Below are 99,223 nucleotides of genomic sequence, written 5' to 3'. Positions count from 1 at the left end.
CTCGTCCTCACCCACCACGAACACCACGGACGCTACTGAGAAAACCTCATTGGGGCGCTAACCCCACCACCCACCCAACCGCAGCCGATGCACCCAATTAAGGCAGCCACACCCCCCGCACCCCGATACGAAGCCAAAAACACGGCGCGGGGGTGCTTGTCAAGGCATCTTTCCCGCCTTGACAAGCACCCCCGCGCCGTAGTCACAATCAAGCTTCGGGGTGCCCCACGCAACCACTCAAAAGCAATGTCGCCGCCAGGCGACGAGCAGAACTACTCAGCCGCCATCCGCTCCCGAAGAGAACGAGGCCGCATATCCGTCCAGACCTCGTCCACATGCTTCATGCACTCCTCCCGGCTCCCCCGGACCCCGTCGGCCCGCCACCCGGCCGGAACCTCCTTGTCCGCGGGCCACAGCGAATACTGCTCCTCCTCATTGACCAAAACCTGAAACACCGCACCGTCATCCATCAGAACTTCCCTTTCTCCGTCACTGACCAGAAGTCTCTTCCAGCTCCCGAACCCGAGGCGCGGCAGGCAACCCGCGCAAAGTCCCGCTAAACGTGGTCACAAGAGTGACCACAGCGATCGACCCAGTACAAGCCAGCACCGCGGACGCAGCGGGCAACGCCTCGACCAACCACCCGCCCAACGCGGGCCCGGCCGCGGCAGCCAACCCGCCGGTCACCCCCAGCACCCCGCCGAGCCGCCCCCGCAACCCGTCCGGAGTGGACAACAACTGATAGGTGGCAATAGCAGTATTGGCAGCAGGAGGCAAAAACGCAATAGCCGCGAACAACGCACCCATCACATATCCATTGTGGACGAACACGGCAAGCGGCGTCAACAAGGTCAACGCCCAGAACACCCCGATAACCAGCCCGTACGCGCTAAGCCACCGATGCAGATACGGCGCGGCCAACGAACCGAGAATCCCCCCGGCCCCCAACATCGCCGCCATCACGCCAATCTCTCCCGCCGGAACCCCCCGCTCATTAGCCAGCACAATGATCACGAGGTAATAAGCGGAAAAGAACAGATTCAAACTGACGACGCACAACACGGTCGCCCGCAACGCGGGCCGGGACCACACCCACCGAAGCCCCTCGACAATCTCCCGCCCAAGATGCTGAGGCGGGCCATCCGCGGGTCGCTCCGCCTGCCGAGGCAACCGCACGAACAACAACGACACGAACGCGATCACATGCGCGACCAGATCAAAGAGAAACGGAACAACCCGCCCCACCGCGAAGAGAAACCCGCCCAGCGCAGTCCCGGACAACTGCCCCGCGCTGGTCCGGGCAGCGTTCATCGCCACCGCGGACGGCACCTGCTCCTCCGCCACCAGCCGAGGCAAACTGGCCTCCTCAGCCGGCTCGAACAACGCCCGGCTGAGCCCCATCACGACGGCCACCACAACGAGCATCCACACATCCGCGACGCCCCAATACAACGCGAGCACCAACCCGCCCGCCGCGACCGCCTGCGCGGCCTCGCAGCAAAGCATGATCCGCTTGCGATGCCACCGATCCACCAACGCCCCGGCAGGCAACCCGGCAACGAGCTGACTGATCGCCACGGCCCCGAGCACCAGCCCGGACTGCGCCGCCGACCCGGTGAGCGCCAGCACCAGCAACGGAAACGCGATGGTGGTGGTGCTGAACCCGGCCTCGGAGACGACCTGGCCGGTCCAGAGCAGCCGATAGTCGCGATTGCCGACGATCCCGCTCATGCCTCGCCACCCCGGCAATCCGCGGCAATAGCCCGCAGCGCGTCCGCGAAACCGCGGGCCACCCCGGCGACCGTCTCCCGTTCGTGCTGGTCCGGCAGGTAGAACCACGAGAACTCCAACTGCCCCTCCCGCACTCCGCCCACCACCTCGAGCGCGTGCAGCGACCGGTTGGCCGGATCCTGGTCCCGCCCCAGCGGCGGAAGCGAACGCAGGAACAACCCGTCCCCGGTCCCGGTGTTCTCCCCCTGTCCCAGGTAGTTGAACGCGACCCGCGGAGCGGACCGGCCGAGGTCGGGGAAGCGGAAGGACCGCAAGACCCCGTGCCCGAACCCGTTCCCCGGCACCGCCCGCAACTGCCGCCGGACTGACTTGACCAGGCTCCGCCAGCTCGCACCCGGATCGACTGCCAAGGCGACCGGGAACAGCGTCGTGAACCACCCGACGGTCCGGGTCAGGTCGACGTCGTCCAGGATCTCCTCCCGCCCATGGCCCTCAAGATCGACAGCCACCGCGGACTCGCCTGTCCAGCGCGTCAAAGTCCAGGCCAGCGCAGTCAGCAGCACGTCGTTGATCCGCGTCCGATAGGCACCGGGAGCGAGGTGCAGCAGGGCATCGGTATCCGGCGCGTCGACGCGAATGGTCACCGAGTCCTGCGGCTCAGGAGCAGCGCCCGCCCGATCCACCGGGATCTCGCAACCCGGCAAGTCCCGGGCCCAATGCGCGCGTTCGCCGTCCAGCGCCCCGGATTCGGCGAACTCCCGCAACCGCCGCGCCCAGTCCCGGAACGACGTCGTCTTCGGGCCCAGATCAGGCTTCTCCCCGGCTTCGATCTGCCGGTAGGCCCGCTCCAGGTCCTCCAGCAGGATGCCCCACGAAACGGCGTCGACCACCAGGTGGTGCGCGACCAGGAAAAGCAGCGGATTCTCCGCAGCGTCCGACAGGAGAGCCCGCAGGTGCGGCGGCCGGGCCAGGTCGAAGCTCGCCTGAGCGTCGTCGGCCGCACGTTCCAGGTCCACAGCGGACACCAGGCGCAGCACGGAACCGGAATCCACGGGGTCGTTGTGCTGAATCCACCCCTCGGCGGTCTGCTCGAACCGCAGGCGCAGCGCATCATGCTGCGCCACCAGCGCGTCGATCGCCTGCCGCAGGACCTCCTCGTCCACCGGGCCGTTCAGCTCGATCAGCACCGACTGGTTGAAATGCGCCGCATTCACCGGCGAGGCATCCAGGAACCACCGCTGGATCGGCGTCAGCGGAACCGCCCCGACCACAGCTTCGCGATCCTCCTCGGCCGCATCGGCGGGCTGGACCACGCTCGCCAGCTCAGCGACCGTCTGGTGCGTGAACAGGTCCTTCGAGCGCATCGCCAACCCGGCCTGGCGAGCGCGGTGCACGACCTGGATGCTGAGCAGCGAATCCCCGCCGAGCTCGAAGAAGTTGTCCGCGATGCCGACCCGCGGGATCCCGAGCACCTCGGCCCACACGTTCGCCAGCAGTTCCTCCAGTTCAGTCCCGGGAGCGACGTACTCGGCGGTCTGCAGCTCCGACAAGTCCGGCTCCGGAAGCGCGGCGCGGTCGATCTTCCCGTTCGGGCTCACCGGGATCGCGTCCAGCGGCACGAACACCGACGGGACCAGGTAGTCCGGCAGCGCCTCGCCCAGGAAAGCGCGCAGCTGAGCGGTTTCCCCGACCACATAGGCGACCAACCGCTTGTGCCCGCCGGCTTCCCGGGCCACCACGACGGCCTCGCGCACGTCCGGGTGCCGTCGCAGCGCCGCCTCGATCTCGCCCAGTTCGACGCGGAAGCCGCGGATCTTGACCTGGTGGTCCACGCGTCCGGCGAACTCCAGGTCCCCCGCCGCCGTCTGCCGGACGACGTCGCCGGTGCGGTACATCCGCGATCCCGGCGGGCCGAAGGGGTTCGCCACGAACCGGTCGGCGGTCAGGCCGGGCCGGGACAGGTAGCCGCGGGCCAGCCCGGCGCTGCGGACGTACAGCTCGCCCGTCGAGCCGATCGGTGCCTGCCGCAGTCCGGCGTCCAGCACGTACGTCTCGGTGTTCCGGATCGGTTTGCCGATCGGCGGCGGGCCGCCCGGCGACAGCGGTTCGCTCCACGAGGTCGCGACTGTGCACTCGGTAGGCCCGTACGCGTTGATCATCCGCCGCCCCGGCGCCCAGCGGGCGACCAGTTCGGCCGGGCAGACGTCGCCGGCCACGACCACCGTGCGCAGGTCCGGCAGCGGCACGTCGGGCACGGTCGCCAGCGCGACCGGCGGGAACACCGCGTGCGTGACCCGGTGTTCGGTCAGCACCTCGGCCAGGTGCGCGCCGAGCAGCGGCCCCTCGGGCGGAACGACGAGCGCGGCGCCGGCGGGCAGCGTCAGGCAGATCTCCACGACCGAGGCGTCGAAGCTGGGCGAGCTGAACGCCAGCACCCGGTCGCCGGGGCGGACCTGGAAGTGGCCGATCGTGGCGGCGGCGAGAGTGGCCAGACCGGCGTTCGGGACCACGACGCCCTTGGGCCGCCCGGTCGAACCGGACGTGTAGATCACGTACGCCGGTTGCTCCGGGTCCACCGGGACACCGAGGTTCGTGTCCGCGTACTCCGCGGCGTCGAGTTCTTCGTCCACGACCAGTACCGGATCGGCGTCGCGCAGCATGAACTCGATGCGCTCGGCGGGATAGCCCGGGTCGACGGGGAGGAACGCGGCGCCGGTCTTCGAAATCGCCAGCTCGGTGACGACGAGCGCGGTCGAGCGCGGCAGCCGGACCGCGACGATCCGTTCCGGGCCGGAACCCCGCTCGGCCAGCAGCCGGGCCAGCTGGTTCGCCCGCGCGTTCAGCTCGGCGAAGGTGATCTCTCCGGAGGCGGACACCAGCGCGGGAGCGTCCGGCGTCCGCGCGGCCTGTTCTTCGATCAGCTGCGCCAGGGACGCCGTCTGGTCCGTCGCCGCGGTTTCGTTCCAAGCTCGCAACTGGTCCGCTTCGGACTGCGGGAGCAGCGGCAGGGAAGCCATCGGCTGGTCCGGCTGAGCGGCGAGAACGGTCAGCGCGGTCAGCAGCCGATCGGCGAGCCGTTCGATCGTCGCGGCGTCGAACAGGCCGGTGGCGTAGTTGATCGCGGCGTGCATCTCGCCGCCGTCCTCCTCGAACTGCACGAGCAGGTCGAACGTCGCGCTCGTCGCGGGCAGGGCCACCTCCTCGGCGACCAGCGCGCCGCCGCCCGGACGGTCGCCGGTGTTCTGCAGCACCACCATCGCCTGGAACAGCGGCGTCCGGCTCGGATCGCGGACTGGCTGGGCGGCGTCCACCACCCGTTCAAACGGCACGTCCTGGTGGGCGAAAGCGTCGAGCACCGTGTCGCGCACTTCGCCGAGGAACTGCCGGAACGATCCTCGTGAGTCCACTGTGGACCGCAGGACGAGGGTGTTGACGAAGAAGCCGATCAAGCGTTCCAGCTCGGCCCGCTCGCGCCCGGCGGCCACCGTGCCGACCGCCACGTCCTCCTGCCCGCACCACCGCGCCAGCACGACCTGGAAGGCCGCGACCAGCGTCATGAACAGAGTGCCGTGCTGCGCGCCCGCGAGTTCGCGGAGGTTCGCGGCGACCTCGGCGGGGATGTCGAAGCCGAACCAGTCACCTTCGCTCGCGCGCACCGCGGGTCGCGGCCGGTCGGTGGGCAGTTCGAGCGGCGCGAGGCCGGCGAGCCGGTCCCGCCAGTGGTCGAGCTGCTCGTCGAGGTCGGGGCTGTCGAGGAAATCCCGTTGCCAGGCGGCGAAATCCGCGTACTGCACCGGAAGCGCGGGCAGCCGCGGCTCCTCGCCTCGGACATAGGCGGAGTAGCAGGTGTCCAGTTCGGCGGCCAGTACTCCGGCCGACCAGCCGTCGGTGACGATGTGGTGCAGTACCAGCAGCAGGACGTGGTCGCCGGACTCCTCCCGGAACAACCGGGCGCGCAGCAGCGGTCCGGTGCGCAGGTCGAACGGCCGGAGTGCCTCGCGGACCAGCACTGCCTCGTCGAAATCCTCCACCGGGAGCTCGACCGGCACGGGCTCGTGGACGATCTGAACAGCGTGGCCCTCGATCGCGTCGAAGGTGGTGCGGAGCGATTCGTGCCGGGCGACGACCGTGGTCAAGGCCTGTCGCAAGGCATCGATATCGAGTTCGCCGCGCAAGCGCAACGCGGTGGGAGAAATGTATTCCCGGCCGCCGGGCTCGAATTCGTCCAGGAACCACAAGCGCTGCTGCGCGAACGACAACGGCAGCGCGCCGCCCCGGGCGACGACCGGGATCGATTCCGCGTCCGCCTGCCGCGCGGGGAGTTCGGCGGCGAACTGGCTCAGCGTCGGCGCGGAGAACAGCATCCGCGGCGACACCTCGACGCCGAATTCCGCGCGCACTCGCGAGGTGATCCGCATGCTGAGGATCGAATCGCCGCCGAGCTCGAAGAAGCTGTCGTCGGCGCCCACACGGTCGATTCCGAGGACGTCGGCCCAGATCGCGGCCAGCCGCTGTTCGGCGGCGGTCCGCGGCGCGACGTACTCGGCGGTTCCGGCGCGCCCGGGAGCGGGCAGCGCACGGCGGTCGAGCTTGCCGTTCCGGTTGAGCGGGAGCGCGTCCAGCGATACGAACGCCGACGGCACCAGGTGCTCCGGCAGCCGTTCGCGGGTCCACTCGCGCAGGCCCTGCGATGCGCCGACGATGTACGCGACAAGGCGGCCTTCACGAGCGATGACGGTGACGTCGGCGATCGCCGGATGCCGCCGCAAGACGGTCTCGATCTCCCCTGGCTCGACCCGGAACCCGCGGATCTTGACCTGGTCGTCGACGCGGCCGAGGTAGTCGAGCGAGCCCTCGGCGGTCCAGCGGACCTGGTCGCCGGTGCGGTACATCCGCTCCCCCGGCGGGCCGAAGGGATCCGCGACGAACCGGTCCGCGGTCAGGCCCGGCCGGCCGAGGTAGCCGCGCGCGAGCTGCGGTCCGGCGAGGAACAGTTCGCCGGGCAGACCGGGCGGCACGGGTTCGCCGGTGTCGCCGAGGACGTACGCGCGGAAGTTCGTCAGCGGACGGCCGATCAGCGGCTGCTCCCCGACCACCGGCGCGTGGATCGAGTCGACGGTCGCTTCCGTGGGACCGTAGTAGTTGTGCCCGGTGACGTCCGCGGCGGCCAGCTGCTTCCACAGCGTTTCGGTGGCCGCCTCGCCGCCGGTGATCACCGTGCGGGGGCGGACTTCGCCGGTCGCCAGCCCGGCGTCCAGCAGCTGCTGAAGGTAGGCCGGGGTGAGGTCGAGCAGGTTGAGCCCGTGCGCGCGGACGGCGCGGACCAGGGCGAGCGGGTCGAGCCGGGTGTCGTCGTCCAGCACGTGCAGCTCGTGGCCGTCGACCATGGCCAGCAACGGTTCCCAAGACGCGTCGAAGGCCAGCGACGCGGTGAGCGCGGCCCGCTCCCGCCCTCGCTCGAGGAAGATCGCCCGGTGCGCGACCAGCAGGTTCACCAGCGCGCGGTGTTCCACGACGACGCCCTTCGGCGTGCCCGTCGAACCCGAGGTGTAGATGACGTACGCGGCGGTGTCCGCGTCCGGCCGCTTCGAGCACGGCGCTGGCGGCGCGTAGCTCTCGTCCGGCCTGCCCAGCACGACCACCGGACGCGCGTCGTCCAGCAGGAAGCGGACGCGTTCCTCCGGCAGATCCGCGTCGATCGGCAAATACACCGCGCCTGCCTTGAAAATCGCCAGGAACGCGATGACTGCCTCGGCCGAGCGCGGCAGCATGACGGCCACCACCCGCTCCGGCCCGGCACCCCGCTCGATCAATTCCTCCGCCAGCCGCGTGGCTCGGGCGTCGACCTCCGCGAAGTCCAGGACTGTGTCGTGGAAGACCAGCGCGGTCTCGTGCGGCATTCGCGCGACGGTCGCGTCGAACACGTCCAGCACCGTCTCCGCCGGGAGTTCGGCCGGATCACCGTGTCCCAGGGCCAGCACCTGGCTTCGCTCGTCGGCGGTGAGCGGCGAGAGCGAGCCGACGCGACGCTCCGGGTCGGCGGCGATCGCCCGCACCAACTGGGCGAGGTGTGCGGCGAGCCGCTGGGCGGTGGCTTCGTCGAACAGCTTCGGGTCGTAGGACAGTTCGAGCCCGAGCCGGTCGTGGAGGTAGGCGGTGAGGTTCAGCGGGTAGCTCGTGGTGTCCAGCGATTCGACGTCCAGCACCCGGACGCCGTCCTGCCCGCTGTCTTCGATCGGGTAGTTCTCGAAGACCACCACGCTGTCGAACAGCGACGCGCCCGCCGGAACCCCGGTGAACGTCTGCAGCTGCGAAAGCGCCAGGAAGTCGTACCGGCGCGCGTCCGCCTGCTCGGCCTGGATCGCGCGCAGCCATTCGGCGGCCGACTGTCCATTCCGGACTTCGACTCGCGTCGGCACGGTGTTGATGAACATCCCGATCATCGCTTCGACGCCGGGCAATTCCGGCGGGCGGCCGGAAACCGTGGTGCCGAACAAGACGTCCGGCTCGCCGCTGTAGCGCGCGAGCAGCAGCGCCCACGCACCCTGCACGACCGAGTTGACCGTCAGCGCGGCGGTCTTCGCCATCTCGCGCAGCTCCGCCGACTCCTCCGCAGACAGCTCCACCAGGAGCGTCGCCCCGGATTCCGCGCGGTGTGCCTCGCGGGGACGGCGGTCGTATGGCAGCGGAGTCGGCGCGGCGAAGCCGTCGAGCACCTCGCGCCAATGCTCCTCCGCCGCGGCCCGGTCCTGCGCGGCCAGCCACGCGAGGTAGTCGCGGAACGGCCGGCGCGGCGTCAGTTTCGCGGGCGTGCCTTCGACAATCGCCGTGTACTGCTCGCACACCTCGCCGAAGACCTGGGCAGCGCTCCAGCCGTCGAGCAGGACGTGGTGCGAGGTCCAGAGCAGCTGCACCTCGTCGTCGGTCAGCCGGGCGATCTCCAGGCGCATCAACGGCGGGGCCGTCAGATCCATGCCCGCGGCCAGGTCGGCTTCGAGCAGTTTCGCCAGCTCAGCCTGCTGCGCTTCCGGAGCGAGGCCACGCCAGTCGTGCTGCCCGACCGGCACCCGGACCCCGCGATGGACGCGCTGCACCGGCTCGTCGACGCCGTCCCACACCGTGCTGCTGCGCAGGATCGGCGTGCGGTCCGCCATCCGCTGCCAGGCCTCGGCCAGGGCGCGCGGGTCCCGGACCCCGGCCAGCCGCAGCCGGAACTGGTCGAAGTACGCGCTCGACCCGCTGTCGACCAGGCTGTGGAACACCATGCCCGCCTGCAGCGCGGTCAGCGGGTAGATGTCCTCGACCTCGCGGCCGTCCCCGGCGAGTCGGTCCACCGTCGCCTGGTCGAGCCGGGCGAGCGGGAAGTCCGACGGCGTGCGGCCGCTGGCCGAGGCGCAGTGCGCGATGATTTCCCGCAGCGCCCCGACGGTCGCCTCGGCCAGGCCGCGGACGGTCGCCTCCTCGTGCACCTCTTCCGAGTACTCCCAGGTCAGGTGCAGCTCGCCGGATTCGACCACGCCGACGACGTCCAGCAGGTACGGGCGGATGCTGTCCGGCGCGGAGTCGTGGCCGAGGCTTTCCCCGCGACCCTGGTAGAGCCCGTCCTCGGCGGTCCCGACGTCCCAGCGGCCGTGGTAGTTGAACGAGATCCGCGGCGTCGGGTCGTCCCGCAGCGGCGACTCGGTGAGATAGCGCAGCGCTTCGTAGCCGACGCCCTTGTTCGGGATGGCGCGCAGTTGTTCCTTGACCGACTTGAGGATCGCGTCCCAGCCGTCGCCGGGCACGGTCAGCGCGACCGGGTACTGCGCGGTGAACCAGCCGATCGTCCGGGACAGGTCGAGCGGTGCGGCGACGTCCTCGCGGCCGTGGCCTTCCATCTCGAGCACGACCCGGGAGCGGCCGGTCCAGCGCGCCAGTACGCGGGCGAGGGCGCTCAGCAGGACGTCGTTGACCTCGGTCCGGTACGCGCCGGGCACGTCCTGCAGGAGCGCGGAAGTCTCAGCGCGGCCAAGGGAAACCGACACCGAACGCGCCGAATCCGCGGTGTTGCGCCCGGAACGGTCGACCGGAAGTCCGGTCTCGACGCCGCGCAGCACGCTCCCCCAGTACTCGGCCTCGCCGTCGAGCCCGCCGCTGCGGACGTGGTCGGCGAGCGTCCGGGCCCAGTGCGTGAAGGAGCTGCCCGTCGGTTCCAGCGGTTCGCCCAGATAGGCCCGTTCCAGGTCGCCCAGCAGGACGCGCCAGGAGACGCCGTCCATGACGAGGTGGTGCGCGGTGAGGAACAGTTGCGGCGAACGGTCCCGGAAGGTGAACAGGACCGCGCGCCACACCGGGCCGTTGACGACGTCCAAAGAGGTCTGTGCGCGCACTGCCTCTTTGTGCATTGCCGCGACCACGTCGTCCACTTCGGACAGATCGGCGTGCCGCAGGATGTCCGCCGGTTCCGCGGCGATCGGTTCCTGCCGCCAGCTGCCGTCCACTGTGGAGAATCGCATCCGCAGTGCGGCATGCCGTGCGGTGACTTCAGCGATCGCGGCGGTCAGTCGCGAAACATCCACTGCGGACAGTACAAGGTGGACAGACATGGTCAGCCGCCACGGCTGCGCCAGATGCTCGAACAGCCACGACTGGATCGGCCCGAGCGGCGCGGGTCCGGTCTGCTCCGGCACTGGCGCGACCGGGCCGCCGGTCGTGACGACCCGGCCCAGTTCCGCGATGGTCTGATGCTGGAAAAGGTCCTTCGACGTCACCGTCAGCCCGGCCTGGCGAGCACGGGAGACGACCTGGATGCTGAGGATCGAGTCGCCGCCGAGGCCGAAGAAGTTGTCCTCGACGCCGACCTGGTCGACGCCGAGCACCGTCGACCAGACCTCGGCGAGCACGGTCTCGATCTCGGTACGCGGTGCCACATAACGGTTTTCGACGCGCGCGCCGGGTGCGGGCAGTGCTCGGTGGTCGAGCTTCCCGTTCGCGTTGAGCGGCAGTTCGTCCAGCGCGACGAACACCGCCGGGATCATGTGCGCGGGCAGCGAGCGGGAGAGGAACTCACGCAGCACTGTGGTCCCCGGCACCGTGCCGGTCAGGTATGCCACCAACCGCCGGGCATCCCCGGTGCCGTGCGCGACGGCCACCGCGCCGGTCACGTCCGGATGCGCGGAAAGCGCCGCCTCGACCTCGCCCAGCTCGATGCGGAAACCGCGGATCTTGACCTGGTGATCGGCCCGGCCGCGGTAGGCGAGTTCGCCGTCCGCGGTCCAGCACAGCAGGTCGCCCGTGCGGTACATCCGGGTGCCGGGCGCGCCGAACGGGTCCGCGACGAACCGGGACGCGGTCAGTCCGGGCCGGTTCAGGTAGCCGCGCGCGAGGCCCGCGCCCGCGACGTACAGCTCGCCGGTGACCCCGGGCGGCACCGGTTCGAGGCAGGCGTCCAGGACGTAGGCGCGCAGGTCCGGGATCGGCACGCCCACCGTCGCGCGGTCGTCGAGCACGCGATACGTCACGTGCACGGTGGTCTCGGTGATGCCGTACATGTTGATCAGCCGCGGTCCGTCCGGATGCCGCCGCCGCCATTCCTCCAGCCGCACCGGATCCAGAGCCTCGCCGCCGAAGATCACGTACCGCAGCCTCAACGGTGCCGAAGGCAGCGCGCCGAGCCGGTAGAACGCCGACGGCGTCTGGTTGAGCACGGTCACCCGCTGTTCGGCCAGCAACGCCAGGAACTCCTCCGGCGAGCGAACCGTGTCGGACGGAACCACCACGAGACGGCCGCCGTGCAGCAGCGCGCCCCACAGTTCCCAGACCGAGAAGTCGAACGCGTAGGAGTGGAAGAGCGTCCAGACGTCCTGGTCGCCGAAGCCGAACCAGTGCTCGGTCGAGGAGAACAGCCGGGTCACGTTCGCGTGCGGGACGAGGACGCCCTTGGGCACGCCGGTGGAACCGGAGGTGTAGATGACGTACGCGGTGTTCTCCGGCCGGGCCCGCACCCCGGGGTCGGTGTCCGGCTGCCCGTCGGCCGCGACCGTGTCCACGACGCACACCGGTTGCGCGTCGGCCAGCATCGCCTCGATCCGCGCGGCCGGGTAGTCCGGGTCGACCGGCAGATATCCCGCGCCGGACTTCAGCACGGCGAGAATTCCGACGACCAGGTCGGCCGAACGCGGCAACCGCAGGGCCACCAGCCGTTCCGGGCCGGCGCCCTCGGCGATCAGCCGGTGCGCCAGCCGGTTTGCCCGCCGGTCCAGCTCGCGGTAGGTCAGTTCGACGCCTTCGCAGGTCACCGCGACGGCGTGCGGGGTGCGGGCGGCTTGCGCGGCGAACAGCCGGTGCAGCGTCGGTTCCGGGGCCACGACGGCGGTCGGGTTCCAGCCCCGCAGGACGCGGTCGCGCTCGTCGGCGGTGATCCACGGCAGCCGGCCGAGCGCCCGCGCCGGGGTCGCCGCGATTCCGGCCAGCAGGATGCGCAGCCAGTTGCTCAGCCGTTCGATCGTGGCGGCATCGAACAGGTCGGTGTTGTAGTTGACGACCGCGTCGAGCCGCCCGGCGGCCTGCTGGAAGTGGATCGCCAGGTCGAAGCCGGCGGTCACGATCGGCGGCGCGACCTCCTCGACGGCGAGCCCGGGCAGCGCGGGGCGGGCGTCCGGGGTGTTGTGCAGCACGACCATGACCTGGCACAACGGCGTGCGGCTGGGGTCGCGTTCGGGCTGGACGTCGTCCACGACGCGGTCGAACGGGACGTCCTGGTGCGCGAACGCGTCGAGCACGGTGTCGCGGACTTCGCCGAGGAAGGCGTCGAAGCCACGGGTCAGGTCCACAGTGGACCGAAGGACGAGAGTGTTGGCGAAGAACCCGATCAGGCCTTCCAGCTCGGTGCGTTCCCGGCCGGACACGACGGTGCCGACCGCGACGTCGTCCTGCCCGGACCACCTCGCGAACAGCAGCTGACAGGCGGCGAGCAGGGTCATGAAGAGCGTGCTGCCCTGCTGCCGGGACAGCTCCGCGAGCCGCGCGGTGGTGCCGGCCGGGACGCTGAACTCGTGCAGTGCGCCGTTCTTCGTCCGGACGGCCGGACGGGGCCGGTCGGTGGGCAGCTCCAGTGGCTCGAGACCGGCGAGACGGTGCCGCCAGTAGCTGAGCTGGCTGTCGAAATCGGTGCGGTTTCGTTGCCAGACGGCGTAATCGGCGTAGTGGACGGGCAGCGGCGGCAATCCCGGTTCCTCGCTGCGCGTGAACGCGGAGTAGAGGGTCGCGAGTTCGCTCAGGAGGACGCCGGAGGACCAGCCGTCGGTGACGATGTGGTGCAGCACCAGCGTGAGCACGTGGTCGTCGGCGCCGAGCCGGGTGAGCGCGGCGCGCAGCAGCGGGCCGGTGTGCAGGTCGACCGGTCCGGTCGCGGCGGCCAGCGCGGTGTCCAGGTCTCCGTCCACAGCCCGCAGATCGACGGCATGCGGCGGGTGGACGATCTGCACGCCGCGGCCGTCGACCGTCGCGAAAGTCGTGCGCAGGGATTCGTGCCGGGCCACCAACGCGGTGAGCGCCTGGTTCAGGGCAGGCACGTCCAGGTCGCCGCGCAACCGCAGTGCGGTCGGCGAGACGTACTCGGTGCTGCCGGGGTCGAATTCGTCGAGGAACCAGAGTCGTTGCTGGGCAAAGGAAAGCGGTGCTTCGAACGGTCCGTCGCCGCGAGGGAGGAGCGGGATCGCTTCCTGCGGAGCGGACGCGGCGGGCAGCTGTGCGGCCAGCAGCGCCGGGGTCGGCGCGGTGAAAACGAGCCGGGCGGGCACGTCGGCGCCGAGTTCGGCACGCAGCCGCGCGACCACCCGGATGCCGAGCAGCGAATCGCCGCCGAGGGCGAAGAAATCGTCTTCGACGCCGACGCGTTCGATGCCGAGCACCTCGGCCCAGACGTCGATGACCAGTTGTTCCCGCTCGTCTCGCGGGGCGACGTACTGCGCTGACGCGGAAATCTCCGGTTCCGGGAGCGCCCGGCGGTCCAGTTTGCCGTGCCGGGTCAGCGGAAGCTGGTCGAGCTGGACGAACACCGACGGCACCAGGTGCGCGGGCAGAACCGTGGCCAGTTCGCTCCGCAAGTCAGCGGCGTCGCCGACGATATACGCGACGAGTCGGCCATCACGCGCGTCGACGGCCGCATCGATCACACCCGGCTGGGCGCGCAGGGCGGTCTCGACCTCGCCGGGCTCGATGCGGAAGCCGCGGACCTTGATCTGGTCGTCGGTCCGGCCGAGGTGTTCCAGCCTGCCGTCGGCGGTCCAGCGGGCGCGGTCGCCGGTCCGGTAGAGACGGGTCCCGGGCGCACCGAAGGGATTCGCCACGAACCGGTCGGCGGTCAGACCGGGCCGGCCGAGGTAACCGCGCGCGAGCTGGGCTCCGGTGAGGCAGAGTTCGCCGGGGACTCCGGCCGGGACGAGCCGGAGCTGGTCGTCGAGGACGTATGCGCCGACGTTCCCCAGCGGACGGCCGATCGACGGCCGGTCTCCGGTCACCAGAGCCCACGTCGCGTCCACAGTGGACTCTGTCGGGCCGTAATAGTTTCCGGCGGCTACCCCGGATCCGGCCAGTTCGTGCCACAAGCTCTCGCCGATGGCCTCGCCGCCGACCATCAGGAACCGCGGCCGCCGCTCGCCCTCAAGCAGTCCGGCGGGCAGCAATTGCCGCAGATAGGACGGGGTCACGTCGAGGAAGCCGATGTGCTCGTCGTGGAGGTACCGGGTCAGCGCGGCCGGGTCGAGCCGGGTCTCGTCGCTGATCAGGTGCAGCTCGTGCCCGTCCGCGAGCAGCAGCGGGCCTTCCCACGACGTGTCGAACGACAGCGACGCCGTCAGCGCCACCCGCAACCGCTCGCGGCCGAACGCCGCGCGGTGGTTGACCAGGAGGTTCACCAGGGCCGCGTGCTCGACCACGACGCCCTTGGGCGTGCCGGTCGAACCGGAGGTGTGGATGACGTAGGCGGCATCCGACGGCTGCGGCGCGGCCGGGCGCGGACCGTCGGTGAAGCCGCCGATGCGGTCCAGCACCACCACCGGCTTCGTGTCGGCCAGCAGCACCTCGATCCGCTCGGCAGGCAGGCCGGGATCGATCGACTGGTGCACCGCCCCGGCCTTGAGCACGGCGAACAGCGCGATAATCGCGTCGGCCGAGCGCGGGAGCAGCACGGCCACCACCCGGTCCGGCCCCGCGCCCCGGCCGGCCAGATCCGCAGCGAGCACGTCGGTGCGGGCGGCGAGTTCGGCGAAGCTCAGCCGGACGTCGCCGCAGACCAGCGCGGTCGCTGTCGGCCGGGTCCGCGCCTGGCGGTCGAGGAGGTCGACGATGGTGCCGTCGGGGACGTCGACGACCGGGCCGCGCCAGCCGAGCAGCTGGGCTTCCTCGGTCTCGGTGGTCAGTGCCACGTCGGCGATCCGGCGGCCCGGGTCGGCGCCGACCCCGGCCAGCAGCCGCAGCAGGTGCGCGATCAGCCGGTCGATCGTCCCGACCTCGAACAGTTCGGTGCTGTATTCCACGAGCCCGGCGAGGCGGCCGCCGGATTCCTCGAACTCGACGGTGAGGTCGAAGTTGGCCGAATCCCGCGTCACCCCGGCCGGTTCGGCGGCCAGGCCCGGGAACACCGGCCCGGCGCCCGCGTTGTGAAGCAGCACCATGACGTCGAACAACGGGTTGCGACCGGGGTCCCGGCCCGCGCGCACGGCGTCGACCACTTCCTCGAACGGCACGTCGTCGTGCGCGAACGCGTCGAGGACGGTCTGCCGGGCCGCCGCCAGGTGATCGGCGAACGACGCGGACCGGTCCACTTCGCAGCGCAGGACGACGGTGTTGACGAAGAATCCGACGACCCGTTCCAGCTCCGGCCGGTCCCGGCCGGAGACAACGGTGCCGAGCGCGATGTCCTCCTGGCCGGTGTAGCGCGCGAAGAGCGCCTGGCAGGCCGCGAACAGCACGGTGAACAAGGTGGTTTCCGAGGTCCGCGCCAGTTCCGTGAGCCGGCTGGCCACGTCCGAGGGGACGCCGAACTCGCGCACCGCACCGGCCGTGCTGCGGGCGGCCGGACGCGGACGATCGGTCGGCAGCTCCAGCGGCGTCACCCCGGTCAGCTGCCGGGTCCAGTGCTCCAGCCCGGCCGCGCGGGTCGGGCGATTGTGCTGCCACAGCGCGAAATCCGCGTACTGCAACGGCTGCGCGGGCAGGTCCGCGCGCTCGCCGTCCTGATAAAGGAGGCCGAGTTCTTCGGTCAGCACTCCCATCGACGCGCCGTCGGTGGCGATGTGGTGCACGCACACCAGCAGCACGTGCTGAGCCAGACCAAGGCGCACGAGCACCGCACGCAGCAACGGCCCGTGCGTGAGATCGAACGGCCGCGAATACTCCGCCTTCAGAACGGCGTCGAGGTCTTCCGGCGCGGCATCCACCACCGGAAGCGCCACCTCATACGGCGGCTGAACGAGCTGCCGGGGCTCGCCGTCGACCTCGTGGAAGGTCGTGCGCAACGGTTCGTGCCGGGCGACCAGCAACCGCAACGCCGTCGCCAGCGCGGCGACATCCAGCTCGCCGGTCAGGCGCAAGGCGAACGCGCTGTTGTACTCGGGATCGTCCGGGCGGAGCCGGCTGAAAAACCACAGCCTGCGTTGCGCGGACGACAGGGGCACGGGGCCGGAACGGTCGGCGGCGGCCGGGATCTCCGGCGCGCGGCCGGCCGTTCCGGCCATCCGGCGGCGCAGCGCTTCCCGCAGGTGAGCGGGCAGCGCCGCGATGCGGTCCTCACGGGACGACGTCATGGGGAGTCCTCACGATTCCAGTTCTGCGGCAAGGCGTTCCAGCTCGCTGAGCACGAGGTCTTCGACGGTTTCGGCCAGCGCCGCGACGGTGCGCGCGGTCAGCACGTCGGCCGGGGTGAGCCGGACGTCGAAGAGCGCGCTCGCTTTGGCGGAGATGTGCAGGCTGCGCAGCGAATCTCCGCCGAGGGCGAAGAAACTGTCCTGCGTGCCTACCCGGTCCGCGCCGAGCACCTCGGCCCAGATCCCGGCGAGCGCTCGCTCGGTCTCCGTCCGCGGTTCGACGTGTCCGGTCTCCGCCGCCCGCGGTGTGGGCAGTGCGCGTCGGTCGAGTTTTCCGTTGGCGCTCACCGGAAGCCGGTCGAGCGCGACGAACACCGACGGCACCAGGTAGTCCGGCAGGGACCGGGCCAGGAACTCCCTGAGCACATGTTCTCCGGCCGCCCCGACGACATAGGCGACCAATTGCTTCGCGCCGGGCTGGTCCTCGCGGACGAGGACCGCGGCCTGCGCGACGTCGGGGTGCTTGGCCAGCACGGCCTCGACCTCGCCCGGTTCGACCCGGAACCCGCGCAGTTTGACCTGGTCGTCGCGGCGGCCGAGGAATTCCAGCGTGCCGTCGGCCCGCCAGCGGACGAGGTCGCCGGTGCGGTACATCCGCTCCCCCGGCGGGCCGTCCGGGTCGGCGACGAACCGGTCCGCGGTCAGGCCCGGCCGATCGCGGTAGCCCCGGGCGAGGCCCGCGCCGGCCAGGCACAGCTCGCCGGGCACGCCCGGCGGCACCGGGCGCAGGTCCGCGTCGAGCACCCGGGCGCGGGTGCCGTCGAGCGGGCGGCCGATCGGGATCCGGTCCGGCGGCGGCGCGTCCATCGGATAGGCGGTGGCGAACACGGTCGTCTCGGTCGGGCCGTAGCCGTCGACGATCCGCAGCCCGGGACACGCCGCCAGCACCCGCCGCACCGCCTCGGCCGGGACGACGTCGCCGCCGGTCCAGACCTCGCGCAAACCGGTGAAGCACTCCGGCGTCTCCTGGGCCAGGATCCGGAACAGCCCGGCGGTGACCCACACCGCGGTCAGGCCGTGCTCGCGGACGAGGCCGCGCAGCAGCGGGGCGTCGAGGCCCGGGTCCGGGCTGGTGACGACCCAGCCGCCGGTGAGCAGCGGCACCCACAGCTCGTAGGTCGCGGCGTCGAACGCGAGCGGCGAGTGCAGCAGGACCCGTTCGTGCGCCCCGCAGCGGAACCGGCGGTCGGCGGCCAGCGCGGCGACGTCGCGGTGGCGCACCACCACGCCCTTCGGGACCCCGGACGAGCCGGACGTGAACATCACGCAGGCCGCCTGATCCGGGTCGACGGTGATGTCCGGATCGCTGTCCGGCTCGTCGTCCACAGAGGACAGAAGAACCGTCTGGGCGAGCGGATGCTCCTCCGCCGCGACGATGAACCGGACGCCGTCGAGCAGCACCCGCTGCCGCTCGATCGGCGCCCGCGCGTCGATCGGCAGGTACGCGCCGCCCGCCTTGGCCACCGCCAGTTCGGCGGTCACCGCGGCCGCGTGGTCCACGGCGAGCCCGACCGGTTCCTCCGGCCGCAGTCCGAGCCCGGCGAGCCGGTTCGCGAGGCGGTTGGCCCGCCGGTTCAGCTCGGCGTAGGTGACCGGTTCGCCGCCGAGCACGGCGGCGAGGGCGTTCGGCCGGACGCGGACCTGCTCGGCGAACAGGTCGGGCAGCGACCGGGGTTCCGGTTCGCCGCAGGTGTCGGCCCGTTCCGCGAGGAGCCGGGTCTCCGCCGCGGTGACGACCGGGACGTCGCCGAGCGTGCGGTCGCCGTCGGAGGTCAGGCCGCTGAGGATCTCCAGCAGCCGCGAGGCCAGGTCCGTCACTGTCTCGGGGTCGAAGAGCGCCGGGTCGTACCCGACGTCCACCGACAGCTCCGAACCGGGCGAGGCCACCACGGTGACCGGGAAGTTCGTGGTCTCCCGGGCGGACAGGTCGCGCACGGTCAGGCCGTGTCCGGCCGCCGCGCCGGTGATCGGGTAGTTCTCGAACACCACCAGGCTGTCGCACAGGTTCACGCCGCCCGGCAGGCCCGCCCAGCCCTGGACCCGCGCGAGCGGGACGTGCCCGTGTCCGCGCGCTTCGGCTTGCGCCGCTTGCAGCCCGGCGAGCCAGTCCGCGACAGGAATGCCCCGGTCCACGGCGACCCGGACCGGCAGCGTGTTGATGAAGATGCCGGGAATGTCGTCCACTCCCGGCACTTCGGCCGGACGTCCGGAAGCGGTGGCCCCGAACACGACGTCGTTCTGTCCACTGTAGACCGACAGCAGCAGCGCCCACGCTCCCTGCAGCACGACGTTGTGGGTGAGGCCGTGGCGTTTGACGAACGCGTCCAGCCGGGCGGTGGCGGCCCGGTCCAGGCGGACGGGCAGCCACTCGGCCGAGCACGGGGCGTGGCCGGACGGCGGGGTCCGGTCGCTCGGCAGCTGCGTCGGGCCTTCGACCCCGGCGAGCGCGGTGCGCCAGAACTGTTCGGCGGCGGCCTGGTCGTGCTCGCCCAGCCAGGCGAGATAGTCGCGGAACGGCGGCCGGGACGGCAGCGGCTGCCCGGCATAGGCGGTGCAGACGTCCGAGAGGATCTGGAAGACGCTCCAGCCGTCGAGCAGGACGTGGTGGAACGTCCACAGCACCAGGACTTCCGTGTCCGAAAGCCGGGCGAGGGCGACGCGGGCCAGCGGCGCGTCGGCCAGGTCGAGGCCTTGCGCCCGGTCTTCGGCGAGCAGCCTCGCCAGCTCCGTTCCGTGCCCGTCGAGGCCGGTCCAGTCGAGGTGCCGGACCGGCAGTTCGGCGTCGCGGTGCACGACCTGGACCGGCTCTTCCACGCCGGCCCAGACGAAGGACGTGCGCAGCACCGGCGTGCGGTCGACGACCTGCTGCCACGCCTCGCCGAGCCGGTGCGGGTCGGTGACGCCGTCGAGCACGAAGGTCGCCTGCTCGAAGTACATGCCCTGCGAGGTCTGCGACAGGCCGTGGAAGACCATCCCGCCCTGCATCGGCGTCAGCGGGTAGATGTCCTCGACGTTCCGGCCCTCGACCAGTCGGTCCACTCCTGCCTGGTCGAGTGCGGCGAGCGGGAAGTCGGACGGCGTGCGTCCGCCTGCTTCGGGCTCGGCGCAGTGCGCGATGATCTCCCGCAGCGCCGTCAGCATCTGCTCGGCCAGGGATTCGACGGTGTCGCCGACGGCGGCGTGGGACCAGGTCAGTTCCAGAACGCCCGCTTCGACCCGGCCGACGACGTCGAGCACGTGTGTCCGGGGCGCGTCCGGGTCGACGTCGGCGTCCAGGCTGCCGACGCGGAACAGCCCGCCTTCTGCCGCGCTGAATTGTCCGAGGTAGTTGAAACTCACCTGCGGATCGATCGCTGGCGCGGTGCCAGTCAGGTAGCGCAGTGCGCCGTAACCGATGCCCCGCCGCGGAATCGCGCGCAACTGTTCCTTGACCGCCTTCAGCGCGCGGCCCCAGTCGTCCGGGACGTCCAGCGCGACCGGGAACATGCTGGTGAACCAGCCGACCGTCCGGGACAGGTCGATGCCCTCGAACAGGTCCTCGCGGCCGTGGCCTTCGAGGTCGATCACCGGGACTGCGCCGGTCCAGTCCCGCAGCACTCGGCCCAGCGCGGCCAGCAGCACGTCGTTGACCTGCGTCCGGTAGACCTCGGGGACGTCCTGCAGCAACGCGCGGGTCTCCTCGGCGGTGAGGCGGACGGTGACCTCGCGGGCGTCGGCGATGACGCCCGGGTCGGCCGGGGTCACCGGCGGAAGGGACTGCCAGTGGGCGAGTTCGTCGTCGAAACCGCCTGCCTCGGCGTGTTCGGCGAGCCGCCGGGACCAGGCGAGGAACGACGTCGTCTTCGGCTCGAGGTCTTCGCCGCGATAGGCGGCTTCCAAGTCCTCCAAGAGAATCCGCCACGAGACGCCGTCGATGACCAGGTGGTGCGCGGCCAGCAGGAGCCGTCGCCCGTCGAGGACCGCGTTCAGCAGCGGACCCCGCCGCACATCGAACACGGGCTCGCCGACGAGCAGTTCCGCCGGTCCGGCCGGATCGCTGTGCTGGGCTTTGTCGAACCGCAAGCGCAGCGCGTCGTGGTGCTCCCAGACCGTCTTCAAGGCCCGGCGCAGCGCTGGCTCGTCGACGTCCTCGGCGAACTCCACGACGACCCGCTGGTCGAACCGCTCCGGCTGGGTCTCGAAGTACCAGCGCTGGATCGGCGTAAGCGGTGCTTCGCCGACGACCGGGCCCTGCTCCGCTTTCGGCCCGCGGTCGCCGCCCGCGTGCGCGGCCAGCGCGGCCAGCGTCGGGTGCCGGAACACCTCGTGCGGCAACAGGATCAGCCCGGCGCGACGGGCCCGGGAGACGACCTGGATGCTGAGGATCGAGTCGCCGCCGAGTTCGAAGAAGTTCGTCTCGGCCCCGACGTCCTCGACGCCGAGCACCTCGGACCAGATCCCGGCCAGGACCCGTTCGGCCTCCGTCGCCGGGGCCGTGCGGGCGCCGGTGGCGGCGAAGTCCGGGGCGGGCAGCGCGTTCCGGTCGAGTTTTCCGTTGCCGGTCAACGACAATCGGTCGAGCCGGACGAACGCGGCCGGGACCATGTAGTCCGGGAGGGTCCGGCCGAGGAACGCGGACAGCTCGTCCGCGTCGCCGGTGTAGTAGGCGACGAGCCGCTTGACGCCGTGGTCCTCCCGCGCCAGCACGGCGGCTTGGGAGATCCCGGGATGCGCGGCCAGCGCGGCCTCGACCTCGCCGGGTTCGATCCGGAACCCGCGGATCTTGACCTGCTCGTCCACGCGGCCGGCGAAGTCCAGCTCGCCGTTCGCGGTCCAGCGGACGAGGTCGCCGGTGCGGTACATCCGCGCCCCCGGCGGCCCGAACGGGTCGGGCAGGAACCGCTCGGCGGTCAGTCCGGGAGCGCCGTGGTAGCCGCGCGCCAGGCCCGCGCCGGCGAGGTGCAGTTCGCCGAGCGCGCCCGGCGGCACCGGCCGCAGGTCCGGGCCGAGGACGTAGGCCCGCGTGTTGTCCAGCGGCTTCCCGATCGGCACGACGTCGGGCACCGGGCCGAGAACCGGGTGCGACAGCGCGAAGGTCGTCGTCTCGGTCGGGCCGTAGACGTCCACGACGGTCGTGTCCGGGCAGGCCTCCCGCACCCGTCGCACAGCGGCCGACGGGACGGCGTCGCCGCCGGTCCAGACTTCCTGCAGGCCGCGGAAGATCTCCGGTGCTTCGCGTGCCGCGAGCCGGAACAGACCGGTAGTGAGGAACGCGGCGTTGACCCGGTGCTCGGCGAACAGGCGACCGATGGTCTCCAGGTCGAGGTCTCCGGGAGGGGCGACGACGACCGTGCCGCCGCTCAGCAGCGGCACCCACAGCTCGTACGTCGAGGCGTCGAAAGCCTGGGACGCGTGCAGCAGGATCCGGTGGTGCGCCGCGAAACGCCGGTCCGCCGCCAGCGCCACGATGTCGCGGCGGCTGGGTGCGACGCCCTTCGGCTTTCCGGTCGACCCCGAGGTGTACATGACGTACGCCAGGTTGTCCGGGTCCGCCTTCGGGAGCTGCGCGGCCGCGGTTTGGTCGCCGGGCACGACGATGTGTCCACTGTGGACCTTTTCAGCCGTATCGTGCCACGCGTCGTCGGTGACCAGGATTTTTACGCCGGACAGCAAGGTCTTGAGCCGCGGCTCGGGCGCGCGGGTGTCCAGCGGCAGGTAGGCAGCACCGGCCTTGATGATCGCGAGTTCGGCGATGATCAGCCCCGGCGAGCGGTCCATCAGCACGCCGACGAGCGTTTCCGGCTGCGCGCCGAGCGAGACCAGATAGCGGGCGAGGCGGTCGGATCGCCGGTCCAGCTCCGCGTACGTCAGGCGGGTTCCGTCGCCCGCCACCGCGACCGCTTCCGGCGCGTGCCGGACCTGCTCGGCGAACAGTTCGGCCAGGTCGTCTTCCGGGAGCGGCTGGCCGGTGTCGTTCCAGTCGCGGAGCACCTGCCTTCGCTCGGCCGCTGTGAGCAGGTCGATGTCGTCCAGCGACTGATGCGTGCCGAAGGCCTCAAGGACAGAGGTGAGCTGGCGGGTGATCCGCTCGGCGGTCTCCGCGTCGAAAAGATCAGGGTCGTAGCCGACGTCGAGAGTCAGCTGCTCCCCCGGCGATGCGACGACGCTGATCGGGTAGTTCGTCGTCTCGGCGGCGTCGACGTCGCGCAGCCGCAGTCCGGGCGTCGACGCGTTGTCGATCGGGTAGTTCTCGAAGACCACGATGCTGTCGAAAAGGCTTCCGCCGCAACCGCTCCACGCCTGCAGCTTCGTCAGCGGAAGGTGGCCGTAACGGCGGGATTCGACCTGAGCAGCCTGCAACTGAGCGAGCCACTCGGTCACGTCAGACCCGGCCACGGTGATCCGCACGGGCAGGGTGTTGATGAAGATGCCGGTGATGTCGTCCGCGCCCGGCAGATCGACCGGACGGCCGGAAACCGTGGTGCCGAAGCAGACGTCGCGCTCGCCGCTGAGCCGGGCCAGCACCAGCGCCCACGCCCCTTGCAGGACGGTGTTGAGCGTGAGACCGGCGCGGCGCGCGAAGTCCCGTAGCTGTGCGGAATTCTCGACCGGCACGCGCAGCCATTCCGACGACCGGCTCGTGTGCGCTTGCGCAGGAGCGCGGTCATACGGCAGCCGGGCCGGTGTGACGAGACTGCCGAGTTCGCGCCGCCAGTGCTCCTCGGCCGCGGCGTCGTCCTGCCGGTCCAGCCAGGCGACGTAGTCGCGGAACGGCGGTCGCTCGGGAAGCTCGGCGCGAGCGTAGGCGGCGAAGACGTCGGACAGCACGCCGAAGACGCTCCAGCCGTCGAGCAGGACGTGGTGGAACGTCCACAGCACACGGACTTCGGTGTCCGACAATCGCGCGAAAGCCAGCCGCAGCAACGGCATTTCGGTGAAGTCGAGCCCTTGGGCCCGGTCGGCGGCGAGCAGGTCCTGCCACGCCTGGTCGCGTTCGTCCGGGGTCCGGCCGCGCCAGTCGTGCCGGGCGATCGGGACCGGGACCTGCCGCTGCACGACCTGGACCGGCTCGGGCACGCCCTCCCAGGCGATCCGCGTCCGCAGCACCGGCGTCCGGTCGACGACCCGCTGCCACGCCCGTTCCAGCGCGGCCACGTCTTCGACGCCGTCGAGCACGAACCCGACCTGCTGGAAGTAGACGCGCTCGCCGGGCTGGGACAGCGCGTGGAACACCATCCCGGACTGCATCGGCGTCAGCGGGTAGACGTCCTCGACGTCCCGGCCGTCGCCGACCAGATCATCTACTGTGGACTGATTCAGCGCGGCCAGCGGGAAGTCCGACGGCGTCCGGCCGCCCGCTCCCGGCTCCGCGCAGTGCCGGATGATCTCGCGCAGCGCGGTGGTCATCTCGGCGGCGAGGGTGTCCATAGTGGACCGTTCGTGGACGCCTTCGGCGTAGTACCAGGTCAATTCCAGCTCGCCGGTCTCGACGCGGCCGACGACGTCCAGCAGGTGCGCGCGAGCCGAGCGCGGGCTTTCGTCGGACTCCAGCCGGCCGGAGCCGAACTGGCCGAGGTAGTTGAAACTCACCTGCGGGTCGATCTCCGGCGCGGCACCGGTCAGGTACCGCAGCGCGCCGTAACCGATCCCGCGACGCGGCACCGCGCGCAGCTGCTCCTTGACGGACTTGAGCGCGGTGCCCCAGTCGTCCGGGACGTCCAGCGCCACCGGGAAGACCGTGGTGAACCAGCCGACGGTCCGGGACAGGTCGACGTCGTCGAACAGCTCCTCGCGGCCGTGGCCTTCCAGGTCGACCACGGACGTCCCGCCGGTCCAGTCTCGCAGGACACGGCCGAGCGCGGTCAGCAGCACGTCGTTGACCTGCGTGCGATAGACCTTCGGGACGTCCCGCAGCAGCGCGCCGGTCTCTGCCGCGGACAGCCGGACGGTCACCGAACGCATCGAAGCGACGGTCGCGTCGCCTCGGCCGTCGACCGGCACTGTGGTCCGGCCGGACACGCCTCGCCAGTAGCCGAGTTCGTCGTCGAATCCGCCGGCGGCGGTGTGCTCGGCGAGCCGGATCGCCCAGTCGCGGAAGGACGTCGTGCGGAGGCCGAGATCGATCGGTTTGCCCTCCAGCACCTGGTTGTAAGCGCGCTCGAAGTCCTCGATGAGCACGCGCCAGGAGACGCCGTCGACCACGAGATGGTGCACGGACAGCCGATCCTGGTCGAAGCTGACCAGCGGTGTTTCGGCGCCGACCGGGCCGTTCTCCTGCAGCCAGTGGGTTTCGCCGCGAGCGAAGCGCATCCGGAGCGCGTCGTGATGCGTCAACAGTGCCTCGACGGCCGCGCGCGCCGCGTCCGGATCGACGGTGCCCAGCCGGACGAACTGGTGGAAATGGTCCGGCTCGGCGGTTTGCGTCGCGAAGAACCAGCGCTGGATCGGGGTCAGCGGCACCGGACCGTGGACCGGGCCGCGTTCGACCGCCGCCGTCGCGGTGCGGGCCGCCGCGGCGAGTGCGGCCGGGGTGCGGTGCGCGAACAGGTCGCCGGGTTGCAGTTCCAGCCCGGCCCGGCGGGCGCGGGAGACCACCTGCATGCTGAGGATCGAATCGCCGCCCAGCTCGAAGAAGTCGTCCGTCGCGCCGACGCGTTCGACGCTGAGCACGTCAGCCCAGATCTCCGCGATCGCGCGTTCGCGCTCGGTCCGCGGCGCGACGTGGTCCCGCGCGCCGAACTCGGGCGTCGGCAACGCCTGCCGGTCGAGCTTCCCGTTGACGTTCACCGGGAACCGCTCCAGCCGGACGAACGCGGCGGGCACCATGTAGTCCGGCAACGTCCGGCCGAGGAACTCCGCCAGGTCAGGGGTTTCGCCGACGGTGTAGACGACATAGGCGACCAGGCGCTTCACACCGCCGTCCTCGCGGGCCAGCACGGCGGCTTGTTCGACGCCGGGGTGCTCGCCGAGCGCGGCTTCGATCTCGCTCGGCTCGACCCGGAAGCCGCGGATCTTGACCTGCTCGTCGGCCCGGCCGACGAACTCCAGCGCGCCCTCGTCGTTCCAGCGCACCAGGTCGCCGGTGCGGTACATCCGCTCCCCCGGCGGCCCGAACGGGTCCGCGACGAACCGCTCGGCGGTCAGCCCGGACCGGCCGAGGTAGCCGCGCGCCAGTCCCGCGCCGGCGATGTGCAGTTCGCCGGGCGCGCCGGGCGGGGCGAGCCGGAGGTCGTCGTCGAGGACGTACACGCGGGTGTGGTCGAGCGGTCCGCCGATCGGGACGACGTCCGGCACCTCGCCGGGCAGCGGGTGCACGGTCGCGAACGTCGTGGTCTCGGTGGGGCCGTAGACGTCGGCGACCAAGGTGTCCGGGCAGGCGGCCTGGACGCGGCGCAGCGCTGCCGCGGGGACGGCGTCGCCGCCGGTCCAGACTTCCCGCACGCCCGCGAAGACCTCCGGCGATTCCTGCGCGACCAGCCGGAACAGCCCGGTGGTGAGGAACGCGCCGGTCACGCCGTGCGTCGTGAGCGAGCGGCCGAGCGTCTCGACGTCCACGTCTCCCGGCGGGGCCAGCACGACGGTGCCGCCGTTCAGCAGCGGCACCCACAGCTCGTAGGTCGCGGCGTCGAAGGCCTGTTGCGAGTGCAGCAGAATCCGGTCGTGCCGGGCGAACCGCTGGTCGATGGCCAGGGCCACGACGTCGCAATGCCGTGCCGAAACACCCTTTGGACGCCCGGTCGAACCGGAGGTGTAGATGACGTACGCGAGTTGTTCGGGATCGACCCGGACGGCTGGCGGCGTGTCCGTGGCACCGCTTTCGCCGGTGATGATGGTGCCGGTGTGGACCTCCTCGGCGGTCGCCAGCCAGGCCGCGTCGGCGATCAGCACCGTCACCTCGGCCTCGTCGAGGAGCAGCCGCAACCGCTCGGCCGGAGCGCGCAGGTCCAGCGGCAGATAGGCGCCACCGGCTTTGATGATCGCGAGTTCGGCGACGACGAGTTCCGGCGAGCGGTCCATCAGGACGGCGACGCGGTCCTCCGCCTGGACGCCGGCCTCGATCAGCCGGTGGGCCAGCCGGTTCGCGCGGACGTCGAGTTCGCGGTAGGTGATCTGCTCCTCGTCCGTCACCAGCGCGACGGCGTCCGGAGTACGGCGGGCCTGGGCTTCGAACAGCTCCGGCACCGCCTTGGCCGGAAGCGGACGGGCGTTCTCGTTCCGCTCGGCGAGCAGGTGCTTGATCTCGGCCTCGGACAGCATCGGCACGCGCGACACCGGCTCGTGCGGTGCCGCGACCATGCCCCGGACCAGCGCTTCGAGGTGCTCCGCAAGCCTTGCCGCCCCGGTGTCGCCGATCCGCGCGGGGTCGTGCGTGAGAATCATCGACAGCCGACGTCCGGGGTAGGCGACGACTCCCAGCGGGTAGCTGGTCCGCTCGGCCGCGCGGACGTCACGCAGCTGCGACACCTCGTCGATCGGGTAGTTCTCGAAGACGACGATGCTGTCGAACAGGCTTCCGCCGCCGCTCCACGCCTGCAGCTTGGTCAGGCCGACATGCCCGAAGCGGCGGGATTCCGCTTGTGCCGCTTGAAGATCGCGCAACCAGTCCGCGACTACGCGCGTGCCGTCGAGCCGGACGCGCACCGGCAGGGTGTTGATGAAGATGCCGGGAATGTCGTCCGCGCCGGGCAGTTCCGCCGGACGGCCGGACACCGTCGCGCCGAAGCACACCTCGGTTTCGCCGCTGTAGCGCGCCAGCAACGCGGCCCAGGCACCTTGGACGACGGTGTTGACGGTCAGCCGGTGCCGCCGCGCGAAGGCGTACACCGCGGCGGACGTCTCGACGTCCAGTTCCACCGGGATCCGGCCGGTCGAACTCGACGTGTGCGTGCGGACGGCGGGACGTTCGAGGGGCAGCGGAGTCGGCGTCACCCCGGCGAGTTCGGCTCGCCAGTGTTCCTCGGCGCGCTCGTCGTCTTGTGCGGCCAGCCAGGCCGCGTAGTCGCGGAACGGGGGCCGTACGGGCGGTTCTTCGCCGCGCAGCAGGGCGACGACGTCGGAGAGGATGCCGAAGACGCTCCAGCCGTCGAGGAGGACGTGGTGGAAGGTCCAGAGCACGCGCACCTTCGTGGCGGATTCCCGTGCGATGGCCAGCCGGGCCAGCGGAGCCTGGGCGAGGTCGAACCCTTCGGCGAGGTCTTGTTCCAGCCGATCTGCTAGAGCTTTCTCCGCGTCCACAGTGGACCAGTCCAGATAGGACACTGGAAGGTCCACCGCGCGGTGCACGACCTGCAGCGGCTGCGGCACGCCGTCCCACACGATGCGGCTGCGCAGGATCGGGGTCCGCTCGACAATCCGCTTCCACGCCTCGCCGAGCCGTTGCGGATCCGGCACATCGTCCACAGCGAACGAAACCTGTTCGAAGTAGACGCGGTCGCCGGGCTGGGCCAGGTCGTGGAACACCATCCCGGCCTGCATCGGCGTCAGCGGGTAGATGTCCTCGACGTCCCGGCCGTCGCCGACCAAATCGTCCACTCCTGCTTGGTCGAGCCCGGTCAGCGGGAAGTCCGACGGCGTCCGGCCGCCAGCTCCCGGCTCCGCGCAATGCCGGACGATCTCGCGCAGGGCTTCGGCCATCGCCGCGGCCAACCGGTCCACAGTGGACTTATCGTGCACGCCCTCGGCGTAATGCCAGGCCAGCTCCAGCTCGCCGCCCTCGACCCGGCCGACCACCTCCAGCAGGTGCGGACGGACAGTGTCCGGCGCGACGTCCAGCGCGAGTTCTCGGTGCAGGGTCAGGTCTCCGGGCAGGTCGAACTGGCCGAGGTAGTTGAAGCTCACCTGCGGTTCGATCACCGGCGCCGACCCGGCCAGATACCGCAGCGCGCCGTAGCCGACCCCCCGTCGCGGGACCGCGCGCAGCTGCTCCTTGACCGCCTTCAGCGCCGCGCCCCAGCCGTCCGGGACGTCCAGCGCGACCGGGAACATGCTGGTGAACCAGCCGACCGTCCGCGACAGGTCGACGCCGTCGAACAGCTCCTCGCGGCCGTGCCCCTCGAGGGCGACGACCGGCTGGCTCCCGGTCCAGTCCCCCAGCACCCGGCCCAGCGCGGCCAGCAGGACGTCGTTGACCTGCGTCCGGTAGGCCTGCGGCACCTGGCGCAGCAACGCGTGCGTCTCGTCCACGGTAAGCCGGGCCGTGACGACGCGGGCCTGGCCGAACGTGTTCTCCGCGGTGCCGTCGACCGGAAGCGGCGTCGGCGTGGGCAGTTCCCACCAGTGCGCGAGTTCGTCGTCGAAGCCGCCCGCTTCCGCGTGCTCGGCAAGCCTTTTCGCCCACTCGCGGAAGGACGTCGTCCGCGGGCCGAGGTCGATGGGTTCGCCGCGCACGGCCTGCTGGTAGGCGCGGTCGAGGTCTTCGAGCAGCAACCGCCACGACACGCCGTCGACCACCAGGTGGTGCGCGGCCAGGTGCAGCGTCCGAGGCTCGCCGGACAACGTCCATCGCAGCAGCGTGTGTCCTTCGCCGACAGCGGTGTTGTGCTGATGCCAAGTGTCGCGGTCGTGGCTGAACCGCATCCGCAGCGCGTCGTGCTGCTCGGACAACGCGGCCAGCGCGAGGATCAGCGCGGTCAGGTCGACGTCAGCGGGGAGCTCGACGGCGATCGTCTGGTCGAAGCGGTCCGTGCCCAGGCCGAAGAACCAGTGCTGGATCGGGGTCAGGACGACGTCGCCGCTTTCCGGGCCGCGCGCGGGGATCGCCGTGGCCTCGCCGACGGCCGGGGCGAGCGCGGCGATGGTCTGGTGGCGGAACAGGTCGGCGGTGGTCACGCTCAGCCCCGTTTGCCGGGCGCGGGCGCTCACCTGGATGCTCAGGATCGAATCGCCGCCGAGGGCGAAGAAGTTGTCGTCCACGCCGACGCGGTCGAGACCGAGCACGTCGGCCCAGATCGCGGCGAGCACCGCCTCCCGTTCGGTGCGCGGGGCGACTGTCCGCTCGCTGGACGTCTGCGGCTCCGGCAGTGCGCGGCGGTCGACCTTGCCGTTGGCGGTGAGCGGCAGTTCGGCCATCGGGACGAGCACCGACGGCACCATGTAGTCCGGCAGCGTGCGGGCGACGGCCCGGCGGAGCGCCTCGGTGTCCACGGTTGCCGGGACCACGTAACCGACCAGCTGTTTGCGTCCGCCGGTGGCCCGGATGGTCACGTACGCCTGTGCCACGTCTTCCTCGGCCGCCAGCGCGCGTTCGATCTCGGCCGGTTCGACGCGGAAGCCGCGGATCTTGACCTGGTCGTCCACGCGGCCGAGGAATTCGAGCGTCCCGTCGGTGCGCCACCGGCCGAGGTCGCCGGTCCGGTACCTCCGGTCCCCCGGGTTGCCGAACGGGTCGGCGACGAACTGCTCCGCGGTCAGGCCAGGCTGGTCGAAGTAGCCGCGCGCGAGCCCTGCCCCGGCGATGCAGATCTCGCCGGCGGCGCCGCGCGGCAGCAGGCGGAGCCGGTCGTCGACGACGTGGATCTGGACGTCTCGCAGCGGCGTGCCGATCGGGATGACGTCGGGGACCTCGGCGGTGATCCGGAAGGACGTGGCGAAGGTGGTGGTCTCGGTCGGGCCGTAACCGTCCACGACGGCGATGCCGGGGCAGCTGTCCAGGACTCGTTGCGCGGCGGGCGGCGGGACGACGTCGCCGCCGGTCCAGACCTCGCGCAGTCCGGCGAAGCATTCGGGCGTTTCCTCGGCGAAGAGGCGGAACAGTCCGGCGGTCAGCCAGAGGGCGGTGATGTGGTGTTTGGTGACCAGCCGTTGGATCACCTCGGCGTCCAGGTCGCCCGGCGGCGCGACGACCACGGTGCCGCCGTTGAGCAGCGGCACCCACAGCTCGTAGGTGGAGGCGTCGAAGGCCAGCGGCGAATGCAGGAGGACCCGCTCGTGGCTGGCGAAGCGCGGGTCAGTCGCGAGTGCGGTGACGTCCGCGTGCCGCACCGCCACGCCCTTCGGGACACCGGTGGACCCGGACGTGTACTCGACGTAGGCCAGGTTGTTCGGGCTGAGGTCCGTGAAGGACTCCTTGAGGGAATCAGATTCCCTCAAGGAGTCCTTCACGGACAGCGAGATTCCCTTGTGGACGGCGACGGCGGTGTCGTGCCAGGTGTCGTCGGTGAGCACCAGCGACACTCCGTCGAGGACGCGGCGCAGGCGGTCGGCCGGGGCGCGCAGGTCCAAGGGCAGGTAGGCCGCGCCTGCCTTGAGGATCGCCAGGACGGCCACGACGAGATCAGCCGAGCGCTCCAGCAGCACGCCGACCCGCTCTTCCGGCCTGATGCCGTACCGGATCAGGTGCTGCGCGAGGCGGTTCGCCCTCGCCCGCAGCTCCGCGTAGCTCAGGCTGGTGTCGCCGCACACCACGGCTGCGGCGTTTGGACTTTGCTCGGCGCGTCGGTCGAACAGCTCCGGCACTGTCTCGGCGGGCGTGTTCTCCGGCTGGCTCGGCAGCAGGAACCGGCGGTCTTCGGCGGTGAGCAGCGGGAAGTCGCCCACCGGCCGCGACGGGTCGGCGGCGATCCCGGTGAGCAGCACTTCCAGGCTCCGCGCGAGACGTTCGATCGTGGCAGCGTCGAAGAGCGCGGTGGCGTACTCGACGGTGACGCGCAGGCCGTCGGGTCGCGGCCAGAACTCCACCACCAGGTCAAACCGCGCCGAGGGCCGGGGCAGCGCGTACTCGCTGACCCGCAGCCCGGCGACCGTGCGTTCCGACACCAGCGGGCGTTGCAGGACGACGACGGCCTGCACCAACGGCGTCCGCGACGGGTCGCGTTCGGGCTGGATTTCCTCCACCACGCGGTCGAACGGGACGTCGCCGTGCGCGAACGCGGCCAGCACGGTCTCGCGGAACTCCGCCAGGAAGCGGTCGAACGGCTGCGCACCGTCCACTGAGGACCGCAGCACGAGCGTGTTGACGAAGAATCCGGTCAACGGCTCCAGTTCGGCCCGGTCGCGGCCGGACACCGCCGTGCCGACCGCGACGTCTCGCTGGCCGCTGTAAGCAGCCAGGACTGTCTGGATCGCGGCGGTCAGGGTCATGAACAACGTCGCGCCCCGCGCCCGGCCGGCTTCCGCGACCCGGCGCACCAGGTCGGCGGGCAGATCATGCCGGTGCACCGCGCCTTCGGTGGTGCGCTGCGGGGGCCGAGGACGGTCGGTCGGGAGCGCGAGCGGTTCCAAGCCGTCGAGGGTTTCGCGCCAGTAGCCGAGCTGGTCGAGACGTTCGGACGCCAGACGCCACCGGGTGTAGTCCTGGTAGCCGAGCGGCAGCGGTGGCAGGGTCTTGCCGCTGTACAGGTCGAGAAGTTCGTCGGTGAGCACCGCGATCGACCGGCCGTCAGTGACGATGTGGTGCTGGCACAGCACAAGCAGGTGCTCGTCCGGGCCGGAAGGGAACAGCACGGCCCGGGTCAACGGTCCCGTCCGCAGGTCGAATGGCGCACTCAGTTCGGCCTTCAGCACGTCGTCGCCCGGGGCGGAATCCGCTATCCTCAACGGGATCTCCCCCGTCGGCGCGATCCGCTGCATCCCTTGCCCGTCAGCGGAATCGAAGGTCGTGCGCAGCGATTCGTGCCGCACGCACAGGGAGGCCAACGCGCCGCGCAGAGTCGCGAGGTCAAGCGAGCCGGACAGCCGGATCCCGACACCGGTGTTGTATTCGGAGCTGCCGCCGGTCATTTCGTCGAGGAACCACAACCGCCGCTGCGCCGGGGACAGCGGAAGCAGCCCAGTCGGCGACGCGACCGGGATCGCCTGCTCGGCTCGCGGGCCGTTTTCCAGGTGCAGCGCGAGCTTTTCCACGCTGGTCGCGTCGAACAGCGCCCGCGCCGAGAGATCCGCGCCGAACTTCCGGCGCAGCCTGGACAACGCCTGCACCGCCAGGATCGAATCACCGCCCAGGGCGAAAAAATCGTCATCGACGCCAATCCGGTCCAGGCCCAGCACTTCAGCGAGGATCTCGGCGACCACACGTTCGATGTCCGTCCGCGGCTCCGCCCCGGCGGCTGCCGATTCCGTTGACGGCGCGGGCAGCGCTTTCCGGTCGACCTTTCCGTTGGCGCTCAACGGAAGCTCGTCCAGTACGACAATCGCCGAAGGCACCTGATAGTCCGGCAATACCGCCGCGACAACGGTTTTCAGGTCCTTTCGCGGCGCATCCGGCACCAGCACGACGTACGCGACCAGACGCTTCGTGCCCGGCCCGTCCGCCCGCGCGACGACCACGGCCTCCGCGACGGTGTCGTCCGCGGCGAGCACGGTCTCGATCTCGCCGAGTTCAACCCGGAAACCGCGGATCTTGACCTGGTCGTCGGTGCGGCCGAGGAATTCCAGCTCGCCCTCGTCGTTCCAGCGGACCACGTCGCCGGTGCGGTACATCCGCTCGCCGGGCACACCGGGGTCGGCGACGAACTTCTCCGCCGTCGCGCCGGGACGCGCCCAGTAGCCGCGCGCGAGCCCGGCACCGGCCAGGTGCAACTCGCCGGGTTCACCGGGAGCGACCGGGTTCAACGCGTCGTCCAGCACATACGCGCGGACGTCGTCCAGCGGGCGGCCGATCGGCATCGCCGTCACGTCCGCCGACTGGGCCGTGTAGGCCGTCGCGAAGGTGGTGGTCTCGGTCGGGCCGTACCCGTCGACCACGGTGACGCCGGGGCAGGCGCGCAGCACCCGCCGCACCGCCCCGGCCGGGACGACGTCGCCACCGGTCCAGACCTCTCGCACGCCCTGGAAACAGTCCGGCGCTTCCTGCGCGACGACCCGGAACAGGCCCGCCGTCAGCCAGACCGCACCGACGTCGTACCGGGAGATGACCTCGCGGAGGCTCTCGACGTCGAGGTCGCCGGGCGGCGCGACCACGACGGTGCCGCCGGTCAGCAACGGCACCCACATTTCATAGGTCGAGGCGTCGAAAGCGGCCGGCGAGTGCAACAGCACTCGCCGATGCGCATCCCCCGCGAATCGGCGGTCAGCCGCGAGCGCCGCGACGTCCCGGTGCCGGACCGCGACGCCCTTGGGCTTGCCGGTCGATCCGGACGTGTGCACCAGATACGCCAGGTTGTCCGGATGCACCGCCCCCGAAGGGAAATCCGCTTGCGGCAACGGCCGCCCGAGCACCGCGATCTGTCCACTGTGGATTTCCGCGGCGCGGACCGGGTCGTCGGTCAGCAGCACCGTGACCCCGGCTTCGACCAGCAGCGTCCGCAACCGGCTGTCCGGCGCGCGCCGGTCGAGCGGCACGTACGCGCCGCCGGCGGCGACCACGGCCAGTTCCGCGACGATCAGCCCGGCCGACCGTTCCGCCAGCACCCCGACCCGGTCCTCCGCGCGCAGCCCCAGCCGCAGCAGGTACGCGGCGAGCCGCCCCGCCTCGTCGGCCAGTTCGGCGTACGTCAGCCGGGCCGCCGCGCCCTCCACGGCGACGGCGTCCGGAGCCGACCGCGCCTGTGCGGCGAACAGCTCCGGCAGGGTGGCGGTCGCATCCGTTTCGGCCGGGATGTCTTGGGCGGTCATCGTTTCTCGCTACCTTCCGGGCACACCAAGGGATCCCGCCTGGCGCGGGTGGGGACGAAGAGTGCTACGGGCTGCTCAGCACCGCCGCGCGAGCCGGCCGCCGATTTCGACGGCGGTCGCCGCGCCGGGTTCGCCGCGGAACCGGCCGCAAGGGGTGGCGCGGCCGGTCGCCGGATCGCGGACGGTGAACGTGCCGTCGGCGTACCGGGTCAGTTCGGGGAAGACGTCGCCGTCCACGTCGAGACACGCGCCGCCGAGGGCGTCCGGACGGATCGTGTACCCGATGGCGCCGTTGCGGAAACTTCCGTAATCGCCGTCCGGCAGGGGAACCGGGCAGGATTCCGCGACCTGGACGCGCTGGGGCGGGAGGCCGAATTCCGGCAGCTCGGCTACCAGGTCGTGCCAGAGGTCGGTGCCCCCGGCGCCGTTGGCGGTCAGCGCGAGCACGCAGGCGCCGGCCTGGTCGATCCGCAGGTGGCACGAGGTGCCGTCGGCCGTCCCGTCGTGTCCGAGCCAGCGGGATTCCTCGTCCCCGAAGCAGGCCAGCCCGAGCCCCCAGCCGTCCGCGAGGCCGAACGGTTCCGCGCCCGGCACCGGCCGATGCAGGTCACTCGCCGTCACGACGTCGAGCAACCCCGGTTTGCCGAGGTGGACCCGTCCGAGCGCGACGAGGTCGCGGGCGCTGAGCGCGAGCGCGCCCGCCGGGTCCAGCATCGGCGGCAGCACCTGCGCGAGCGGCCGCTCGCCGTCGCGCGCGTGCCCGGTCGCGATACCCGGGCTGTCGACGTAGACGGGCGCGATCTCCAAGGGCCGCAACAGGATCGACTCGACCGCCTGGCGCCAGCCCATCCCGGTGACGTCTTCGATCAGCTCGCCGACCAGCGCGTAGCCGAGGTTGGAATAGGAGAACGCGGTCCCCGGCTCGCAGACGAACTCCGCGGCCCGCACTTCCTTCCGGCACGACCCGGCGGCGTCGGCCGGGTCCGAGGGCAGCCCGGTGGTGTGGCTCAGCAGCCCGCGCAGGGTCAGCGAACCGGGAAGCCCCGGGTCGCCGAGGATCTCGCCGACCGGCTGGTCCAGCTCGAGATCGCCGTCCGAGACGAGCACCATCGCCAGCGTCGCGGTCGCCACCTTGGTGATCGAGCCGATCGGCACGCGCGAGCTCTCCCGCATCGGCCTGCCGCGGCTCGCGACACCGGTCTGGACCACTGCGGTCTCGCCGCCGGCCCAGACCGCGACCTGCGCTCCCGGCACCCGATGCCGGACGGCCAGCCGAGGGAGCACGGCCGCCAGCCGGTCCGCACAGCCGACGCCGGGCACCGGGCGCGGTCTCGGGACTTCGAATCTTTCTTTCCGGGAGTGCATGACCAGACCTTTCGAATACTCGTAGGAGCCGCACGAGGAATTGCCCCCTGCTCGCGCGGCACTAGCCCCAGCACAACGCGGACGCCATCGAGCCCAAACCCGCGCTGGAATCCATACCCTGCCTAGCTCGGTTGCACTCCAGCAACCGCCAAACGAAGGACTCCCGCATACGCCGCTTCGCACCCAGCGTCACACATTGCCGAGACCATTCTAAAATATGAACAACGGACTCACACCTCGGGGCGAAGACAGATAACCGGAAGATCAGCCTTCGCATTCGGCGGATCTTCCTCCCGCGCACGGCACCGATTCCCGTTGCGCCGACCAGCGTAAACCCGCCTTTCCCGACGCCGCCGGAACGGCGATCACCACCAAAGAACTGGTGCCAACAGCCGTCGCCGTTACCCCGACCGCAGCAACATCGCCGCCGCGCGCCCGCCTCCGGTGTCATCACGGGAAAAGATCACCTCCCGCCGTCGCCGATAACGTCCCCGGACAGGTAGCGCGACAAGTCGATCTCAGGGAATCGGGGAATCCGCCCGCTAAACCTCACCCGATCACCGGAAGATTCCGGCAGCTCCCCGCCTCGCGGAATTCCTTCCCGACGAACCACCACACGAATGGCGCGCGACGGCAGTAGCACTTACCGCCAGGTAACCCGCGCCCACAGTGTTTCGGTCCCGCTCGAGTGCGCACTGCCTCCGCCGATTCCGCCACAAGCACCTCCGCCCGCACAGTCGCCGCCGCCGAGCGAAACGTTGCAGCTTCTACGCGACCAATAGCCGAACAGCGGAACCGCCTTCTTGAGGGCGCGGAGGAAATACCCGTTGTCGGCAGACTGCCAATAAGCGGACTATTCCAAGAAGGACAGTAAAGAAAGCCATACGGCCGGTTGCCCGCCCATTGACGATCAGCCCGTGTGACGCCGCAGAATGTCCACTGAGGACATTTCCGTCGCTTTTCCCAGGTCCCCGTCACTCGGACGACCGCCCGCTCCGCATCGCCGAAAGAAGCACCGGCAACACGACAACCAGCGCGACTCCCCGCACCGCCCCCGCCACCGGATACGCCGCCCGGATGCCGAGCACGTCCGCGACCAGCCCGCCCGCCAGCGATCCCAGCGGCATCAGTCCCCAGCCCAGCATCCGGTAGACACTGTGCACGCGCCCGCGCAGTTCCGTCGGCACCGCCTGCTGGCGCAGGCTGACCGTGACCACACTCCAGAGCGTCGTGGCGAATCCGTTAATCCCCAGCAGTATCCCAAGAATGACCGCGTTCGGACTGGTACCGATCAACACGAAGATCACCGCATTGGCGACCAAGGCGGTCAGCAACGCTTGCAGCGCCCCGATTCTCGCCACGACCCGCGCGTTGACCATCCCGCCGAGCACACTCCCGACCGCGGCCCCCGCGAGCAGCACGCCGTAGCCGCGCTCGCCGACGTGCAGGATCTGCGTCGCGAGCAGCACGACCGTCACATTGCCGAGCTGATAGCAGAACGTGTTCACCGCCAGCAGCCCCGCCAACGCGCGCAACAACCGATGCCGCCCGAGCCAGCGCACCCCCTCCGCCACCGCGACCCGCATCGGCGGCTGCTCAACCTGCGGCAACGGACGCCTCGGGAGGGTCGCCAGCAACACCGCAGACACCACGAACGACACCGCGTCCACTCCGAACGGCAATGCCGCCGCGACCGCGAACAGCAGACTGCCGATCGGCGGCCCGACGAACAGCTGTCCGGCGTTGGCGACCGCGTACTGACTCCCGTTCGCCCGATGCAGCTGCGCCTCGGAGACAAGGTCGGGCACCACCGCGAGCGACGCGTTGGCGAACACGACCTCGCACGCACTGAGCGCGAACCCCATGACCGCGAGACCCGCGATGTCGATCCGCCCCAGCCAAATCATCGCGGCGGCCACCGCGACGATCGCCGCCTGCATCGCTTGCGACCGCCACAACAAGCCGACCCGATCACGCCGGTCCACGAGCGCGCCCGCGGGCAGGGAGAGCAGGAGCCAGGGCAGGTACGTCGTCGCCGAGACGACCGAAACCAGCACCGGATCGCGCGTGATCGTGACCGTCAACAGCGGAACGGCGGCCGCGAAGATCCCGTCGCCGACGTTGTCCACCGCTGAGGCCCACCACAACCGCCAGTACGCGGCGGGGAGCTTGGTGCGGGAGCCGGATTCCTTCATGTGGGCGATGGTTCCCGACTCGAACATGTGTTCGCCATCTTGTAGGCTGGAGCTACATCGAGAGTTTCGTGGTGTGCCGTCGTTGTATTTCGCTTGCCGTGGGTTCCCCCGTGCCGCAGACTGACCCGCCGATGCCAAGTCCTGCGCGAATCCGGAACCAGCCCGACGTGCCCGCCCGCGTCCGCACCTGCCGACGTGCCCGCACGACGGCTGGACGCACCGCGGCTGGACGGGCGGTCGAGCGCACCGCAGCCGAGCACCACGCAGCTGAGCGGACGGCGGCTGGTCCGGCAACGGCCAGGCACACCGCGGCTGGACGCACACCGGCCGTGCGTCTCCGCTCCACATCCGGACGCACGCCAGTCGTGCGTCTCCGCTCCGCAGCTGAACGCACACCAGCCACGCACCCCCGCTCCGCAGCTGGACGCACACCAGCCGCGCGTCTCCGCTCCACGGCTGGACGCACGCCAGCCACGCACCCCCGCTCCGCAGCTGGACGCACACCAGCCGCGCGTCTCCGCTCCACGGCTGGACGCACGCCAGCCACGCACCCCCGCTCCGCAGCTGGACGCACGCCAGTCATGCGTCTCCGCTCCACGGCTGGACGCACGCCTGCTGCGCACCCCCGCTCCGCGGCTGAACGCACACCAGCCGCGCATCTCCGCTCCGCGTCCGGATACCCGGCAATCAGCCGTGCTGCCACTAAAAGAACCGAACGAACAGGTGGTTCATGATCGACGTCATCATCTCCGGCTGCGGCCCGACCGGCGCGACGCTCGCCGCCGAGCTTCGGCTGCACGGCGTGCGGGTCCTCGTCGTGGAGAAGGAAACCGAGCCGCTCCCGCTCGCCCGCATCGTCAGCCTGCACATCCGCAGCCTCGAACAACTCGCGATGCGCGGACTGCTGGAGCGCGTCCTCGAACGCGGACGACAACGTCCCGTCGGCGGCATCTTCGCCGGCATCCCCAAACCCGCCCCCGAGGGCCTCGATTCCGCGTACCTGCTGGGCGTCCCACAGCCAGTCGTCGTCCGCCTGCTCGAAGACCACGCGGTCGACCTAGGCGCGGAAGTCCGGCACGGCCGCGCAGTCGCCAGTTTCGAGCAGGACGAGGACGGAGTGACCGTCGAACTGACCGACGGCGAACGTCTGCGGTCGCGCTACCTCGTCGGCTGCGACGGTGCGCGCAGCACCGTGCGCAAGCTGCTCGGCGTCGGCTTCCCCGGCGAACCCTCGCGGACCGAGACCCTGATGGGCGAGATGCCCGCGACCGCGGCCCAGGAGGAGATCACCGCCAAGGTCGCCGAGATCCGCGAGACCGACAAGCGCTTCATGCTGAGCCCGCTAGGCGAGGGCGTCTACCGCGTGGTGATCCCGGCTGCGGGAATCAGCGCTGAACCGCCCGTTCTCGAGGACTTCAAGCAGCAACTGCACGCCATCGCCGGAACCGATTTCGGCATCCACTCCCCACGCTGGCTGTCCCGCTTCGGCGATGCCACCCGCCTGGCCGAGCGCTACCGCGTCGACCGGGTCCTGCTGGCCGGCGACGCCGCGCACATCCACCCGCCCACCGGCGGGCAGGGCCTCAACCTGGGCGTCCAAGACGCGTTCAACCTCGGCTGGAAACTGGCCGCACAGATCCGCGGCTGGGCCCCGGCACCGCTGCTGGACACCTACCAGACCGAACGCCATCCGGTCGCCGCGGACGTCCTGGACAACACCCGCGCCCAGATGGAACTGTCCTCCGCCGACGCCGGGCCGCGGGCCGTGCGGAAGCTGCTCACCGAACTGATGGACTTCGACGACGTCAACCGCCGCCTGATCGGGAAAATCACCGCGATCGACATCCGCTACGACTTCGGCGACGGCCCCGACCTGCTAGGCCGCCGCCTCCCCGACCTCGACCTGAAACAAGGCCGCCTCTACGACCGCCTCCATCAGGGCCGAGGCCTGCTGCTCGACCGCACGGAACGACTGACCGTCGAGGGCTGGGCCGACCGCATCGACCTCGTCGCAGACCCCGCCGCGGCCCTGGACGCTCCGGCCCTTCTGCTCCGCCCGGACGGATATGTCGCGTGGATCGGCGACGACCAGCAGGACCTGAACGACCACCTCGCCCGATGGTTCGGCCAGCCCGCCGCTGGTGCCTGAGCACCGGGTGCCTGTCGCACAGCAAGACCACCACCGAACTCAACCAACCCACCGCATCCCGCCGGACAACCACCGGGCACCGCCACCGCGCGGGCAGACGACAACCACCAAGACCACCACCGAGCACCGCAACCGGCGGACAGGCGACAACCCCCAGACCACCACCGAGCTTGGCCAACCCCGCTGCTTCCGTCCGGGCACCGATCGAGCCGCAGCCGTCCCCGCACAACCCACCCGCCGAGTCGGCAAACCCGCCGATCCCGCCTCGCCAGCCATCCCCGCACAACCCGCCCACCGAGTCGACAACCCGCCGATCCCGCCTCGCCAGCCGCCAAGTGACGCATAATCGCGACGTGCCGTTGACCCTCGACTTGAGCACCGACGACCTGGCCGCCACCAGGCTCGCCGTCTCGCCGTTGTCCGAGACGGTCTCCGGCCTGCAGACCCTGGCCGGTTGCTGGGGCCGGGCGCGCCACGGGCGATGGACCCGCTGGGCCGCGGGCGAACTCGCCGGCCGTCCGCTGGATCTGTCCTGGACGTGGCCGTTGCTCGTCACCGGCCGGACCAGCTGGCCGCAGTTCCTGCTGCCCGCACCGGCGCGCGCGGCGAGCACGATCGACGAGGCGCTGGCCGCGATGTGCCGGACCACCGCGAGCGAGGTCCGGCGCAGCCTGCACGGCGTGTTCGGCGACCGCCTGCCCGCCCCAGCCCGGGCGCTCGCCGACGATCCCGCGGCCGGGCTCCGCGCGATCGCCGAAGAACTCCGCCAGGCGCACGACCGCCTGATCGCACCGCACTGGGCCCGGCTGCGCGCCGTCCTCGACGCCGACATCGCCTACCGCGCCAGACAATGGGCCGACGGCGGCGCGGGCCGTCTCTTCGCCGACCTGCACACCGAGCTCACCTGGTCCACCAGCCAGCTCGCCCTCCACGGCGACCACCGCCCCTCGCCCGGCCGTCCTTCCGGCGGGCTGGTGCTCTCGCCGGTCGTGCTCGGTCCGCCGTGGGTGATGATCAAACTGCACACCACCACGCAGACCACCATCCGCTACCCGGCCCGTGGCAGCGGTGCATTGTGGACAGCCGCCGAACGCCGCCCGGCCGAACCCGCGGTCCGCCTCCTGGGCCGACGCCGCGCCGAACTCCTGGAGACACTGCGCTCCCCCGCCACGACCACCGACCTCGCCGAAGCCCTGCACGTCTCGCCGAGCGCGGTTTCGCAACACCTCCGAGTCTTGCGCGACAGCGGCCTGGTCACCGGGCGACGGTCCGGTCGCGAAGTCCTGTACCGCACCACCGAGCAAGGAATCCGCCTGCTGGCCCCTCCGCCGAACCGAACCACAAATGTGACCCCTCCACACCGACTATCAGCCGGTTACCGAGCACCGAATGCGCCCGCCCGCCGAAGCACAAAACTGACGAACGCAAGCCCCGATCCGCCAAAACCGAACCAAGACGGCCCGATCCCCGCGCTTCCCACGACCGAGGCACAAATGTGACAACTCCACACCTGATGCCACATTTCCGGAGTACGATCTCGCCGAACCGCGGGCGGGCCTCGCGGGAGAGGGGAAGCGGCGGGGATGAGCGACATCTGGCAGGTGCCCGGGTTCACCGAGGTCGATGTGCTCGGCGTCGGCGGCTTCGGGCGCGTCGTGCTGGCCAAGCATCAGCAATCCGGCCGCATGGTGGCGATCAAATACCTTCTCGCGGAGTACCTCGCCGACCCGGACATCGCGGCCGGGTTCCGGCGCGAGGCGTGGCTGTTGTCCGGCGTCCGAAGCCCGCATGTCGTGCGGCTGTTCGACTTCGTCGAGACGCCGCAGGGCGCGGCACTGGTGATGGAGGCCGTGCCCGGCGTGTCTTTGCGCGCGCTCCTGGCGACGGAAAACGTTCTCGCCCCCGAATCCGCGCTGGCCATTCTCAAAGGTTCGCTGCTCGGTCTCGCCGACGCGCACGCCGCCGGAGTCGTCCATCGCGATTACAAACCGGGAAACGTCCTGGTGTCGCGGGAAGGCCAATCGAAACTGGTCGACTTCGGACTGGCCACTTTGGACGGACACAACGGACTGACCGCCGGTTCCCCGTCGTACATGGCACCTGAGCAGTGGGCCGGTCAACCAGGCATGCCAGCCACCGATGTGTATGCCGCGACCTGCGTGTTCTACCAATGCGTCACCGGACACCAGCCGTTCGAGGCGACCACCACCGACGAATTGCGCTCGCTGCACCAGATGGCCCCCGTACCGCTCGACGCGGTGCCCGAGGAGTTGCGTCCGCTGATCGCGCGCGGCATGGCGAAGGATCCGGCGTGGCGACCGTCCACAGCGGACGCTTTCGTGGCCGAATTGGAGACCGTCGCGCGCAAGGCTTACGGAAAGGACTGGGAGAAACGCGGTTGGAAGCGTCTCGCCGCCTCGGCCGCCGCCCTGACCGCGCTCACGCCGCTGGCCCTCCTGACCACCGCTGGCACGGCCGCCGCGCCGATCGGAGCAGGTGCCGGTGCGGTGGCGGCGGGAGTGCCTGCCACGGGAACCGGAGCGGGCGCGACCGCGGTGATCGTCGGCAAGGTCATCGCCGTGCTGGTGGTCGTCGGCGCGCTCGTCACCGGCGGAATCCTGGTCTTCAACCGCCAGGACGATCCACCGGCTCCCGCGGCGCTCACGGTGGCGATCCAGACCGATTCCGGACGCGACCAGGCCCTCCCGATCACCTACAACCTCCAGTATCCGCAAGTGTCCGGCGGACCGGACGCCGCCGTGCGGAAACGCATCAACGACGCCCTGCGCGCCCCGATCGACAAGCGGCTGAAGGCCATCCGCGACGCACGGTCCAATCCGGACTGGCAGCAGCAGTTCACCGAAGCCGGGGAAACGCCCGTCGCGCGATCGACCGCACACATCCTCCTGCAGACCCCGAGCCTGCTTTCCGTCCGCTACGACCACGACCTCGACTCGAAAGTGCTGTGGCACACGACGTGGCGGTTCCCGGAAACCGTCACCGTCGACCTCGGCACCGGGAACCCGGTCGGCCCCCAGGACATGTTCCGGCCCGAAGTGCTGACCGCGGCCGGAATGAAAACGCTGACCGACCGCATCGAACCGCACACCAGGAACGGTTTCTGCGAGCTGGCGTCCGTCGACGAACAAGGCCGGAAAACCACCATCGACGCCTCCGACCGGGTCCCGGCACGCGGGCACGTTCCGGGAGCCTCGATCGGATTCACCAAGGCCGGGGCCGAATTCGAAATCCTGTGGTACGACCTCGGCTGCGTCACGGCGGCGGGGAAAGAGACCGTGACCGTTCCGTACGCCGAAATCTCCGATCTGCTGCAGCCGAAGTTCGTGACAATGCTCGGCACCCCGACGGTTTCCCCGTCACCCGCATCACCAGCCTCGTCCTCCCCTGCGGTCAGCAACACCTACACCAACCCGCGATTCGGCTTCACCACACGCGTTCCGCAGGGCTACACCGCCGCGCCCTACAGCCCGGACAACGGCGACGGAATGACGTTCACCAACACCGCCCTCGACGCGACCCTCACCGTATGGGGCTCCAACTCCGGCGGCCAGACCGCCGCGGCAGCACTCGCCGACGCAGCCGCCGCGGCCGAAGCAAATGGCGGCCGCGTGACCTATCGCAAGGACGAAGGCGACCATTACTCGATTTCCGGCTACCAAAGCGACGGCAAGATCTTCTACGAGCGAGGTTTCTCCGGAGCGGGGTCGACGGCGTCGCTGCGCTGGGTCTACCCGCGAGACCACAAGTCCGAAATGGACACTCCGGTAAGCACCACAGTGGACTCCTTCCGCCCCGGGGACCTGTCCCAGCCGCACTGAGCCGCCGCTGGATCAGGCCAGGCCGAGCAGTGCGTCGGCATTGCGGTGGGCGATCTTTTCCTGGTCCTCGGCCGAAAGATGCGATTCGGTCAGGAACGACACGGCGCCCTCGTTGCCGAGCATCGGGAAATCCACGGAATGGATGATCCGGTCCGCGCCGACGGTGTCCGCGCAATACCGCAGCTGGGCCTGGCTGAACATGCCGCTGGGAGTGATGAACACGTTGTCCCGGAAGTACTCGCGGAAGGTCCGGTCGAGCCCGGTCATCCGCCTCGGCATGGTCTCGTCGAGCCGGTCGAGGTAGAACGGGATGAACTCGCCCCAATGGCCGAGCACGAACTGCAGGCCGGGACGGCGGTCGAGCACTCCGGTCAGCACCAGGTGCAGGAAGTGCACCGCCGTCTCCTGATGCCAGCCCCACGCGGCGAGCCGGAGAGCCCCGGAGACCGCTGGCGAGAGTCCGCCCGCATAGTTGGCCTCGCTCACCTGCGCCGGAGGCGGGGCCGGGTGCAGGTAGATCGGCACCGACAGTTCGCTCGCGGCACGCAGGATCGGATCGAACCGCGGCTGGTCGAGGAATTCGCCGTCGGTGCGCCCCATGATCATCGTGCCGACGAAGCCCAGTTCGCCGACGCACCGGCGCAACTCGTCCGCCGCGGCGCCGGGCACGGCTGTCGGCAGGGCCGCGAACGCGGCGAACCGCCCCGGAAACGCCTCGACCGCCTTGGCCATGGTGTCGTTCGCCGCCGCGGTCAATTCCGGTGCGACGTCCGCCGGCAGGAAGGTGTTCACCAGTGACAGCACCTGGGTGGTGATGCCGTGGCGGTCCATGTCGGCGATCCGGGCGGAACCGAGGTCCGCCAGGAGATCGGGATGCCGCGGGTACGGCATCCCGGTGTCCGGGGCGAACGCCGCCGCGTAGCCGGGAACGTGGTCGAGCATGGCCGGCATGCCGGCGGCGGTCACCGCCGGGTCGGTCCAGTGTTCTTCGAGCGTGACAATCCGCATCGTTGCCCCTCTTCGTCGGCCTGTCCCTTCACGATGGACCTGGCCGGCGATAGGCTCAAACACTTGTTTCTGATTCATCGATCAGTACCGCTGATAGGAGCTGGAGATGGAGCTGCGGCACCTGCGCTATTTCGTCGCGGTGGCCGAGGAAGGCGGGTTCAGCGCGGCCGCGCGGCGGCTGCACGTCGTCCAGCCCACGTTGAGCATGCAGATCCGCGACCTGGAACACGAACTCGGCGGACCGCTGTTCGACCGCGCCGGGCGACGGCCCCGGCTCACCCCCGCGGGCCAGGCGTTCCTGGTCGAAGCCCGGCAGGTGCTCGCGCAGGCCGAACGGGCGCGGGACACCGCACGGTCAGCGCTGCGCGGGGAAACCGGAAGCGTCCGGATCGGCGTGGCGGGCGCGGTCGTGTTCGGCGGCCTCCTGGCCGGCCTGATCGGCGAGTTCCATCAGGCCAGGCCGCTCGTCCGGATCGAATTGCGGGAAACGGGGCCGCTGGCGCAGCGCACCGCGATCCTCGCGGGCGAACTGGACGTCGGCTTCAGCGCGCTCGCCGCGCCGGCCGACGAACCGCGGCTGGCCTCGATCCCGGCGAGTTCCGTGTCGTTCCTGGTCGCGCTGCCCGCCGGACACCGCCTCGCCGAGCACGAAACGCTGACCGTCGAGCAGATCGACGGCGAGGAGCTGATCGAATACATCACCGGCGACGGCGATCTCGTGCCGCACGGAGTGCGCCGCTACGGGGCGGACCCGCCGTCCTCGCCGGCCCGGTTTCGCGGCGACAGTACGCTGAGCGTTCTCGCGCTAGTCGCCGCGGGGGCCGGTCTGGCGGTGGCCCCGGCGGGCGTGGACCGGGCCGCGGTGCCGGACGTGGTGTACCGGCCGCTGGCCGAACCCGGTCTGAAGACCGACTTCCATCTGCTGCACCGCAGCGACGAAACCGCACCGGCCGTGGCCGCCTTCGTCCGCGCCTGCGCTTAGCCGCCGGTCTCCCCGCGGCGCGAACCCGCAAGCGGCCGAATCCCCGGTCAGCCGGGATTTAGGGCGACAACGGCCCGAACCGGTCCGCGCGACTCTGCGCACAGCCAGGCAAAACCCGGCGCGCGATGCTGCTCCATTCGGATGATCGACAACTCCCCCGCGCGGCATCCGCCCCCGCTCGCACCTAGCCTCGACGGACCCGGCGGCCGCACACTGTCCCCGCGTCAGCGAGGCCCAGCTCCGCGGCCGTTTCCGACAACGTTGTCGGCCGGGGGCGCGACCGCGGGACGGCACGGCCGAACGAGAGGAAGATCGATCGATGGCTGATCGGATCACCGGGCAGGGCCAGGGAAGCCCGGACACCCCGGGCGAGGCGACCCCGAACGAAGCGGCCGCGGGCACGACGACCCCTGGCGAGGCGACCGCGGGCAAGGCGGTCCCGACGGAGGCAGCCGAACGCACGGCGGCTCCGGGCGAGGCGACCGCAGGCACGACGACGCCCGGCGAGGCGACGGCAGGCAAGGCGGTCCCAGCGGAGGAAGCTGAACGCACAGCCGTCCCGGCCGAAACAGCTCCCCGCAACACCACCCCCGCCGACGCGGCCAGCGGCAAGACGGCCCCGGGCGAAACGTCCGCAAGCACACCACCCCCGGCGGAAGCGCCCGCCAGCAAAGCAGCCGCGACTGCACGCCCGGCGACCTCAGCAGAGTCGCCCGCGAGCAAAACAGCCGCAGCCGAAACCACTCCGCCCGAAGCGAAGACCGGCCCCAAAAAGCTCCGTTCCCGCCACATCACCATGATCGCGCTCGGCGGCATCATCGGAGCCAGCCTCTTCGTCGGTTCCGGAAACGTAGTGCGCGCAGTCGGACCAGCCGCCGTCCTCTCCTATCTCATCGGCGGCCTCCTCGTTTTCCTCGCGATGCGGATGCTCGGCGAGATGGCCGCGGCGCGTCCGGCGATCGGGTCGTTCATGGAGTACGCCCGGGTGGGGCTCGGCGAGTGGGCGGGGTATCTCGTCGGCTGGCTGTACTGGTACTACTGGATCGGCGTGATCGCGTTCGAGGCGGTCGTCGGCGGGTCGGTGCTCGGCGGATGGTTCCCCGCGGTGCCGCAGTGGGTGTTCTCCGTCGTGCTGCTGCTGTTCTTCACCACCACGAACCTGGTGTCCGCGCGGTCGTTCGGCGAGGTCGAGTACTGGCTGGCGAGCATCAAGGTCGCCGCGATCATCGTGTTCCTCGCGGTCGGCACGCTGTTCGCGTTCGGGCTCTGGCCGAAGGCGAGCTTCTCCGTCCCGAACCTCTGGCAGCACGGCGGGTTTGCGCCCCACGGCTGGTGGCCGATCCTCAGCGGCGTCGCGATCGTGATTTTCTCCTATTTCGGCACCGAGATCGCCGTGATGGCCGCGGCCGAGTCCGAGGATCCGGCCAAGGGCGTGCGGCAGGCGGTCAGCACGGTGATCTGGCGGATCCTGCTGTTCTTCGTCGGCGGGGTGCTGCTGATCGTCACCATCGTCCCCTGGAACCAGCTGCCGAATCCCAAACAGGAAGGGCCGTTCGCGCACGCCTTCACGTTGTTCGGGCTCCCCGGCGCCGGTCTGGTGATGAACGCGGTCGTGCTCACCGCCGCGTGTTCGGTGCTCAACTCCGGGCTTTACTCCGCCGGACGGATGTTCTCCGCGCTCGCCGAGAAACGGCTCGCGCCGCGCGTGGTGGCGAAGAAGAGCAAGTCCGGCGTGCCGGTCATCGCGGTGGTGGCCTGCACGATCGGCGGGTACATCGCGGTTTTCGTCAACTTCGTCGCGCCGGACTCCGGCATCTTCGACTTCATCATGAACTCCGCGGGCCTGGTCGCGCTGTTCGTGTATTCGTTCATCGCGTTCACCCAGATGCGGATGCGGCACAAGATGACGCCGGAGGAACGCGCCGGGCTGAAGCTCAAGATGTGGCTGCACCCGTGGCTGGGCATTCTGACCGTCCTCGGCGTCGTGGCGATCATCGTCGTCATGCTGCTGACCGACGACTCCGCCCGCACCCAGGTGTGGACCAGCATCGTGTCGCTGGCCGTGATCGCGGCGTTCTGGCCGCTGGTGCGCCGGGGATTGCGGAAGTCCGCCGCGAAGGAGGGCTGAGGGAAGCGGCCAGAGGGCAGTCCGGGAAAGCGCGCTTTAAGCTGTCGCCGTGGCTGCTCCGCAGGTGATCGCCGGGCGTTACCGGCTCGAGGAACGCCTCGGAGCCGGCGGGATGGGTGTCGTCTGGCGGGCCAGCGACCTCGAGTTGCGGCGGACGGTCGCGCTCAAACGGTCGCTCGACGGCGACGAGCCGCAGATCCGCCGCGAAGCCCGGCTCGGCGCGGCCTTGCAGCACCCGAACATCGTCGCGGTCTACGACTCCGTTTCCGACGGCTCCGACCGATGGCTCGTCATGGAGTACCTCCCGGCGCGCAGCCTGGCCGAGATCGTGCACGCCGACGGCGTCCTGACACCCGAGCGAGCCGCCGCGGTCGGCGTGCAGATCGCGGCCGCGCTCGCCGCGATGCACGCGCGCGGCATGGTGCATCGAGACCTCGCCCCGGGCAACGTCCTGGTCGCCGACGACGGCACCGCCAAGCTCGCCGACCTCGGCATTTCCCGCGGACACGAGGTCACGCTCACCGACAGCGCCCGCGTCGGCGGCACCGCGGGGTACCTCGCGCCGGAAGTCGCGAACGGCGAGGCGGCCACCGCCGCGTCGGACGTCTTCTCGCTCGGGGCGACGCTGTTCGCCGCCGTCGAGGGCGGTTCCCCTTGGGGCAGCGGGGAAAACGGCCCGTTCGCGCAGCTGCGCCGGGCTGCGGAAGGGACGCCCGAATCGCCGCGCAACGCCCGTGAGCTCAGGCCCGCGTTGCAGGCGATGCTCAGCCGTCAGCCGGAAAGCCGCCCGACCGCGGTCGAGGTCGAGGTCGAAGGCTTCCTGCGCGGCTCCCCGGTACCCCGCGCAGTGAAGAAACCCAAGCGGCCAGTGCTCATCGGCGCGACGCTCGGCGCGATTATCCTGCTGGCAGCCGGGTTTCTCGCCTTCACCCGCGACGACGCACCACCCGCGAACGCGACGGCCGCACCGCCGTCGCCGGACCTCGTCGGCGACCCGCACACCGCGGATCCGTGCTCGCTGCTGTCGGTGAATTCCCTGAGCCAGTACGGCAAAGTCTTCCTCGAACCGAACCTCGGCACGTTCGCCCGCTGCGACCTGAACACGAGCCTGCCCGACGGCGGCGGCACGATCGCGACCAGCCTCGAGCTGTCCGGACCCGAGGAGTACCCGCAAGTGCCGCCGGTCCGCGGCAAGCTCGGCGAGATCCAGCGGCCGAATCCCGACTCCGGGAAGTGCCGCCGTTCCTTCACCCTGCCCGATCTCAGTGTCGTCACGGTGAGCTCGGTCCGCTCCGACAGTGCCGCAGCGCCGCAGCTGTGCGCGATGTCGGACGCGGTCGTCGGCGACGCCTACGCGCGAGTGGCCCGCGGCCCGATCGCCCGCCGTGCCCAGCCGTTCCCGCCGGATTCGCTGGCACGGACGGACGCCTGCACGCTGGTCGACGACGCCACGCTCCGCCGGACCGTCGGGCCGGACTACCCCGTCGACCGGTATTTCGCGGACTGGGCCTGTTCGTGGGGGCACGACGCGAAGTCGGTCGACCTCTACTACGACCGGCAGTGGCCGCTGTCCACGAACGCGCCGGACGGCCAGACCCGCACCACCGTCGGCGGGCGGCCGGCATACGTCGATCCGCACGAAAACGCTGGCGACACGTGCGACGTCACCGTCGTCTACCGCACGTACTCGCCAGCTCTCCCGACGCAGGAAGGAACACCGGACCGGCGGGACGAGGTCGTGCTGGTCGAGATCACCGACGAGGCGGACAAAGGCAATCTGACCGCTATCTGCGACACCGCGAAGTCAGTCGCGGGGGTCGTCGCGACCCGGCTTCCCCAGTCCTAGCGGGCCGCTTCGGAGCGGCTGCGCGAGGATGCCGCGTGCTGTGAGGGGAACCCTGCGGGAATCAGAGTCAACGCCAGGAACTTAAGGTTGTGATGTGGACGCGCTTCCGGCTTGTTTCCCCAGCTCGGCTGGTTCGGTCCGGTTGAGCGCAGGTCGCTGTGGGCCCCGGACCCGGGAGCGGAAGCCGGATGATGGTCCGTGAGGGGAACCCTGAGGGAATCAGATTCCCTCAGGGTTCCCCTCACGGACTTCAAGACACGGTCACATGGTGACATATCGGGCAGTTCGGTGCCACTGATGTCCTTTATGGACGGTCAGCGGGCCGAGGCCGCGCGGCTTGAGTTCCTGGCATGGGGAATCAGAGTCCGTGAGGGGAACCCTCACGGCAAGCTAGCCCACCGGGCAACGCAGCGACCTCCGCGAAACCGGGAAATTGAAATAGGTGTCCGGGAACGTCTCCGGCTGGAACGTGTAGTGCCACCATTCCTCGGGCAGGTTCTTGAACCCGGCCCGCTCCAGCCCGTGCAGCAGGAGCATCCGGTTCGCCTTCTGCTTCCCGACGATCCGCGGGTCGAGCGTGTGCGCGAGGGTGTCGAAGCAGTCGAAGCCGGTGCCCATGTCGAGCGAGTTGTCCGGAAACCGCTCGGTTTTCGGTCCGTAGCAAGGCTTCAGCGGTTCGCCGGGGTGGTACGGCCGCGTCGGGAACGCCGGGAGGCGGACGAGCGTCAGGTCCACCGTGCTTCCCCGGCTGTGGCCGGATTTCGCCGCGATGTAGCCGTCCTCGAAAAGCCGGTTCTTCTCCACGCGCGGGTAGAACTCGGCTTTCATCCGCAGGTCGGACAGGTCCTCCGCCCAGCGCACGAAGTTGTCGACCGCGCGCTGCGGGCGGTAGCAGTCGTACACCTTCAGCGTGTAGCCCTGCCGCAGGAACGACAGCTGCGCCTTGTGCAGCGCGACCGCGGCGTCCCGGGTCAGGATGCACATCGGCTGCCGGTAGCCGTCGACCGGCGCGCCGGTGAAGTTGTGCGGCGTGATGTAGCGGATTTCCTGCACGATAGTCGGGTCGACGTCGCGCAGAGCGACGAACTCGGGCGGAGCCTTCGGCTCCGGTGCGGCCGGCGCCGGCGGTGCGGCGACGAGGCAGGTCAGCAGGCTCATCGCGGCGACCGCCAGGCCGCGCATCATCTTTCCGCGCATAGCCCGCTTGCTTACCACAAGTTCACGCGCTGGTGCAGACGTCATGCGCCGGGCGGGTTCCCCGGGCGCGAAGCGAAACCGCGCCCGGGGACCCAGTCAAAGAAGCGGCCGCCCGGTCAGTAGTCCCACACCGTCGGCACGAAACGGAACGCGGTGCCCGCGACCGCCACATGGCACACCGACGGGAACGGCAGGTGGGTGGCCACCAGTTGCTCGCCGCTGGCCGCCAGCTCCCGCAAAAGCCGGATCCGGACCCGCGCCGACTCCTCGGGGTCGTGCTCGAAACCGTTGTACCAGTCCGGATTCTCGAACCCGGGCTGGAACACCGCGTCTCCGGCGAAGGTCAGCCGGTCGCCGCCGGACTCCAGCCGGACGATGCTGTGGCCGGGCGTGTGCCCGCCGGTGCGGCAGATCCGCACGCCCGGCGCCACCTCGTGCTCCGTCTCGAACGGACGCAACTGGCCGCGGTACACGTCGAGGAACCGCGTGGCGGTCGTGCGCAGCACCTCCGGGATCGGCTCCGGCATGACAGTCCGGGAGAAATCGGGAGCCTGCCAGAACTCCGCCTCGGCCGACGCCAGGTGCACCCGCACGTCCTCGCGCAGGCGGCCGCGGAGCCCCTCGACGAGCAGCCCGCCGATGTGGTCCATGTGCAGGTGGGTGAGCACCACGTCGGTCACCGACGCCGGGTCGATGCCCGCCGCGACGAGCCGGGTCGCCAGCTGTCCGGCGCGCGGAAAGCCCGGGAATTCGGTGCCCAGCCCGGAATCGATCAGAACCGTCCGGCCGCCGCTGCGCACCACGGCGACGTTCAGCGGCCAGTCGATCATCTCCGGCGGCAGGAACATCTCACGGAGCCAAGCGGCGAGATCGGCCCGTTCGGCGTTGGTGGCCAGCGTTTCGGCGGTGATCGGCAGCACGCCGTCGCTGATCACCAGCACGTCGATGTCGCCGACTTTGAGCGCGTACCGCGAAGGGACCGCCTCGTCGAGACGGGCGGAAGGGGCCAAGCTCATGAATTCTCCTCAGGAGTAGATCAGCCAGATCGTCGGCTATGACCGGACTGCCGCCCGGTTTGTGACAACTCGCCGAGGATTGGCCGTGAGGGGAACCCTGAGGGACTCTGAGTCCGTGAAGGTGGCCTTCACGGACTTCTGTCAGGCTTGCGGAGCAGCCTTCGACGCCCTCCGCACCACTCGCCGCCGCCCGTCCGCGCGCAGCATCGGCCCGAACCGCAACCGCGCCTCCTCCGCCAGTTCAGCGCCGAGGTCCACGTCGAACCCGCTCGCCGACGCAGCGACGCGCAACCGATCACCCCGCACAGCAAGCCCAGTGATCCGATCCCGAGCCACCGCCAGCAACTGCACCCCGTGCGTCAACGGCCGCCGCCCCAGCACATGCCGGACGACCACCAGCTCCTGCCGCGTCAGCACGACGAACGCCGCGGGCCGGGATTGCTGCCACAGCCATCGCCGCGGCAGCTCCGGCTCCGCGCCGAGGTAGCGCGTATGCCGGGTATGTCCGAGTGCCACCAACGGCGACGCCGGAAGCCGGTCCCAGCCAAGGGAAGGCGGCCCCGCGTGCGCCGGTTCCGCCGCGCCGGGCCGGTGCGCGCGCGACCGCACGTGCGTCAGGAGGTCCGCCACCGCGGGCCACGCCCACGAGCGGTAGCGGAAAACCAGTGTCGTCCGGACACCGGTTAGCACCAGGCAGGAGTGCTTGCCCGCCATCGCGTGCTCGACCGCGATCAGCTCCGGGTACGGGATCGCGCCGACGATGCGCGGATACGGCAGGTCGTCGACCCACAGCGCCACTCCGCGCGCGCCCGCGCCCAGCGCCTGCTCCGGCGTCCACACCACGCCGTCGCCGGAGGGCCGGGTCGCCGACGGGGCCAGCACCACCTCGCCCGGGCCGACCAGGTCCGCGAGGTCCTCGGCCGCCGCGCCCGGCCGGGACCAGCGGGAAGGCGGTTTGGTCTCGAGCCGGTCGGCGAGGTCGCGGCCGACCTGGATCTCCCACGGCTGCGCCGCGGCGGTGAGCGCGGCGCGCGCCGAACCGGTGCCGGACATGCGAGCCTCCTGCCGCCGCGGGAGCCGGGCCTGGTGCCCTGTGCTTCCAGCGTATACACCGCCGAGGGGCCGGTCCTCATTCCGGAGTTCCCCCGGTTGGGACCTAGATCACCCGATTGCCGCAACCCGCTTCGACGATGCGCCGGTGCCCGCGCCGCCCCTAGAATCGGCGGTGCGGCACCGTGGTCACACCGTCCTTTGTGGACACAGCGCCGCGCGGCAGCCTGCTTCGAACCTGGAGGGAACCTCGTGTCCGCACCGGAATCCGTGCAGATCGTCACCGCCCGGCGCATCGTGACCATGGCCGGCGCCGAGCCCCCGGCCTTCGCGATGCGCGGCGAACGGGTCGTCGCGCACGGCAGCGTCGCCGACCTGCGCGGCGAGTTCCCCTCGGCTCAGCTGCACGATTTCGGCGACGCCACCGTCATCCCCGGCTTCAACGACGCCCACCAGCACCCGACCGTCGTCGCCGCGCAATCCCTGCAGGTCGACCTCTCGCCGTCGCGGATCCGCTCGACCGCGGACCTCACCGCCGCCCTGCGCGAACGAGCCGCCGCGACGCCGCCCGGCGAATGGGTCATCGGCTGCGGCTACGACTCCTTCCGCAGCAACGGCGGCCGCGAACTCACCCGCGCCGAACTGGACGAAGCCTGCCCGGACCACCCCGTACTGGTCGTGCACGTGACGCTGCACGCCGGCGTCATCAACTCCCCCGGCCTCGCCCTCTCGGGTCTCACCGACGCCAGCGAACCCCCGCCCGGCGGCCACCTCGGCCGCGACGCCGCCGGCCGCCTCGACGGCGTCATCCACGACCAGGCCCTCTACGACCTGGCGTTCCCGGCCTTCACCCCGCGCCCGACGATCGTGAAGGACCCGTCCACCGAGGTCCTGGCCGCAGCCTTCACCCGGCACGCCGCCGACCTGCACGCCGCGGGCATCACGTCGGTCGGCGATGCCCTGGTGGGCCGCACCGAATGGGAGATGCTCCGCCACCTGGCCGACCAGAACCAGCTGACCCTGCGCGTGAACGCCCTCGCCGCCTACGACCACTTCGACTACTTCCGCGCTCTCCCCTCCGCCCCGCTCACTCCGGAAACCCGGCTGCGCCTGGGCGGCGTCAAGACCTTCGCCGACGGTGCCGTCAACGGCGGAACCTGCCTGGTCGAACAGCCCATCGAAGGCACCGACAGCTACGGCCTGGAGCGCGTCTCCGCCGCCCAGCTGGCCGACACCGTGCGGCACGTGCACGACGCCGGATGGCGAGTCTGCGTGCACGCCAACGGCGACCGCGCGATCCGCCGCGTCCTGGACGCCGTCGACCAGGCGCAAGCCGCCAACCCGCGGCAGGACCCGCGACACCGCATCGAACACTGTTCGATCATCGACGACGAGATCCTGAAGCGCATGCGCGACCAGGGAATGGTCGCGGTGCCGTTCGCGAACTACGCCGCCGCGCACGGGGACAAGCTGACCCAGTACTACGGGGCGGAGCGCGTCGAGCGGATGTTCGCCCACCGGTCGATGCTCGACGCCGGAGTCGCCGTCGCGGGCTCGTCCGACCACCCGTGCGGGCCGTTCCCGCCGTTGTACGCGCTGCGCAGCTGCGTGACGCGCCGTGCTCCGGACGGGGAGTTGTTCGGGCCTTCGCAGCGGATCAGCGTCGAGGCCGCGCTTGGCGTGTACACGACGGGGTCGGCTTACGCTTCTGGCGAGGATACGACGAAGGGCCAGCTCGCGCCGGGTTTCCTGGCCGATTTCGCGGTGCTGGCGGAGGACCCGTTCGAGGCGGATCCGGAGACGTTGGATCGGGTGCGGGTGCGGGAGACTTGGGTTGGCGGGGAACGGGTCTGGTCGGCCTAGCCGTTGGCGGGCGTGCGACATCCTCCGCCAGCAGGCCGATTTGTCGCGCGAAATTCGATATTTTCAAGATAAATCGCGACGGCTACCGTTCTCGGAATGAACGCCGTCGTCGTCCGCGCCACGCCTGAATCCGTTCCGCAGCTCGTCGCCTCGGCAACGTCCCTGTTCGCCGAGGACGGCGGGCAGCGCGATCCATGGATGGACCTCACCTGGCCGCACCGCGAAGGCCCTGCCTACTACTCGGACTTAGTGCGCCAGAGCGATTCCCTGTGCCTGCTGGCGCTCTCCCCCACAGGCTCAGCGATCGGCCACCTGATCGGCCGCATCCGCCGCGCCGACCCACTCCGGCCCGGGGCGGTGGCCGGGGTGCTGGAGAGCATGCGCGTCGAATCCGAGCACCGCGCAACCGGCGTCGGAACCGCGTTGGCGGACGAGTTCTTCGCGTGGGCCAGAGAATCCGGCGCGAATCAGGTCAGTGTCACGGCCTACGCAGCCAACGAATCCGCGCTCAGTTTCTATCGTGGTCGCGGCTTCACTCCGTTCGAGGTCACCCTCCACGCCCCGCTCTAGCCCTCCAGCGTCAAATACCCCTGCGCGAACCCCGCAGCCACCGCCGCCGCGCGGTCGTTGACGCCGAGTTTCGCGTAGACGTGCAGCAAATGCGTTTTCACCGTCGCCTGGCTGATGAACAACTGCTCCGCCGCCCGGCGGTTCGTCGCGCCCTTCGCGATCAGCTGCAGGACCTCGACCTCACGCTCCGACAACGGGTCCGCCGCCGGTTGCCGCAGCTGTCCCATCAGCCGGGTCGCGACCGTCGGCGACAGCACCGCCTGCCCTTGCGCCGCGGCCTCGACCGCGCGGAAAAGCTCCTCCCGGGGAGCTTCCTTCAGCAGATATCCGGTGGCCCCGGCTTCGATGGCGGGGAGGACGTCGCTGTCGGTGTCGTACGTCGTCAGCACCAGGATCCGCGCGGGGACACCGCGTTTCGCCAGTTCCTTGATCGCTGTCACGCCGTCCGTCCCCGGCATCCGCAGGTCCATCAGGATGACGTCCGGGCGGAGTTCCTCGCCAGCGGTGACCGCGTCCGCCCCGTCGGCGGCCTCGCCGACCACCTCGAAGCGCGGGTCCGCGCCGAACATGCCGCGCAGGCCGTCGCGCACCACCGGATGGTCATCGACGATCAGCAATGAGATCACCGCGCACCACCAGCCGGAATCGCCGGAACAGTCACCGAAATCGCCGTACCGCGGCCCGGCTCCGATTCGACATCCAGCCGCCCCGCCAAGCGCTGCACCCGCTGCCGCATCCCGGCCAGGCCGAAGCCGCCGTTCGTGGAACCGTTGGCGCGCTTGGCATTCGGCTCGAAGCCCACGCCGTCGTCGCGGACGTCGAGGGTCACCAGGTCCGGCATGTACGACAGGGTCAGGCCGACCCGGCTCGCCCGTGCGTGCTTGGCGACGTTCGACAGCGCCTCCTGCGCGGTCCGCAGCAACGCCACCTCGACGTCGGTGTGCATCGGCCGGGCGTCCCCAGTAGTGGTGAGCACGGCGTCGACGTCGTTGGCCGCCGACCAGTTCCCGGCCACCTCGCCGATCGCCTCCGGGAGCCGGGCTTCGGCGAGCACCGACGGCCCCACGGACTGGACCGTCCGGCGCGCCTCGACCAGGCTTTCCCGCGCCAGGTTCGTCGCGTTCGCCAGGTGCCGACCCAGCACAGCGGGCTCTGCCGCGGTCTGTTCCGCGGCCTGGAGCTGGGTCAGGATTCCGGCCAGTCCCTGGGCCAGGGTGTCGTGGATTTCGCGCGCCATCCGCTGCCGTTCGTCCAGGACCCCGGCCTCGCGCGCCTGGACCAGCAATCGCGCGTGCAGCCCGGCGTTCTCGGCCAGCGCGGCCTCCAGTTTGAGATTCACCTCGTGCACTTCCGCCAGCGCCTGCTTCTGCAATTCATTCCGCCGGTAAGCCATTTCCACGAAATAGAACACCGCTCCCGCGAGCGCGATCGAAAGCACGCTGACACCCAGCCACACCCACCACAGATTCTCGGCGCTGATCTTGGAGAGTCCGCCGAGGAACGCCATCGCCGAGATCACCGCGGTGGCCGCGGCGCCAGCGTAACGCCAGCGGCCCGTCAGGTACTCGAAAGCCTGCGGATAGCCGACGAAGGCGAACAAGCAGTACCACGGCGCGAGGGCCGCCAGACCCGCTGCGATCGCCAGCAGACCGGTGTAATACCCCGCCATCAGCGAACGATTACGGTGCCATTCCGGATGAAGCGAGTGAAACCACAGCAGCCACAGCACAGCCGCGGCGGAAAGCCCGAGAACGACCGGGAGCCGCGCCGGCAACTCCAGCAAAGTAATGGTGACGCTGACCGCGAGAAGAACATAAGGCAGCGCGGTGAAGGTCGCCGACTGTGCTCGTTCCCAGCGGTCGAACTCTTCGCGCAGGTCGCCCTCGATGCCCACCAGTTACTCCCAGCGGAAATATCGTGCGGCCAAGCCCCCGGCCACGACGAGCCACCCTAGCATGACACCGAGGTGCAGCAGGTGCGGCCAATTCCCGGAAGCCGTGTCCTGCAACGCTTGTACGCCCGCGCCGAGCGGCGTCAGGTCGCTGATCGTCAGCAGAACCTGGTTCATGCTCGCGCGCGGCACCCAAAGCCCGGCGAAGAACACGAGCGGGAAGAACACCAGCGAACCGACCGCGCTGGCGCTCTTGGCCGACGGTGCGAGCGCCGCGACCAGCAGGCCGATCGCGAACAACGCCAATGCCAGCAACGCAAAGCTGAGCGCGTACGCAGGCAGTTGCCGAGGCAGGTCGACGTCGAAGGCAAGCCGTCCGAGCACGAGGATGACCAGCGTCGAGGCCGCCGACAGCACCACGGCCATCAGCAGCTGCGCGCCGAGCATGACCGTCGGTTTCACCGGCGTGAGCCGCATCCGTCGCAGCACGCCCTTCTCGCGGTACGAAGCGAACAGCTGCGACAGCCCGCTGAGCGAGAACAGCGAAACCCCCATCGCGACGACGATCGGCAGGTACCGGCTGATCAGCCGAACCCCGTCCGGACCGGGTTCGCGCAGAGCCGGGATCAGGCCGAGGACGCCGAACAGGATCGGCGAGAACGCGAGCGCGAAGAACACGACTATCGGCTCGCGGAAGAACAGTTTCGTTTCGGTGGCGGCAAGCCGGGACAAAGCAGGCACCAGGGCCTCCTCAGGATTCGATGGAACGGCCGGTCAACGCGACAAACGCGTCCTCCAGCGTGGTCTGATCCACCCGCAGATCCGCGACAACGATCCGACGACGGGCGAGCGCCGCTGTCACCGCCAGCAGCAGGTCTCCGGTTCCGGTGACGACGATCTGGCTGCCCGCCCGTTCGACGGCGGCGACCTCGGGCAGTCCGGTCAGCACCGAGTCGTCCAGCGGGGCGGACGTGCGGAACCGGATCCGCTGCTGATCGTCGGCGCGCGACACCAGACCGGCGGGGCTGTCCACCGCGACGACCCGGCCGGCGTCGATGACCGCCAGCCGGTCGCACAGCCGCTCGGCTTCCTCCATGAAGTGCGTGACCAGCAGGATCGTCACGCCGCGCGCGCGGATGCGTTCGACCAGGCCCCAGACGTCGCGGCGGGCTTGCGGGTCGAGTCCCGTGGTGAGTTCGTCGAGCACCGCGACTTTCGGGTTGCCGAGCAGTGCGAGCGCGATCGAAAGCCGCTGTTTCTGGCCGCCGGACAGGCGGCGGAACTGGGTGCCGAGTTTGCCGTCGAGGGTGAGGATTTCCGCCAGTTCACGCCAATCGGCCGGGTCGCGGTAGAACGAGCTGTACAGCTGGAGCGCCTCGCCGACCTTCAGTTTGTCCGGCAGTTCGCTTTCCTGGAGCTGCCCGCCGAGCGCCTGGCGCAGTTCGGCGTCGTCGCGCCGCGGGTCGAGGCCGCAGACCTGGACCGCTCCGCCGTCCGGCCTGCGCAGGCCTTCGACGCACTCGACCGTCGTGGTCTTGCCCGCTCCGTTCGGGCCGAGAATGCCGAAAATCTCGCCCGGTTCGACGGCGAAGCTCACCCCGTCGACCACGGTCTGCCCGCCGTACCGCTTGACGAGGTTGTCCACCTCGATGATTGCCATGCCTTCAACCGTGCCGGGCAGCACGGGTGCGGCGAATCGACTGCGTGGCCAGACTTTCCGTTCAGCCGGGGCGGAGCGGTGCATCAACCGATCGGTCGATGCGCAGTCAGCCGAGGTGAACGGCCTCCGCGCCGACAGCCGGTTCGACGTGCACTGCCGCCGCGGTCAGCCGGGGCACCGCGGCGATCAGCTGGTGTTCCAGGCTGTGCGCCAGTTCGTGCGCTTGCTCGACGGTGAGCGTGTTGGCGACCTGCACGGCGAGTTCGGCGCGCAGGCTGTGGCCGATCCACCGCATCCGGACCTCGCGGACGCCCTCCACTCCGGGCACCGCCGCGGCTGTCTGCTCGGCCAGTTCGACGGTCGCCGGGTCGACGGCGTCCATCAGCCGCCGGAAGACTTCCTTGGCCGCGTCACGCAAAACGAACAGGATCGCGACGGTGATCAGCAATCCGATCACCGGGTCGGCTGCCGGGAAACCCAGGGCGACGCCGATCGCGCCCAGCACGACCGCCAGCGAGGTGAAGCCGTCGGTGCGGGCGTGCAGGCCGTCGGCGACCAGGGCGGCGGAGCCGATTTCGCGGCCGACGGTGATCCGGTACCGGGCGACGAGTTCGTTTCCGGCGAATCCGACCACGCCGGCTGCGGCGAGCACCCAGAGCTGCTGGACCGGGTGCGGGTGCAGCAGGCGGTCGATCGCTTCGTAGGCGGCCAGCGCGGCTGATCCGGCGATGATCAGCACCACGACGACTCCGGCCAGGTCCTCCGCGCGGCCGAGGCCGTAGGTGTAGCGGCGGGTCGCGGCGCGGCGGCCGAGGGCGAAGGCGATGCCCAGGGGCAGGGCGGTCAGGGCGTCGGCGAAGTTGTGGATGGTATCGCCCAGGAGGGCTACCGAGCCGGTGACAGCCACCAGGGCCAGCTGGACGACCGCAGTGCCGAACAGGGCCGCGAACGACCAGATCAGCGCTCGGATACCGCGTCGGCTGGTTTCGAGGGCGGTGTCGAGGCGGTCGGCGCTGTCGTGGCTGTGCGGGGTGAAGAAGTGCTTGACGCGGGATCGCCAGGTCTCGTGCCCATGCCCGTGACCAGCAGCGTGACCGTGGCCGTGGCCGTGCTCCGGCTGCGGACGGTCGCGGCGCGGCTCTGCCATCAGGTACTCCCGGAATCCTCGAGGCCTCCGCGACCGCAGGAAGAGGGCCGCTCGGCTACCAGCATACCTGCGCAGATGCGCAGGTAGTCGAGAAGGGACGGTAGCATCAGGTCATGCACTCCTCCCTGCCGGACTTCGACATGCCGTCGGACGAACAGGTCCACCTGGCCGCGGAAAGCTTCCGCCTGCTGTCGGACCCGACGCGGATCAAGGTGCTCTGGGCGCTCCTGCAGGGAGAATCGTCGGTGGCCTGCCTCGCCGAACTGGCCGGGGCCGCGCCGACCGCGGTCAGCCAGCATCTCGCCAAGCTCCGGCTCGCGGGCCTGGTCAAGGGCCGCCGCGAGGGGACGTTCGTGTACTACTCCGCCGCGGACGAGCACGTCCGCGGGCTGCTGGCCCAGGCGCTGCACCACGCCGACCACGTGGACCGCGACATTCCGAGCGAACCGGGCGGCCACGCCCAGCCGCACCGGCCCCGGATGCGGAACTCCTGAGTCACGCGACCCGAAGCCGCTCCGCCTCCACCAGCTGCCGCAACGGTTCCGGCAGCACGTCCCACACCTCGTCCGCGACGTGCACCGTCTCCCGGCCCAGCACGTCCAGCACCACGGCGGCCCGGTGCACGGCCTCCGGTTCCGTCAGATTCGCCCGCTTAGCTACGCAGCCCACGAATTCCGTCAGCTCAAAGCCTTCTTCGACCGGACCGCCGCCCGGGCGCAAGTCTTCAGCCAGTTCCGGCGGCAGTTGCGCGGCCAGACTCGCCGCCGCTTCCGGGGAAATCCGCTCGGACAGCGTCCGCAGCACAGCGTGGGCGACGAGTTCGGCGGCACGGGATTCCGCGAGGCAGGCCCGCCTGCGGATCAGTTCGACGATCTCGTTCATTGTCCCCGGATACCCGCGGCGACCGCCCGCAACCGTCCGGTTAGCCGTGCCACCACCGGGTATCAGCGAAGCATGGACCATTCAGCGACGTCTCCCGCACCGGCCGGGCAGGCGCAGACCGCGCTGCGCCGGCTCCGTCGCGAAGCCGGTGCCCCAGTCCGCCCGGTACTGGTAGTAGATGATCTGGTCGCGGCGCTGGTCCTTGGGGCCGGCAGGCCAGGACTGGGTGAAGATGTGCCCGTCGGGGATCTACTCATCCGGGTGCTCGTGGCGCCACGCCTGGACCACGTACGGCACGTCAGGTATCCGCGCGCCGAGGATGAACGACAACCCCGCGGCCTCGATGGCCTGCTGGTTGGCCGCAGAGATCATGGCAGCGTCGGCCACGACCGTGACATCAGCCAGCTGGTGGGCATCCATGAACGCACGGATGGTCGGCAGCATCGTAGTGGTCTCGCCCCGGTTGCCCTCGAACGCGTTAACCATCAACGGAAACCCGCTTGCGTCGGCGAGCGGCCCGATCGTGATCTGCGGCTCCAGGCGGCGTTCTTTGGAGAACCCGGGCTCACGGAACCCGTCCCCGGCATCGGTCTCGAAGTACAAGGTGGACACATCGCAGAGAACCAGTGACGCCGGCCCCGGATCAGCGGTGCGGGCGCACGCCGCGGCCAACTTCTGCCGCCAGGACTCTTTCGCGAACGCGGGCAGACGCCGCTTGAGGGTCGCGTACGCCGGCGGGTCGAAACCTGCCTCCTCGACCACCCGCAGACTGTCCAGCTTGCTGGTCGGCTCGACGATCCGTGCCAGCACCAGCAATCGGAACACCTCGTCACCACCAGCGGCCCACCACCAGCACCACTGCCGGCCCGCAACGCCGCGAAGTCCGGGCCAAAGTCGAGCTCGGGCTGCCCCGCAGCCAGACGCTGCCTCGCCACCGCCTTGAGCGCCTCCAACGCCGCATCGTCATGCGCCGAGCCGATGTGCTCGATGTCCCGCGACCCGCGACGCGAGGAGTGCACGATCTGCACCGCCCTGGCCCCCGACGCCGTCTTCACCGTGCGCACATACGCCACGAGAGACAGCCTGGAACCGGCCGCTCAGTGCGCAGATTTTCGCCGTTCACACGACGAGACCGCAGCTCAACAGCCAGCACCCTGCCCAAGATCAGCGATCTTGAGCCAAAGTCAGGTAAGGTGACGAAATGGTCATGCGGGTGGCGGTTCCCGTGCTGCCGTGCCGAGATGTGCAGGCAGCGCGGTCGTACTTCACGGACGCGCTCGGATTCGACACCATATTCACCTGGGAGACCCCACCTAGCTACGCGGCCGTGATCCGCGACTCCGCCGAGTTCCACCTGTACGCCGAAAGCAGCGTCGGCCCGGCCAGGGTGACGGTTATCGTCGACGACGTCGATTCCTGCCACGACGAGCTGCGCGCCCGCGGCGCCGACATCGTCGAGCCACTGGCTGACCGGCCCTACGGGATGCGCGACTTCAACGTACGGACACCCGATGGGCACTTGTTGATCTTCAGCCAGCCGCTTACCTAGTACGGGTGACCATCAGCGGACCAGCCGGAAGAATGACCGGACCTCGTCGACGAACAACGCTGGCTCGAACGCCGCGAAGTGGCCGCCCTTGCCGGGCTCGTTCCAGTACCGGATGTTGGGGAACCGGCGCTCCGCCCACCGCCGAGACGGGCGCTGCAGCTCCTTGGGGAAGACCGAACAGCCGGTGGGTACGGTCACCGGCGCGCCGGCCGACCCGGAGATCCATTCGTTGACCTGCCGGAGGCTTTCCCACGCCTCCCGCAGTGTCGCGAGCGCCGCCCGCTCGGCACCGATGAGGTCGTCCACCGTGGCCGGATCGGGCGGTGCGAGCGGCGGCATGAGATGGATGCCGGCGACCCGATCGGGTTGCCGTTGACCGATGCTCGTGGCGATGCTGGTGCCCCAGTCGCTGCCCTGGGCGCCGAACCGCCGGTAGCCGAGCCGGGCCATCAGCTCGCACCACGCGTCGGATATCCGCTCGATCCCCCACTCCGGCGCGGCCGGCTTGTCGCTGAAGCCGTAACCGGGAAGCGACGGGCAGACCCCTGGAACCGGCCGCTCAGTGCGCGGATTTTCGCCGTTCACACGACGAAACCGCAGCTCAACAGCCAGCACCCTACCCAAGATCAGCGATCTTGAGCCAAGTCAGGTCCGTCGCGAAGCCGGTGCCGGGGGCTGCGAATCCCCTGCGGAGCTGTACCGGACGCTCGGCTCGCTGAGCCTCTTCGCCGACGATCTCTCCGAATTGCTTCCCGACTTGTGCGGCCAGCTCGAAGACGCGTTGCTCGCCGGGCGCGTGCGGCATCGCGCGGCCGGAGCCAGGAAGCCTGCGACGCCGTCGCCTCGGCGGCGCACAGCATCTCGGTCGCCCGCTTCACCGCGCTCCTGGTCGGGCAGGAAATCCAGAAAGCGCAGACCGCGATCCGCGATCTCGTCGCCGCCTGACGCCGCTTTATCCCGTTCCACACGGGTACTCGGCGAGGAAAGCGTTGTACGGAGAAGGGAGCACGATGGCCGACCGCGATCCGGCTGAGCCCGAAACGCTCGACCCGTCCGAGGCACTCGACGAGGACGAACTGCGGGTCGACCCGCTGGAGGACGGCGTCGAACCCGCCGAACGCTGGAGCCCGGCGACCAGGGAGGCCACGACGCCCGCCGAGGCGCGCGAAGGCGCACCGCTCGGCCGCAGGCTCGCCGAGGAACGGCCGGACGTCCAGCCCGCGCAAAACCCGCCCGACGACGAGACTCTCGCCCGGGCGGAAGCGGCCCAGGCGGTGGCCCCGGACGAAGATCTCCCGCAGCGAAGGGCGGATCCGGACCCCGGCGAACAGGCGGACGAAGCAGGCGGTTCCGTCGCGAAATCGCTGCGCGAGGAGTAACGCGCTCCGGGCGGTGGCGGAATCCCCATGCCGGACGGTCACGACACGACGCGCGTCGCGATGCTGAACATCGTCCGCACGGCACCGAATTTCGGCCGCACGCAAGCCCTCCGGTGCTGTCGCGTACGCGACGCCCCGGGCCTTCACCGCGCCGCAGCCCACCCGGACTCTCCCACCGGCATGGCCTTCTCGTACGCCCGCACGGTCTCCGCCGCGATCCGGTCCCACGAGTACCGCGCCCGAACCCGCTCCAGGCCCGCCGTCCCCAGGGCCTCCAACTCGGCGGGTTCGTCCAGCAAAGCCCGCAGCCGAGCCGAAAGCCGGGCCGGATCGCGCGGCGGCACCAGGCGTCCGGTGATGCCGTCCACCACCGTGTCGGCCAAACCGCCCACCGCGGCGGCCACCACCGGCACCCCGCACGCCATCGCCTCGAGCGGGACGATCCCGAACGACTCGTACCAAGGCGTGCACAGCACCGCGTCCGCCGAACGCAGCAACGCCGGCATCTCAGCACAGCTCACCTGACCTGCCAGCTGTACCCGGTCAGCGACCCCGAGCCGCTCCGCGAGCCGCCGCAGCCGCTGCGCCTCCGGATGCCGCGAGAGCGCCGCGGAAGGCGGTCCGCCCGCGATCACCAGTTCGGTGTCCGGCACCCGCGGCAAAGCAGCGACAGCCAGGTCGAATCCCTTGCGCGGCACCAACCTCCCCACCGACACCAGCCGCTTCGGCGCGGTCCGCGAAGCCACCGGGCCGCCGGTGCCGAACCGGTCGGGGTCGACCCCGCACGGCACTACCGAGATCCGCTGTCGCGGCACCCCCTGACGAGCCAGTTCGAACACCTCGTCCGAGCAGCCCGCAACGATCCGGCCGGCCTGCTTGCCGACCATCCGCTCCAGCCTCATCCGGTCCGGCGGGCTCGTGTCGGAGTCGCCCAGATTCCGCCGCTTCACCACGCCCAGCGTGTGAAACGTCTGCACTGTCGGCACTCCGGCCTCGCGCGCGGCGAGGACGGTCGCGACCCCGGACGTCCAGAAGTGCGCGTGCGCCACGTCCGGCGGCTCCTCCGTCCACCGGTCGCGCAGCCAGCTGCCGAATTCCCCTAGATACGGCACGAATTCGTCCTTCGGCAGCCGGCGCGCCGGGCCCGCCGGGACGTGCACGACGCGATAACCGGCCGGAACGTCCACCGAGGCGGGCGCTTCCGGGTCGTCGCGTCGCGTGTAGACAGTCACGTCGTGCCCGCTGCGGACCAGCGCCGCGGAAAGGCCTGCCACGTGGACGTTCTGGCCGCCCGCGCCGTCCTCTCCCGGCGCGGCGAGCGGACTGGCGTGCCCGGCCACCATCGCGATCCTCATCGGGCGCCCTCCGCGACGGCGTCGGGCCACGATCCGGGTACGTGCCACAGCAAGATCCGCATGGGCCTGGTTAGCCGCGCGGACGCGACGTTAAACCAGGCCCGCTATCGGGTACCCGCAACGGTTTCCGGCGAGCAAGAATCGTGCGCCTTGTTGGCCGCTGTCGGTCCAGTCAGCTCCTCCGCCCGGTCAGCGCGTCGCGGATCTTGTCGACGAACGCCGCGCCCCGCGCGAGGATCAGATTGGCGGGCGGTTTGCTCGGCGCGTGGGGATGCGGCCGGGTCGGCGCGGCCTTCTTCGCCGCCAGCACCCGCTCGCCCAGCCGGTCGAGTTCCTCGGCCGAACAGGCTTCCCGCAGCCGCGGCAGGAGATCAGTCTCTTCGTCCTTGATGTGGTGGCGGACGTCCGCGATGAGCTTGCCCAGCAGCTCCTCGAACTCCGGCTCGCCGGGGTGCTTGCCCTCCAGCTGTTTCATGACCTTCTCGGCCTCGCCGTGCTCCTCGATCTCGTGGTCGGCGATCTCGTCGCCGTCGTCGAGGTACTTGCGCGCGGCCGGGTACATGAGCTGTTCTTCCGCGATCGAATGCCGGACCAGTTCGGCGATCACGTGATCAACCACGTCTTTCCGGTTGCCCGCCTTGGGTTCGGCCTCGAGTTCGGCGAACACCCGCTCCACGTCGCGGTGGTCGTCGGTGATCACGGTGATGAGGTCGGTTCGGGTGGGTGCGGCCATGCTGCCTCCTCAGGTGTCGGGAAGGCTCCGGTTACCCGTTGCGCCGCAGGGCAATCACCGGGAGCGGAACTGCCCGGTCCCCGCCTGTGCCCGGTCGTCCGCGACCACCACCCGCCGCAGCAAGGAAACCAGCGTCTCGCGTTCTTTCGCCGACAATTCGGCAAGAAACACGTCCTGCGACCGGCTGGCCTCCCGTTTCAGCTCCCCCGTCAGCGCCTTCCCGGCTTCGGTGAGCGTGACGCGCTGACGCCGCCGGTCGTCCGGATCGCGTTCGCGGCCGACGAGGTCCCGGCGTTCCAGTTCGTCCAGGTAGCCGACGAGGTGACTGCGGTTGAGCCCGAGCCGGTCGGCGAGCGCGTGCTGTGCCAGCGGACCGAAGTCGGAAAGCCCGGCCAGCACGGCGAAAAGCGGCAGCCGGAGATCGCGCTTCTCAAGCGCGCCCGCCAGTTCGCGGCGTCCGATCCGCGCGACGTGCCCAGCGAGGTACGACGGCAGCGCGAGCAGGGTCGGCGGGCGCAGTTCGTCCATTCCGGGACCCTACCCGCTGGACAGGTTTCGTTTCGTCAGGTAATCATGTCGTCATGACACGATTTTGGGCGACCCATGCCTGACTACGGCCACGACCTCCAGTTCGGCGTCATCCTCCTGCCGGAAGCCGCCTCCCCCGCCGCCGCGACCAGGCTCGCCGAAGCCGCCGACACGGCCGGGCTCGACCTGCTCAGCGTGCCGGACCACCCGTATCGCCCGGACCTGCTCGACGCGTGGACCGTCCTGAGCGTCGTCGCGGCGCGCACCGAGCGGCTGCGCGTGTTCCCCAACGTCGCCAACCTGCCCCTGCGCCCGCCCGCCGTGCTCGCGCGCTCGGCCGCGAGTCTCGACCTGCTCACCGGCGGCCGCACCGAACTCGCCCTCGGCGCTGGCGCGTACTGGGACGACATCGCCGCCCAGGGCGGTCCGCGGTACACGCCCGGCGAAGCCTTCGACGCGCTTACGGAAGCGATCGAAGTCGTCCGTGCACTGTGGACACCCGGGCCGCCCGCCACCGTGCCCGGCACTCATCACCGGCTCACCGGCACGCCGCCGGGCCCGTTCCCGGTGCACCGGATGGAAATCTGGCTCGGCGCGCTCGGCCCGCGCATGCTGCGCCTGATCGGCCGGACCGCGGACGGCTGGCTGCCGAGCATGACCCGGATCCCGCCGGACCGGCTGCCCGCCGCGAACGCACTCATCGACGACGCCGCCCGGAAAGCGGGCCGCTCCCCCGGCGAGATCCGGCGGCTGTACAACCTGCCCGGGATTCCGTCCGGCAGCACCGGCGAATGGGCCGAGCAACTCGCCGAACTCGCGCTCACGCACGGGATGAGCGCGTTTCTCCTGTCCGTGGACTCCGCCGACGCCGTCCGGTTGTTCGCGCGAGAGGTCGCGCCGCGGGTCCGCGAACTGGTGGCCGCCCGGCGGTAGTCAGTCGCGGATCCCGGGCGGCAGCGGCGAACCCGCCACGACCGCGGGCGGCACCCGGACCACCGCCAGCGCTCCCCGCCCGGACGGCGGATCCTCGAAGCGCGCGTATCCGCCGTGCGCGGCCGCGATGTCCGCGACGATCGCCAAGCCCAGTCCCGATCCCGGCAGCGACCGGGCCTCCGGCGCGCGCCAGAACCGGTCGAACGCCGACGTCCGGTCCGTCGCGGCGACGCCGGGGCCCTCGTCGGCCACCGACACCAGCCCCGGTTCCGAACGCACCGTGACCGCCGAACCGGCGGGCGCGAACTTGATCGCGTTGTCCAGCAGGTTCAGCACCATCCGTTCCAGCGCGCCCTCGTCGCCGCAGACGTGCCATTCGGCGCTCCGCACGTCGAAGGTGTGCTTGCGCGCGCGGCTCGACGCCCGGCGGACGGCGTGCCGGACGACCGTGCCCATGGCGACGTCGGCGTGGTCGAACTCGTGCTCGTCGCGGGCGAGCACGACCAGTTCGGTGACGAGGTCGCCGAGTTCGCCCGCCTGCGCCTGGAGCCGGTCGAGCAACCGGCCGCGGTCGCCGTCGGCGAGTGCACGGCCGGTGTGTTCGCTGCGCGCCAGCAGGTCGATGTTGGTGCGCAGGCTGGTCAGCGGCGTCCGCAGTTCGTGCGCGGCGTCGGTGACCAGCGCGCGCTGCCGCCTGCGCGAATCGGCCAGCGCGCCGGTCATCGCGGCGAACGCGCGGCCGAGGCGGCCGACCTCGTCGCGGCCGGACACGGTGACCGGGAGGTCGAGGTCGTGCGTGCGGGCGATTTCCTCGGCGGCGCCGGTCAGCCGCGCCATCGGCCGCAGCGTGCGGCGGGTCAGCAGCAGCCCGGCCGCGGCGGCGAGCAGCGCGCCCAGCACCGAAACAGCGATCAGGATGGTGCGCAGGCCGGCGAGCGTGCTGTCGACCTCGGCGAGGCTGCGCGAGATGACCAGTACGTTCCCGTCGCTGAAGGGACCGAGCAGGACCCGGACCGGAGTGCCGGACCGCGTGTGGCCGTCCCGCAGGGTCACCGTGCGCGCGGCGAGGTCGGCCGGGTCGACGACGACCGAGTCCACGCCGGGCGGCGCACAGACCGTGCCGTCCGCTTTCAGCAGCTGGACGCCTTCCAGGAACCGCTGCAGCGGCCTGCCGGGGGTGCTGCGGCGGCAGAGATCCTCCAATCCCGGCTTCGGCACCGAAGGATCGCCCTCGCCGGGCGGCGGCCAGCCGCCGAGCAGGGTTTCGTCCAGCTGCGTGCGGAGACTGTGCTCTGTGGACAGATAAGTGACGGTGCTGATCGCGGCGATCGCGACCGCGACGATCGCGGCGGTGATCAGCGCGACCCGGCTGCGCAGCAGCATCCGGGGCTCCCGATGCCGCCTCACGGCGCCCGCAGCACGAATCCGACACCGCGCACGGTGTGCAGCAGCCGGGTCGCCCCGCCCGCCTCGGTCTTGCGCCGCAGATACCCGACGTAGACGTCGAGATTGTTGGTACGGCTCGGTTCCCGCCCCCACACCGCCTGCCGCAGCCGGTTCTTGGTGAGCACCTTCTCCGGCGCCCGCAGGAACACCGCGAGCAGGTCGAACTCGGTCGGCGTGAGCTCCAGCCGCCGCCCGGCGCGGGTCACCTCGCGCGTTTCCGGGTCGAGTTCCAGATCCGCGAACCGGTGCACCGCCGAACCCGGCGCGGCGCGATTCTGCTTCAGCAGCGCCCGTACCCGCGCCAGCAGCTCCTCCAGCGCGAACGGCTTCACGAGATAGTCGTCGGCCCCGGAGTCGAGGCCGGTGACCCGGTCGCCCAGCGCGTCCCGCGCGGTCAGCATCAGCACCGGCAGCCGCTCCCCCGCCGCCCGGATCCGCCGGCACGTCTCCAGTCCGTCGACCTCGGGCATCATCACGTCCAGGATCACCAGATCGGGTCTGGCCGCCCCGGCGAGCGCCGCCACCGCCGCCGCGCCGCCCGCGGCCACGGCGACGTCGTAGCCCTCGAAGGCGAGGCTGCGCTGGAGGCTTTCCCGCACGTCGGGGTCGTCGTCCACCACCAGCAGCCGCATCCGCCCGGTCCCTTCCGCGTCGTGAGCCTCCCGAATCGGGCCGAGGCTACGCGGTCAGCCTGTGCGGACGCTGTTCGTCCCACGACCGGGGAAAGATCAGCTTCTCACGATCCTCTCAGGTTTTTTCCAGGTCTTTCTCACGACGATCACGCCACGGTGAGACCCGAAGCGGTCACACAGCGTCGTGCACGGCCGGAAACCATCCCCGAACGGAGGAAGCATGTCGGTCGGCGCGACCAGAGGGTTGACCACGTCCCCCGAACCGGGGGCGGCGACCGCGACCGTGGACATCGTCATCCCGGTCTACAACGAGGAACGCGCCCTGCCCGGCTGCGTTCAGGTCCTGCGCGAGTTCCTGCGCCGCGAGTTCCCCTTCGAGTGGACCATCGTGATCGCGGACAACGCGAGCACGGACCGGACCCTGGAGGTCGCCGAGGCGCTCTCCCGCGACGACAAGGCGCTGCGGGTGCGCCACCTCGACCGGAAGGGCCGCGGCCTGGCGCTGCGCGAAACCTGGCGGGCGAGCACCGCCGACGTCGTGGTGTACATGGACGTCGACCTCTCCACCGGCCTCGACGCCCTGCTGCCGCTGGTGGCTCCCCTGGTCAACGGGCACTCGGACCTGGCCATCGGCTCGCGGCTGGCACCGGGGGCGCGCACCGTGCGCGGGCCGAAGCGCGAGTTCGTTTCCCGGTGCTACAACAAGATGATCCGGCTGAGCCACGGCGCGCGGTTCTCCGATGCGCAGTGCGGGTTCAAGGCCGCGCGCACCGACGTGCTGCGCCCGCTGCTGGACCACGTGCGGGACGACGCGTGGTTCTTCGACACCGAACTCCTGCTGCTGGCCGAGCACAACGGGCTGCGCGTGCACGAGGTGCCGGTCGACTGGGTCGAAGACGCCGACAGCCGCGTCGACGTCGCCAAGACCGCGCTCGACGACATCCGCGGGCTGATCCGGGTCGCCCGGGCCAAGGCGGCGGGCACGGCGAAGGTGCCGGATCTGCCCCGCCGTCCCGCGCCGAGGGCCGCGCACCCGGACGCGGTGCTGAGCCCGCCCGGCGGCGGCCGGTTCTGGGAAATCCTGTCGTTCGCGGTGATCGGCGTGCTCTCCACGGTCGCGAATCTGGCGCTCTACGGGCTTTTCCGCCTGTGGTGGCCGGTGCTCGCGGCCAACCTCGCCGCGCTCGTGCTCACCACGCTGTTCAACACCGAGGCCAACCGCCGCTTCACCTTCGCCGGTGCGGGCACCCCGCGCCGCAAGGCGCACCTGCAAGGATTCGTGGTGTTCGGCCTCTACTACGCCTTCACCTCGGCCGCGCTGCTCCTGCTGCACGCGCTGGCCGCCGAGCCGGGCCGGGCGCTGGAACTGACCGTGCTGCTCGCGGCCTCGGTGCTCGGCACCGCGGGCCGGTTCGTATTGCTGCGCACCTGGGTCTTCCGCCAGGACAACGGAAAGGACGAAGAATGACAGTCGACGCCCCTTCAGCGGCGCCGGCCGAAACCGCCGCCCCCGCGAACCGCTCGCGATGGCAGCCGTGGGCGCTCGCCGTGATCTGCGTGGCCGCCGGCGCGCTCTACGCCTGGCGGATCGGCGGCGGGCAACTGGGCAACAGCTACTACTCCGCGGCTGTGAAGTCCATGACCGGCAGCTTCTCGAACTTCCTCTTCGGTTCGTTCGACCCGTACGGCGTGTTCACTGTGGACAAACCGCCGATGTCCCTGTGGCCGCAAGCGATTTCGGTACTGGTCTTCGGTTTCAACGGCTGGTCGTTGCTGCTTCCGCAGGTGCTCGAAGGCATCGCGGCGGTTTTCCTGCTGCACCGCACCGTGCGGCTCTGGGCCGGGGAAAACACCGCGCTGCTGGCCGCGTTGATCCTCACCCTCACGCCGATCACCGTGGCGATCAACCGGGACAACAACCCGGACACGCTGCTCGTGCTGCTGCTCGTCGCCGCGGCCTACGCGTTCACTCGCTCGGTGCAGGCGGACACGAGCCGCGCGCGCACCCGGTGGCTGCTGTGGTGCGCGTTCTTCGTGGGCTGCGGGTTCGTCACCAAGATGATGCAGGCGTGGATCGTCCTGCCCGGCTTCGCGCTCGCGTACTTCGTCGGCACCTCCGCGCCGGTCAAGCGGCGGCTGCTGGACCTGCTGGGCGCGGCCGGGGTGCTGATCGTTTCCTCGTTCTGGTGGACCGCGCTGCACGACCTGTGGCCGGGCTCGAAACCGTACATGGGCGGCAGCACCGACGGCACCGCGCTGAACCTGATCTTCGGCTACAACGGTTTCGGCCGGATCTTCGGCGGCGAGGGCAACTTCGGTCCCGGAGGAGGCGGCCCGCGCGGCGGAGACCTGCCCGGCGGCATGGAACTGCCCGCGGGCATGACCCCGCCGCAGGGCGGCGGCGGCCCGTTCGGCGGAGAGACCGGGCTCGGCCGGATGTTCAGCAGTTCGGTCGGCGGGCAGATCTCCTGGCTGCTGCCGCTGGCGCTGCTGGTCCTGGTCGCCGTCGCGGTGCGCGGCATCCGGCGGAAGCAGCCGGGCGACCCGGCGCGGCGGGCAGGCTGGTTCGCTTGGGGCAGCTGGCTCCTGGTGACCGGCGTGGTCTTCAGCTACGCGCGGGGGATCTGGCACCCGTACTACACGACCATGCTGGCCCCGGCGATCGCCGCGATCTGCGCGGCCGGGCTCACCGGGTTCTGGCGCGAGTACCGGCAGGGCTCCGGCTACGGCTGGTTGCTGCTGCCCGCGGCCGTCGCGCTCACCGCGGGCTGGGCGTTCGTCCTCGCCAACCGCGATCCCTCGTGGCACGGCTGGACCCGGTGGACAGTGCTGGCGGTCGGCGTGGTCGCGGTCGTCGCGCTCGTGCTGGGGAAGCTGACCTCGGTGCGAAAGGCGATCCTGACCCGGGCGTCGCTGGTGCTGGCGGTCGTTACCGTGCTGTTCGTGCCGACCGTGTGGTCCACCGCGACGGCGGCGACCGGCGAGAGCATGGGCGGCATGCCTTCGGCCGGGCCGGGCGGCCTCGGCTTCCCGGGCGGATTCGGCGGGATGCGGATGCCCGGCGGCGGGCGCGAAGCGGGAATGCCCGGAATGCCGGACGCCGCTGACTTCCCAGGTGGAATGCCGGGCGGGTCGCCGGACGCTTCCGGGTTCCCCGGCGGCCCGGGCGGAATGCCGGGAGCCCCCGGCGGCGCGCGGAAGCCCGGTGGGATGGCCGATTTCATGAACGGCAAGCTCACCGACGACCAGCGGCGCGTCCTCGACTACGCCAAGCAGCACAGCGGCGGCGCGGAGATCACCCTCGCGGTCGACGGCTCGGCCATGATGTCGTCGAACTTCATCATCGGCTCCGACGAGACCGTGATCGGCATGGGCGGCTTCCTCGGCAGCGACGATTCGCCGTCGGTCGGCCAGCTCCAGCAGTGGACCGCCGAAGGCAAGCTCAAGTTCGTCCTCGGCGGCACCGGCGGCATGCGCATGCCGGGAATGAGCGGCGGAGCCGGGGAAAAGCGGCAGGAGTGGATCAAGCAGCACTGCACCACCGTCGATCCGGCCGCTTACGGCGGAAAACCGGCCTCCGCACAGCAGGAGGCCGGGCCGATGGGCGGAGCTCAGACGCTCTACCAGTGCCACGCGTGAAACCCCGCAGGGGCAGGCCGAAGCCTGCCCCCGCGGGCCGCTAACCGGCCGCCGGAACCTTCCCGCTCAGCAAATGCCCCGCGTTCGGCACCTCCGGCGCAACCCCCAGCTCGGAGAGGATCCGGAACGTCGTAGCCGTAGCCGCCGAAAGCACCGGAATCCCCACCGCGTCCTGAACCGGCTGGATCGAGGGCAGCGACGGCATCTGCACACAAGCCGACAGCACCAGCGCGTCCGCCCGCGAAAGGTCCAGTTTCCGGTAGTGCTCAAGCAGATCCGCCGGGTCCAGCCGCGCCACCGCGAGGTTGTCGGGCACCTCCAGGGACAGCGAATCGACCACCTCGACGCCCGCGTCCTCCAGGTACTCGATCACCGCCTGGGTCAACGGTTTCAGATACGGCGTCACGATCGCGACCCGCTTCGCCTCCAACGCGGCGATCCCGGACAGCAGCGCGCCCGCCGACGAAACCACCGGCGCGTCCGAGCCTTCCGCGCGCAACGCCGACGTGATCGAATCCTCGGCAGTGCAGTGATATCCCGGCCCCTGCGCCATGATCGCGACGAGACACGCTGTCGCCACGACGCCAGGCCGCGCGTCCGCAAGCTCGGTGGCCGCGCGTTCCGCCTGGGCGTTCATCGCGCGCAACTGCTCCGGCGTCACGTGCTGCATCCGCGCGCGGGCGGAATGGAAGACGAACCGGTCCTCCGGGTACCGCTCCTCGCGGGCGCGCAGCATCCGCGGCAGCTCGGTTTCCATGGTCAGGTTGGAACTAGGGACGATCATCCCGATGTGGTGGTCGGTCATCGCTTCGCCGCCGGGCGCATGTCCTTGACGGTCAGCTCGCCCGCGTCGACGATCAGCTCGTCGTCGAGGTACAGGCTGTTGCCGCGCATCGGGATGTCGAAGTGGCACGCCGTGTCGTTCGGGCCGCCGAGTTCGTTGTTCGGGCCGATCGAGAACATCACGTTGCCGTAGAAGCTGCGCAGCTCCATGCCCATGCCGCCGGGGAACTGGGTCAGGCCGTGCCAGTGCGCCCGCTCGTCGAGGCCCCAGCCGACGTGCGACATGCCGTAGCCGCGCGGGTCGTCGAACGATTCGATGTAGCCGCGCAGCAGGTCGGCGTCGAGGCCGGACGAGCCCGCGCCGCCGCGGATGTCCTGGATGAAGCCCTTTTCGATGGTCAGCTCGACCGGCGTCTGCACGTAGGTGTTGAACGGCAGCAGCACGTCGCCGGGCGCGAGCACGATCTTGCCGTCCACGCCGTCGTCCGAACCGCCGGTGAAGACGAACGCCGCGGGCCAGTGGTCCCAGCGGCCCGGCTGGTCGGTGTAGCCGTACTCGCTCATCGTCGGGTACACGCCCAGCTGGTAGGTGACGTCCGTCCCGTGCGGACTGGTGATCCGCATGGTCTTGGCCTTGGCCAGCAGTTCCGCGCCGGTCTCGACGCGCTCGCGCAGCTCCTTCGTCGGCATCAGCCGGGCCAGCAGCTCGGGCGGTTCGACGGCGGTCAGGATCCGGGTGCCGGCGGCCTGGATCGCGAACTGCTCCTCGCTGAACAGCAGGAACGTGCAGTCCACGACCATGTCCGCGGCCTTCAGCGCCTCCACCGCGAGCGGCAGCTGGTCAAGGCCGGACTGCCCGACCGCCCACGCGCCGGACGCGCTCGCCGGCGACGGCAGCCGCATGTGATAGGTCGCCGCGCCGAGCTGCTGGGCGGCCCAGAGGAAGGCGTCCGCGTACTCCCCGCGCTCGGCGCCGCGCGTCAGCACGACGACCGTCTCCCCCTCGTGCACGCCGGAAAAAGTCAGCTGGCGCAGGCAGATGTCGTTGAACAGGTTCTGGTCCATGGCGACCTCCTTGATTGTCCGAATACGGATTATCCGAGTACGCGGAATTGGGAAAAGTGCGTGAGGGGAACCCTGAGGGAATCAGAGTCCCTGAGGGTTCCCCTCACGGACGGCGGATCAGGTGCGAGGGGCGAGCAGGTCTTTCAAGGTCGAGCGAAGGGCGTGGAGGGCGGGCTGGGGTTCGTCCCAGAAGATCATGTGCCCGGCACCCGCCACGGCTACCAGCGGATGCGGCGATTTCTCCAGCACCGCGACGTCCGCCGAGGTCACCACCGGGCTCTCCGCGCCGTACAGCAGCACGGCGGGCCCGGGCAGGTTTTCCCACAACGGAGGGAATTCCTCGGATTCGAAACCCGCGTGCGTCGCGGCGATCGCGGTCCGCGAGCACGACGCGAGCCAGCGAGCACGCAGTTCCTGTTCCCGGCGCGGCCATCGCGGCCACGAGGCGGCGACCTCGTCCGCGCTGGTCCCCCGTCGCGCTTGGTCCAGTTGCGATTCGAAGACCGCCAGGGAGGTCGGGTACGGGCGTCCGGGACCGCTCATCGGCGGGTCGGCGAGGACAGTGCCCGCGATCCCGCCGGACAGCGCGGCTTTGGCCGCGATCCGCGCGCCCATCGAGTGGCCGAACAGCAGCGGATTCGCCAGCTGAAGCTGGTCAATGACGGCCTCGACGTCCGCGGCGTACGCGTCGAGGTCGTAGCCGGGCCCGTCGTCGGACAGGCCGCGGCCGCGGATGTCGAGCACCAGCGGGCGGACCAGGTCGGTCAGCTCGCGGGCGACGAAGTCCATGGTGATCGCCGGGCTGGTGATCCCGGGCAGGATCACCAGCGGGACGCCGTCGGCCGGGCCGTAGTCGAGGACGTGCAGCCGGACGGAACCGGACCGCACCCAGACGCTCTTCGCCGGGACGTCCGCCAGATCGGCGAGCGCGGGCTGGGTCAGCACCCGGTCGGAAACTGAAGACATACGGGAACTCCTAGCGGGCCTTGGCGAGCAGCTCGACGCCCTCGCCCAGACCGATCACGTCGGCGTATTTGGCTTGCAGGTCAAAGAGAGCGGCGTCGTGCGGTCCCCGCGCGCGGTCGCCGCAGGCGTCCCGGACGACGAGCGTGTTGAAGCCGGACTGCACGGCGTCGACCGCGGTGGCCCGCACACAACCCGAAGTCGTCGCGCCGCAGACCAGCACGGTGTCCGCGCCGAGGCCGGTAAGCAGGGCGGCGAGACTCGTGCCGTGGAAGGCGGACGCGCCCTTCTTGACGATCAGGTGGTCTTCGTCGCGCCGTTCCAGCCGAGGATCGAGCGCGACTTCGGCGCTTCCGTCGCGCAGGCTGCGCATGCCGGGAGCCTTGCGCAGCCACGCGATCGCGTCGCCGTCCGCCTCCGCGGGGGTGTAGCTGATCGCGGTGCAGACGACCGGGGCTCCGCTCTCGTGCGCGGCCCGGACCAGCGCAGCGGCGGCTTCGACTTCGACGGAAAGGTCTGCGCCGGAAGGGAAATCCGGTTCGGTGAAGCCGCGGGTCAGGTCGACCACGACCAGCACCGGCGCGGTTCCCCTCGGCACCGCGGCGCCAAAACCCGCGCGAGCGTAGGTCTGGTCGGTCTCGGTGCCGTGCAGTCCGTTCTCAGGCGCGTTCACGCAGCAGCTCCTTGATCAGTTTGTGCTGCGACCGGACCCGGCCGAGCAACCAGCCCTGGAACAGCCCGAGCGCGCCCGCCGCGACCACGGGGAGGTAACGCTTCGCGTTGGGCGGGAGCAGCATCGCCAGACCGTCGAGCGAATCCGACGCAGGCGCGGCAGCAGTCGTCGGCTCGGCTGTGGTGCCGCCGTTTTCCAGCAGCTGGCCGAGATTCTGCGCGAACTGCTGCAGGATCCGGTTCGACACCGTGCTGATCGCGCCCTTGCCGAACTGCGCGATCTTGCCGCGCACCACGAGATCCGTGTGCAGATTGAGCGACGACCCCTTCGGACCGGGCACCAGGGTCAGCGTGACCTCGGCTTCCGCGTCGCCGTTTCCGTGGCTGTCCGCGCCCCGGGCCGACAGCCGCAGCCGCCGCTCGCCCTCGGCGATCTCGGTGAACCGCACCCTGCCCGCGTACGCCGCGCTGACCGGGCCGACCTTGAACTTGACCTTGCCGAGGTAGGACTCGCCGTCCCGGCCCTCCAGCACCGCGCCGGGCAGGCAGCCCGCGACCCGCTCGACGTCGTTGAGCAGCGCGAACACCGTGTCCGGATCGCCGGGAAGGTCAAGGGTGTTCTCGAGAATCATCGGACAGCGTCCTCTTTCCTGCCGGTTCCGGCGCACCGCTGGGCGGCGGTCGCCTCGATCGCGTCCACAATGGTCTGGTACCCGGTGCAGCGGCACAGGTTCGACGACACCGTCTCCCGGATCTCCTCACGCGTCGGCGACGGCTCCTGCGCGAGGAATCCTTCGGCGAGCATGAGGAATCCGGGCGTGCAGAAGCCGCACTGCAGGCCGTGGTGTTCCGAAAACGCCTGCTGCAGATCGTTCGGTTCTTCAGGCGTGCCAAGGTCTTCGACAGTCCGGATCGCGCAGCCTTCCGCCTGCACGGCGTACATCAGGCAGGCGCGCACCGGTTCGCCGTCGACCAGGATCGTGCACGCCCCGCACACGCCGTGCTCGCAGCCGACGTGCGTGCCGGTGAGGCCCACATTGTGCCGCAACACGTCGAGCAGGGTCCACCGGGGCTCGACGAGGAGTTCGTGCTCCTCGCCGTTGACGGTCAGGACGATCAGCTGTTTGTCGGTCATGCGCCGGTTCCCGCTTTCTCCCGGTCGGCCGCGGCGAGCGCGGCGAGGACGGCTTCGGGGTGGATCGGGGTCTGCTCCAGTTGGACCCCGGTGCGCCAGAGGAGGTCGTTGACCGCGTTCAGCACCGCCGCGGGCGCGCCGATCGTGCCGCCCTCCCCGGCTCCCTTCGCGCCGCTTTCGGTGAAGGCGCAAGGGGTTTCGAGGTGGTCGACGGTGATGTCGGGAATCTCCGCGGCGGTCGGGACGAGGTAGTCGATGAAGCTCGCCGCCGACGGTTCGCCGTTCTCCGCGTAGGTGACCTCCTCGAACAGCGCGCCCGCGATGCCCTGCGCGATGCCGCCGCGCGCCTGCCCGTCGACCACCTTCGGGTTGATCACCACGCCGCAGTCCTCGACACAGGCGTAGCGGAGGATTTTGACCTGGCCAGTGCCCGGATCGGCTTCCACCACGACCGCGTGGGTCGCGTTCGAGAACGTGCCGTCGCCGGGGACGTCGAACGCGGCGGTGGCGGTGAGCGTCGGTTCGGCCTCCTTGGGCAGCAGGTGGCTGCGCAGGTACGCGACGTCGGCGATCTCCTCGAACGAGAGCCGCCGGTGGGGGTCGTCGAGCTGGATCACTCCCCCGTCACCGTCGAGTCCGACGTTCTCGGCCCGGGTGTCCAGCAGGTGCGCCGCGATGACGCAGAGCTGCTCGCCCAGCCGGGTCGCCGCCGTCGCCACCGCGGAGCCGCCGATGGTCACCGAGCGCGAGGCGAAAGTGCCCCAGCCGTAGGAAATCCGCTCGGTGTCGCCTTGGCGCAGCTTGACCTTGGCGAGGTCGACGCCGAGCCGTTCCGCGACGATCTGCGCGAACGTCGTTTCGTGGGACTGCCCGTGGTTGATCGTGCCGCTGGTGACCACGACGGAGCCGGTGAGGTCCATCCGGATCTCGCTCACGTCGAACCCCGGGACGACGGTCATCTTCCGTTTGGCGAACGCCTCGGAGCCGTAGCCGGTGCGCTCGGAAAAGCAGCTGAAGCCGATGCCCAGGTACGGGTTCTGCTCGCGCCGCTCGTACCAGCCCTCGTCGCGGAGGATCTTTTCGCCCAGCTCCAGCGATTCGAGGTAGCTGCCCGGGTCGTAAGTCACCTTGTTGATGCCGGTGTACGGGAACTCGGTGATCACGTTGCGGCGGCGAATCTCCACCGGGTCGAGCCCGAGGCGGCGCGCGGCCAGGTCCATGATCCGCTCCATCACCATGACGTACTGCGGGCGGCTGACCCCGCGATACGGCGCGGTCGGCGCTTTGTTGCTGGTGATCGCCCTCGCCCGCACGCGGTAGGCCGGAACCCGGTACACCGACGGCATTTCCGCCGCCGCCATCAGCGGTTCGATGCCGACGGTGAACGGATAGCACGAGTACGCGCCCATGTCGCACACGATGTCGGACTCCAGCGCGGTCAGCTGGCCTGCTGGAGTGAACGCGGCGCGCGTGCGATACCGCTGCTCGCGCGCGAGGAACCCGGACGCAAGGGCTTCGCTCCGGTCCTCGATCCACTTCACCGGACGCCGCAACAGTTTCGCCGCCGCCGCGACCGCGATTTCCTCCCGCCCGACAACGCATTTCTGCCCGAAGCCACCGCCCATGTCCGGGACCACCACGCGCACCGACCGCTCCGGAATCCGCAGCGAACGCGCCAGCACGGTGCGAACCTGGTGCGGCACCTGGCTGCAGGTCTGGACGAGAAGCTGCTCGTCGCGGTCGTCCCAGGACGCCACCGCGCCCCGCGTCTCCAGCGGCAACGCGTTCTGCCGCCCGCTGCGGGTGACGAGCTCGATCACGCACCCGTCCGCGAACGCTTCGTCCACGCCCGGAGTGTCGAACGAGGTGACGTCCAGCAGCACGTTGCTCGGCGCGTCCTCGTGCACCAACGGCGCGTCCTCGGCGAGCGCGGTCTCCTCGGACACGACGGCGTCGAGGACCTCGTAGCTGACCTGCGCGGCTTCGATGCCGTCCTCGACCGCGTACGGATCCTTCGCGATGACCAGCGCGATCGGCTCGCCGACGAACCGCACCTTGCCGCGCGCGAGAATCGGCATCGTGGTCGGCGTGAACTCCTCGGGCGGACGGTCCAGCAGCGCGACCATGTCGCCGAGCTGCAGGTCTTCCGCCGAATACGCGGCTACGACGCCGTCCACCTCGCGGGTCGCGCTGAGGTCGAGTTCAGTGATCTTGCCGTGCGCGACGGTCGCGCGCACGAACCCGGCGTGGAGCATGCCGTGGAGGTGGATGTCGTCGACGAACCGTCCGCGGCCGGTGACCAGCCGCGGGTCCTCGCGACGGCGCACGGACGCGCCGATCCACTTGCCGCCCCGGCCGTCGAACCGGGGTTCTTCGGGTTTGCTCGCCATCACCGGTCTCCCCTCTCCCACGCCTGGCCCAAACTCCGCGCCACCAACGTCCGCGTCAACGCACGCCGGTAATCCGCGCTGCCCTGCGCGTCTCCCCGCGGATCGATCGCCTCCGCCGCCGCTCGGCCGCACTCAGCGAACAACTCCGGCCCCGGCACTCCGCCCGCCAGGACCTCCTCGGCCGCCGGCACCCGCAACGGCGCAGGCGCGACCCCGCCGAGCACCACCCGGCCGCCTTCCAGCGAACCGTCCGCGCGAGGTTCGAGCGTCACCGCCGCCGCGACCGTCGCGAAATCGCCAGCCCGCCGGGAAAACTCGGTCAACGCGGCCTTCGGAGCCGCCCGGGTGAACCGCACCTCGGTGACGACCTCGTCCGCCTCCACGGCAGTCGCGTAGAAGCCGTAGAACATCTCCCCCGCCGGGATTTCGCGGCGGCCGTTCGGTCCTTCGGCGACGATCACCGCGTCCAGCAGCAGCGCGAGCATGCACCACTCCGCGGTGGCGTCGCCGTGCACAAGGCTGCCGCCGACCGTGCCGCGAGACCGGATCGGCAGGTGCCCGACGTACCGCATCGCCTCCGCCAGCACCGCGAACCCCGGGCCGAGCTCGGCTAGCTCGACCGTGCGGTGCGTCGTCATCGCGCCGATGCGGAGCGTCGAACCGGTCTGGACGATGTCCGTCATCCCCGGCAGGTCGCGGAGCCGCCCGAGGTCGACCAGGTCGCTCGGGCGGGCCAGGCGGAAGCTCATCATCGGCATCAGGCTCTGCCCGCCCGCGATCGCTTTCGGCTCCCGGCCTCGCGCGGCGAGGTCGGAAAGCAGGCCGACGGCGTCGGCGACGTCGTGCGCCCGGTGGTAGGCGAACGCGGCGGGCTTCATGCGATTCCCTTTCTGCTGCCGTTGATCAGACTGCGTCCATTTCGGACTGTTGCGGCGCCGGCGCGGTCTCGCCGTCGATGTGGTCCAGCTCCCGGCCCCGCGTTTCCGGCGCGCAGAAGACCATGAACACCACGGCGCCGACGACGAGCAGGCCGAGCAGCGTGAACGTCAGCGGCAACCCGAGCACCGGCCACAGCACGCTGCCGAACAGCAGCGGCGCGAACCCGGTGACCGCCCGGCTGGACGACGACGCCCAGCCGAAGCCCGAAGCGCGCAGCTCCGTCGGGTACAGCTCGGACACGAAGGCGTACATCACCGGGATGACGATGAGCGAGAACAGCCCGAACGCGCCGATCGCCACCACCGCGGCCCCGGCCGAGCCGAGCACCAGCGAGAAAATCACCAGCGTGACCGCGGCGAGCGGCCCGGCCGCGGCGATCACCCGCTTGCGGCCGATGCGGTCCACCAGCAACACCGCCACCACGACTCCGACGATACCGAGCGCGTTCATCAAAGTGGTCGAAGCGAACGCGGCGATCTCCCCGAAGCCCTGTGCCTTGAGGATCGACGGCATCCAGCTCAGCGCGGCGTAGTACACCAGCATCACGGTGATGAACAACGCCCAGGCGACTCCCGTGACCTTCGGGTTGTACGCCCACACGCGGCGCAACTGATCGACCGCCGCGAACAAGCCGCCGCCGCGCTTGTCCTCCTCGATCGCCGGCGGAATCCGGTACTGCTCCTTCGGCGCGCCGGTGCGCTCGACGAGATCGTCGATGACCAGCCGGGCTTCCGCCTCGCGCCCCTTGCGCACCAGATACAGCGGCGATTCCGGAACCCCGCGCCGCGCCCAGAACAACAGCACCGCGGGCAGGATCATCAGGACCAGCATCCAGCGCCAGTTCCCGGAAACCGGAAGCAGCAACGTCGCCGACGCCCCCGCCAGCGTCGTGCCGACCGGCCACCAACCGTCCATTGCGGACAGTACGCGCCCGCGTTGCTTGCGCGGCGAAAACTCGCTGACAATGGCGTAATCCACCGGAATGCACCCGCCGAGCCCCACCCCGGCAAGGAACCGCAGCAGCAGGAAGACCTCGATATTCGGCGACAACGCCGCGAATACCGAGAAGAACGCGAACAACAGCAACGTAATGCTGAACGCCCGCTTGCGGCCGATCCGGTCTGCGACCGTCCCCCAGGCGACCGCCCCCACCGCCATGCCGATCAGGTTGGCGGTGGCGACAAACCCCCGCTGCGTGGCCGACAGCCCGAATTCCGTGCCCACCAACGGGGTGAGGAATCCGTTCAGCGCCACGTCCCAGGCGTCGAACATGTAGCCGAGCCCGCCGATGAGGAAGATCTTGCCCTGGACGCGCCAGCGCCACGGCAGGTCTTGGACCACCTGGTCTCCGGTACGCATAGCCTTTGCTCCTTTGCGAAGTCTGCGTGTGCCGTTTCGTGCTATCGGGCGAACTGGTAGTGAATGGATTCGTTGTCGGGGTCGCCCAGCGGGGTTCCGTTCCACAGCCAGTCGTAGGACACATCGGACTCGCCGTCGAAGCTCCGCAGCTTTTCGTCGCGCTCGCGCTGCTCCGGACCGTCCGGGAGATGGTAAAAACTCATGTTCCGCAGCGACGCGTCCTGCACCATCCCAGCATGCTTCGCGCGCCGGTGCACATACCGGGTCAGTGCGTTGTCGATCCCCTCGCGGGTCGCCTGCCCCAGCTCCTCCGCGAGAACCGCCCCGTCCTCCATCGCCTGCGACGCCCCTTGCGCCTGGTACGGAAGCATTGCGTGGCAAGCATCCCCGAGCAACGCAACGCGCCCGTCCACCCACACCGGATCGCGGCGCCGTCGGTACATCGCCCAGACCGAGACGTCGTCCTTGGCCTTGGCCAGCATCGTCGGCACGCGATCGTCCCAGTCGGAGTATTCCGCCGCGAGCTGCTCCGCGCTGGCCGGCGCACTCCAGTTTTTCTCGACTTCCTCCGTGCACGGCACGATCGCCACCACGTTCAGGTACTCGCCGCCGCGGATCATGTAGTGGACGAGGTGTTTGTCCGGGCCGTACCAGATCGTGGAGTGATAGCGGTCGACCAGGAACCTCGTCGCCGGATCCGCCGCGATCGAATCTCCCGGGATCAATGCCCGGTACGCCATCTCGCCGGAGAACGCGAGGGTGTCGTCGAATCCGGCCAGATCCCTTACCGCGGACCGGATCCCGTCCGCGCCTACGACGACGTCGCCTTCGAACCGCCGCCCGTCCTCGGTGATCACGGCGGGCCGCTCCGGGTTGCCGCGATCAAGGTCGACCACCTTCGCCGCAGTCGCCACCTTCACGACCGGCCCCGCCCCGTCGGGGTCGATGCACGCCCGCAGGAGAACGGAATGCAGATCCGCCCGGTGGTAATGCCAATACGGTGCCCCGTATTGCTCGACGACCCGCTGGCCGAGCGGGAGCTGCGCGATGATGCTGCCGTCGGCCCAGCGTCGCCGGACCTGGTCCTGCGGCTCGCACCTGACCCGCTGAAGCTCTGCCCTCAACCCCAGTCCGATCAGGATCCGGCTGGCGTTGGGCGCCGTCTGGATCCCGGCCCCGATCTCGCCCAGTTGCGGCGCGGCCTCGACCACGGTGACCCGCAACCCGCGCTGCCGCAACGACAAGGCGGCACACAGCCCGCCCAAGCCGCCGCCGGCGACCACTACCTCGAACGACTGACTCGCCGCCACCTGCTGACCTCCTACCGCTTAGCCGCTTCCGGCAGATGCTCGCCTGGATGCGGTTAATCCGAACACGGATTATCCGAACACGCAATAGTCGGCGGGGGAGTTTTGTGGAGGTGGGGTGTTTTGGGCGCGGTGGGTGGTGGGGTGGTTACCGAGTGAGGTGAGGCAAGGGAGTGCGGGCTGCGGCTTGAGGTGGCGTTGGGTGGGTGGGTTCGGTTGAGCTGCTACAGCTGGGGAGGCTGGGGTTGAGGTGCCGCCGCTGAAGCGTCCCCGGCTGGACTGGTGGCGCAGGAATGTTCCGACTGGACTAGTACTGCGGGACTGTTCCGGCCGGACTAGTACTGCGGGGCTGCTCCGGCTGGGCTGGTACTGCGGGACTGCTCCGGCCGGACTAGTTCTGCGGGGCCGTTCCGGCCGGGCTGGTACTGCGGGGCTGTTCCGGCTGGATTAGCGCTGCGGGACTGGTGCTGCGGGATCGTTCCGGCCGGACTGGTCCCGTGGGACTGTTCCGACTGAACTGATACCGCAGCACTGTTCCAGCCGGACTGACGCCGCAGGAACGTTCCAGCCCGACTGGCATTGCTGGCCTGTCCCGAACGGATTGGCCCTACGCGGCGAGGCTTTCCGTGAGGGTTCCCCTCACGAAACCGCGGCGTGGTGGGGCCCCGCACCCCGAAGCTTGATTGTGCTGACGGGAGGCTTCGTATCGGGGTGCAGGGCGGGGGCTGGGTGCCTCGATTGTCGGGTGCGCGGGTGGCTGCTGGGCGGGTGGTCTGTGAATGGCTCCTTGAAGGAATCAGATTCCTTCAAGGAGCCCTTCACGGACTTGGGCGGGTCGTGAGGGGAACCCTCACGGAATCAGAGTTCCTGAAGGTTCCCCTCACGAACTGCGGCGGCGGCGGCGGCGGCGGCGGCGGCGGCGGCGGCGGCCAAGCGAGTCAGATCTCCGGCCGCTCGGCAACCGCTTCCCACAACGCACCCAGTTCGTTCAACATCCCCGCGATCTCCGCCCGCCGCTCTTCCGGGCAGTCCGCGAGCAACGCCTGATCCAGCTTCCGCGTCCGCCGAGTCACCTCGCGGAACGCGGCCGCCCCGTCCTCCGTCAGCGTCAGCACCTTCGCCCGAGCATCGTGCGGTGCGGGGCCCCGAGCGATCAGCCCCCGGTTCTCCAACCTCCGACAAACGTCAGCCATCGTCGAAGTGTCCAGCGCCACGGCCTTGGCCAACGCGGTCTGATCAAACCCCGGATAAGCCCGCACGGCCGACAGCACCGCGAACTGCGGCCCGGTCAACACCGAATCGACATGCCGATTCCAAGCCGCCAAATACGCCTGGTACAGCCGGCGAGCCCCATATCCAGGCGCCGCGGCAAGATCCGTCGGCACCTCCAGGCTGACCCGACGCCCCGCCCGGGAGCCGCCTTTCGCTGACCCACCCACTGCTGTCGACATCCCTCGACCTTAACTACGCACCCGCGCCCCGGCAGACCCGTCCGGCCCGCCGAAAGCCTGTCCCCGCATCCCTGCCCGGCCATAATAGTACGTCCCCGGACAAAGTGCGGCTCAGGCACGCGCCGCTCAGGCAACACTGGTCGGTTTTTGCTGATTCCGGTCAAACAGGGCGGCCCCGCCCATCAGGAAGAGCTGTGCGACGACCCGATCGAACCGTCGCTGCTTCCATGCGGTGGCCAACAGTCCGCGGTGCGCCGCGAGGTGGTCGGCCAGTACGTCGTGGCCAAGATTATGCGCACGCCCGAAGTGCCGGTAGGCCGCACGGTAATCCCGCACCGCCAGCGCGGCCCGACCCTGGTCCATTTCGCCTTTGTACTCAGCGTCTGCCATCATCCCTCCCTCTCCCCTTGCAGCATAGGCAAAACACAGGCGGAGTCGCGCAGCACGCGACCGAGCCAAACACTCTGATTCGCGCCCAGACAGGCGATTCGCGCGAAATCGCGCTCAGGAACGAATGAATGCCCCGCGACTGAACAACTTCGCCCCGAGAATCGCATCTCTCCCGTCAATCCGGCCACCGCCGCCGGATCGACGAGTCGATGGCCAAGGCGATGCTCGCAATCCTCGCCGCGGGAGGACTCGAAGCCGCCCGGATTGAGTCCTGCGACCTCCTGGTGACCCAGCGCCTGGCCGTATCGCCGTGGCAAGCCCGCCGCACCGCCGAGTTCGAGACGCGGTACGAGAAGATGCTGGCAGCCTGGAACGCCCGGAACGCGGAGAATTGCCCGAAGCCCGACTGCGACACACACCAAACCCCGTAGCCCCAACGGATCAAGGCCGAGTAGCCGCCGCGACGAACAACGGAACCGCCATGAACAACCGACCGTCCCGGGCGCGGGCGGCCTGTTCGGCGATCCACGCGTCAGCGCGTTCGCGGTCGATCGCTCCGGCCGCGCGAGCCGCTTCGGCGAGGCCGGTCGCCATCGGCAGCATCGTGGCCTCGGTGAAGACCGCCGTCGGCACCTCGACCGAAACGTCAATGAATCCGTTGTCCAGCAGCAGAGTCCGATAGGAGCGGGCGACCGAGGGGTTCGTCACCAGGGCCGCGCGAGCGTGGACGATCGTGCGCGTCAGCGCTGGGTCGTCGGAGTCGATCACGACGGTGTCCCAGTCCTGGCCCGCCAGCACGATCCGTCCGCCCGGTGCCAGCACGCGACGAGCCTCGGCGAAGGCTGCCGCCAGATCGCGAACGTCGTGGAACACCTTGTCCGCGCGATATCCGGCCACGGCACCATCCGCGAGCGGCAGCGCTTCCGCGGTTCCCGCCTGGAAGTCCAGCTGGGGCCAGCGCTGTCGAGCGGCCTCGAGCATCCCCGGGTCGGGGTCGACGCCAACCGCCTTTGCCCCGCGTACGGCGAGCTCGGCGACGGCCCGGCCGGAGCCGCAGCCGACGTCCGCTACCGCCTGTCCGGGGTCGAGGCGAAGCAGGTCATAGGTACGTGCGCGCAGGCTGGCCGCGCCGGGCAGCGCGTCGGCGGCGTCGAGCAGGCGGATGAGGGTCTCGGTGGACATGTCCGCCATGCTGCGACTTAATGACGACATGAAGTCAAGCGAGCTGACCATCGGAGCGGCAGCCGAGCGCTTCGGCCTGGCGACGCACGTCCTGCGGCACTGGGAATCGGTCGGCGTGCTGGCCCCGGCGCGCGTCACCGGCTCCCGTCGCCGCTACGGTGAGGACGACCTCCGCCGGATCGCGGTGATCCTGCGGGCCAAAGAAGCCGGTTTCAGCTTGGAAGACATCGGCGCGCTGCTCACCGCGCGCGAACCCGGGCAGCGCACACACCTCCTGCGCCGCCGCCGGACCGAACTGGCGGCCCGGATCGCCGCAGCCCAAGCGTCGCTCGACCTGGTCGACTGCGCCCTCGGCTGCGACCATGACGATCTCGCGTCGTGCCCGCATTTCCAGGCAGTCGTCGAAAGGCGCGGTTCAGCCTGAGCCACGCACAAGCACCCCCTGCAGACCGGGCGTGCTCTGCGGGAAATGCGGGCGCACCTCATCACCACTCCGGCCGCGAACTCCCCAGCCGAGGCGTCGTCCCAGCCCAGCCAAGTGGGGTCTCGCTCATCTGGATCACCGGACCAAGGCTCTTGAGATCCCCATAGCTCGTGTCCTCATCCGAAACCGCGTACCGCTCGAATTCCGCCGGCGAAAGACGGCCCGGAGCATCTGCGTAATCCGTCAGCAAACCCTGTCGCTGCAACAACATCGACGACTGGCACAGCGAAACCTGCACATGATACGAACCGCCCTCCCGGGCCCGCCGGGCCAGTGCCAGCATCGCGCCGTAACTGCCGAGGAAGCCGGTCAGGAAGTCGCACAGGTACACCGGAGTCAACTGTGGACGGTCGCTGCCCTGAACAACGCAAGCACCGGTCACGGCTTGGGCGACCTGGTCCCATCCGGCTCGCATCCCGAACGGGCCGCCGGAGCCGAAGCAGTTCACGGTCACATAAACGATTCCTGGGCGCAGTGCAGCAAGATCCTCCGGTCCGAAGCCGTGGGCCGACATCCGGCCTGGGCGGTAGCCTTCGACGAACACGTCCGCGGTGCTGGCCAAAGACCGCAATCGGGCAGCATCGTCCACTGTGGAGTAATCGAGGTACGTGCTGCGCTTGCCGTGGCTGGTATCCCGGACGAACGGCGCGACTTGGGGCAAGTGCGGAGCGGTCACCATCAGCACGTTCGCGCCGTGTTCGGCCAGGCTCAGCGCCGCGGTGGGGCCCGCCAGAATCCGGGTCAGGTCCAGGACTCGGACGTCAGAAAGAGGGGAAGCCCCGCCGTCAGGCAGCGGAGAAGGGGCGCTGTCGGCGATTTTGGTGATCTCGACAACGGGACGTGAGGCCAGGTAGGAGCCGTGCGGGTGCGCTAGCCACTCGTCCGGCGTCCGGACCACTCCCCCGCACGCGCCGGCGGCGGCGATGGCGTCCTCGAGATCGTCGGCCTTCCACTTGGCGACTGCGGCGGCGACGGAGGACGGCGTCGGCTCGCAGCCGAGGACGTCCAGGACCCGGCGTTCCAGGTGCGGCAGGTTGAAGTGCGGCAGAAACCAGCGTCCGTCGGCGGTCGGCCAGGGCTGGGTGAGCGCGACCATGTGCTCGACGGCGGGCGAAAGCGGCGCGGGACGGTATTCGCCGTCCGCGGCACGGATGAGCGTCATGTCTTCGCCGCCGAGAGCGGTGGCCGCGGCGGCGCGGACGTCAACGCCGATCTTCTGCCGACGTCCGGTGCGCAGTTCCCACAGATCGTTCGCGGCGACCGCGCGGGCGGCGAGTGCGTCGGCGAGGGTTTCGCCGATCCGGAACGGCGACGCGAAAAGCGGGTCCGCGCCGGTGATCGTGACCTCGTCGGCTGCCGGGCGCGGGCGGTCGCGCAAGGTCATCAGTTCGTCGAAGGCGGGCATCTTCTTTCCTTTCAGGCCGAAGCGACGTCGACCACGATGCGGCCGGTACCGGCACCGGCCAGGAGCGAAGCGGCGGCGTCCTTGGCCGCTGCGAGCGGGACAACGCGCGTCACGGAGTCCAGGAGCGCCGGGTCGAGAAGTGGGGCCAGGCGCTGCCAGGCGGCCACGCGGCGGAGCCGCGGCGTGCGGACGGAGTCGATTCCGAGCAGGGAGACGCCGCGCAGGATGAACGGCAGGACGTTGCCGGGATACTCGGCTCCTCCGGCGAGTCCGCAGGTCGTCGCGACGCCCGAATGCTGCAGACCCGCCAGCGCACCGGCGAGGACCGGGCCGCCGACCGCGTCGACCACGCCTGCCCAGCGCTGTTTGCCCAGCGGCTTGCCGGAAGACGTGAGTTCGGCGCGGTCGACGACCTGTGCGGCACCTAGCGCGGTGAGCTGCCCCGAGAGTTCGGAAGGACGGCCGGTCGCGGCGATGACCTCGTATCGAGCAGCCGCCAGGAGCGCTACCGCGATCGAGCCGACGCCACCGCCCGCTCCGGTGACCAGGATCGGGCCGGTTTCCGGGGCCAGGCCGTGGCGTTCCAGAGCGAGCAGGCTGAGGGCCGCGGTGAATCCGGCGGTGCCGACAGCCGCCGCGCGGAGCGAGCCGAGTTCCGAGGGGACACGGACGAGGTCGTCGCCGTTGACCGCGGCGAGGCCAGCCAGACCGCCGTGCAGGTCTTCGCCGAGACCCGCCCCGTTCAACGTGACCAGGTCGCCCGGCCGCCAGCGAGGATGCCGGGACGCGAGCACCTCGCCGGTCAGGTCGATCCCGGCGATCAACGGGTGCCGCCGGATCACGCCGGGGCGGCCGTGCAGTGCGAGCGCGTCTTTGTAGTTGATGCTGGAATACCGCACGCGAACGGCGGTGTCGAGGTCGTCCAGCATCGCCGGGTCGAGCCGGTCGAGCGTCGCGCCGGTGGTGTCGCGGGCGATCCAGCCGCGGAAGGCGGTCATCTCCTGGTCCATGCTTCCCACGCTAGAAATCCGGAACCTGGCAGGGAAATGCCTGTCACAGCGACGCCATGCGCGGCGGGCATAGCTGGGTAGGCTGCCGGGCATGGAGGTCGAACTGCGGCATCTGCGCGCGTTCGTGACGGTCGCGACGTGCGGCACGTTCACGGCCGCGAGCCGCGAACTGCTGATCACCCAGCCGGCGCTCACGCGCACGATCCAGCAGCTCGAGGAGTCGGTCGGAACGCGCCTGCTGGAGCGCACGCCGCACGGCGTCGAACCGACCGAGGCAGGCGGCGATCTGCTTGGCCGGCTTCGCGTCGTGCTGCGCGATCTCGACACCGCACTCGCCGCGGCGGGCGGAAATGCCGGGCTGCGGATCGGGTTCCAGTGGGCGCTGCCGGATCCGTGGGCGAGCGATCTGCTGTCCGCCTTCGAAACCGCGACCGGCGCGACCGCCAGCCTCCTGCGCCGCGACGACATCGTGGCCGCGCTGCATTCCGGCGACGTCGACGCGGCGTTGGTGCGCGGGGACGTCGACGCGTCCGGGATCAGCGGAACCCTGCTGTTCGAGGAAGACCGGCTGGCCGCCGTCGCCGCGAGTTCGGAACTGGCGGCGCGTACGGAATTGGACTGGGCGGAGCTGGCCGCGCATCCGGTGGTCGTGAACACGGTCAGCGGCGCGACCAGCCCGCTCGACTGGCCGCCGGAAACCCGGCCCGCGCAGGTGATCCAGTGCGGCAGCTACGACGAATGGCTCACGATCATCGCGTCCGGCCGGGCCGTCGGGTCGACCACCACGTCCGCCGCCGAGGCGCACACTCACGCGCGCGTCACGCACCTCCCGCTGCGGAACGCACCACGCGTGGCGCTGCGGCTGCTGTGGCCGACGCGCCGGTCAAGCGATCCGTTGCTGCGCCGGTTCAGCGAATTGGCGCATTCCGTTCAGCGAGCGTCGTAGTCCGCACGGGCCTTTTCGATCTTCGCCAAATGCTCGACGCTCCATTCCAGCAACGGGGCGGTCGCTTCCCGCAGGGTCCGGCCCATGGCGGTCAGCTCGTAGGAAACGTGCGGCGGCATGACATTGTGGACAGTCCGGGTGAGGATCCCGTCGCGTTCCAGATCCCGCAGCGTGACGGTGAGCATCCGCTGGCTGATCCCCTCGATTTCCCTTTTGAGCTCAGTGAACCGGCGCGGCCCGTCGCGCAGCATGCGGACGATCAGCAACGCCCACTTGTCCCCCACGATCTCCAGGACCACTCGGGTCCGGCACACGTGGTCGGCCATGGTTACCTCCGGAGAACCGGGGCACTAATTAGTGCCTTATTGCCCGCTGCCGCGCGGACGATCACGCTGGTTATCGAACAGTACCGGGTTACTTCCGGTAACCGCTAATCTCGTGAACGAGGATCTGACGATGACGACGTTTCTGCTGGTCCACGGCGCTTGGCACAGCGGCCGGGCGTGGGACCGGGTGGTCCCGCTGCTGGAATCGGCCGGGCACCGGGTGCTCGCGCCGTCGCTGACCGGCTACGGCGACAAGAAACACCTGCTCAGCCCGGAAATCGGGCTCGACACCCATGTCCAGGACATCGTCGACCTGCTCCGCGCCGAGCAAGACGTGGTCCTGGTCGGCCACAGCTACGCCGGGCTGGTCATCTCCTCAGCCGCCAACGAGATGCCGGACCGGGTCGCCGAACTGGTCTACCTCGACGCGATGGTCCCGGAGGACGGCGAAACCGCGGTTGACGTCCAGCCCATCAGCCAACGCCTCATCGACCTCGCCGCACAACACGGCGACGGCTGGCGCGTCCCGCCGCTGCCGGAACAGCCCGCGCCGTTCGGCCTGTTCGGCGTCACCGACCCAGCCGACGTCGCCTGGCTGCGCGAAATGCTCTCCGACCAGCCGGTCCGCTGCCTGCAACAACCAGCGCGGCTCGACAACCCGGCCGCACGCGCGATCCCGCGAACGCACATCCGCTGCGTCGGCGCGACCCCGGAAGGCATCACCCGCCGCCCGGTCCCGGCGATCCAGCCCAACGGAACGCCGTCGCAGGTGTGGGAGCTGCCGACCGGGCACGACTGCATGATCACGATGCCGGTCGAGTTGAGCGAATTGCTGCTGAAACTCGCCTAGCCCAGCCGCTCCGGCTCGGTGCACACCTGCGGCAGAAGTCCGTGAGGGGAACTTGAGGGAATCAGAGTCCTTCAGGGTTCCCCTCACGAACGGCGCCTGAAGTGCCCACTGAGCAATGTTGCCCAGTGGGCATGCTTATGGCTACCTTGGGAGCAACACTCCTGGGGGAAGGACGTCCAGCCATGCCGAGAACCACCGCGCCGGAGGAAAGCAGCCCGTTCACCCGGCGCGTCAAGATCGGCATCGCCGGTGCCCTGTCCGGCATGGCGCTGGGCATGCTGGACAGCTACATCGTGGCCACCGCGCTGCCCAGCATCGCCAGGGATCTCGGCGGACCGGGGTCGATGACCTGGATCATCACCGCCTACGCGCTGGCGATCGCGGCGTCCACCCAGGTCTGGGGCAAGCTGAGCGACCAGCTCGACCGCAAGACCGTGTTCCTGCTGTCGGTGGCGGTCTTCCTGACCGGGTCGATGCTGTGCGGGCTATCGCCGGCCATGGGCGCCCTGATCGGTTTCCGTGCCCTGCAAGGCATCGGGGCCGGCGGGCTGCTCGTCGGGGCGATGGCGATGGTCCAGGTTCTGGTGCCGCCCAGGGAATCCACGCGCATCTCGAGCTGGACCGGACTGCTGCTGGGCCTGTCCCTCGTCGGCGGCCCGCTGGTCGGCGGCTTCCTCACCGACGCGCTCGGCTGGCGCTGGATTTTCTACGTCAACGTGCCGTTCGGGCTGCTCTGCATCGTCGGGACGATCATCGGGGTCCAGGTGCCTGCCAAGAGCGGAAAAGCGCGCATCGATTACGGCGGAACGGTTTTGCTGGTCGCCGCGGTCGTCAGCCTCACCCTGGCCACCAGCTGGGCAGGCACGCGCTACGCCTGGAGTTCGCCGACGATCCTCGGATTGTGCGCGGTGGCCGTTGCCGCGCTGACGGCGTTCGTCTTCGCGGAACGCCGCTGCCCCGAGCCGCTCGTCCCGTTCCGGATGTTCCGCACCCGCAATTTCGCTCTCGCGCAGGCGCTCGGCTTCGCCTTCAACGTCACCATGGTCGCGACAGTCACTTTCCTCCCGCTGTACTTCCAGAACGCTCGGGGTGTGCCGCCGTCGCTCAGCGGGTTGCTGCTGATTCCGATGACCGCCGGGATGGTCGCGGTGATGAACGGGAGCTCGAAGTACATCCGCCGCACCGGCCGGTTCCGGATCCTGCCGATCCTCGGCAGCGGGTGCGTCGCCGTCGGCACGGCCGGGATCTGTTTCCTCGGGCCGGACACTGAACCACTGCTCGCGTCGCTGGTCGGGCTGCCGCTCGGGGCCGGGCTCGGCTGCCTGATCCAGAACACGATCCTGATCATCCGGATGAGCGTCGAACCTCGCGACCTCGGCGCGGCGCTGGGCATGGGCTCGCTGACCCGGACGCTCGGCAGCGGCATCGGCGCGGCCCTGTTCGGCTCGCTGTACACCGGCGCGCTGGCCAGCGGCGGAGCCGGATCAGCCGGGGTGACCGACGGGCTGCACGCGGTTGCCGCTGCGACCCTTGTCGTCGCGTTGCTCGCGCTGGTGGCGGCGTGCTTCGTCCGAGAGGTGCCGCTCACCGACCGCTCGTCGCGCTGACATCCATTGTGGACAATCTAGATCGTCGGCAGAGCCCGCTCCAGCAACACCTCAGCCGCCGCTCGTGCGTGACGGCCATAGCCCGGATCCCCCAGAACCATCGCCCGGCTAGCCGCTCCGTCGGCCAGCGTGACCAGTTGCTCGGCGAGCGCAGCAGGGTCGGCGGCCCCCAGCTCCGCGACCAGATCCGTGACCAGTCGGAGCATCAGCAGTTTCTGCTCCCGCACATAGGCGTGCACCGCACTGGACGGGTCGGGATACTCCGCCGCCGCGTCCACGAACAGGCAGCCGCGCACCGGCTCGGACTTCGGCAGGTCGAACATCGCCAGAAGCCGTTGCCGCGGCGGGAGATCCGCGCGGGTGAGCACGTCGTGCAGGGTGTCGCCGGAGCGGACGAGGTCCCGCAGGTACGCGACGACCAGCTCGTCCTTGACCGGGAAATGCAGGTACAGCGTCCGTTTCGACACCGGAGCCGCGGCGGCGACCTGCTCCATCGTCGTGCCGGTGATGCCGTGGCGGGCGAACAGGTCCGCGGCGGCGGCCAGCACGCGCTCGCGTCCGCCGCGACCGGCCCGGCGGGCCTTCTCCTCGACCATGCGGCCAAGTGTACAGAAACGTTTACTTAAGCCGCCGCAGCCTGCTACCGTACTTAGGTATACGAGATCGTTTACCTAAGGAGTGCTCCCGATGCCCGCCACCGAACTCGCCGACGCCGCCGCGACCCTGATCCGCGGGCGGCGCGCGACCCGGTCGTTCCGGTCCGATCCCGTTCCGGACAGCACCCTCCGCGAGATCTTCGACCTCGCCGCGGCGGCTCCGTCCAATTCCAACGCCCAGCCGTGGCAGGTGGAGGTCGTCAGCGGAGCGAAGCGGGACCAGCTCGCCGACGCACTGGTCGACGCGCACAAGGAAGGCCGCCGGTCGGTCGATTTCCCCTACAGCGAAGCGATTTACGAAACGGTCCACCAAGAGCGCCGGGCCGCAGCGGGCGGTGCGTTGTACGGCGCGCTGCAGATCGGCTTCGACGACCACACAGCGCGTGCCGCCTACGACGCCGAAAGTCTGCGCTTCTACGGGGCCCCGCACGTCGCGCTGCTGTTCGCGCCGGACACCGCCGAAGCCCGGCTCGCGGCGGACGTCGGGATGTACGGCCAGACCCTGCTGCTGGCCATGCAGGCGCACGGGGTTTCCAGCTGCCCGCAAGGATTGCTGAGCTTCTACGCGGACGCGGTCCGGGAAACGCTCGGCCTCGACGGCGGGAAACTGCTGTTCGGGATCTCGTTCGGGTACGCCGATCGCGCCGCACCGGTCAACCGGTTCGCGGTCGGGCGGGCACCGCTCGCCGAGACCACGCGGTTCCACGGCTGAGCTTCAAGCGCGCTGTCCGGAAAGGACCGGCGTTCCGGCCCAGGAGGTTCCGATAGACGTGCTGGCCTTCGGTACCGGGGAAGAATTCCGCCTCGCCGCCCCTGCCGACGGCCGCTGCGGCACGACGACTCAGCAGAAACCGACGAACCGCCCCGTCAGCGGGACGACTCGCACGCCTCCCGCGCCGGCACCCCGCAGCCGAGCCGGGCCCAGACCGTCTTGCCGCCGGAATGCTCGTGCACTCCCCAGTCGTCGGCGAGCCGGTCGACGAGCAGCATTCCCCGTCCGCGCGCCCGTTCGAAGTCCGGCGGGCGGACCCGCGGGCGGCCGGGTTCCGGGTCGTCCACTTCGATCACCACGACGCACGGCCGGGCCAGCACGGTCAATCGCGCATAGGACGGCCCCGAGGTGTGCTCGTAGGCGTTGGAGGCGAGTTCCTCGATCACCATCAGGACGTCCGCGAGGTGATCCGGCGACAGGTGCCCGAGCGACTTGCCCGCCCAGGCGCGCACGCGCGGCAGCGCCGAGACGCCGGTGCCGCGCAGGTCCAGCACCCAGGGCTCGTCGTCCGGGCCGGTCAACGCCGGTCCCTCTTCCGCTGGCCGGGACAAAGAGCCCCCTCTCCCGCCGGCGGCGCGACGGGGCGCGAGGACCTGCCCGTGCCGGAAAACGCCGCCGCGTTTCGCCGCTCCTCGCCGCAGCCGCTTGACCTCACGTGGGGAAGTCCTCTTTTCATCATCGACTTCGCCGGTGCCCAATCGGGCGTACCCGGACAGGGCCGACTTCACACCTGCCGCCGCACATCTCTGGACCTCGGCGCCGGTTCCGTTACTGTCGCTGCATGCCGCTTCACGCGCCGGAGCCCGAATCGCGCACTCGCCTCGCCGAAATCCTCGGCGCCGGGGCGAACGACGCCGACCTCGGCGAGGAGCTCACGAAGATTCTCGCCCGGGCTTGCACCGTCCTCGACGTCGACACCGCGACCGTGCTGCGGCACGAGTCCCGGTGGGCGCGCCTCGTCGCCGTGGCGGCCGCCGGGCTCGAGGAGGAGGTCTACCAGGGGGTCCAGGTGCCGGTCGGCGCGGGGTTCGCCGGAGCCGTCGCCGCGCGCCGGGAACCGGTCGTCATCGACCAGGTCGACAAGACCACGGTGCTCAACGCGCTGCTGTCCGAACGCGGGCTGCACACCATGCTCGGCGTGCCGATGCTCGCGGGCACGGAACTGGTCGGCGTGCTGCACATCGGAGCCGTGCGGGAGCGCCGGTTCACCACGACCGACATCGAAACGTTGCGGCTTCTCGCCGACCGGCTGGCCGCTGTGCTGCAGGCGGAAATCGTGCACCAGAACCAGGCCGCGACCATCGCCCTGCAGCGCAGCCTGCTGCCGGGCGTCCTGCCCGTCATCGACGGCCTGCGCCTGGCCGCCCGCTACGTGCCGGGCGCGGAGGCCGGGCTCGGCGGCGACTGGTACGACATCTTCCGGCTGCCCGGTGACCAGACGGGCATCGTGATGGGCGATGTGTCCGGGCACGGCCTCGAAGCCGCGGTCATCATGGGACGGCTCCGCAGTGCGCTGCGCGCGTACGCGCTCGACTGCGACGATCCCGCCGAAGTCCTCGCCAAACTCGACCGCAAGGCCAACCACTTCGAGCACGGTGTGATGGCGACGGTCGCGTACGGCATTCTCAGACCCGGTCACAAAAGCATGGCGCTGTCGCTCGCCGGGCACCTGCCGCCGGTCGTGGCGTCGCCGGGCAAACCGGCCGAACTCGTCGCCGCTCCGCCGGATCCGCCCGTCGGCCTGACCGTCGGAGCCACTGTCAAGCGGCGCACCACCGTCGTCGCACTGCCGCCGGGAGCCGTCGCCGTCTTCTACACCGACGGGCTCGTCGAACGGCGCGACCGGCTCGTCGACACCGGCATGGACCAGCTCGCCGAACTGGTCCGGCCGGAGGACCCGGAACGCGCCTGCGCCCGGATCATGGCCGCCATGGTGGGATCCCGGCCCCCGCAGGACGACGTCGCACTCGTCGTGCTCCACCGCGCCGAAGGGGCCGGAACGCCCTGATCACTTCGCGGCCAGCGCCTCTTCGAGCGTGCGGTACAGCGGCAGGCTCTGCTCCAGCCCGGTCAGCTGGATCGGCCGCAGGGTCGCCCGGCCGGACGCCACGATCCGCACCTCGGTGCCCGCCGGAGCCTCCCGGCACGCGGCCAGCAGCACGGTCAGCCCGGCCGAGGCGAGGAAATCGACCTCTGTCAGGTCCAGCACCAGCACCGGGGGCCGCCCGGTGACGGTTTCGGCGACCGCGGCCGTCAATTTCGGGGCGGTCCCGAGGTCCAGGTCCCCGCTCAGCGCCAGCACCGCCGCGGGAGCGCGGTCGGCCCGGTCGATCGACAGCGAACCCGGCGGGTCGATCACCGGGTCGGTCAGCTCACTCATCGCTCTTTCCCTCCTCAGGAAGCCCGGCACGCTCGCGTCCGGGCAGGAAAAGTACGCGGCTGGCTGCTCAACCGCGAGTAGCATGCCTTACGACGACGGCCACGCACGAATGCCGTCGCGGGAAATGATCTCGGATCACCGGGGAACCGGCATCGCGGGGGCGCCCGGGATGCGATGTTCGGCTCATTGCGGGCGGGCGCGGTCCGTGGTCTCGCGACGGCGCGGCGGGCCGGTGTGCTCGCCAGCCTGATCCGCCGACGGGACGTCCGATTCCGCTGATTCCGGAGGGTTGCGACACTGCTTCGCCAACCTCCCCGACCCACTCGCCAGCGCGCCATGCCGCGATCCGCGAGGAGCGCGTCCGCCCTCCGACGACGACGGCGCGCCCGGCCCGGCTCAGTGCGCACGTCCGCGCCGCTGCCCGGCCGCGTTCTCGCGCAACCGGTCCGTGTGTTCGCCGACTTCGCCGACCCGGTCCGCCAGCGCGGCGTGCCGCGACGCGAGGTGCGCGCGGACGTTCGCCAGCGGCAGCAGCAGGTTCGCGACATCGTCCTCTCCCAGCGCGACGCCGAGCCGGTCGGCGCTTTCCTGTCCCGCGGGGTCCAAATCCGGCGCGGAGCTGACCTCCGCGGCGAGGCGCCGCAGCACCGCCGCGTTGCGCCGCGCCCAGTCCGCGACCGCCCGGTCTCCCGCGCGGCGGTCGCGTTCGGCGTGCACGCGGGCTTCGCCGGTGGTCTCCCCGGTCGCCGACGGCCGAAGCCGCAGGTACCGGCGTTCGGCGGCCTGCCTGCTGGCCACGCCCAGCGCCGGGGCCAGCGCGGCCCAGCTCGCGCCCGACTCCCGCGCGGCCGCGATCAGTTCCGGCTCCCACTCGGCGAGCTGGTCGCGCAGCGCCCGCAACGCGGACAGCGCGGCCAGGGACCGTTCGGCAGGCGCGCCGCCGTCCCGGGCGGCCAGCACCGCTTCGCGAACACCTTCGACCAGCAGAGCGGGGTCCACCTCCGCCATCGCGTCATCCTCTCGACGACTAGGCAGTTGTCATCGTTTCGACGACATGATAGAAGAAGAGAGCGTCCCTGTCGAACGGCGGAGACGGATCCGGACGACCGGCCGGTCCCGCGGGCCGATTCGCCGCGTCCTCCAGGTTTCCCGGGCCCCTTCACCGGGAATCAGGTCCGGACCGCCCGCCAAGGCGCGTTCCGGCCGCCGGCCGGAGAACCCCACGCGGTCCCTCGCGCGGAGCAGGCCGACCCTGCTCCGCGCCAGCCCTTCGCGCGAGAAAGGCGTTGTCCCCCGTGTCCCTGCCGCTGCACACCGCCCAGACCGGCCCGTCGCACCCCGCACTGGTGCGATTGTGGAGCTACCTCGCCGACGTCACCGGCACACTGGGCATCGGCCTCGAGTCCTGCACCGTCGACCACGACACCCCGGTGTCGGCCTACGTCGCCCTCGACGGCCGTCTGCCCGCCTACCCCGACCGCGACGTCGCCCTGCTGTGGGACGAAATCCACGGCTGGGCCGCCGCCGTCGAAACGCATTCCGGCGAGGACCTCATCGTCATCCGCTACCTTGGCGGGCCTTCGGTGGCCCCGCCCGCGTCCCGCGTCGCCGAGTTCGCGGCCGCGGTGCGCGACGACGACCACCGGATCGGCTGCCTCGCGCCGCCCGAACTCCGGACCTTGGGCGCCCCGGCCGATCTCGACGCCGTCCTCAGCGAAGCGGTGTGACCGGCACGCCGGCCACGGTCCGTGGCACTCCACTGTGGACTCCCGAGTTTCGCGGCGCCGCGGAACGGGCAGTCAAGACCATGACCGAGTTCGAAGCCGAGCGGCGGATGCCCGCGACGGCGGAACAGGTGTATGCCGTCGCCGCCGCACACCTGGACGAATGGCTGCCGGGGCCGGTCGCCGCGCCCCCGGCCGGGCACGGCGACCGGCTCCGGCTCGCATGGGGCGGCGGCCGGCTCCAGGTCGTGCCCGGCGCGGCGGGAACGAGCCACGCGACCCTGCACCTGTCGGTTCCGGCCGGTCAGCGCGGCGACGACCTGCCCGCGCGCCTTCGCG

Annotated in this window: 65 protein-coding genes and 2 pseudogenes (1 of these 67 cut by a window edge); 23 read left to right on the top strand and 44 right to left on the bottom strand. The window is 70.4% G+C overall.

Annotated elements, in window-relative coordinates:
* Positions 1–272 precede the first annotated feature (272 nt).
* From ACFORO_RS39410 to ACFORO_RS39385, 6 genes are all read right to left on the bottom strand, one after another.
* Positions 273–470 carry an MbtH family protein gene (locus tag ACFORO_RS39410; RefSeq protein WP_377871477.1) on the bottom strand — a complete coding sequence of 66 codons (198 nt, stop codon included), beginning with the start codon at positions 468–470 and terminating at the stop codon, positions 273–275.
* Positions 471–489: 19 nt separating this feature from the next.
* Complete coding sequence (locus ACFORO_RS39405) at positions 490–1,731, bottom strand: MFS transporter (protein ID WP_354746593.1); 1,242 nt, start codon at positions 1,729–1,731, stop codon at positions 490–492.
* The gene (locus ACFORO_RS39400) at positions 1,728–16,517 is read right to left on the bottom strand and encodes a non-ribosomal peptide synthetase (RefSeq protein WP_377896747.1); all 14,790 of its coding nucleotides are present in this window, start codon (positions 16,515–16,517) and stop codon (positions 1,728–1,730) included. Before ACFORO_RS39400 ends, ACFORO_RS39405 begins: the two co-directional genes overlap by 4 nt.
* Before the next feature lie 9 nt (positions 16,518–16,526).
* Positions 16,527–34,052, bottom strand: coding sequence for a non-ribosomal peptide synthase/polyketide synthase (locus ACFORO_RS39395; RefSeq protein ID WP_449224227.1), 17,526 nt, complete (start codon positions 34,050–34,052; stop codon positions 16,527–16,529).
* A gap of 129 nt (positions 34,053–34,181) precedes the next feature.
* Complete coding sequence (locus ACFORO_RS39390; protein ID WP_377871481.1) at positions 34,182–35,426, bottom strand: serine hydrolase domain-containing protein; 1,245 nt, start codon at positions 35,424–35,426, stop codon at positions 34,182–34,184.
* 1,019 nt (positions 35,427–36,445) lie between these two features.
* The gene (locus ACFORO_RS39385; protein WP_377871482.1) at positions 36,446–37,693 is read right to left on the bottom strand and encodes an MFS transporter; all 1,248 of its coding nucleotides are present in this window, start codon (positions 37,691–37,693) and stop codon (positions 36,446–36,448) included.
* A gap of 703 nt (positions 37,694–38,396) precedes the next feature.
* On the opposite strand from ACFORO_RS39385, the gene ACFORO_RS39380 reads away from it, so the two are divergent.
* The 3 genes from ACFORO_RS39380 (at position 38,397) to ACFORO_RS39370 (ending at position 43,654) form a co-directional block, all read left to right on the top strand.
* Positions 38,397–39,815 carry an FAD-dependent monooxygenase gene (locus ACFORO_RS39380; protein ID WP_377871483.1) on the top strand — a complete coding sequence of 473 codons (1,419 nt, stop codon included), beginning with the start codon at positions 38,397–38,399 and terminating at the stop codon, positions 39,813–39,815.
* A 353-nt stretch (positions 39,816–40,168) separates the two neighbouring features.
* Positions 40,169–41,314, top strand: a complete 1,146-nt coding sequence (locus ACFORO_RS39375) for an ArsR/SmtB family transcription factor (RefSeq protein ID WP_377871484.1) — start codon at positions 40,169–40,171, stop codon at positions 41,312–41,314.
* A gap of 84 nt (positions 41,315–41,398) precedes the next feature.
* On the top strand, positions 41,399–43,654 hold the full coding sequence (locus tag ACFORO_RS39370; protein ID WP_377871486.1) for a serine/threonine-protein kinase: 2,256 nt from the start codon (positions 41,399–41,401) through the stop codon (positions 43,652–43,654).
* Between the two features lie 12 nt (positions 43,655–43,666).
* On the opposite strand, the gene ACFORO_RS39365 is transcribed toward ACFORO_RS39370, so the two are convergent.
* Entirely contained in the window at positions 43,667–44,662 is a 996-nt protein-coding gene (locus tag ACFORO_RS39365) for an amidohydrolase family protein (RefSeq protein WP_377871487.1), read from the bottom strand.
* Between the two features lie 106 nt (positions 44,663–44,768).
* Between ACFORO_RS39365 and ACFORO_RS39360 the strand changes: the two genes are divergently transcribed.
* The 3 genes from ACFORO_RS39360 to ACFORO_RS39350 all read left to right on the top strand — a co-directional run bounded on the left by ACFORO_RS39360 (position 44,769) and on the right by ACFORO_RS39350 (position 49,618).
* Positions 44,769–45,644: a LysR family transcriptional regulator gene (locus ACFORO_RS39360; RefSeq protein ID WP_377871488.1), complete on the top strand. Its 876-nt coding sequence runs from the start codon at positions 44,769–44,771 to the stop codon at positions 45,642–45,644.
* Positions 45,645–45,963: 319 nt separating this feature from the next.
* Entirely contained in the window at positions 45,964–47,772 is a 1,809-nt protein-coding gene (locus ACFORO_RS39355; protein WP_446681605.1) for an amino acid permease, read from the top strand.
* Positions 47,773–47,821: 49 nt separating this feature from the next.
* Positions 47,822–49,618: a serine/threonine-protein kinase gene (locus ACFORO_RS39350; protein ID WP_377871489.1), complete on the top strand. Its 1,797-nt coding sequence runs from the start codon at positions 47,822–47,824 to the stop codon at positions 49,616–49,618.
* Between the two features lie 390 nt (positions 49,619–50,008).
* On the opposite strand, the gene ACFORO_RS39345 is transcribed toward ACFORO_RS39350, so the two are convergent.
* From ACFORO_RS39345 to ACFORO_RS39335, 3 genes are all read right to left on the bottom strand, one after another.
* Positions 50,009–50,815 (bottom strand): M15 family metallopeptidase, encoded by an 807-nt coding sequence (locus ACFORO_RS39345; protein ID WP_377871490.1) that lies wholly within the window; start codon positions 50,813–50,815, stop codon positions 50,009–50,011.
* Positions 50,816–50,931: 116 nt separating this feature from the next.
* Positions 50,932–51,831 (bottom strand): MBL fold metallo-hydrolase, encoded by a 900-nt coding sequence (locus tag ACFORO_RS39340; protein WP_377871491.1) that lies wholly within the window; start codon positions 51,829–51,831, stop codon positions 50,932–50,934.
* A 141-nt stretch (positions 51,832–51,972) separates the two neighbouring features.
* A complete protein-coding gene (locus tag ACFORO_RS39335; protein WP_354746568.1) occupies positions 51,973–52,884 on the bottom strand; it encodes a hypothetical protein in 912 nt (303 codons plus the stop codon).
* Positions 52,885–53,133: 249 nt separating this feature from the next.
* On the opposite strand from ACFORO_RS39335, the gene ACFORO_RS39330 reads away from it, so the two are divergent.
* The gene (locus ACFORO_RS39330) at positions 53,134–54,744 is read left to right on the top strand and encodes an amidohydrolase (RefSeq protein ID WP_377871492.1); all 1,611 of its coding nucleotides are present in this window, start codon (positions 53,134–53,136) and stop codon (positions 54,742–54,744) included.
* Between the two features lie 96 nt (positions 54,745–54,840).
* A complete protein-coding gene (locus ACFORO_RS39325; protein WP_377871493.1) occupies positions 54,841–55,314 on the top strand; it encodes a GNAT family N-acetyltransferase in 474 nt (157 codons plus the stop codon).
* On the opposite strand, the gene ACFORO_RS39320 is transcribed toward ACFORO_RS39325, so the two are convergent.
* The 5 genes from ACFORO_RS39320 to ACFORO_RS39300 form a co-directional block, all read right to left on the bottom strand.
* A complete protein-coding gene (locus ACFORO_RS39320) occupies positions 55,311–55,940 on the bottom strand; it encodes a response regulator (protein ID WP_377871494.1) in 630 nt (209 codons plus the stop codon). The two genes, ACFORO_RS39325 and ACFORO_RS39320, sit on opposite strands and share 4 nt — an antisense overlap.
* The gene (locus tag ACFORO_RS39315; RefSeq protein ID WP_377871495.1) at positions 55,937–57,208 is read right to left on the bottom strand and encodes a sensor histidine kinase; all 1,272 of its coding nucleotides are present in this window, start codon (positions 57,206–57,208) and stop codon (positions 55,937–55,939) included. The genes ACFORO_RS39320 and ACFORO_RS39315 overlap by 4 nt, the downstream gene beginning before the upstream one ends.
* A 3-nt stretch (positions 57,209–57,211) precedes the next feature.
* A complete protein-coding gene (locus ACFORO_RS39310; protein WP_377871496.1) occupies positions 57,212–57,946 on the bottom strand; it encodes an ABC transporter permease in 735 nt (244 codons plus the stop codon).
* Between the two features lie 10 nt (positions 57,947–57,956).
* Positions 57,957–58,865, bottom strand: coding sequence for an ABC transporter ATP-binding protein (locus ACFORO_RS39305; protein ID WP_377871497.1), 909 nt, complete (start codon positions 58,863–58,865; stop codon positions 57,957–57,959).
* 106 nt (positions 58,866–58,971) lie between these two features.
* Positions 58,972–60,012, bottom strand: a complete 1,041-nt coding sequence (locus ACFORO_RS39300) for a cation diffusion facilitator family transporter (RefSeq protein ID WP_377871499.1) — start codon at positions 60,010–60,012, stop codon at positions 58,972–58,974.
* Positions 60,013–60,125: 113 nt separating this feature from the next.
* On the opposite strand from ACFORO_RS39300, the gene ACFORO_RS39295 reads away from it, so the two are divergent.
* Positions 60,126–60,506 carry an ArsR/SmtB family transcription factor gene (locus ACFORO_RS39295; protein WP_377871500.1) on the top strand — a complete coding sequence of 127 codons (381 nt, stop codon included), beginning with the start codon at positions 60,126–60,128 and terminating at the stop codon, positions 60,504–60,506.
* Between the two features lies 1 nt (position 60,507).
* Here the strand turns inward: ACFORO_RS39295 and ACFORO_RS39290 are convergent, their stop codons facing one another.
* The 3 genes and pseudogenes from ACFORO_RS39290 to ACFORO_RS46685 all read right to left on the bottom strand — a co-directional run.
* Complete coding sequence (locus tag ACFORO_RS39290; protein ID WP_377871501.1) at positions 60,508–60,894, bottom strand: DUF2267 domain-containing protein; 387 nt, start codon at positions 60,892–60,894, stop codon at positions 60,508–60,510.
* A gap of 156 nt (positions 60,895–61,050) precedes the next feature.
* Positions 61,051–61,737, bottom strand: a pseudogene (locus ACFORO_RS39285) (IS1634 family transposase); the annotation flags it as partial.
* A gap of 50 nt (positions 61,738–61,787) precedes the next feature.
* A pseudogene (locus ACFORO_RS46685) lies at positions 61,788–61,967 on the bottom strand (IS1634 family transposase); the annotation flags it as partial.
* A 128-nt stretch (positions 61,968–62,095) separates the two neighbouring features.
* Here ACFORO_RS46685 and ACFORO_RS39280 point away from each other — a divergent pair.
* Positions 62,096–62,443 carry a bleomycin resistance protein gene (locus tag ACFORO_RS39280; protein ID WP_354746548.1) on the top strand — a complete coding sequence of 116 codons (348 nt, stop codon included), beginning with the start codon at positions 62,096–62,098 and terminating at the stop codon, positions 62,441–62,443.
* Between the two features lie 12 nt (positions 62,444–62,455).
* Here the strand turns inward: ACFORO_RS39280 and ACFORO_RS39275 are convergent, their stop codons facing one another.
* Complete coding sequence (locus ACFORO_RS39275) at positions 62,456–63,028, bottom strand: alpha/beta fold hydrolase (protein ID WP_377871502.1); 573 nt, start codon at positions 63,026–63,028, stop codon at positions 62,456–62,458.
* A 425-nt stretch (positions 63,029–63,453) separates the two neighbouring features.
* Between ACFORO_RS39275 and ACFORO_RS39270 the strand changes: the two genes are divergently transcribed.
* Positions 63,454–63,822 (top strand): hypothetical protein, encoded by a 369-nt coding sequence (locus ACFORO_RS39270; protein WP_354746542.1) that lies wholly within the window; start codon positions 63,454–63,456, stop codon positions 63,820–63,822.
* A gap of 143 nt (positions 63,823–63,965) precedes the next feature.
* Here the strand turns inward: ACFORO_RS39270 and ACFORO_RS39265 are convergent, their stop codons facing one another.
* The 3 genes from ACFORO_RS39265 to ACFORO_RS39255 all read right to left on the bottom strand — a co-directional run bounded on the left by ACFORO_RS39265 (position 63,966) and on the right by ACFORO_RS39255 (position 66,438).
* Positions 63,966–65,177 (bottom strand): glycosyltransferase, encoded by a 1,212-nt coding sequence (locus ACFORO_RS39265; protein WP_377871503.1) that lies wholly within the window; start codon positions 65,175–65,177, stop codon positions 63,966–63,968.
* 172 nt (positions 65,178–65,349) lie between these two features.
* Positions 65,350–65,910, bottom strand: coding sequence for a hemerythrin domain-containing protein (locus tag ACFORO_RS39260; RefSeq protein WP_377871504.1), 561 nt, complete (start codon positions 65,908–65,910; stop codon positions 65,350–65,352).
* Between the two features lie 54 nt (positions 65,911–65,964).
* Positions 65,965–66,438: a MarR family winged helix-turn-helix transcriptional regulator gene (locus tag ACFORO_RS39255; RefSeq protein ID WP_377871505.1), complete on the bottom strand. Its 474-nt coding sequence runs from the start codon at positions 66,436–66,438 to the stop codon at positions 65,965–65,967.
* A 75-nt stretch (positions 66,439–66,513) separates the two neighbouring features.
* Between ACFORO_RS39255 and ACFORO_RS39250 the strand changes: the two genes are divergently transcribed.
* The gene (locus ACFORO_RS39250; RefSeq protein ID WP_377871507.1) at positions 66,514–67,371 is read left to right on the top strand and encodes an LLM class flavin-dependent oxidoreductase; all 858 of its coding nucleotides are present in this window, start codon (positions 66,514–66,516) and stop codon (positions 67,369–67,371) included.
* Here the strand turns inward: ACFORO_RS39250 and ACFORO_RS39245 are convergent, their stop codons facing one another.
* Positions 67,372–68,754 (bottom strand): HAMP domain-containing sensor histidine kinase, encoded by a 1,383-nt coding sequence (locus tag ACFORO_RS39245; protein ID WP_377896746.1) that lies wholly within the window; start codon positions 68,752–68,754, stop codon positions 67,372–67,374.
* A gap of 20 nt (positions 68,755–68,774) precedes the next feature.
* Complete coding sequence (locus ACFORO_RS39240; protein ID WP_377871510.1) at positions 68,775–69,449, bottom strand: response regulator transcription factor; 675 nt, start codon at positions 69,447–69,449, stop codon at positions 68,775–68,777.
* Between the two features lie 220 nt (positions 69,450–69,669).
* Between ACFORO_RS39240 and ACFORO_RS39235 the strand changes: the two genes are divergently transcribed.
* Complete coding sequence (locus ACFORO_RS39235) at positions 69,670–70,917, top strand: glycosyltransferase (protein ID WP_377871511.1); 1,248 nt, start codon at positions 69,670–69,672, stop codon at positions 70,915–70,917.
* Positions 70,914–73,088: an ArnT family glycosyltransferase gene (locus tag ACFORO_RS39230; protein WP_377871512.1), complete on the top strand. Its 2,175-nt coding sequence runs from the start codon at positions 70,914–70,916 to the stop codon at positions 73,086–73,088. Before ACFORO_RS39235 ends, ACFORO_RS39230 begins: the two co-directional genes overlap by 4 nt.
* 40 nt (positions 73,089–73,128) lie before the next feature.
* On the opposite strand, the gene ACFORO_RS39225 is transcribed toward ACFORO_RS39230, so the two are convergent.
* The 12 genes from ACFORO_RS39225 to ACFORO_RS39170 all read right to left on the bottom strand — a co-directional run bounded on the left by ACFORO_RS39225 (position 73,129) and on the right by ACFORO_RS39170 (position 85,542).
* Positions 73,129–73,893 (bottom strand): maleate cis-trans isomerase family protein, encoded by a 765-nt coding sequence (locus ACFORO_RS39225; RefSeq protein WP_377871513.1) that lies wholly within the window; start codon positions 73,891–73,893, stop codon positions 73,129–73,131.
* On the bottom strand, positions 73,890–74,936 hold the full coding sequence (locus ACFORO_RS39220) for a leucyl aminopeptidase (protein WP_377871514.1): 1,047 nt from the start codon (positions 74,934–74,936) through the stop codon (positions 73,890–73,892). The genes ACFORO_RS39225 and ACFORO_RS39220 overlap by 4 nt, the downstream gene beginning before the upstream one ends.
* A 117-nt stretch (positions 74,937–75,053) precedes the next feature.
* The gene (locus ACFORO_RS39215) at positions 75,054–75,902 is read right to left on the bottom strand and encodes an alpha/beta fold hydrolase (RefSeq protein WP_377871515.1); all 849 of its coding nucleotides are present in this window, start codon (positions 75,900–75,902) and stop codon (positions 75,054–75,056) included.
* A 10-nt stretch (positions 75,903–75,912) separates the two neighbouring features.
* Complete coding sequence (locus tag ACFORO_RS39210; protein WP_377871516.1) at positions 75,913–76,572, bottom strand: isochorismatase family protein; 660 nt, start codon at positions 76,570–76,572, stop codon at positions 75,913–75,915.
* Positions 76,559–77,203, bottom strand: coding sequence for an SRPBCC family protein (locus tag ACFORO_RS39205; RefSeq protein ID WP_377871517.1), 645 nt, complete (start codon positions 77,201–77,203; stop codon positions 76,559–76,561). Before ACFORO_RS39205 ends, ACFORO_RS39210 begins: the two co-directional genes overlap by 14 nt.
* Positions 77,200–77,706 carry a (2Fe-2S)-binding protein gene (locus ACFORO_RS39200; RefSeq protein WP_354746516.1) on the bottom strand — a complete coding sequence of 169 codons (507 nt, stop codon included), beginning with the start codon at positions 77,704–77,706 and terminating at the stop codon, positions 77,200–77,202. Before ACFORO_RS39200 ends, ACFORO_RS39205 begins: the two co-directional genes overlap by 4 nt.
* Positions 77,703–80,096 carry a xanthine dehydrogenase family protein molybdopterin-binding subunit gene (locus tag ACFORO_RS39195; RefSeq protein ID WP_377871519.1) on the bottom strand — a complete coding sequence of 798 codons (2,394 nt, stop codon included), beginning with the start codon at positions 80,094–80,096 and terminating at the stop codon, positions 77,703–77,705. The genes ACFORO_RS39200 and ACFORO_RS39195 overlap by 4 nt, the downstream gene beginning before the upstream one ends.
* Positions 80,096–80,974: an FAD binding domain-containing protein gene (locus ACFORO_RS39190; RefSeq protein ID WP_377871520.1), complete on the bottom strand. Its 879-nt coding sequence runs from the start codon at positions 80,972–80,974 to the stop codon at positions 80,096–80,098. Before ACFORO_RS39190 ends, ACFORO_RS39195 begins: the two co-directional genes overlap by 1 nt.
* Before the next feature lie 25 nt (positions 80,975–80,999).
* On the bottom strand, positions 81,000–82,394 hold the full coding sequence (locus ACFORO_RS39185; RefSeq protein WP_377871521.1) for an MFS transporter: 1,395 nt from the start codon (positions 82,392–82,394) through the stop codon (positions 81,000–81,002).
* Positions 82,395–82,435: 41 nt separating this feature from the next.
* Positions 82,436–83,704, bottom strand: coding sequence for an FAD-dependent monooxygenase (locus tag ACFORO_RS39180; protein ID WP_377871522.1), 1,269 nt, complete (start codon positions 83,702–83,704; stop codon positions 82,436–82,438).
* Between the two features lie 935 nt (positions 83,705–84,639).
* Positions 84,640–85,140, bottom strand: coding sequence for a MarR family winged helix-turn-helix transcriptional regulator (locus ACFORO_RS39175; protein ID WP_377871599.1), 501 nt, complete (start codon positions 85,138–85,140; stop codon positions 84,640–84,642).
* Positions 85,141–85,278: 138 nt separating this feature from the next.
* Positions 85,279–85,542 (bottom strand): DUF3703 domain-containing protein, encoded by a 264-nt coding sequence (locus tag ACFORO_RS39170; protein WP_354750925.1) that lies wholly within the window; start codon positions 85,540–85,542, stop codon positions 85,279–85,281.
* A gap of 209 nt (positions 85,543–85,751) precedes the next feature.
* Here ACFORO_RS39170 and ACFORO_RS39165 point away from each other — a divergent pair, with 209 nt between their 5' ends.
* Entirely contained in the window at positions 85,752–85,973 is a 222-nt protein-coding gene (locus tag ACFORO_RS39165) for a hypothetical protein (RefSeq protein WP_377871523.1), read from the top strand.
* Positions 85,974–85,983: 10 nt separating this feature from the next.
* Here the strand turns inward: ACFORO_RS39165 and ACFORO_RS39160 are convergent, their stop codons facing one another.
* Positions 85,984–86,724, bottom strand: a complete 741-nt coding sequence (locus ACFORO_RS39160) for a methyltransferase domain-containing protein (protein WP_377871524.1) — start codon at positions 86,722–86,724, stop codon at positions 85,984–85,986.
* A 28-nt stretch (positions 86,725–86,752) separates the two neighbouring features.
* Between ACFORO_RS39160 and ACFORO_RS39155 the strand changes: the two genes are divergently transcribed.
* Positions 86,753–87,148, top strand: coding sequence for a helix-turn-helix domain-containing protein (locus ACFORO_RS39155; protein WP_377871525.1), 396 nt, complete (start codon positions 86,753–86,755; stop codon positions 87,146–87,148).
* A gap of 61 nt (positions 87,149–87,209) precedes the next feature.
* Here ACFORO_RS39155 and ACFORO_RS39150 read toward each other — a convergent pair whose 3' ends face one another.
* A complete protein-coding gene (locus ACFORO_RS39150; protein WP_377871526.1) occupies positions 87,210–88,613 on the bottom strand; it encodes a CoA transferase in 1,404 nt (467 codons plus the stop codon).
* Positions 88,614–88,624: 11 nt separating this feature from the next.
* Positions 88,625–89,623 (bottom strand): acrylyl-CoA reductase family protein, encoded by a 999-nt coding sequence (locus tag ACFORO_RS39145; protein ID WP_377871527.1) that lies wholly within the window; start codon positions 89,621–89,623, stop codon positions 88,625–88,627.
* Between the two features lie 91 nt (positions 89,624–89,714).
* Here ACFORO_RS39145 and ACFORO_RS39140 point away from each other — a divergent pair, with 91 nt between their 5' ends.
* Complete coding sequence (locus ACFORO_RS39140) at positions 89,715–90,569, top strand: LysR family transcriptional regulator (RefSeq protein ID WP_377871528.1); 855 nt, start codon at positions 89,715–89,717, stop codon at positions 90,567–90,569.
* Here ACFORO_RS39140 and ACFORO_RS39135 read toward each other — a convergent pair.
* Positions 90,554–90,895: a winged helix-turn-helix transcriptional regulator gene (locus ACFORO_RS39135; RefSeq protein ID WP_354750917.1), complete on the bottom strand. Its 342-nt coding sequence runs from the start codon at positions 90,893–90,895 to the stop codon at positions 90,554–90,556. The two genes, ACFORO_RS39140 and ACFORO_RS39135, sit on opposite strands and share 16 nt — an antisense overlap.
* Positions 90,896–91,025: 130 nt before the next feature.
* Between ACFORO_RS39135 and ACFORO_RS39130 the strand changes: the two genes are divergently transcribed.
* Both ACFORO_RS39130 and ACFORO_RS39125 read left to right on the top strand, forming a co-directional pair.
* A complete protein-coding gene (locus ACFORO_RS39130) occupies positions 91,026–91,745 on the top strand; it encodes an alpha/beta fold hydrolase (RefSeq protein ID WP_377871529.1) in 720 nt (239 codons plus the stop codon).
* Between the two features lie 182 nt (positions 91,746–91,927).
* Entirely contained in the window at positions 91,928–93,352 is a 1,425-nt protein-coding gene (locus ACFORO_RS39125) for an MFS transporter (protein WP_377871530.1), read from the top strand.
* A 17-nt stretch (positions 93,353–93,369) separates the two neighbouring features.
* On the opposite strand, the gene ACFORO_RS39120 is transcribed toward ACFORO_RS39125, so the two are convergent.
* Positions 93,370–93,948: a TetR/AcrR family transcriptional regulator gene (locus ACFORO_RS39120; protein WP_377871531.1), complete on the bottom strand. Its 579-nt coding sequence runs from the start codon at positions 93,946–93,948 to the stop codon at positions 93,370–93,372.
* Positions 93,949–94,039: 91 nt separating this feature from the next.
* On the opposite strand from ACFORO_RS39120, the gene ACFORO_RS39115 reads away from it, so the two are divergent.
* Positions 94,040–94,720 (top strand): nitroreductase, encoded by a 681-nt coding sequence (locus tag ACFORO_RS39115; RefSeq protein WP_377871532.1) that lies wholly within the window; start codon positions 94,040–94,042, stop codon positions 94,718–94,720.
* A gap of 155 nt (positions 94,721–94,875) precedes the next feature.
* On the opposite strand, the gene ACFORO_RS39110 is transcribed toward ACFORO_RS39115, so the two are convergent.
* Positions 94,876–95,301, bottom strand: coding sequence for an ATP-binding protein (locus ACFORO_RS39110; RefSeq protein ID WP_377871533.1), 426 nt, complete (start codon positions 95,299–95,301; stop codon positions 94,876–94,878).
* A 260-nt stretch (positions 95,302–95,561) separates the two neighbouring features.
* Here ACFORO_RS39110 and ACFORO_RS39105 point away from each other — a divergent pair, with 260 nt between their 5' ends.
* Positions 95,562–96,788, top strand: coding sequence for a PP2C family protein-serine/threonine phosphatase (locus tag ACFORO_RS39105; RefSeq protein WP_377871534.1), 1,227 nt, complete (start codon positions 95,562–95,564; stop codon positions 96,786–96,788).
* Here the strand turns inward: ACFORO_RS39105 and ACFORO_RS39100 are convergent, their stop codons facing one another.
* Together ACFORO_RS39100 and ACFORO_RS39095 are read right to left on the bottom strand one after the other, a co-directional pair.
* Positions 96,789–97,160 (bottom strand): STAS domain-containing protein, encoded by a 372-nt coding sequence (locus ACFORO_RS39100; RefSeq protein WP_354750911.1) that lies wholly within the window; start codon positions 97,158–97,160, stop codon positions 96,789–96,791.
* Between the two features lie 396 nt (positions 97,161–97,556).
* A complete protein-coding gene (locus ACFORO_RS39095; protein WP_354750910.1) occupies positions 97,557–98,168 on the bottom strand; it encodes an HSP18 transcriptional regulator in 612 nt (203 codons plus the stop codon).
* A gap of 287 nt (positions 98,169–98,455) precedes the next feature.
* Between ACFORO_RS39095 and ACFORO_RS39090 the strand changes: the two genes are divergently transcribed.
* A complete protein-coding gene (locus tag ACFORO_RS39090; protein WP_377871536.1) occupies positions 98,456–98,887 on the top strand; it encodes a DUF6292 family protein in 432 nt (143 codons plus the stop codon).
* An 80-nt stretch (positions 98,888–98,967) separates the two neighbouring features.
* Positions 98,968–99,223, top strand: the 5' portion of a protein-coding gene (locus ACFORO_RS39085; protein WP_377871537.1) for a hypothetical protein. Its footprint extends 44 nt past the window's final position; 256 of the gene's 300 nt are visible here — the first part of the coding sequence; it begins with the start codon at positions 98,968–98,970; its stop codon lies off the right edge, out of view.

The organism is Amycolatopsis halotolerans (assembly GCF_042647905.1).
GTDB classification, from domain to species: domain Bacteria; phylum Actinomycetota; class Actinomycetes; order Mycobacteriales; family Pseudonocardiaceae; genus Amycolatopsis; species Amycolatopsis halotolerans.
Note: the sequence above shows the minus strand (reverse complement) of the source record. Positions and strands in the feature narration are given on the sequence as shown.

Excerpts from the sequence above, each read along its gene's own strand:
- ACFORO_RS39150 (WP_377871526.1), bottom strand. The coding sequence starts at position 88,613 with ATGCCCGCCTTCGACGAACTGATGACCTTGCGCGACCGCCCGCGCCCG.
- ACFORO_RS39170 (WP_354750925.1), bottom strand. The coding sequence starts at position 85,542 with ATGGCAGACGCTGAGTACAAAGGCGAAATGGACCAGGGTCGGGCCGCG.
- ACFORO_RS39195 (WP_377871519.1), bottom strand. The coding sequence starts at position 80,096 with ATGGCGAGCAAACCCGAAGAACCCCGGTTCGACGGCCGGGGCGGCAAG.
- ACFORO_RS39335 (WP_354746568.1), bottom strand. The coding sequence starts at position 52,884 with ATGTCCGGCACCGGTTCGGCGCGCGCCGCGCTCACCGCCGCGGCGCAG.
- ACFORO_RS39190 (WP_377871520.1), bottom strand. The coding sequence starts at position 80,974 with ATGAAGCCCGCCGCGTTCGCCTACCACCGGGCGCACGACGTCGCCGAC.
- ACFORO_RS39370 (WP_377871486.1), top strand. The coding sequence starts at position 41,399 with ATGAGCGACATCTGGCAGGTGCCCGGGTTCACCGAGGTCGATGTGCTC.
- ACFORO_RS39115 (WP_377871532.1), top strand. The coding sequence starts at position 94,040 with ATGCCCGCCACCGAACTCGCCGACGCCGCCGCGACCCTGATCCGCGGG.
- ACFORO_RS39405 (WP_354746593.1), bottom strand. The coding sequence starts at position 1,731 with ATGAGCGGGATCGTCGGCAATCGCGACTATCGGCTGCTCTGGACCGGC.
- ACFORO_RS39280 (WP_354746548.1), top strand. The coding sequence starts at position 62,096 with ATGGTCATGCGGGTGGCGGTTCCCGTGCTGCCGTGCCGAGATGTGCAG.
- ACFORO_RS39230 (WP_377871512.1), top strand. The coding sequence starts at position 70,914 with ATGACAGTCGACGCCCCTTCAGCGGCGCCGGCCGAAACCGCCGCCCCC.
- ACFORO_RS39215 (WP_377871515.1), bottom strand. The coding sequence starts at position 75,902 with ATGTCTTCAGTTTCCGACCGGGTGCTGACCCAGCCCGCGCTCGCCGAT.
- ACFORO_RS39385 (WP_377871482.1), bottom strand. The coding sequence starts at position 37,693 with ATGTTCGAGTCGGGAACCATCGCCCACATGAAGGAATCCGGCTCCCGC.
- ACFORO_RS39345 (WP_377871490.1), bottom strand. The coding sequence starts at position 50,815 with ATGCGCGGAAAGATGATGCGCGGCCTGGCGGTCGCCGCGATGAGCCTG.
- ACFORO_RS39135 (WP_354750917.1), bottom strand. The coding sequence starts at position 90,895 with ATGGCCGACCACGTGTGCCGGACCCGAGTGGTCCTGGAGATCGTGGGG.
- ACFORO_RS39160 (WP_377871524.1), bottom strand. The coding sequence starts at position 86,724 with ATGTCCACCGAGACCCTCATCCGCCTGCTCGACGCCGCCGACGCGCTG.
- ACFORO_RS39100 (WP_354750911.1), bottom strand. The coding sequence starts at position 97,160 with ATGAGTGAGCTGACCGACCCGGTGATCGACCCGCCGGGTTCGCTGTCG.
- ACFORO_RS39200 (WP_354746516.1), bottom strand. The coding sequence starts at position 77,706 with ATGACCGACAAACAGCTGATCGTCCTGACCGTCAACGGCGAGGAGCAC.
- ACFORO_RS39120 (WP_377871531.1), bottom strand. The coding sequence starts at position 93,948 with ATGGTCGAGGAGAAGGCCCGCCGGGCCGGTCGCGGCGGACGCGAGCGC.
- ACFORO_RS39270 (WP_354746542.1), top strand. The coding sequence starts at position 63,454 with ATGGCCGACCGCGATCCGGCTGAGCCCGAAACGCTCGACCCGTCCGAG.
- ACFORO_RS39300 (WP_377871499.1), bottom strand. The coding sequence starts at position 60,012 with ATGGCAGAGCCGCGCCGCGACCGTCCGCAGCCGGAGCACGGCCACGGC.
- ACFORO_RS39165 (WP_377871523.1), top strand. The coding sequence starts at position 85,752 with ATGGCCAAGGCGATGCTCGCAATCCTCGCCGCGGGAGGACTCGAAGCC.
- ACFORO_RS39410 (WP_377871477.1), bottom strand. The coding sequence starts at position 470 with ATGGATGACGGTGCGGTGTTTCAGGTTTTGGTCAATGAGGAGGAGCAG.
- ACFORO_RS39325 (WP_377871493.1), top strand. The coding sequence starts at position 54,841 with ATGAACGCCGTCGTCGTCCGCGCCACGCCTGAATCCGTTCCGCAGCTC.
- ACFORO_RS39250 (WP_377871507.1), top strand. The coding sequence starts at position 66,514 with ATGCCTGACTACGGCCACGACCTCCAGTTCGGCGTCATCCTCCTGCCG.
- ACFORO_RS39400 (WP_377896747.1), bottom strand. The coding sequence starts at position 16,517 with ATGACGTCGTCCCGTGAGGACCGCATCGCGGCGCTGCCCGCTCACCTG.
- ACFORO_RS39205 (WP_377871517.1), bottom strand. The coding sequence starts at position 77,203 with ATGATTCTCGAGAACACCCTTGACCTTCCCGGCGATCCGGACACGGTG.
- ACFORO_RS39125 (WP_377871530.1), top strand. The coding sequence starts at position 91,928 with ATGCCGAGAACCACCGCGCCGGAGGAAAGCAGCCCGTTCACCCGGCGC.
- ACFORO_RS39295 (WP_377871500.1), top strand. The coding sequence starts at position 60,126 with ATGCACTCCTCCCTGCCGGACTTCGACATGCCGTCGGACGAACAGGTC.
- ACFORO_RS39365 (WP_377871487.1), bottom strand. The coding sequence starts at position 44,662 with ATGCGGATTGTCACGCTCGAAGAACACTGGACCGACCCGGCGGTGACC.
- ACFORO_RS39290 (WP_377871501.1), bottom strand. The coding sequence starts at position 60,894 with ATGAACGAGATCGTCGAACTGATCCGCAGGCGGGCCTGCCTCGCGGAA.
- ACFORO_RS39130 (WP_377871529.1), top strand. The coding sequence starts at position 91,026 with ATGACGACGTTTCTGCTGGTCCACGGCGCTTGGCACAGCGGCCGGGCG.
- ACFORO_RS39340 (WP_377871491.1), bottom strand. The coding sequence starts at position 51,831 with ATGAGCTTGGCCCCTTCCGCCCGTCTCGACGAGGCGGTCCCTTCGCGG.
- ACFORO_RS39240 (WP_377871510.1), bottom strand. The coding sequence starts at position 69,449 with ATGCGGCTGCTGGTGGTGGACGACGACCCCGACGTGCGGGAAAGCCTC.
- ACFORO_RS39155 (WP_377871525.1), top strand. The coding sequence starts at position 86,753 with ATGAAGTCAAGCGAGCTGACCATCGGAGCGGCAGCCGAGCGCTTCGGC.
- ACFORO_RS39245 (WP_377896746.1), bottom strand. The coding sequence starts at position 68,754 with ATGCTGCTGCGCAGCCGGGTCGCGCTGATCACCGCCGCGATCGTCGCG.
- ACFORO_RS39225 (WP_377871513.1), bottom strand. The coding sequence starts at position 73,893 with ATGACCGACCACCACATCGGGATGATCGTCCCTAGTTCCAACCTGACC.
- ACFORO_RS39355 (WP_446681605.1), top strand. The coding sequence starts at position 45,964 with ATGGCTGATCGGATCACCGGGCAGGGCCAGGGAAGCCCGGACACCCCG.
- ACFORO_RS39380 (WP_377871483.1), top strand. The coding sequence starts at position 38,397 with ATGATCGACGTCATCATCTCCGGCTGCGGCCCGACCGGCGCGACGCTC.
- ACFORO_RS39220 (WP_377871514.1), bottom strand. The coding sequence starts at position 74,936 with ATGGACCAGAACCTGTTCAACGACATCTGCCTGCGCCAGCTGACTTTT.
- ACFORO_RS39140 (WP_377871528.1), top strand. The coding sequence starts at position 89,715 with ATGGAGGTCGAACTGCGGCATCTGCGCGCGTTCGTGACGGTCGCGACG.
- ACFORO_RS39235 (WP_377871511.1), top strand. The coding sequence starts at position 69,670 with ATGTCGGTCGGCGCGACCAGAGGGTTGACCACGTCCCCCGAACCGGGG.
- ACFORO_RS39095 (WP_354750910.1), bottom strand. The coding sequence starts at position 98,168 with ATGGCGGAGGTGGACCCCGCTCTGCTGGTCGAAGGTGTTCGCGAAGCG.
- ACFORO_RS39105 (WP_377871534.1), top strand. The coding sequence starts at position 95,562 with ATGCCGCTTCACGCGCCGGAGCCCGAATCGCGCACTCGCCTCGCCGAA.
- ACFORO_RS39265 (WP_377871503.1), bottom strand. The coding sequence starts at position 65,177 with ATGAGGATCGCGATGGTGGCCGGGCACGCCAGTCCGCTCGCCGCGCCG.
- ACFORO_RS39360 (WP_377871488.1), top strand. The coding sequence starts at position 44,769 with ATGGAGCTGCGGCACCTGCGCTATTTCGTCGCGGTGGCCGAGGAAGGC.
- ACFORO_RS39145 (WP_377871527.1), bottom strand. The coding sequence starts at position 89,623 with ATGGACCAGGAGATGACCGCCTTCCGCGGCTGGATCGCCCGCGACACC.
- ACFORO_RS39305 (WP_377871497.1), bottom strand. The coding sequence starts at position 58,865 with ATGGCAATCATCGAGGTGGACAACCTCGTCAAGCGGTACGGCGGGCAG.
- ACFORO_RS39260 (WP_377871504.1), bottom strand. The coding sequence starts at position 65,910 with ATGGCCGCACCCACCCGAACCGACCTCATCACCGTGATCACCGACGAC.
- ACFORO_RS39185 (WP_377871521.1), bottom strand. The coding sequence starts at position 82,394 with ATGCGTACCGGAGACCAGGTGGTCCAAGACCTGCCGTGGCGCTGGCGC.
- ACFORO_RS39255 (WP_377871505.1), bottom strand. The coding sequence starts at position 66,438 with ATGGACGAACTGCGCCCGCCGACCCTGCTCGCGCTGCCGTCGTACCTC.